Annotated in this window: 87 protein-coding genes and 3 pseudogenes (1 of these 90 running past the window's edge); 42 read left to right on the top strand and 48 right to left on the bottom strand. The window is 57.9% G+C overall.

The window, feature by feature from the left end:
- The 6 genes from ACIP66_RS08130 to ACIP66_RS08105 form a co-directional block, all read right to left on the bottom strand.
- Window positions 1-629, bottom strand: partial view of a heme utilization protein gene (locus ACIP66_RS08130; protein ID WP_400646938.1) — the 5' portion only. 367 nt of this gene lie to the left of the window's left edge; 629 of the gene's 996 nt are visible here — the first part of the coding sequence; its start codon is at window positions 627-629; its stop codon lies off the left edge, out of view.
- A gap of 68 nt (window positions 630-697) precedes the next feature.
- The gene (locus ACIP66_RS08125; RefSeq protein ID WP_400646935.1) at window positions 698-1,267 is read right to left on the bottom strand and encodes an adhesin; all 570 of its coding nucleotides are present in this window, start codon (window positions 1,265-1,267) and stop codon (window positions 698-700) included.
- 1 nt (window position 1,268) lies between these two features.
- Window positions 1,269-1,715: a hypothetical protein gene (locus ACIP66_RS08120; RefSeq protein ID WP_400646933.1), complete on the bottom strand. Its 447-nt coding sequence runs from the start codon at window positions 1,713-1,715 to the stop codon at window positions 1,269-1,271.
- A 357-nt stretch (window positions 1,716-2,072) separates the two neighbouring features.
- Window positions 2,073-2,597, bottom strand: a complete 525-nt coding sequence (locus ACIP66_RS08115) for an AAA family ATPase (protein WP_400646982.1) — start codon at window positions 2,595-2,597, stop codon at window positions 2,073-2,075.
- Window positions 2,594-3,157: a nicotinamide riboside transporter PnuC gene (gene pnuC / locus ACIP66_RS08110; RefSeq protein WP_400646930.1), complete on the bottom strand. Its 564-nt coding sequence runs from the start codon at window positions 3,155-3,157 to the stop codon at window positions 2,594-2,596. The genes ACIP66_RS08115 and pnuC overlap by 4 nt, the downstream gene beginning before the upstream one ends.
- Window positions 3,158-3,416: 259 nt before the next feature.
- Window positions 3,417-5,051, bottom strand: a complete 1,635-nt coding sequence (locus ACIP66_RS08105; protein WP_212549422.1) for a methyl-accepting chemotaxis protein — start codon at window positions 5,049-5,051, stop codon at window positions 3,417-3,419.
- A 305-nt stretch (window positions 5,052-5,356) separates the two neighbouring features.
- Between ACIP66_RS08105 and ACIP66_RS08100 the strand changes: the two genes are divergently transcribed.
- Window positions 5,357-6,187 carry an undecaprenyl-diphosphate phosphatase gene (locus ACIP66_RS08100; protein ID WP_400646928.1) on the top strand — a complete coding sequence of 277 codons (831 nt, stop codon included), beginning with the start codon at window positions 5,357-5,359 and terminating at the stop codon, window positions 6,185-6,187.
- On the top strand, window positions 6,184-6,612 hold the full coding sequence (locus tag ACIP66_RS08095; protein ID WP_400646926.1) for a DUF1294 domain-containing protein: 429 nt from the start codon (window positions 6,184-6,186) through the stop codon (window positions 6,610-6,612). Before ACIP66_RS08100 ends, ACIP66_RS08095 begins: the two co-directional genes overlap by 4 nt.
- Before the next feature lie 116 nt (window positions 6,613-6,728).
- Here the strand turns inward: ACIP66_RS08095 and ACIP66_RS08090 are convergent, their stop codons facing one another.
- Both ACIP66_RS08090 and ACIP66_RS08085 read right to left on the bottom strand, forming a co-directional pair.
- A complete protein-coding gene (locus ACIP66_RS08090; protein WP_400646923.1) occupies window positions 6,729-7,088 on the bottom strand; it encodes an MmcQ/YjbR family DNA-binding protein in 360 nt (119 codons plus the stop codon).
- Entirely contained in the window at window positions 7,085-7,993 is a 909-nt protein-coding gene (locus ACIP66_RS08085) for a LysR substrate-binding domain-containing protein (RefSeq protein ID WP_400646921.1), read from the bottom strand. The genes ACIP66_RS08090 and ACIP66_RS08085 overlap by 4 nt, the downstream gene beginning before the upstream one ends.
- A 128-nt stretch (window positions 7,994-8,121) precedes the next feature.
- On the opposite strand from ACIP66_RS08085, the gene ACIP66_RS08080 reads away from it, so the two are divergent.
- Both ACIP66_RS08080 and ACIP66_RS08075 read left to right on the top strand, forming a co-directional pair.
- Entirely contained in the window at window positions 8,122-8,733 is a 612-nt protein-coding gene (locus ACIP66_RS08080) for an FMN-dependent NADH-azoreductase (RefSeq protein WP_400646919.1), read from the top strand.
- Between the two features lie 237 nt (window positions 8,734-8,970).
- Window positions 8,971-10,008, top strand: a complete 1,038-nt coding sequence (locus ACIP66_RS08075; protein ID WP_159811354.1) for a dienelactone hydrolase — start codon at window positions 8,971-8,973, stop codon at window positions 10,006-10,008.
- Window positions 10,009-10,103: 95 nt separating this feature from the next.
- Here ACIP66_RS08075 and ACIP66_RS08070 read toward each other — a convergent pair whose 3' ends face one another.
- Complete coding sequence (locus ACIP66_RS08070; RefSeq protein ID WP_400646916.1) at window positions 10,104-11,291, bottom strand: MFS transporter; 1,188 nt, start codon at window positions 11,289-11,291, stop codon at window positions 10,104-10,106.
- Window positions 11,292-11,556: 265 nt separating this feature from the next.
- Entirely contained in the window at window positions 11,557-13,143 is a 1,587-nt protein-coding gene (locus ACIP66_RS08065) for an ABC-F family ATPase (protein ID WP_082341426.1), read from the bottom strand.
- A 380-nt stretch (window positions 13,144-13,523) separates the two neighbouring features.
- Between ACIP66_RS08065 and lpxO the strand changes: the two genes are divergently transcribed.
- Window positions 13,524-14,423 carry a lipid A hydroxylase LpxO gene (lpxO, locus tag ACIP66_RS08060; RefSeq protein ID WP_053120461.1) on the top strand — a complete coding sequence of 300 codons (900 nt, stop codon included), beginning with the start codon at window positions 13,524-13,526 and terminating at the stop codon, window positions 14,421-14,423.
- Between the two features lie 148 nt (window positions 14,424-14,571).
- Here the strand turns inward: lpxO and ACIP66_RS08055 are convergent, their stop codons facing one another.
- The gene (locus ACIP66_RS08055) at window positions 14,572-15,426 is read right to left on the bottom strand and encodes a Ku protein (protein ID WP_400646914.1); all 855 of its coding nucleotides are present in this window, start codon (window positions 15,424-15,426) and stop codon (window positions 14,572-14,574) included.
- Window positions 15,427-15,617: 191 nt separating this feature from the next.
- Here ACIP66_RS08055 and ACIP66_RS08050 point away from each other — a divergent pair, with 191 nt between their 5' ends.
- Entirely contained in the window at window positions 15,618-15,959 is a 342-nt protein-coding gene (locus ACIP66_RS08050; RefSeq protein WP_400646912.1) for a hypothetical protein, read from the top strand.
- 52 nt (window positions 15,960-16,011) lie between these two features.
- Window positions 16,012-17,157, top strand: coding sequence for a PQQ-dependent sugar dehydrogenase (locus ACIP66_RS08045; RefSeq protein WP_400646909.1), 1,146 nt, complete (start codon window positions 16,012-16,014; stop codon window positions 17,155-17,157).
- Between the two features lie 129 nt (window positions 17,158-17,286).
- On the opposite strand, the gene ACIP66_RS08040 is transcribed toward ACIP66_RS08045, so the two are convergent.
- Window positions 17,287-18,387, bottom strand: a complete 1,101-nt coding sequence (locus tag ACIP66_RS08040) for a GNAT family N-acetyltransferase/peptidase C39 family protein (RefSeq protein WP_400646907.1) — start codon at window positions 18,385-18,387, stop codon at window positions 17,287-17,289.
- A gap of 92 nt (window positions 18,388-18,479) precedes the next feature.
- Here ACIP66_RS08040 and ACIP66_RS08035 point away from each other — a divergent pair, with 92 nt between their 5' ends.
- Both ACIP66_RS08035 and ACIP66_RS08030 read left to right on the top strand, forming a co-directional pair.
- Complete coding sequence (locus tag ACIP66_RS08035; RefSeq protein ID WP_400646904.1) at window positions 18,480-20,054, top strand: RimK family protein; 1,575 nt, start codon at window positions 18,480-18,482, stop codon at window positions 20,052-20,054.
- 7 nt (window positions 20,055-20,061) lie between these two features.
- Window positions 20,062-20,985, top strand: a complete 924-nt coding sequence (locus ACIP66_RS08030) for a magnesium transporter CorA family protein (protein ID WP_212549427.1) — start codon at window positions 20,062-20,064, stop codon at window positions 20,983-20,985.
- A 130-nt stretch (window positions 20,986-21,115) separates the two neighbouring features.
- Here ACIP66_RS08030 and ACIP66_RS08025 read toward each other — a convergent pair whose 3' ends face one another.
- Window positions 21,116-21,451: a DUF2834 domain-containing protein gene (locus tag ACIP66_RS08025; protein ID WP_400646902.1), complete on the bottom strand. Its 336-nt coding sequence runs from the start codon at window positions 21,449-21,451 to the stop codon at window positions 21,116-21,118.
- Between the two features lie 343 nt (window positions 21,452-21,794).
- Between ACIP66_RS08025 and ilvA the strand changes: the two are divergent.
- A pseudogene (gene ilvA / locus ACIP66_RS08020) lies at window positions 21,795-22,784 on the top strand (threonine ammonia-lyase, biosynthetic); the annotation flags it as partial.
- A gap of 30 nt (window positions 22,785-22,814) precedes the next feature.
- Here the strand turns inward: ilvA and ACIP66_RS08015 are convergent.
- Window positions 22,815-23,120 carry an NIPSNAP family protein gene (locus ACIP66_RS08015; RefSeq protein ID WP_400646899.1) on the bottom strand — a complete coding sequence of 102 codons (306 nt, stop codon included), beginning with the start codon at window positions 23,118-23,120 and terminating at the stop codon, window positions 22,815-22,817.
- A 20-nt stretch (window positions 23,121-23,140) separates the two neighbouring features.
- A complete protein-coding gene (eco, locus tag ACIP66_RS08010; protein ID WP_053119858.1) occupies window positions 23,141-23,626 on the bottom strand; it encodes a serine protease inhibitor ecotin in 486 nt (161 codons plus the stop codon).
- A gap of 56 nt (window positions 23,627-23,682) precedes the next feature.
- Here eco and ACIP66_RS08005 point away from each other — a divergent pair, with 56 nt between their 5' ends.
- Entirely contained in the window at window positions 23,683-23,955 is a 273-nt protein-coding gene (locus ACIP66_RS08005) for a hypothetical protein (protein ID WP_282358077.1), read from the top strand.
- A gap of 40 nt (window positions 23,956-23,995) precedes the next feature.
- Window positions 23,996-24,265, top strand: coding sequence for a DUF1652 domain-containing protein (locus tag ACIP66_RS08000; RefSeq protein ID WP_053119860.1), 270 nt, complete (start codon window positions 23,996-23,998; stop codon window positions 24,263-24,265).
- On the opposite strand, the gene ACIP66_RS07995 is transcribed toward ACIP66_RS08000, so the two are convergent.
- Together ACIP66_RS07995 and ACIP66_RS07990 are read right to left on the bottom strand one after the other, a co-directional pair.
- Entirely contained in the window at window positions 24,262-24,660 is a 399-nt protein-coding gene (locus ACIP66_RS07995) for a hypothetical protein (RefSeq protein ID WP_159811342.1), read from the bottom strand. The two genes, ACIP66_RS08000 and ACIP66_RS07995, sit on opposite strands and share 4 nt — an antisense overlap.
- An 89-nt stretch (window positions 24,661-24,749) precedes the next feature.
- Complete coding sequence (locus ACIP66_RS07990; protein ID WP_212549431.1) at window positions 24,750-25,019, bottom strand: DUF2790 domain-containing protein; 270 nt, start codon at window positions 25,017-25,019, stop codon at window positions 24,750-24,752.
- Window positions 25,020-25,510: 491 nt separating this feature from the next.
- Between ACIP66_RS07990 and ACIP66_RS07985 the strand changes: the two are divergent.
- A pseudogene (locus ACIP66_RS07985) lies at window positions 25,511-25,806 on the top strand (hypothetical protein).
- A gap of 80 nt (window positions 25,807-25,886) precedes the next feature.
- Here ACIP66_RS07985 and ACIP66_RS07980 read toward each other — a convergent pair.
- From ACIP66_RS07980 to ACIP66_RS07955, 6 genes are read right to left on the bottom strand one after another with little or no spacing between them, the layout of a single operon-like run.
- Window positions 25,887-26,852: a tetratricopeptide repeat protein gene (locus ACIP66_RS07980; protein ID WP_400646895.1), complete on the bottom strand. Its 966-nt coding sequence runs from the start codon at window positions 26,850-26,852 to the stop codon at window positions 25,887-25,889.
- A 5-nt stretch (window positions 26,853-26,857) separates the two neighbouring features.
- The gene (locus ACIP66_RS07975; protein ID WP_400646980.1) at window positions 26,858-27,241 is read right to left on the bottom strand and encodes a hypothetical protein; all 384 of its coding nucleotides are present in this window, start codon (window positions 27,239-27,241) and stop codon (window positions 26,858-26,860) included.
- A 5-nt stretch (window positions 27,242-27,246) separates the two neighbouring features.
- On the bottom strand, window positions 27,247-28,227 hold the full coding sequence (locus ACIP66_RS07970; RefSeq protein WP_400646893.1) for a tetratricopeptide repeat protein: 981 nt from the start codon (window positions 28,225-28,227) through the stop codon (window positions 27,247-27,249).
- A gap of 14 nt (window positions 28,228-28,241) precedes the next feature.
- Entirely contained in the window at window positions 28,242-31,499 is a 3,258-nt protein-coding gene (locus ACIP66_RS07965) for a hypothetical protein (RefSeq protein ID WP_400646891.1), read from the bottom strand.
- 36 nt (window positions 31,500-31,535) lie between these two features.
- Window positions 31,536-32,399: a DUF4123 domain-containing protein gene (locus ACIP66_RS07960; RefSeq protein WP_400646889.1), complete on the bottom strand. Its 864-nt coding sequence runs from the start codon at window positions 32,397-32,399 to the stop codon at window positions 31,536-31,538.
- Window positions 32,390-34,444 (bottom strand): type VI secretion system tip protein VgrG, encoded by a 2,055-nt coding sequence (locus ACIP66_RS07955; protein WP_400646887.1) that lies wholly within the window; start codon window positions 34,442-34,444, stop codon window positions 32,390-32,392. Before ACIP66_RS07955 ends, ACIP66_RS07960 begins: the two co-directional genes overlap by 10 nt.
- Before the next feature lie 376 nt (window positions 34,445-34,820).
- Here ACIP66_RS07955 and ACIP66_RS07950 point away from each other — a divergent pair, with 376 nt between their 5' ends.
- Window positions 34,821-36,122, top strand: a complete 1,302-nt coding sequence (locus ACIP66_RS07950) for an OprD family porin (protein WP_400646884.1) — start codon at window positions 34,821-34,823, stop codon at window positions 36,120-36,122.
- Window positions 36,123-36,295: 173 nt separating this feature from the next.
- Here the strand turns inward: ACIP66_RS07950 and ACIP66_RS07945 are convergent, their stop codons facing one another.
- The 13 genes from ACIP66_RS07945 to ACIP66_RS07885 all read right to left on the bottom strand — a co-directional run bounded on the left by ACIP66_RS07945 (window position 36,296) and on the right by ACIP66_RS07885 (window position 50,758).
- The gene (locus tag ACIP66_RS07945; RefSeq protein ID WP_053119875.1) at window positions 36,296-36,916 is read right to left on the bottom strand and encodes a hypothetical protein; all 621 of its coding nucleotides are present in this window, start codon (window positions 36,914-36,916) and stop codon (window positions 36,296-36,298) included.
- 45 nt (window positions 36,917-36,961) lie between these two features.
- Entirely contained in the window at window positions 36,962-37,900 is a 939-nt protein-coding gene (locus ACIP66_RS07940) for a carbohydrate kinase (protein WP_400646881.1), read from the bottom strand.
- A 13-nt stretch (window positions 37,901-37,913) separates the two neighbouring features.
- Window positions 37,914-39,410, bottom strand: a complete 1,497-nt coding sequence (xylB, locus tag ACIP66_RS07935) for a xylulokinase (RefSeq protein ID WP_400646878.1) — start codon at window positions 39,408-39,410, stop codon at window positions 37,914-37,916.
- A gap of 247 nt (window positions 39,411-39,657) precedes the next feature.
- Complete coding sequence (locus ACIP66_RS07930; protein ID WP_400646876.1) at window positions 39,658-41,130, bottom strand: mannitol dehydrogenase family protein; 1,473 nt, start codon at window positions 41,128-41,130, stop codon at window positions 39,658-39,660.
- 19 nt (window positions 41,131-41,149) lie between these two features.
- Complete coding sequence (locus tag ACIP66_RS07925) at window positions 41,150-42,253, bottom strand: ABC transporter ATP-binding protein (RefSeq protein ID WP_400646873.1); 1,104 nt, start codon at window positions 42,251-42,253, stop codon at window positions 41,150-41,152.
- Window positions 42,254-42,419: 166 nt separating this feature from the next.
- On the bottom strand, window positions 42,420-43,250 hold the full coding sequence (locus ACIP66_RS07920; protein ID WP_159811330.1) for a carbohydrate ABC transporter permease: 831 nt from the start codon (window positions 43,248-43,250) through the stop codon (window positions 42,420-42,422).
- An 8-nt stretch (window positions 43,251-43,258) separates the two neighbouring features.
- The gene (locus tag ACIP66_RS07915) at window positions 43,259-44,185 is read right to left on the bottom strand and encodes a carbohydrate ABC transporter permease (protein WP_400646869.1); all 927 of its coding nucleotides are present in this window, start codon (window positions 44,183-44,185) and stop codon (window positions 43,259-43,261) included.
- Window positions 44,186-44,339: 154 nt separating this feature from the next.
- Window positions 44,340-45,650: a sugar ABC transporter substrate-binding protein gene (locus ACIP66_RS07910; protein ID WP_053119888.1), complete on the bottom strand. Its 1,311-nt coding sequence runs from the start codon at window positions 45,648-45,650 to the stop codon at window positions 44,340-44,342.
- A gap of 332 nt (window positions 45,651-45,982) precedes the next feature.
- Entirely contained in the window at window positions 45,983-46,888 is a 906-nt protein-coding gene (locus ACIP66_RS07905; RefSeq protein WP_053119890.1) for an AraC family transcriptional regulator, read from the bottom strand.
- Between the two features lie 67 nt (window positions 46,889-46,955).
- Complete coding sequence (locus ACIP66_RS07900; RefSeq protein ID WP_400646865.1) at window positions 46,956-47,849, bottom strand: phospholipase; 894 nt, start codon at window positions 47,847-47,849, stop codon at window positions 46,956-46,958.
- A 193-nt stretch (window positions 47,850-48,042) separates the two neighbouring features.
- Complete coding sequence (locus ACIP66_RS07895; protein WP_400646862.1) at window positions 48,043-48,891, bottom strand: phospholipase; 849 nt, start codon at window positions 48,889-48,891, stop codon at window positions 48,043-48,045.
- A gap of 140 nt (window positions 48,892-49,031) precedes the next feature.
- Window positions 49,032-50,321, bottom strand: coding sequence for a glycosyltransferase (locus tag ACIP66_RS07890; protein ID WP_400646859.1), 1,290 nt, complete (start codon window positions 50,319-50,321; stop codon window positions 49,032-49,034).
- A 68-nt stretch (window positions 50,322-50,389) separates the two neighbouring features.
- On the bottom strand, window positions 50,390-50,758 hold the full coding sequence (locus ACIP66_RS07885; RefSeq protein ID WP_053119898.1) for a response regulator: 369 nt from the start codon (window positions 50,756-50,758) through the stop codon (window positions 50,390-50,392).
- A gap of 252 nt (window positions 50,759-51,010) precedes the next feature.
- On the opposite strand from ACIP66_RS07885, the gene ACIP66_RS07880 reads away from it, so the two are divergent.
- From ACIP66_RS07880 to ACIP66_RS07850, 7 genes are all read left to right on the top strand, one after another.
- The gene (locus ACIP66_RS07880) at window positions 51,011-54,502 is read left to right on the top strand and encodes a response regulator (protein ID WP_400646857.1); all 3,492 of its coding nucleotides are present in this window, start codon (window positions 51,011-51,013) and stop codon (window positions 54,500-54,502) included.
- Window positions 54,502-55,335, top strand: a complete 834-nt coding sequence (locus ACIP66_RS07875) for a protein-glutamate O-methyltransferase CheR (protein WP_053119903.1) — start codon at window positions 54,502-54,504, stop codon at window positions 55,333-55,335. Before ACIP66_RS07880 ends, ACIP66_RS07875 begins: the two co-directional genes overlap by 1 nt.
- Window positions 55,332-55,925, top strand: a complete 594-nt coding sequence (locus tag ACIP66_RS07870) for a chemotaxis protein CheB (protein WP_400646854.1) — start codon at window positions 55,332-55,334, stop codon at window positions 55,923-55,925. Before ACIP66_RS07875 ends, ACIP66_RS07870 begins: the two co-directional genes overlap by 4 nt.
- Complete coding sequence (locus ACIP66_RS07865) at window positions 55,919-57,133, top strand: hybrid sensor histidine kinase/response regulator (protein WP_159811323.1); 1,215 nt, start codon at window positions 55,919-55,921, stop codon at window positions 57,131-57,133. The genes ACIP66_RS07870 and ACIP66_RS07865 overlap by 7 nt, the downstream gene beginning before the upstream one ends.
- Before the next feature lie 44 nt (window positions 57,134-57,177).
- The gene (locus ACIP66_RS07860) at window positions 57,178-57,555 is read left to right on the top strand and encodes a response regulator (RefSeq protein WP_053119909.1); all 378 of its coding nucleotides are present in this window, start codon (window positions 57,178-57,180) and stop codon (window positions 57,553-57,555) included.
- 118 nt (window positions 57,556-57,673) lie between these two features.
- Window positions 57,674-60,562 carry an RHS repeat domain-containing protein gene (locus tag ACIP66_RS07855; protein WP_400646851.1) on the top strand — a complete coding sequence of 963 codons (2,889 nt, stop codon included), beginning with the start codon at window positions 57,674-57,676 and terminating at the stop codon, window positions 60,560-60,562.
- Window positions 60,563-60,698: 136 nt separating this feature from the next.
- Window positions 60,699-63,686: an RHS repeat-associated core domain-containing protein gene (locus tag ACIP66_RS07850; protein ID WP_400646849.1), complete on the top strand. Its 2,988-nt coding sequence runs from the start codon at window positions 60,699-60,701 to the stop codon at window positions 63,684-63,686.
- A 16-nt stretch (window positions 63,687-63,702) separates the two neighbouring features.
- On the opposite strand, the gene ACIP66_RS07845 is transcribed toward ACIP66_RS07850, so the two are convergent.
- From ACIP66_RS07845 to ACIP66_RS07835, 3 genes are all read right to left on the bottom strand, one after another.
- Entirely contained in the window at window positions 63,703-65,373 is a 1,671-nt protein-coding gene (locus tag ACIP66_RS07845; protein WP_400646846.1) for an ATP-binding protein, read from the bottom strand.
- Window positions 65,370-66,872, bottom strand: coding sequence for an ATPase domain-containing protein (locus ACIP66_RS07840; protein ID WP_400646843.1), 1,503 nt, complete (start codon window positions 66,870-66,872; stop codon window positions 65,370-65,372). The genes ACIP66_RS07845 and ACIP66_RS07840 overlap by 4 nt, the downstream gene beginning before the upstream one ends.
- Window positions 66,873-67,146: 274 nt before the next feature.
- Window positions 67,147-68,202 carry a tetratricopeptide repeat protein gene (locus tag ACIP66_RS07835; protein WP_212549450.1) on the bottom strand — a complete coding sequence of 352 codons (1,056 nt, stop codon included), beginning with the start codon at window positions 68,200-68,202 and terminating at the stop codon, window positions 67,147-67,149.
- Between the two features lie 173 nt (window positions 68,203-68,375).
- Between ACIP66_RS07835 and ACIP66_RS07830 the strand changes: the two are divergent.
- The 3 genes and pseudogenes from ACIP66_RS07830 (at window position 68,376) to ACIP66_RS07820 (ending at window position 71,653) form a co-directional block, all read left to right on the top strand.
- A pseudogene (locus tag ACIP66_RS07830) lies at window positions 68,376-70,511 on the top strand (FUSC family protein).
- Window positions 70,501-70,701, top strand: a complete 201-nt coding sequence (locus ACIP66_RS07825) for a DUF1656 domain-containing protein (protein WP_053119922.1) — start codon at window positions 70,501-70,503, stop codon at window positions 70,699-70,701. The pseudogene ACIP66_RS07830 and the gene ACIP66_RS07825 overlap by 11 nt, the downstream one beginning before the upstream one ends.
- A 4-nt stretch (window positions 70,702-70,705) precedes the next feature.
- Window positions 70,706-71,653, top strand: a complete 948-nt coding sequence (locus ACIP66_RS07820) for a biotin/lipoyl-binding protein (protein WP_400646840.1) — start codon at window positions 70,706-70,708, stop codon at window positions 71,651-71,653.
- Window positions 71,654-71,850: 197 nt separating this feature from the next.
- On the opposite strand, the gene ACIP66_RS07815 is transcribed toward ACIP66_RS07820, so the two are convergent.
- The 7 genes from ACIP66_RS07815 to ACIP66_RS07785 form a co-directional block, all read right to left on the bottom strand.
- Window positions 71,851-73,272: an efflux transporter outer membrane subunit gene (locus tag ACIP66_RS07815; protein WP_212549452.1), complete on the bottom strand. Its 1,422-nt coding sequence runs from the start codon at window positions 73,270-73,272 to the stop codon at window positions 71,851-71,853.
- Entirely contained in the window at window positions 73,269-76,448 is a 3,180-nt protein-coding gene (locus ACIP66_RS07810) for an efflux RND transporter permease subunit (protein ID WP_400646836.1), read from the bottom strand. The genes ACIP66_RS07815 and ACIP66_RS07810 overlap by 4 nt, the downstream gene beginning before the upstream one ends.
- 15 nt (window positions 76,449-76,463) lie before the next feature.
- Window positions 76,464-77,717, bottom strand: a complete 1,254-nt coding sequence (gene mexE / locus ACIP66_RS07805; protein ID WP_053119928.1) for a multidrug efflux RND transporter periplasmic adaptor subunit MexE — start codon at window positions 77,715-77,717, stop codon at window positions 76,464-76,466.
- A gap of 230 nt (window positions 77,718-77,947) precedes the next feature.
- On the bottom strand, window positions 77,948-80,284 hold the full coding sequence (locus tag ACIP66_RS07800) for a TonB-dependent siderophore receptor (RefSeq protein ID WP_400646977.1): 2,337 nt from the start codon (window positions 80,282-80,284) through the stop codon (window positions 77,948-77,950).
- A gap of 175 nt (window positions 80,285-80,459) precedes the next feature.
- Entirely contained in the window at window positions 80,460-81,425 is a 966-nt protein-coding gene (locus ACIP66_RS07795) for a FecR domain-containing protein (protein WP_400646833.1), read from the bottom strand.
- Window positions 81,422-81,943 carry a sigma-70 family RNA polymerase sigma factor gene (locus ACIP66_RS07790; RefSeq protein ID WP_400646830.1) on the bottom strand — a complete coding sequence of 174 codons (522 nt, stop codon included), beginning with the start codon at window positions 81,941-81,943 and terminating at the stop codon, window positions 81,422-81,424. Before ACIP66_RS07790 ends, ACIP66_RS07795 begins: the two co-directional genes overlap by 4 nt.
- A 165-nt stretch (window positions 81,944-82,108) precedes the next feature.
- Window positions 82,109-83,023, bottom strand: coding sequence for a LysR family transcriptional regulator (locus tag ACIP66_RS07785; RefSeq protein ID WP_053119932.1), 915 nt, complete (start codon window positions 83,021-83,023; stop codon window positions 82,109-82,111).
- Window positions 83,024-83,293: 270 nt separating this feature from the next.
- Between ACIP66_RS07785 and ACIP66_RS07780 the strand changes: the two genes are divergently transcribed.
- From ACIP66_RS07780 to pgm, 4 genes are all read left to right on the top strand, one after another.
- Window positions 83,294-84,316 carry a zinc-dependent alcohol dehydrogenase family protein gene (locus ACIP66_RS07780; RefSeq protein WP_053119934.1) on the top strand — a complete coding sequence of 341 codons (1,023 nt, stop codon included), beginning with the start codon at window positions 83,294-83,296 and terminating at the stop codon, window positions 84,314-84,316.
- Window positions 84,317-84,861: 545 nt separating this feature from the next.
- A complete protein-coding gene (locus ACIP66_RS07775) occupies window positions 84,862-86,325 on the top strand; it encodes a hypothetical protein (protein WP_212549455.1) in 1,464 nt (487 codons plus the stop codon).
- 49 nt (window positions 86,326-86,374) lie between these two features.
- The gene (locus tag ACIP66_RS07770; RefSeq protein ID WP_400646825.1) at window positions 86,375-87,775 is read left to right on the top strand and encodes a PLP-dependent aminotransferase family protein; all 1,401 of its coding nucleotides are present in this window, start codon (window positions 86,375-86,377) and stop codon (window positions 87,773-87,775) included.
- Window positions 87,776-87,881: 106 nt separating this feature from the next.
- Window positions 87,882-89,528 carry a phosphoglucomutase (alpha-D-glucose-1,6-bisphosphate-dependent) gene (gene pgm / locus ACIP66_RS07765; RefSeq protein WP_400646822.1) on the top strand — a complete coding sequence of 549 codons (1,647 nt, stop codon included), beginning with the start codon at window positions 87,882-87,884 and terminating at the stop codon, window positions 89,526-89,528.
- 294 nt (window positions 89,529-89,822) lie between these two features.
- Here the strand turns inward: pgm and ACIP66_RS07760 are convergent, their stop codons facing one another.
- On the bottom strand, window positions 89,823-90,518 hold the full coding sequence (locus ACIP66_RS07760; RefSeq protein WP_212549457.1) for a pirin family protein: 696 nt from the start codon (window positions 90,516-90,518) through the stop codon (window positions 89,823-89,825).
- A 236-nt stretch (window positions 90,519-90,754) separates the two neighbouring features.
- On the opposite strand from ACIP66_RS07760, the gene ACIP66_RS07755 reads away from it, so the two are divergent.
- The gene (locus ACIP66_RS07755) at window positions 90,755-93,229 is read left to right on the top strand and encodes a UvrD-helicase domain-containing protein (protein ID WP_400646820.1); all 2,475 of its coding nucleotides are present in this window, start codon (window positions 90,755-90,757) and stop codon (window positions 93,227-93,229) included.
- A 58-nt stretch (window positions 93,230-93,287) separates the two neighbouring features.
- Here the strand turns inward: ACIP66_RS07755 and ACIP66_RS07750 are convergent, their stop codons facing one another.
- On the bottom strand, window positions 93,288-93,560 hold the full coding sequence (locus tag ACIP66_RS07750; RefSeq protein WP_053120469.1) for a DUF1652 domain-containing protein: 273 nt from the start codon (window positions 93,558-93,560) through the stop codon (window positions 93,288-93,290).
- A 264-nt stretch (window positions 93,561-93,824) separates the two neighbouring features.
- Here ACIP66_RS07750 and ACIP66_RS07745 point away from each other — a divergent pair, with 264 nt between their 5' ends.
- The 13 genes from ACIP66_RS07745 to ACIP66_RS07685 all read left to right on the top strand — a co-directional run bounded on the left by ACIP66_RS07745 (window position 93,825) and on the right by ACIP66_RS07685 (window position 115,164).
- Window positions 93,825-94,637, top strand: coding sequence for a helix-turn-helix domain-containing protein (locus tag ACIP66_RS07745; protein WP_400646817.1), 813 nt, complete (start codon window positions 93,825-93,827; stop codon window positions 94,635-94,637).
- 52 nt (window positions 94,638-94,689) lie between these two features.
- Window positions 94,690-96,096, top strand: a complete 1,407-nt coding sequence (locus ACIP66_RS07740) for an FAD-binding oxidoreductase (protein ID WP_282357846.1) — start codon at window positions 94,690-94,692, stop codon at window positions 96,094-96,096.
- Between the two features lie 42 nt (window positions 96,097-96,138).
- A complete protein-coding gene (locus ACIP66_RS07735) occupies window positions 96,139-96,483 on the top strand; it encodes a cupin domain-containing protein (RefSeq protein ID WP_212549460.1) in 345 nt (114 codons plus the stop codon).
- Window positions 96,484-96,538: 55 nt separating this feature from the next.
- Window positions 96,539-97,624, top strand: coding sequence for a polyamine ABC transporter substrate-binding protein (locus tag ACIP66_RS07730; RefSeq protein WP_053119952.1), 1,086 nt, complete (start codon window positions 96,539-96,541; stop codon window positions 97,622-97,624).
- Between the two features lie 474 nt (window positions 97,625-98,098).
- The gene (locus ACIP66_RS07725; RefSeq protein ID WP_400646812.1) at window positions 98,099-99,565 is read left to right on the top strand and encodes a serralysin family metalloprotease; all 1,467 of its coding nucleotides are present in this window, start codon (window positions 98,099-98,101) and stop codon (window positions 99,563-99,565) included.
- A gap of 92 nt (window positions 99,566-99,657) precedes the next feature.
- Window positions 99,658-100,074, top strand: a complete 417-nt coding sequence (locus ACIP66_RS07720) for an AprI/Inh family metalloprotease inhibitor (RefSeq protein WP_400646810.1) — start codon at window positions 99,658-99,660, stop codon at window positions 100,072-100,074.
- A 210-nt stretch (window positions 100,075-100,284) separates the two neighbouring features.
- Complete coding sequence (locus ACIP66_RS07715) at window positions 100,285-102,060, top strand: type I secretion system permease/ATPase (RefSeq protein ID WP_400646807.1); 1,776 nt, start codon at window positions 100,285-100,287, stop codon at window positions 102,058-102,060.
- Window positions 102,057-103,406 carry an HlyD family type I secretion periplasmic adaptor subunit gene (locus tag ACIP66_RS07710; RefSeq protein WP_400646805.1) on the top strand — a complete coding sequence of 450 codons (1,350 nt, stop codon included), beginning with the start codon at window positions 102,057-102,059 and terminating at the stop codon, window positions 103,404-103,406. The genes ACIP66_RS07715 and ACIP66_RS07710 overlap by 4 nt, the downstream gene beginning before the upstream one ends.
- Window positions 103,407-103,408: 2 nt before the next feature.
- Window positions 103,409-104,779 (top strand): TolC family outer membrane protein, encoded by a 1,371-nt coding sequence (locus tag ACIP66_RS07705; protein ID WP_400646802.1) that lies wholly within the window; start codon window positions 103,409-103,411, stop codon window positions 104,777-104,779.
- 369 nt (window positions 104,780-105,148) lie between these two features.
- The gene (locus ACIP66_RS07700) at window positions 105,149-108,100 is read left to right on the top strand and encodes an autotransporter domain-containing protein (RefSeq protein WP_400646799.1); all 2,952 of its coding nucleotides are present in this window, start codon (window positions 105,149-105,151) and stop codon (window positions 108,098-108,100) included.
- Window positions 108,101-108,265: 165 nt separating this feature from the next.
- Entirely contained in the window at window positions 108,266-111,352 is a 3,087-nt protein-coding gene (locus ACIP66_RS07695) for an autotransporter domain-containing protein (protein ID WP_400646796.1), read from the top strand.
- A 55-nt stretch (window positions 111,353-111,407) separates the two neighbouring features.
- Complete coding sequence (locus ACIP66_RS07690) at window positions 111,408-113,096, top strand: polyurethanase (RefSeq protein WP_400646793.1); 1,689 nt, start codon at window positions 111,408-111,410, stop codon at window positions 113,094-113,096.
- Between the two features lie 214 nt (window positions 113,097-113,310).
- A complete protein-coding gene (locus ACIP66_RS07685; RefSeq protein ID WP_400646974.1) occupies window positions 113,311-115,164 on the top strand; it encodes a polyurethanase in 1,854 nt (617 codons plus the stop codon).
- The last annotated feature ends 179 nt before the right edge of the window (window positions 115,165-115,343 follow it).

Genomic DNA, 115,343 nt, shown 5'->3' with positions numbered 1-115,343 from the left:
TAGGTTTGAGTACCGGCGTTACCAACCGTCAGACCGGTGGAAGTCTGGTTAGCCGCTGCAGCAGCATTCGCTACACGACCACCCGACACTGCAATGGCCAGGTTGTTTTTCTGTTGGTTGAAGTTGCCGGCACTGTTGTTGATACCGATGTTGCCGGAACCAGCATTGCCGACGTTGTTCAAGCTTGCATTGTTGGTGGTCGAAGCATTGGCAACGGTGTTGCCGCTGTTAACCTGGGTAGCGCTGGAGACAGCGACCGCCGAGCCGAAGATGAAGCTTTCGTCAGCAGTGGCCAATGCAGCTGCGTTGTCTTGTTGGTTGCCGTCGCCGGCGGTGTTGTTCATGCCCAGGTTGCCGTTGGAACCGTTTGCCGAGTTATCGACAGTGGCGTTATTTTTGGTGCCCTGGTTGATAACGATGTTGCTGTTACTGTCTTGCGCATCGAGTACGGCAGCCCCAGCGCCGGCACCGATTTGCAGGAGTTCTTCCAGGGTTGGGCCTTTTGGTGGAGGAGGGTTGTGACCATGACCGCCATTGTTACCATGATCATTGCCGCCTGCTTGAGCCGCCATTGCCATTACTGCTGCAAGTGCGAAAACCAGTGGTTTGAGAGCCATTGTAGTTTTCATGGTGTTTCTCCGTGCTTATTAGTTGGTTAAGTGTTGGTACTTTCTAATTGCACTGCTTTTTATATGGGTCAGTCTGCGACCCGGATGCTCAGGGTGTTAGCCATTCGGTTCCCCACCCCGGCACTCTGGTTCACCTGGATTACCCCGCGGCTGCCGGTGAAGGCCTGATCACTTGTCGTGACCTGGCGGCTGCCGATTGAGGTACCAGTTGCTCCTGAGCTCGGTAACAACGCCACGTTCTGTTGCGAAAGGGCGCTATCGTCAACGCTCTGCGGGGCAGCACTGATGCTGACGCGCGTCACGTTGGCCATTTGGTTGTTGGCGCCGGCACCCTGGTTCACGCCCAGAATCCCGTTACCATTACTGAAAGAGTTGCCGCCGATGTTGGCGCTAGCGTTGCCAGAACGTTCGGCCGGTGTATCAAGGCGCTGGATAACGCTGGTCGAGGTGCTGGCATTGGTACCGATGGCGATTGCTTTGGTGTTGGTTTGTTGCATCTGGTCGCCGGCGGCCTGGTTAACGTTGTAGTTACCTTTGTATTGGATGCCGGTGTTCTGAATGTCTGCGTTGTTATTGCTGGAGTCGGCCATGGCGCTGGTGCAGCTGAGCAAGGCCAGAATGAGCAGGGTGCGATTCATCTCATTGGCCTCCAGCCATGCGGGTCAGCGGGGCGAGACCGGTGCTCAGAGAGCGATTGATGGTATTGGAAATGCTGCCGCCGCTGCCGCCACCGTGACCGGCACTCATGCCGGGCAAACCGTTGGGGTTGGTGATGACGTTGGTGCCGGGCAACACACCGTTGGGGGTGATGTTGCCGCTGATGGAGGAACCGCTGGCTACACTGGCGAATTCACCGTCACTGAGTTCGGCGCTATTCACAGCCTGATTGACTCGCGCCGAAGGGTTGGCGTTGACGGTGGTTGGGTAGGGGTCTTTGCCCCTCTCGCGGCCGATCGAGTGAACCTGGACATCGCGATTGAGCACAATCACGCCGTTGCCTTCGGCCTGAGCGTTGAAACTGATGAATGTGCTGGCTGCAGATCCGATCAGCACCAGGCAGGTGAAGCCTTTTTTGATATTCCCCACGGCGGCAATTCCTTCTTCAGTGGGCTGGCCCTAGTCAGCGTTGGGAAGGAGAGAGCGAAAGCTGTGCCGCTTTTTAAAAAAGACGGTTTTTCAATGGGTTATCGGAAAAGTTCGCAGGGCTGAAACACGTGATGTTTCATCGCTGAAACAGTGCTTGGCCAGAAGACCTGTCTGTTCGCTGAACAAAGCTCTGGAACAAGGGTTTGCGGGGATGTGTTTCATCAGCGTAACAAGCGGCATGACAAAACGATGAAGGGCGTTAAAACGGCCACTTTGCACTCGGGCGAGTGTTTCAGAAACGGACACAATTGCCCCAAAACAGGGTGAAATGGTGGGGCAAAAGCCCCACGTCGCTGATCAGTCAGCCAATAGATCTGCGACCGCGGCTACGGCTTGCGCCTGTCGCTCGGCCCAATTGCCTTGAATGATTTGAAAGGGCTGCCGGTGTTTTTCCAGCCAGTTTTGTGTGGCTCGAAAGAACGCCAAACGTTCCTGCAGATCCGGTTGGCAGCGCTGACCGTCATCCGTCCAGTCGATCTGCTCAGGGGACAGCAACAGGTGCAGATCGTAATGCCGCGCCAACAACTCGGGCTCCAGCCAGGCCGGACAATCACCGAACAGCGTCTGACTCCAGAGGATATTACTCAACAAGTGAGTGTCGAGAATCAGCAGCGCTGGCCGCTGCGCGCGCGCCTCGTCTTCCCATTGCAACTGGCCACGGGCGATCGCGGGAATGTCAGCCAGACAAGTATCGCGCGGATTTTCTTCGATGAACCGGCGCACGTACTCATCCACCCGAACCCCGCCGAATTGTTTTTGCAGGCCAGCAGCGAGCCAGCTCTTGCCCGTCGATTCAGGGCCGGTCAGCACCACGACTTTCATGTGCGCAACGCCGGATCGGCCCGCCATTCGCGCCAGCCTTGCACGGCGATCAGGGTGAACAAGGCGTACAGTGCGGCGGTGAGGTACAGGCCTTTATAGATGAACAGGCCGACAAAAATGACATCCAGCACAAACCACAGCGCCCAGCATTGCAGACGTTTCTGCGCCATCCACAACTGTGCGACCAGGCTAAAACCGGTGAGCGCAGCGTCGAGCCAAGGTTGCGCGGCATCCGTCCAGTGCGCCATCGCCGCGCCCAGCAACAAACTGCCAACCGTGCCGACACCCAGCCCCAACAGAATCGAACGCTGATCGAGGCGGGTGACCTGACGCCCGTCATGCATCGTCCCGGCCCGCGTCCACTGCCACCAGCCGTAGACTTGCAGGGCGGCATAGATCACTTGCAGCAACATGTCCGAATACAGCTTCACCTCAAAGAAGATCCAGCTGTAGAGCAACACCATGACCAGCCCGATCGGCCAGCACAGCGGATTCTGTTTAACCGTCAGCCACACGGCAATCACACCGAGAGCGGCGGCAAACAGTTCGAGCCCGGACATGAGTCTTCCTTGGGGGAGTTGAAGGGGGGCGGATTGTACCCAGAGACGGCTAAGGGGCGTTAGCTACCGCACACTCACTGTTGGCAACAAATTTCCCTGTGGCGAGGGGATTTATCCCCGTTCGGCGGCGCAGCCGTCGCAAAACCGCAGAACGCGTTCTATCTGGAAGACCGCGGTTGCCGGGTTTGGGAGCGCTGCGCACTCCAACAGGGATAAATCCCCTCACCACAGGATTAGTGTTCCACAGGCAATTGGGGGGTTAGACACGGAATTGGCGCAGCAAGCCGTTCAGTTGTTCGCTGAGTTGCGCAAGCCGTACGCTGGCCACACTCGACTGTTCCGCCGCCAACGCCGTGCTGTGCGATAGCCCGGCCGCTTGCGTCACGTTCTGGTTAATGTCCTCAACCACATGCGCCTGTTGCAGCGTGGCGCTGGCAATCGAAGCGTTCAAGCCATTCAGATTGCGCAGTGCCTGGCCAATCGCACTCAAACTGGCCCCGGCCAGTCCTGCTTGCTCAATGGTCAGCTGCGAAGCCTTGCTGCTGTCGCCAATCACCTTAACGGCCGCTTCGGAATGATTCTGCAAACGCTCAATCATCGTCTGAATTTCCGCCGTCGACTTCTGCGTCCGTTGCGCGAGCAATCGAACCTCATCCGCCACCACCGCAAAACCGCGACCCTGTTCACCAGCACGTGCCGCTTCGATAGCAGCGTTGAGCGCGAGTAGATTGGTCTGCTCGGCAATCGAACGAATCACTTCCAGCACACTGCCAATCTGCGTGCTCTCAGCAGCCAATGTGCGAATCACTTCAACCGCCTGATCAATCGTCCCCGACAGTTTGTCGATTTGCTGCAAGCTGCCATCGATATTGATCTGTCCCTGTTGTGCCTGCGCTTCGGCGTCGCGCATTTCGGCGGCCGCGTGCTCGGCGTTTTTCGCCACGTCCTGCACGCCGTAGGTCACCTCGTTGATCGCGGTGGCCACCAACTCCATTTGCTGCGATTGCTGCTGACTGCGTTGCTGCGCCTGCGAGGCATCGTTGCCCAGTTCGCTGGACGACACCCCGAGCGCGCTGGCCGAGACCTGCAAGTCGCCGATCACCCGACGCAGCTTGGCCGTGAAGGCGTTGAAGTGGTGCGCCAGCTCAGTGACTTCGTCCTGACCGTGGGTATCGAGACTGCGGGTCAAATCGCTTTCGCCGCTGGCGATGTTGGCCATGGCGTTCACGGTTTCCTGCAACGGCCGCACGATGCTGCGCGCGATCAGAATCACCAGCAGCGCCATGATCACGGCAATCGCCAGACCAATCGCCGAGGCTTTGATCACCTGGCCCTGAAATTCGGCCTGTACGTCGTCGATATACACGCCGGAGCCAAGTACCCAGCCCCACGGCTCGAACAGTTTGACGTAGGACGTCTTGGCCACAGGTTCGCTGGCACCGGGTTTTGGCCAACGATAATCGACCATGCCAGCGCCTTTGGCCTTGGCGATGGCGACCATCTCGTTAAACACCGCAAAACCGTCCGGATCGCGGATTGCCGAGAGGTTCTGGCCTTCAAGTTTGGGGTTGGTCGGGTGCATGACCATCACGGGCGTGAGGTCGTTTATCCAGAAATAGTCGTTCTGGTCATACCGCAGGCCGCGGATCGCAGTCAGCGCCTGCTTCTGCGCGGCCTCTTTGCTCAGGGTGCCGGCGGTTTCCAGGTCGTGGTAATAGGTCAGCAGGCCGCTGGCGGTTTGCACCACATGCTGGGTTTTCTGGGCTTTGGCATGATAGAGGTCGGCGTGGATCTGCTTGAGCATCAACGCACCCAAGGTCAACAACATCACCACCGCTACCACCAAGATGAGCCACAAGCGTCGGCTGATCGACACACTGCGCAAGCTGTTCATAACGCTGTCACTCCGGGTTCTTTTTATTGTCATAAACCATCGCCAGCATCCAACCACGATTCGGTGATGCGGCCTACGCGACCCAAGTCGTATAACGCGGCAGCGCTTTTACGGCTTGTCTGATAGGATTTCGGCCCCGCGCGTAAAAACCTGAATCCAAGTTGATATTTCACGGAATTTTGACCATTTCGTGTGGATCCTGTGTGCGCGGAATCGGTACAGCCATAAACAGCTACGCTGATCGCAGTGAACGTAAGAAAAATACTATCGGGGCATGCCGGCGTGCATCGCTCTTTGGGGGATTGATGGATCTTTGGACCGCCTTGCAGGCACTGATACTTGGAGTTGTAGAGGGGCTCACGGAGTTTTTGCCCATTTCCAGTACCGGACACCAGATCATCGTTGCCGACTTGCTCAACTTCGGCGGCGAACGGGCCATGGCGTTCAATATCATCATCCAGCTCGGCGCGATCCTCGCGGTGGTCTGGGAGTTTCGCCGCAAGATTCTCGACGTGGTCATCGGTTTACCGACCCAGCCGAGCGCGCGGCGTTTTACCGCTAATCTGCTGATCGCTTTCTTGCCGGCAGTGGTGTTGGGGGTGATTTTTGCCGACCTGATCCACGAGTACCTGTTCAACCCGATCACCGTTGCGGCGGCTCTGGTCATTGGCGGCATCATCATGTTGTGGGCGGAAAAGCGTCAGCATGAAGTGCATGCCGAAACGGTCGATGAGATTCGCTGGACGGACGCGTTGAAAATCGGTTTCGCCCAGTGTCTGGCAATGATTCCGGGGACTTCGCGCTCCGGCTCGACGATCATCGGTGGTTTGCTTTTCGGTCTGTCGCGCAAAACCGCAACCGAGTTCTCGTTCTTCCTCGCCATGCCAACCATGGTCGGTGCAGCGGTTTACTCGGGCTTCAAGTACCGCCACTTGTTTGTGCCGGCGGACTTTCCAGTGTTCGCCATTGGTTTTGTCACCGCCTTCATCTTCGCCATGATCGCGGTGAAAGCCTTGCTCAAGTTCATCGCCAGCCACAGCTACGCGGCGTTCGCCTGGTATCGGATCGTCTTCGGTCTGGTGATTCTGGCGACCTGGCAGTTTGGCTGGGTGGACTGGTCGGCAGCCAAGCCATGAGTGATTCCCGCGCACGCCGGCCGGAAGGGCGACCTTCGGGCGGCAACATTCAGCATCTGAAATTGAAACTGGTGGTGCTGCTGATCGTTCTCGCGTTGCCGTTGTTCGGCTCGCTGTCGATGTGGCTGCGCGGGATCTCGCTGGTGCCTTTGGCGGCGTACGGCATCGTCAGCGTGTTGGCGTTCTTTCTGTACTGGGCGGACAAACGCAAGGCCCGCGCCGATGCCTGGCGCACGCCGGAGAACATCCTTCACGCCGTGGAACTGGCGGGCGGCTGGCCGGGTGCGTTGATCGCCCAGCAAGTGTTTCGGCACAAGACGCGCAAGGTGTCGTTTCAGGTGCTGTTCTGGATGATCGTTGCGCTGCACCAGGTGTTCTGGATCGACCAGATATTCCTTGGCTCGAACCTGCTGGCCCTGTTCTAAACAAATACCGACTCCCCCCTGTAGGAGCTGCCGAAGGCTGCGATCTTTTGATTTTGATGTTTAAAAAGAAAAATCAAAAGATCGCAGCCTTCGGCAGCTCCTACAGGGGATTGGGTTCACAGCAATAGGCCGATCTGGGTTTTCTTGGGCAGTTTGCTTACTACCAACTGGTGCGAGCGCTGCAACAATCCGTGCAATTCCTCAGCGCCCAGCGGGTAGGGCGGGTGCATGATGATCCACTGCGCCCGCGCCAAATACGGCGCCGGGTGAATCCCCGGGCGGTCGCAATGGCCGAGGAACAGATCCTTGTCGACCTTGAACGCCAACGAATCACCGCGCAGTCCCTGCAAGGCAAACATCTTGTTGCCGGCAATCGAGAACACGCGCACGCCGCCCCATTTGTAATCTTCCCGAGCACCGGGCAGGCCCAGGCAAAACGCGGCGACGTCCGCTTCGCTCATTTTTCCTTTCGTCATAGCAACCGCTCCCCACAGGCATTGAACGACTCGACCAGATGATCGATCCACGCGCGCACCGCCGGCATCACCCCGCGACGATGGGGGTACACCGCTTGCAGCCAGCCGCCGGGCAGCGACCACTCCGGCAGCATCTGCACCAGCGTGCCGTTTTGCAGTTCGGTTTCGCAATACATCATCGGCAACAGCGTAAAGCCCTGACCGGCCAGTACGCAGGCCTTGCGCACCACAAAATCGTCAATCCCCAGCCGTGCCTCCATACTCAGCTCGAAGCTCTTGCCGTGTTGATCGAGCAGGCGCACATGCACCATGCGATCAGCTTCCAGCGCGCCGAGGACGGGCAGATTTTTCAGGTCTTGCGGATGCTCGATCGTCTTGCCTTCAAGAAAAGCCGGGCTGGCGATCACCACCATTTGCGCCTGACGCAAGCGACGGGTCACCAACAACGGATCTTCGTCACCCAGTTCTCTGACGCGCAACGCGACATCAATCCCTTCGGTGACCAGATCCACCCGGCGATTGAGCAGCACCACTTCCAGTTGTACCTGCGGAAATTTGCCGAGAAAGTCGCTGATGACCATCGGCAACATTTCATGGGCCAACCCGGTAGGGCACGACACGCGCAATCGCCCGCGCGGCTCGCTGGACATGCTCGCCACGGCCTCGTCAGCCATTTCCGCTTCCAGCAACATCGCCTGACAGTGGCGCAGATAACGCTCGCCGACCGCAGTGAGATTGAGCTGGCGCGTGGTGCGCTGCAGCAGACGCGCGCCAAGGCGCTCTTCGAGTTCGGCAATTCGCCGCGACAGTCGTGACTTGGGAATGCCCAGCAAACGGCCCGCCGCCGCAAAGCCACCCGCCTCGACGACTTTGGCGAAATAGTAGAGATCGTTGAGATCTTGCATCAGGGAAATCCAACTGTTCTATCAGTGGGACAAACTATCGCATTGTCGGCGGCTAATCATCCATTGGTTTCTTGCGTAGGATTGTCTCCATTCAGTCGCCACAGGCGATGCATTCCAGGAGATTCCGCATGAAACTGCTGCATATCGATTCGAGCATTCTGGGCGACAACTCGGCCTCCCGTCAGTTGAGCAGCCAAGTCACCAAAGCCTGGCAAGTCGCCGAGCCGAGCGCCGTGGTCACTTACCGCGACCTGGCCGCTGACGCCATCAGCCACTTCTCGTCGACTACCCTGGTTGCCGCCGGCACCACCGCTGAACTGCGCAATGCCGCACAACAGCACGAAGCCGACCTGAGCGCGACGACGCTCGCCGAATTCATCGCTGCTGACGCGATCGTCATCGCCGCACCGATGTACAACTTCACCGTGCCAACCCAACTCAAAGCCTGGATCGACCGCATCGCCGTTGCCGGCCAGACTTTCCGTTACACCGAAGCCGGCCCTGAAGGCCTGTGCGGTGGCAAGAAAGTTGTCATCGTGTCCACCGCTGGCGGCATCCACGCCGGTCAAGCGAGCGGCATTGCTCACGAAGACTACTTGAAGCTGGTGCTGGGTTTCCTCGGCATCACCGACATCGAAATCGTTCGCGCTGAAGGCCTGGCGTACGGCGACGAAGTACGCAACAACGCGATGACCGCTGCTCAAGCGAAAATCAGCGAGCAACTGTTCGCCGCTGCGTAAGGCTTGCGTAAAGAACAGCTGTTGTTCAGGTAACACCCAAAAAACTCTGTATTCTGGTTCTGCAAGGGCCAAATACGGAGTTTTTTGTTTCTGACTGTTACATAATCTGGCCCGGGTTATGCAGTTAAACGAACAGCGTCTGAGTGTATTGCCATCGCCTAAAGCCGAATCCTCGGCGCTTGGGCCTTCGCAACACGGCGGATCTTTCGATTGAGTAACAACAGGGTGGGGCATCCGATGATGCGTCTTTGTGCAACGTTACTGATTTGCCTGCTAGGCAGCCTGAATACAGTGCACGCCGCCCCCGGGTTGCATCCACGCTGGAGCGTCGGCTACCACGAGATGACGTTCCTCGATCCACTGGATCTGCAACCGATGCGCGCCATCGCCTTCTATCCTTCCAGCGATCGCGAGCACACCGCGCTGATTGAGGGCTACACAGTCGAGGCGGGTGAAGACACCAAAATCGCCATTGGCCGTTTTCCCATGCTGATGTTGTCCCATGGCAACACCGGGACGCCGCTCGCATTGCATGACCTCGCGACCTCACTGGCGCGTAAAGGCTTCGTCGTCGTAGCGGTCATTCACCCCGGCGACAACTCCAAGGATCACAGCCGGCTCGGTACCCTCAGCAACCTCTACGGGCGGCCGATCCAGATATCCGAAGCGATTACCGCCACGCTTGGCGACCCAATGCTTGCGCCATTCGTCAACGCTGACCAGGTCGGGGTGATCGGCTATTCGGCAGGCGGTGAGACCGCGCTGATCCTTTCGGGGGCGCAGCCGGATCTGGATCGCTTGCGTCGCTACTGCCAAGAGCGTCCTGACGATCGCGACGCCTGCAACACTAAGGGCGAGTTGATTGTGGATCGCGATGATTTGCAGCCTGTCGCCGATCCGCGCGTACATGCCTTGCTGTTAATGGCGCCGCTGAGTCTTAAATTCGGCCGTCATACCTTGGCCGACGTGCACGTGCCGGTGCTTCTTTATAGCGGTGATGGCGACAAACTGGTGGCTTTCGATAAAAACGCCGCCGCGCTGGCGCGCAAACTGCCGACCGCGCCGGACTTCAAGTTGCTGGCCGGGGCAGGGCACTTTGTGTTTATGGCGCCGTGCACGGAAGAGCAGCTCATGGCGATGCCGGCGTTGTGTACCGACGCTGATGGCGTGGATCGAGAGGATATTCACCGCAACCTGATCTCCGAGGCTGGCCGGTTTTTCTCGCATGCGCTGGGTAAACCGACGCGGGCGGGGATGCAGACCGCGGATCAATAACCCGATAGATCATAAGATCGCAGCCTTCGACAGCTCCTACATGAGAGGGTATTCCTTGTAGGAGCTGCCGAAGGCTGCGATCTTTTGATCTTGATTCAACCCATTGCTCGGCGTTTAAGCAGTAGGGTCAGCCCCAACCCGATCACCGACAGTAGCGCCGCACTGAAGAAAATCCACGAATAGCCCAGATTCAACGCCACCGCGCCCATCAACGGCCCGGCAATCGCCAGCGCCAGATCGAAGAACACTGCATAAGCCCCCAGCCCCGAACCTCGGCTGGAACTCGGCACGCGCTTGATCGCCTCAACCCCCAGCGCTGGATACACCAGCGACAGACCAAATCCCGCCAGCCCCGCACCGATCAAAGCGAATGCCGTGGAAGGCGCCAGCCACAACATCACCAGTCCCACAGTCTCGATGGTCATGCAGGCAATCGCCGAGGTAAAACCGCCGAAACGACTGATCGCCGAGATAAACAGCAAACGCGACAGAATGAAGCACACGCCAAACACCGTCAGGCAGTACGCCGCGCCGCTCCAGCCACGGTTGAGGTAATAAAGCGTGATAAACGTGGTCAGCGTGCCGTAACCGATCGACGCCAAGGTCAGGCTCGCGCCGAACGGGGCAATGCGCCCGAACACTGCCCAGAACGGCAGACGTTCGCCACGAATCACCGGTACCGAAGGTTTGTTGCGGATCAACAGCAGCGCGCCGGCGGCCAATACCGATAGCGCGATCCCGAGGCTGGCGAAGCCGTATTCAGCGACCATCACCACGCCCAGCGGCGCGCCAATCGCAATCGCGCCATACGAGGCGATGCCGTTCCAGCCAATCGATTTTGCCGTGTGTTCGACGCCGACCTGGCCCATGCACCAACTGATTGTGCCGACACCGATCAGGCCCTGCGCGACGCCCAACAGCAAACGCCCGAGAATCAGAATCAGCAGGCTGGTCAGTGGAAAACTTTGCAACAGCGTCGAAATCAGGGTGAGCACGCCACTCAGCACAATCCCCAGCAAGCCATACACGATCGCCCGTTTGGTGCCGATGGTGTCTGACATGCGCCCGGCCATCGGGCGGCTGAGCAGGGTGGCCAAGTACTGTGAACCGATGACCAGCCCGGCAATGATTGCGCTGAAACCCAGTTGCTCGTGGACGTAACCGGGCAACACCGCGATCGGCAGACCGATGCAGAGGAAGGCAATAAAGGTATAGAAAACGATGGAAACGATCTGCAGGGTGATCGCCATGGAGCTTTGCGGTGGCAGTTGCTGCGCAGACATGAGGACTCGTTCGCGGGCGGCGGTGGGAGAGTCCGCATGATGGCGTGGGTGAGGGATAAAAGGAAGCAGGCTAACTATTAAAGCATCTCAGCTGCTGCGTCTTTGTAGGAGCTGAGCTTGCTCGCGAAGGCTGAGTAACATTCAACACCGTTGCCGAAGCTGATGGCCCCTTCGCGAGCAAGCTCGGCTCCTACAAATGCAAAAGCCCCGTCACATGGACAGGGCCTTTAACTTGCAGCTAGCAGCTCAAACCTCGAAGCTGCTTTTAGAACACCACACCCTGGCTACGCAGGTAGTCATCGTAGGTGCCGCTGAAGTCAGTCACGCCATCCGGGCTCAGCTCGATGATGCGCGTGGCCAGGGACGATACGAACTCACGGTCGTGGCTGACGAAAACCAGCGTGCCCGGGTAGTTTTCCAGCGCCAGGTTCAGCGCCTCGATCGATTCCATGTCCAAGTGGTTGGTCGGTTCGTCCATGATCAGCACGTTCGGCTTCTGCAAAATCAGCTTGCCGAACAGCATGCGACCTTGCTCACCACCGGAAATCACTTTGACCGACTTGAGGATCTCGTCGTTGGAGAACAGCATGCGGCCCAAAGTACCGCGAATCATCTGCTCGCCTTGAGTCCACTGACCCATCCAGTCGAACAGGGTGACATCGTCTTCGAAGTCGTGCGCGTGATCCTGAGCGTAGTAGCCCAGCTCAGCGGCGTCGGTCCACTTGACGCTACCGGCATCCGGGGTCAGTTCGTTGACCAGAGTGCGCAGCAGGGTGGTTTTACCGATACCGTTCGGGCCGATGATCGCCACGCGCTCGCCGGCTTCAACCTGGAAGCTGAAATCTTTGAACAGAGGTTTGCCGTCGAAGCCTTTGGCCATCTTCTCGACGATGACTGCCTGGCGGTGCAGCTTCTTGTTCTGATCGAAGCGGATGAACGGGCTCACGCGGCTCGAAGGCTTGACCTCGGCCAGTTGGATCTTGTCGATCGCCTTGGCGCGGGAAGTCGCCTGCTTGGCTTTCGAGGCGTTGGCCGAGAAGCGGCTAACGAACGATTGCAGCTCGGAAATCTGTGCTTTCTTCTTGGCGTTGTCCGACAGCAGTTGCTCGCGGGACTGGGTCGCCACAGTCATGTACTCGTCGTAGTTGCCCGGGAACAGGCGCAGCTCGCCGTAATCCAGGTCAGCCATGTGCGTGCACACGCTGTTCAGGAAGTGACGGTCGTGAGAGATGATGATCATCAGGCTGTTACGCTGGGTCAGGATGTTTTCCAGCCAGCGAATGGTGTTGATGTCCAGGTGGTTGGTCGGTTCGTCGAGCAACAGCACTTCCGGATCGGAAAACAGTGCCTGAGCCAGCAACACACGCAACTTCCAGCCTGGCGACACTTCGCTCATCGGGCCGAAGTGCTGTTCGATGCCGATACCCAGACCCAGCAGCAGTTCACCGGCACGGGATTCGGCGGTGTAACCGTCCATCTCGGCGAATTCGGTTTCCAGCTCGGCCACGGCCATGCCGTCTTCTTCGCTCATTTCCGGCAGCGAGTAGATGCGGTCGCGCTCAGCCTTGACCTTCCACAGCTCTTCGTGACCCATGATCACGGTGTCGATCACGGTGAATTCTTCGTAGGCGAACTGATCCTGACGCAACTTACCTAGGCGTACGTTCGGCTCAAGCATGACCTGACCACCGGACGGATCGAGATCACCGCCGAGGATTTTCATAAAGGTCGACTTGCCGCAACCGTTGGCGCCGATCAGGCCGTAGCGGTTACCCGCGCCGAATTTGACCGAAACGTTTTCGAACAGCGGCTTGGCGCCGAACTGCATCGTGATGTTAGCTGTAGAGATCAAGAGTTATTCCTGCGAAGCATTCTGAGTAGCGAGGGTGCGGCCGGAGCGCTTGGCCCGAGTCAAAGTGCGCTGAGGCGGGAAAGTCCCGGCATCAACCAAGGGGGGCGCGTAAAGTTTGGCGGCAATTGTACTGGTCTGGCGCTCTTAACGATAGGGCGAACACGCCATGACCGCTGATTGGCGCGCACCCGGGACAGTTTTTAACACTTACAGGTTCACTATCGGATACAAAGTGTGGCTAAAATGCCATCCATTCACCCAGCGGCCTTCAACGGCGCGGGCTCAGGGACGTGCCATTTGTAATCCGACCACTGCATCAGACGCCGGGCCAGAGGCCTTCAGGCGCGCAGTTTGTTCACTACTGACATGTGACGATTTCCGTGAAACTCATCATTGCTGCTATTTATGTCATTTCCATTGCATACGTTCATCTTCGTGGACGGGTGCGGCACAAATTGGGTCGCCAACTGAGCGATCATTCGTCGTTTCTCGCGCCGATCAACTGCTTCCTCTATCTGTTTTCGAAAAAACCGAACAAGCCTTATCTGGATCCGTCGGAGTTTCCCGATCTGAGTCCGTTGCAGGAACATTGGCAGGAAATCCGTGAAGAAGGCCAGAATCTGCTGCGTGCCGGCGAGATCAAACGCTCGGATCAGTACAACGATGTCGGCTTCAATTCGTTCTTCAAGACCGGCTGGAAGCGCTTCTACCTGAAGTGGTACGGCGACAGCCATCCGTCGGCGATGAAACTGTGCCCGCGTACCACCGAACTGGTGCAAAGCATCGGCTCGATCAAAGCGGCGATGTTTGCCGAACTGCCACCGGGCTCGAAACTGGTGCGCCACCGTGACCCGTACGCCGGTTCGTACCGTTATCACTTGGGTCTCGATACGCCAAATGATGCTGGTTGCTACATCAACGTCGATGGCGAAAACTACCACTGGCGTGACGGTGAAGCGGTGATGTTCGACGAAACGTTCATTCACTACGCGGAAAACACCACTGATAAGAACCGCATCATCCTGTTCTGCGACATCGAGCGTCCGATGAAATATCGCTGGGCGGCGGCGTTCAACGGCTGGTTCAGCCGTAACGTGATGTCCGCGGCGGGTGCGCCGAACGATGCCGGTGACCGTACTGGCGGCATCAACCGTCTGTTTGCCAGGATCTACAAGATTCGTTTGCGTGGTAAAGAGCTGAAAAAACGTAATCGCAAGCTGTACTACATGGAAAAGTGGGCGATCTTCGGTAGCTTGTTGGCGATCTTTATCCTGATCTGATCCTCCTGTAGGAGCTGTCGAGTGCAACGAGGCTGCGATCTTTTGATCTTGTTTTTTACACACTTCAAAGTCAAAAGATCGCAGCGTGCCGCAGCTCCTACATGGCGTTTGTCTGGCTGGGTCAAATGACTCTCGCAAAAGCAACCTGTCAGTTGGCTGACGCTTTCTTCGTTTTCTTGGCTGGCGCGGCTTTGGCCTTCGGCTTCGCCGCCGCTTTCCCGCCCAGACTGCGTTTCAGCAGCTCCGTCAAATCGATCACATCGGCCGTTTTACGCTCTTCCTCGCCACCCACCGTTTCGACATCCTCGATCTTGCCTTCATGGGCTTTCTTCTCCACCAGCGCCATGATCTTGTCTTCAAACTCGTCGTTGTAATCTTCAGGCTTCCAGTCCGCGCTCATGTCCTGCACCAGCCGTTTGGCCATGTCCAGTTCACCCTTGGCCAGTTGCGGCTTGGTCACTTCACTCCCAAGCTCTAGCGTATCGAGGCTGCGCACCTCCTGCGGCCAGCGCAGCTTCACCAACACCAGTGCCGACTCCAGTGGCATCAGCGCCGCCAGGTATTGACGAGTATGTAAAACGACGCGGGCAAGGGCGACCTTGTTGGTTTTGCTCAGCGTCTCCCGAAGCAGCGCATACACCTTGCCGCCTCGTTTGTCGGGCGCCAAGTAGTAAGGTGTGTCGATGTTTTGCAGGGGAATCTGCTCAGCATCAACAAAAGAAAAGATATCAATGGTTTGCGTAGAGACCGGGTGTGCCGAACGGATTTCCTCTTCGCTGAGCACTACGTAACGACCTTTTTCATAGGCCACACCTTTGACGATATTTTCTTTGGTGACCTCTTTACCGGTGACCTTGTTGACCCGTTTGTAGCCCACCGGATCCATGCTACGGCTGTCGAGCCAGTCAAAGTCCACGCCTTGGGACGATGTCGCTGAAACCAGCGCGACGGGGATGTGAACCAGTCCAAAACTGATCGCGCCTTTCCAGATTGCCCGAGCCATGGTGATGATCTCCCAAGTGATGATCAGGTGACCTGTGGCCCAGCGTGAAAGTTTCCAGTGATTGCGCGGGCTCTGGGGCCAGCGGTCGTGTCTGGTTACATGTTGTTTAAAGCCTGTGACTTAACAAATGCGAACCCTGGGCGTAGCGTGGACTCGAAGGCTCTAATCTACTTGCATCGAGAGGTTGCCCCATGAACCGAATTCAGCTTGGCATCGCCGTCCTCGGCTTGAGCGTGGGGTGGACTCATGCGGACGTCTCGGTGCCAGCCTCGACGCTGTTGCTGGCGCAGAGTCCGACCGGCAACAGTAATAATCCCTACAACAGCCCGATCCGCCGGGCCAACCCCAACAGCATGCAAGGCACTCAGCCGAGCAGCCCGCCGATTCGTGGCCCGAGCACTGCGCCGACGCCGCGTACGCCCACCGTGGAAAACCGTGGCACCGGCAACGGCCAGCCGATTCGTTCGGTGCCAAGTACACCGCCGACGTTTATTCCCAATCCACCCTCACGGGGTACCGACAGCAACCGTTGAACGGCAGGACTGAGGTTCTGTCAGCCTTTCAAGCGAACATAAGGAATCGTGCATGTTGCGTAAAACCCTACTGGCCAGCCTGTGTGCCGGCGTTCTGATCAGTGCTCCGGTATTCGCCGCAGCGCCCAAAGAGCTGAAAAGCGAGCAGGGCATCCTCGAAGTCACCACGATTACTCAAGGACTAGACCATCCTTGGGCACTGGCTTTTTTGCCGGATCGCCAAGGCATGTTGGTGACCGAGCGGCCGGGCAATCTGCGTGTAGTGGGCACGGACGGCAAGTTGTCCGAGCCAATCAGTGGCGTACCGCAAGTCTGGGCCAAGGAGCAGGGTGGTTTGCTCGATGTAGCGCTGTCGCCGGACTTTAAACAGGATCGCATGGTGTACCTGTCTTACGCCGAAGGTGGTGGCAAGGGCGACAAGGCCGGCACAGCGGTCGGGCGGGGGCGCCTGTCGGATGATTTGAAAACGCTGAAGGATTTCAAAGTGATCTTCCGCCAGGAGCCGAAGCTCTCGGTTGGCAATCACTTCGGCTCACGGCTGGTGTTTGATCGCGACGGGTATCTGTTTATCACCTTGGGTGAAAACAATGATCGATCAACCGCTCAGGATCTCGACAAGCTGCAAGGCAAGGTCGTACGCATTTATCCCGATGGCCGAGTGCCGGACGATAACCCCTTTGTCGGGCAATCCGGTGTGCGTCCAGAAATCTGGTCTTATGGTCAGCGTAACCCGCAGGGTGCGGCGCTCAACCCGTGGAACGGCACGCTCTGGGAAAACGAGCACGGCCCACGCGGTGGCGATGAGGTGAACATCATCGAGCGTGGGAAGAATTACGGCTGGCCTCTGGCGACTCACGGCATCAACTATTCGATGCAGCCGATCCCTGAAGCGCAGGGTAAAACGGCTGAAGGCACGGTTGCGCCGCACCATGTCTGGGAGAAATCACCGGGTGTGTCTGGCATGGCGTTTTACGATGCTGACCGGTTTAAACCATGGCAGCACAACGCGTTTATTGGTGCATTGGTGACGCAGGAGTTGATCCGGTTGCAGTTTGATGGCGATAAGGTGGTGCATGAGGAACGTTTGCTCGGCGAGCTAAAAGAGCGGATTCGGGATGTGCGCCAAGGGCCGGATGGTTATTTGTATGTGCTTACGGATGAGTCGAAGGGTTCGTTGTACAAGCTTGGCTTGAAGTAAGGCGCTGAGAGCGTTCTATACCTGTGGTGAGGGGATTTATCTCCGATGGATTGTGCAGCTTCTCCAGGAAGAGAGGGCTGCTTCGCTGCCCATCGGGAATAAATCCCCTCGCCACAGGGGTTTTGGTGGCTATAGGTTTTGGGGGAGTAGCACCACTGCGGCGCGTAGTTTTCCTCGGCCAAATCGGCACATTTTTTCAAACTCGCCATGGCTGACTGGCACGTGCTGGCAGTCCATCGGTTGTCGGTGCTGGCTGTGATCGACATCGGGATCATGCAGGTAAACGAAGTCCTCATCGCAATCGGTCACTACAACCCAGTGCGGTGATTTTGAGCGGGTCAGACGATAGCTACTGATCAGCACCAAAGGCTGGCCACCGGCGTCGAGCAATCGCGGCAAATCCACTGTTGCGCCGATCACACGTTCCACATCGGTTTTTGCCAGTTGCGCAGTGAACTCTTCATGCACCAAACGCATGACGTCTTTTTTATGCGTATCGCGTACGCCATCAAGGAACAGCGGCCCCTCCAGGCTCAGCTCCAAACGCACGCGAAAACCTCTGCGCCACGCCGCCAGTGCCAAACCTTGAGGGCTGCAGCCGCCATGGCCGGAGGTCATGAACACGGTCGTCGCCTCGCGCCAGATCTGTAATTCCTCACGACGCTCCAGCAAACGTCCGGCCTGCAAGGCGCCCATGGCCATCAACAGACAGGCCGGGCCGCAGGTGAAGTCGGTGGTCTGCGCGTAGTAAGGCACCGTGATGTTGCGCGAATCGCGGTGTTGGAGAATGCGTTTCTCCAAGCGCAACGCATCGGCGTGGTCTTCGTAGTAATCGTGGATCAGCGCAAAACGTCGGTAACCGCTGCGCTCATAAAGGGCAATGGCGGTGGGGTTGTCGGTACGCACTTCCAAACGCAGATACGCGCAATCATGTTCCAGCGCGCAGGCCTCGATTTTTTCCAGCAATTGCTTGCTCAGCCCTGTGCCGCGAGCCTCGGCAGCCAGGGCTATCGAATACAGCCGCGCCAACGAGGTGCCGCGATGAAACAGCACCAGCGCGTAACCGAGCAGATGTTCATCGCGTTCTGCGACCAGCAACTGCGCATGGGCGCGCGTAATCATCCAGTGAAAACTGCGACTGGTGAGCCGATCCGTGGTGAAACATTGCATTTCCAATGCCAGCAACGCCGGCAAGTCTTCAACTACGGCCAGGCGAAAAACAGTACTCATATGACCACCGTAAAAGTTGCGTAACGAAACGAGACTTTCGTAAAACTTCGTGCTTAATAGAAAAGGTCTTGTTCTCCAACGGATCAATCTCTATGTCAGCGGTACAGGGTCATTGGCGCGAAGTATCCGAGCAAAGTTTGCCGACGGCAACTTATTTAAAACCAGCGGTCAGAACCTCCAGTCAAGTGTTGATCATTGTCGAGCGCAAGGAAGATTGGGCCTCTTATTTTCCCAGCGAAGACATCGTCACCGCTCAGGAATACCTCGAGCAAACACGCGAAAGCGAGCCCGGCAAACGGGTTCAGGTGATCAACCTGTGCCGCAGCTACAAGTACTTGGGCCATGGCTATTACTGCTCGCTGCTGGCGGAAGCCCGTGGGCACAAGGTGATTCCGTCGGTGCGTACCATCAGCGAACTGACGAAAAAATCACTTTATGGCCTGGCACTGGATGACCTGGATAAAACCCTGGAAAAAGCCCTTAGTCACCACCTCTACAGCGATACCGAAGGGTTTACCCTGACACTGTATTTCGGCAGAACTCATATCGAGCCGTTGCAGGATCTGGCGCGGCAGTTGTTTGAAGTGTTTCCTTGCCCGATTCTGTTAGTTGATTTTCGCCGAACTAACGGTTGGCACATCGAGGGCGTGAAGTCCGGTGCGTTGCACAAGTTACGCGATGATCAGGAAGATCAGTTTGCCAATGCGCTGGACGGTTTCAGTCGTAAAGTCTGGCGTGTGCCGCGCTCGCCGCAAGTTGCGCGTTATGACCTGGCTATTCTGCACGACCCACAGGAAGCCTTGCCGCCGTCGAATCCCAAAGCACTGGAAAATTTCGTCCGGGTCGGCAAAACCATGGGCATCGATGTCGAGTTGATCGAGCGCAAGGATTACGCGCGATTGGCCGAGTACGACGGGCTGCTGATTCGCGAAACCACCAGCGTCGACAACCACACCTACCGGTTCGCCAAGAAAGCCGAGAGCGAAGGGCTGGTGGTGATGGACGATCCGACGTCGATCCTGCGCTGCACCAACAAGGTCTACCTGACTGATCTGCTCAACAGCCATCAACTGGGCATGCCCGCCACCGAAATCCTCTACAAAGAGCGACCCGAAGACTTCGAACGGGTCGGCGAACGCCTCGGTTTCCCCTTGGTGTTGAAGATCCCCGACGGCTGTTTTTCACGCGGCGTCATCAAAGTCGAAAGCCAACAAGCGCTGCTCGAAGCCACCGCGGAATTGTTCGAGCACTCGGTGTTGTTGCTGGCCCAGGAATTCTTCTACACCGAATACGACTGGCGCATCGGCGTGCTCAATCGCAAACCGATCTTCGCCTGCCAATACTTCATGTCCAAGGGCCACTGGCAGATCTACAACCACAAAGCCAAAGGGCAGGACGTCAACGGCGAATGCCGAACCATGGCGATCCATGAAGCGCCGCGCGCGGTCGTCGACCTTGCGGTGAAAACTGCCAACCTGATCGGCGATGGCCTCTACGGCGTCGACCTGAAACAGGCCGGCGACAAAGTGGTGGTGATCGAAGTCAACGACAATCCAAACCTCGATGCAGGCATCGAAGACGCGTATTTGCAGGACGATTTGTATTCGCTGGTGCTGGAAGAGTTTGTGCGGCGGCTGGAACTCAAACGTCGCGGGCAAGCGTGGTGAGCCGCCGATGATCAGCAGTTTTTCACTGAGCCACGGCGCGTTACAGCGGGTTGAACGATTGGACGCCGAGGTGATGCTGTTCAGCAATCCCGACGCCGCCGAGCGCGATTTGCTGCACAGTCATTTCAAGGTCGATGAGCATGCGTTGGCCTCGGCGCTCGACCCGGATGAAGTCTCGCGCATCGAGTTTCACCCCGACCATTTGTTCCTGATCTGGAAACGCCCGGAAAACTATTCCGGTGGCGGCAGCCTGGCCTTTGAGGTGTCGTCCTGCGGCTTGCTGTTCGCGCCGGGGCAATTGCTGGTGATCGCCACCGACGACACGCCGCTGCATGGCCTCGGCACTCGCCAGCCATTAAACACGCCGCTGGATGTGCTACTTGATCTGCTGTTCAACAACATCCATCACTACCTCGGTCACCTGAAGGTGATCAAACTGGTCGCCCGCGAGTTGCAGCAAAAATTCAACGCCTCGATGCAGAACCAGCATCTGGTGCAGATGTTCAACCTAAGCGAGAGCCTGATCTATTACATCAACGCCCTGCACAGCAACGGCGCGGTGCTGACACGGCTGCGTAATCATGCCGAGAAACAGCATTTTTCCAGCGAGGCGCTCGGACTGATCGATGACCTGATCATCGAAAACAACCAGTGCTACAAACAGGCTGAAATCTACTCCACGGTGTTCTCCGGGCTGATCGACGCGCGCGGTAACCTGATGAACAACAGCATGAACAACCTGCTGCGCAAACTGACGTTGATCAACGTGGTGTTTTTGCCGCTGAACCTGATCGCGAGTATTGGCGGGATGTCGGAGTTCAGCATGATGACGGCGGGGACGCCGTGGTGGGTGTCTTATCCGGTGTTTTTGCTGGTGATGTTGATGGGGGCGGGGGGGATGTTGTTTGGGCTGAGGCGCTTGGCCAGGTGATTTGTGTTGTCTGGCCCGGCCCCATCGCGAGCAGGCTCACTCCTACAATGGATCTTTGGTGTAGCGAAGATCCCCTGTAGGAGTGAGCCTGCTCGCGATGAGGATCTCAAAATAAACAGGTGATTTCAGATCAGCCCACAGCCGCGGAATTGCTGACTTTCCTACGCTCCCGAACCCCACGAACCACCAGATATAACAGCGGCCCCACCGACACAAACACCGCCGTCAGCAACAGATACGGAACCACCGACCAAACCGACTGCCCACGAGCCTTGCCATCCTTGACCATCCAAACCCCGGCCAACGTCGCCAGCAGGTACAAATCAATCACCACCTGTGCCGTATCCGGCCGCGACATCAAGCTGATCCCAAAATCAATCAGCGACTGTTCAGCCTGGAGCATCACCGAAACGGTGTAACCGGAAAAAGCGAGCAAAGCCGTGAGGGGCAGGGCGACAGACATCATGCATTCCTTCCTTGAACTGATGAGCAGAATCGCCAGATTACCCGCGCCACGCAAAATTGGCCATTGACGTGCCAGCAGCGTTCAGGCTAATTTTCAGGTCATGACTACCTACGTATTGCGCTGCCAGCCAAGCATTATTATTACCGCCATTCCTCACTTGGCGGGCTAGCTCACGACTGCAGCACCCAACCCGCCCTAGAGGCGGGTTTTTACTTTCTGTCTCCGGGGTTCGAAACACCGCTCATGTAGGAGCTGCCGCAGGCTGCGATCTTCAGGATCAAAAGATCGCAGCCTTCGGCAGCTCCTACACAAGGTGCGTGAAATCGCTATCAAGGAGATCAGCATGAGTTACACCAACGACCAGCAAGCCCTGCTTGAGCACTATGTGAAAAGGATTCTCGCCGCTCCCGTGTACGACTTGGCTGTGCGTACGCCATTGCAGGCAGCCCCGGCGTTGTCCGAAGCGCTGGGCAACCGCATCCTGCTCAAGCGCGAAGACCTGCAACCGACGTTCTCTTTCAAGATCCGTGGCGCCTACAACAAACTGGTGCAACTGAGCGATGCGCAGAAGGCACAGGGCGTCATCACCGCATCGGCCGGCAACCACGCGCAAGGCGTGGCACTGGCGGCGCGCGAACTGGGCATCGCTGCGACCATCGTCATGCCGTGCACCACCCCTGAACTGAAGGTGCTGGGCGTACGCAGTCGAGGCGCGGAAGCGCGGCTGCACGGTGAAAGCTTTCCCTTCGCGTTGGCCTATGCCCTGCAATTGGCCGAAGAAACCGGCCGCACCTTCGTGTCCCCCTTCGATGACCCGGACGTGATCGCCGGACAAGGCACCGTGGCCATGGAAATCCTTCAGCAACACCAAGGCGTGCTGGATGCCATTTTCATCCCGGTAGGCGGTGGCGGCTTGATCGCCGGCATCGCCGCGTACATCAAATACCTGCACCCGGAAGTGCGGATCATCGGCGTTGAATCCGAACATTCCGCGTGCCTGAAAGCCGCTCTGCACGCAGGCGAACGTGTCGTGTTGCCCAGCGTCGGTACCTTCGCCGACGGTGTGGCCGTGGCGCAGATCGGTGAATACGGTTTTGAAGTGTGTCGTTTCTGCGTGGACGAGGTGATCACCGTCAGCAACGACGACCTCTGTTCCGCGATCAAAAACATCTACGACGACACGCGCTCAATCACCGAACCCTCCGGCGCCCTGGCCGTCGCGGGGATCAAACAATACGTGGCGCGAAGCGGCGTGCGCGGTCAAACCTTCGTGGCGATCGACTCAGGCGCCAACATCAACTTCGACAGCCTGCGTCACGTCGCCGAGCGCGCCGCTGCGTGCGGCGTCCCGGCGTAACGGTGTTCAGGGCAGCAGCGGGCGCAGGAACGTGCGCTCGTAGCTGACGATGAACTTCTTCTCGAGCAAAGAGGCGACCAGCGCAGTACTCTCGGGATCGGTCATCGCGATATGCCGATAGCTTTCGTAATCCGGCAGTGACGGAAAACTGAACAGGCAATACGCAATGTTGCTCGAACCCTCCGATGGCAAAAAATAGCCATGATGGCTGCCGCCCAAGCGTTCAACGATACCGAGCCAGGCCTTGGCGTAAGACTCGAACTCGGTCAGTTGGTACGGGTCGATCACGTATCTGACGTGGCAAGTAATCACTGCACGTGCTCCTTGCCCGGTTATTCCTGAATGGCTGTGTTGACCTTGTCCGAGGCCGACCAGATGCGGTAGCGCACTTCGACGTCCGTTGGGGCGTAGACCACGATCGGCAATTTGCTGTTGTAACGCACGGTGAAACCATCACCGACGACCGGCACGAACGCGCGCTTCTTCTTGCTGCCGGGCGGGCAGGCCATCAGCGTGCTCATCGGGCCAATGACTTTCTCGAGGCGATAATACGGATAGCCCCAGCCTTGCAGATTTTTCTCGTCGAGCACGCCGCCGAGCTTCGGACGATTGCAGTCCACCTCAAGGGTCTTGCCGGCAAGAATCTCGACCTGGAAGTTTTCTTCATTCTCTTGCTTCGGCAAATGAATGACCTGACGGGTAAAGCCCGCCTCAGCCTTCGGGTAAGGTGCTACGTCTTCAAGTTTCGCCGCGTGGGCGAGGGTGGACAGGCTGGCGATAATCAGCCCGGTGGTCGCGTAAGCGCGTAAAGAACCCATGGATGCCTCCTTGCGGGTGTAGGGTGGTTTGACAAGCATTCTTACCGTCATGGGTGATGAATGCAAACCCGCAACAGATTGCAAAATGCAACGCGCAAAAGGGCTCAACCGGCATTTTGCACGTAGCGAAATACTGGCCTTTGCGCCAAGTGATTGATTTTTATGTGGGTCAGAATGACCCGATGAAAGGCACGCTTTATGCGTCTTTTCAGTGCGGCGCACCGGGTTTGGGCGCCTACACTCCAATGGGCATTTCGCCGTACCACCGTTTGCCGCACCAGGGAAACAGCGGGGACACACCCGTGCAGGCGCAGCAAAGGTCAGCGTGAATACTTGATTGGCAATCTCACAGTAAGGAGAGGGTTCGCCATGTTTCTGTCTGCCTTGGAACTTCGTAACATCGTTGAAAGCAGTTTCCTGCCAAAGCGCTGCCAGTGCACGCTGTCGCCGGACTTGCTGATGACCGTCAAAGTGTTTGGCGATCACCAGACTGATCAGGTCGATCTAATGGTTCGTGACATCGACGCCAGCCACCTCAACGGCTGTCGCGAGATCAATGAACTGATCGCAGGGCTGCGTTCGGATCTGAACAAGCAAAGTACACCGCACCACTACAGTCCGCGATCCAGAGCCGTTTAACCCACTGTTTCAGCCAGTTCGACCGTCACGCGCCGGGCCTGCACAAAACCAAGGCCCAGCGCGAGCTCGACCAGCACCGCCAGCAAAATGCCGGGGCCGGCATGGCCGTTCAGCCATTCGCCAAAACCCAGCACAGCCAAGCCAAAACAACCGACGATAAACCCGTTGCTCAGCGCACTGCGAGCCACCGACGGCGGTGCATTGCGCACCAGAAAAAACATCACCCCCAACGCCGCAAACAACACCGCGCTGCGCCGCGCGACAAACCCGACTGCGGTCGAATACTCAATGCTCCAGATCGCCAGCAACACCTCGGGGAAAAAGCCCCAGGCCAACGCGAGCAAAAAACACAACGAAGAGGTAATGCCCGACAACGCGCGAAACGACAACTGCATGGCTAATCCTTGCGGCAGTGAGGAGGGCCCCGAGCATAACCCCCGAAACACCCCACGCCTACCGCAACGCGAAAAATCAGAACGTTCTGTCAGTTTTGGAAACTGCACGCGTCAGACATTTTCCGATAACTGATCTCCTCAGCCTTGCCAGCGTTATCGATGTACTTCATATCAGCTGTAATCACCTTGCATTGCTGAGTGGCCGGCTCAGTCAACGAAATCACCTTCGCCACATGCAGCGGCATGCCGTACTCATAAGGCACCGCTTTCGATGTGGCCGACGTGTCATTGGCCTGCGCCAACCCGGCAAAAGCCGCGCAGGCGAGGGCAGTGGTGAGCAGAAACGGACGAATGTTCATGAAAAGACTCCCGTGCGACGCAAAGAGAGTTCGGCGCAATACAAACCGAACCTGCCGCACTGGGCGTCAGCCAAGGGCTGAGGGCGTGCGGTTCAGTACAGTTTTCGACCACGGCGTTAAGCGATGGTTAACCCGGCTGAACGCCGGCTGTCAGGGAGTGAGGCGGTTTTCTTCGCGCGGTTTGGCGAATTCCTACAAAGGCTGCTGCTTTGTCTGCTTTCGGGGTCTGGAGCGGGGCGGGTATTGTCGGGTGTCGCTGCAAAATCAGCGGCTCGGGTTTGGTCACCTGAGAAGAGTTCATTGCATATGTGCCATCATTTGCACGGCGAACTTCTATGTTCGTGAGGTGCACTGCTGTGGCGGCTGTGTGCAGGACGCCTTCGGGCGAGCTGAGTTTGAACTGTTCTCGGTTGACCAAGCCTGCACACGGCCGCCTCCCACCGTTTGGTCACGGTTTTGGCGGTTACCTACGAAACAGTTGAGTAATCAAAATGCCAAAATTGAATCCGCTTCCAAACCGCTACCACCCCTTAAACAGCAACGTCACTGAAAGCCCGACGCTGCTCATCGACACCGAAGCCAACCCTAAAGACATCCTGAAGCCGCTGTCCAGCGCATCCGCGCGTGCAGCGACCTGCTCGAAACATTGCACTGTCTGTGCTTCAAGCAAGCCGACGTGGAAGACATTCCGCACATTACCCATGCACTGTATCTGCTGGCACAGGATGGCAATGATTTGCTGCAGGTCGCGCAGCAACAGATGGTGAGCTGGAAGGCACCGGTTTGATGGGGTAGGGAATTTGGCAGGAGTGAATGGCTGATAAATGTAGGCTGATTCACTGCTGCCGGCTAAAGAGCCTCTTTCACCTAGCGGCTTAGCTTGTCTGGAAAAAAGCTCAAGGGTGGGTGACTAGCTTTCCATTGGGCAGAAAACTCTTTTGCTACATATATTTGCTGCGGAGTCATTTTGGCTTCAATTCTTGGCAGCTTGCTATCAACTATTGACTGTATGCCACCACCACCGTCCAACTCCTTCAGTGAATAAATAAGAGCATAGCCTTTAACGATGTCGTAGGTGAAACCATAGGTGTCCGGTTCGTGGGCAAGATCTGAACCATGACCATAAACGGCCGTTGCATAACCAGCCAGGGCAGCCTGCTCGTTCCAATAACGAAATCCTTCAAGGTCACCTTTTTCATATCGGATAGCTCCAATTTCCATCATGGCCTGTGGATTCCCACCTTTCGCGGAGGCCTCGAACAGATTTTCTACAACCTCCGAACGTTTCCAAGGTAAGAAAAAACCATTTCCTTGCTTGTAGCTTGTAGCCAAAAGATATTGTGATAAAGAATGATTTTTTGCTGCTGATTTTTCCAGCCATGCTGTATCTAGCGTCAGTTCATACATGATGTACATCGCCTCCGCGTCGCCATCGGTTGCCTGCGGCTGAGCGATGCTTAAGGCCTGTTTTAACCATTCGGCAGGCGTTTTAGCTCTGGGTGGACAGTCGTTAACGAATTTACACAGATCGGGTTTGTCTCGTCCAAGCTGAATCATCGCATACAGATCACCTTGCGCTGCTGCCGCCTCATACCACTTCTCCGCTTCAGGATTCATGTAGCCATATTTTGAGCGTAAAGATTCGGCGAGATAATACTGTGCTTCATGGTCGCCTGCTTGTGCTGCAACCATTAACAGGGGTTGAGCGGTAATGGCTTTGTATTGATTGTAAAGAATTATGCCGCGAGACTTCATCGCAAGCTCTGAGGCGGTCAGCGCCAGTACGTTTGGGGCTGAAATGACTAGCAAAAATCCTGCGATGAGAAGTCTCATAGTGCTCAGCGGCTAAGTTTGTCGGGAAAGAAAGAGAGAGGAGGGTGTGAAGATGCCCACTCCTGAGCGAACTTTTTGGCAGCTTCAATTTGTTCGGGAGTCATTTTTGTCATTGCATAGAGATCATTCTGGTCTGCTGATGCTTCGTACCATTTTCTGGCTTCCGCGTTCATGTAATGGTTTTTCTTTCTAAGAGCCTCGGCCAAATAATACTGAGCCTCATGGTCGCCTGCCTTCGCGGCAGTTATTAATGAAGGGATTGCGGTAGAGGCTTTGTATTGATTGTATAAAATTATCCCGCGAGATTTTATTGCAAGCTCTGAGTCAGTCAGCGCCAGTACGTTGGGGGCAGATAAAACTACTAGAAAGCCTGGGCAAACGTATTTCATATAAATCAACGGCTAAGCTTTTCGGGAAAAAAAGATAGGGGTGGGTGAGTACCTTTCCACTGTGTGGCGAATAATTTGGCGTCTGTAATTTGCTGTGGAGTCATTTTTTGAGAAACTTCAGGCAATTTGTCTTCTAGATACGCTTGAACATTACCGCCACCATCAAGTTCTTTGAGTAGTAACAAAAGACCGTATCCTTTAACTAGATCCAGTGGTAGACCGATTTTGTCTGGTGTATGAGATAAGTATGCGCCGTAAGAACTTATGGCGTCTTGGTCGCCGGTTTTAGCGGCCTCTTCAATCCAATGTCGAACGGCATTCATATCGCCATTTTTATACAGGATTTCAAGGTATGCCATCATGGCTTTTGGATTGCCACCCTCAGACGATGCTTTAAACCACTTCTCGATTGATTCGGATCTTTTCCATGGCATTATAAAAGATCCCTCGCCCTGGCGCTCGCGGATACCCATCCAGTACTGTGCGATAGAATATCCAGCGTTCGCAGATTTTTCCAACCATCCATCTTCAGTTGAGGCCTCGTACATTATATACATTGCTTCTGCGTTGCCTTGCTCTGCTCTTTGCCTTGCAATCGTTTGGGCTTGATTAAGCCATTCGATCGGCTGCTTCTTTATTTGTGGGCAGTTTTGCATAGCGGTGCAAATATCAGCGTTGCTCCGGCCCAACTGGATCATTGCATAGAGGTCACCTTGCTCGGCCGATGCTTCATACCAACTCTGGGCCTCCTGTGTCATGTAGCGATTATTTTTTCTTATGGATTCTGCTAAATAGTATTGAGCTTCGCTGTCACCTGCTTTTGCCGCAGTACTCAGGAAAGGGATTGCGGAAACCGTCTTAAACTGATTAAAGAGTTCTATGCCTTTACTTTTGTTGCTCAGCTCTGTTGTTGATAATTGGGCAAATATCTGTGTGGAAAATAACAACATTATTAACGTAATGCTGCAGCGCGTTAAGCTCATCATTCTGTAAGTCTCATTCAGATTTCTTGGCCGATAAATTTGACAGTTCCGCCAGGAACGTAAGTTCGTCCGAAATATTGGCTGCGCTGGCAGAAGTTATCCATGGCTCCCCCTAAAATTTTTACTTGTTTGGCGTAGCGCGAACGCATGCTGTTACTCTGCTCGGAAAACAAACCCAAAACACTCTCGGTCATAAAATTGTCCAAAAGAAGTCTATTCTTGCAGTATTCTGGCCCACTATCTTGCGCTTTGACTCCGAATTGGTTCATGCACATACATGCTTCTTCGAATTGGCGTTGAGCTTTTTCGATAGTGCCTTTTTTCTGACTGTTCGAAACAATCCATCCAAGTATTTTTTCGATTGCTTGCTGCTGTAATAGGTGTGCTTGAGACTGGTCGTATGTTTGCTCAGTTTTAACGCTGTTTCCTGAGGAGCCTGTGCGTTCGACTGTGAAAGGCTTCGGCGGTGTGATAAGTGTCATCAATAATGGGCCTAAGGCGTTTGGGATGGCGTCAACGCACCATTTTTCAATTTCCGCTTGGATCTCATAGTTGACTATTGTGTCTGCGATTGGGCCACCTTTTCCCGATGCTGTCAGAGATTCATATATAGACATGATCGTGTCGATACCCATGAGATAAATCATGGCGACATCGAATCCGCACAATGCAATCGTGTTTAGATTCGACATTAATTTGTAGGCGTCTTCATCTACGCTGATAAAAGGGTTCTGCTTGTTTTTGTAAAGTTCTCGACGGAAAAGATTTATCAATTCTGTTACGGCGCTGTACCCAACTTCAAATTTGAACGATCCTCCCACTCCAGGTCCAGCAATTAGTGACGCCTTCAAAACTAAAATTAACGATCCGTTGTTTAGAGAGATTCCTGCTTCTGCGCTCATCCCTAGCCCAGCCGCGACATTGAACTCGGCGCTTAGTCTTGCAAGACTAAACCATTCATTTGTCTTTATCGAATCTTTGGCGCTGCTAATTGGCGCTCGTTGTAATAGCGCAACCTCTGTTGGTGGGGCCCAGTTCAATGCCCCTGTAATCATTATTCCTGACTGTAATCCTGCGAAAAGGTTGAATGAGGCCTTCCCTCCATTCTGAACTTGTAGTTTGCTGGGTACTTGTTTTATTGGGGAGGTAGTTTTTGTATGAGCGAAATCCCTTTTGTCTCCAGTGCGGACAACCGGTTCTGGAGGTGCCAAATGGAATCCTGCATTACTAGCGTCAAGTGCTATCTCTGAGGAAAGGAGCAACGAGGCGCCTGCATATCCCCATGCTTTTGCCCCAATATATAAAGAGAATCTCCCTAAGTTCATAGTCTGTTTGATATGGCTATGATCTAGATAGGTAAGCTTTATTTCTTTCGCTTTGCTTCGTTCAGGCAAATCAACCTTGAACAGCTCAACTTCACCTCTCGCGAGGTCAACGGCGAACGTCGCTTTTGCGGAGGCTTGGAAACCTTCAGCCAATGTCCAATCCGGGCCTTCTACCTTTGTGCTGGAATGCATCGTTTCGGTGGAGGAGGGCATCAGGCAGCGTACTAACTGCGCTTGCGGAGTAATGTCAAAAATCCGGAATGTTTTGCGCACATTGTCTTTAAACAAAACTTGCTGCAGTCGATCACCCCATTCCTTGCGAGTACCTGCGCTTTCAAGCGAAGTGACCTTGTAATTTTTGCTTTCAAGGTATGCGTTGAATTTTTCGATCTCGAACCAGCCTTCGGCGGTGAACCAGTCGCTTTCCTGATCCTTGATCCGCACGGCGCCTTCTTGGGTCAGCCATTGCCCGAACAGGCTGAGTTCACTATCCGTTGCGGCTTTACCATCGCTGTTACCGGGTCGCTTGGTGAGGTCTTTGACCTTTGCCCCCACTTTCTTCCAGTCGTCTTTGACCGTTTGCTTGATCCTCGGCAGCGAATACATGCTGAGGTAGGTCAGGGGCTTTTTCAGGCTGTCCGACATGCTCATTTCGGCGAGTGGGAAACCATTTTTGATCAGGCGTTCTTCTGGTCTCGCCTGAAATTGTTCCGGCTCCCACAACAGGTGGCGACGCACAGGCGCCGTTTCCATGTTCTGTTCTGCCTTCAGCCGCATGTTCTCTTTGGACGCTTGTAAGCGATCCCATGCTGCACGTTCGACGGTTACAAGATTGGCGGGCGCCTTGGCTTGCCGTCCGCTGGCTTCGATCCAGCTTTTGTATTTGGCACTGAGGCGCTCGTTGACTTCCTTTTGCTCTTTCTCGAGTGCCAGGTATTGCTTGAACAAGTCGATGCCGCCTTCGACCGAACCGCCCGCTTCGGGAATCAACGCGAATTCGGGTACGGCGATGCCAAACTGAGCGACATCGATAATGGCGTCGAGATAAGCGGTGTAGGTCGCTTTTCTTTCCTTGCGCTTGATTTCCTGGTCACGCACGAACGTACAAAGAGGAAGCTGGTTATTGGCACCGCATGTTGCGATGTCGTCTATTCGCTTTTTATCTGCAGCCAGTAGAGGGGCTATTTCGGCCGAAGTTAAAGTGGCCAGATCCTTCTCTTTGAGGAGTGCTTCTCGCGCTTTCAAGTATTTTTGAACGCCTTCGCGAGCAGCGATGGCTTTGGGCGCATAGAGATTACCGCTTTCGTAGGCGTAACCCTTTTCTTTGGCTGCCGCGACCGCAATGCGATTGAGTTTTTCCCATTCACTTCTGGCACCACGTACTCGGGTCGCGTCCTCTTGCGCGGCCATCCAGGCAGTCTTTTTGATCTGATCCTGTTCGAGACGTGTCAGAGGCTTTTCAGGTACTTGTTCGGACGGAGCTGCGGCCTTTCTGCTTTCTTGAGCATCACGCAGGGCTGCGTCCAGATTGCTGATGTTTGGGTGCTGCGCTTCAATTTCGAGTAGTCGTGCGTGTTGCTCACCTTCGAGAAAGTTAGCCAGCTTGGGCTCGAGGAAGTATTCGAGAAGACCGCTGCTGTAGAGGCCTTTTTTACGTTCTTCGGGCGTTTTGCTTGAACTGACCTGTTGTTCCAGATCGCTGGAAGCTTCTTTCAGCGCCGAGTTGGTACGTTCTGGAAGCAACCAGAATGACTCATTCTCAGTGTCGTAAATCGCACCGCCGTAAGTCGTAGAGCACGGCGTCTTCACTTTGTCGTGATCGCCCGGTGAATCTTCCGGTGCTACAGGTTGTTCGCCGATATCCCGAGCAGGTTTCGCACAGACCTCATCGGCTACTGGCGCGGTAGGAGACGACTCGGTTTTAGGTGCTGCGCTGGTGTTCTGTTCCATTTCGATTCCATTCATTCTTTACGCGGACGGGGGTCATCAAGCGGCGCTACTAGCCAGCTGCTGCAGCTGCTGAACCTTGATGAACGACTCTTCCCTGGATTGCAGGATAGCCATTGCCTGAGGCTGCGTTTCGAGCAGCGGGCCGTTAGTGATCGGCCCCAGTTTCAGTAAATGACGACCTTCGTAAATGTTGTGGGCCACCAGCACGTTGAGGTTTGCCACGAGGTTGGGCAGTTCTTCATCGGTCGGTTCGCCATAGGCGGCGTATTGCGCGTCCGTCCAGTAGATCCAACCCAAATGTTCCTGAACCTTCGGCGCGTCCGATGGCAGGTTGAACGCTGAGACGTCGCCGAGCCATTCGAGTTCCGAGACGGAGCGCCAGCTCAGCCAGTGACCACGGTTACGGCCGAAGTGGACTGGCGCTGGGGTGTAGACGTGTTGCCACGGGCCGAACAGTTGCTGTGAGTTTTCCACGGCGGTGTAAGCCAGCGCGGCCCACAGGCTCGGTTTGTGGTAGCTCAGCAGGCTTTGGCCGCCGGAGCCGTCATTGGCGCGCAGCAGCCAGCGGGCGTGGGCCAGTGCTTTGGCCGGGGCGGCGGTGGTGAGCGCGATGCCGGCGTAGTTTTCTTCGCAGAGTTTTGCCGCTTCATGGGCGAGGCGGCTGCCCCATGGTGCGGTCAGCCACAGCGGGCCGTCAGCGGCCATTTCAGCGAAGTCGGTGCCGATGAACAGGCCTTGCGAGTTCATCGGTTCGCCGATGCGGTAGAGGCGGCTCATGGCCTCAGGTTGACGGGCGCGGTCGATGATGAAGCACAGGCTCTGGCCGGAGCTTTCACGTGGCAATTGCTCGAACGAATGGCGCGGGGCTTCGAGGAGGGCACTCAGCGCTTTTACATGCATGTGCAATCCTTACGGCTGCAAGCGCCGTTGTTTTGTTTGCCGCACAACGGTGTGATACCGGACTCGCTCAAACGTTTCGGCAGCGGTACGAGGACTTTCCCCGCCTTATCCGCATCCGCCACTTTCATCGGCCCCGGCAACAACGGCGCCGCCGGCGTACCCGCACCCGGCCCACCGCCAGAGTTCACCTTCACCTCGGCCCCGCTGATGGTCACACCCCCGGCATCCACCTTCACAAAACTCCCGCCAGCCTTGGCCGTGAGTTCCATGCCGCCTTCCATCACAACCTTTTCGCCAGCGTTGTAGTGAATCTCCGTCCCGGCCTCAACGAACTGCGCTGTGCCAACCTTGACGTGCTGTGTCACCGCAACCGTCAGGTGGTCGTTTGCGCGCATTTCGCTTTTGCGGTCGAGGTGGGTGATGCGGTGTTCTTCGACTTTGAATTCGCTGTAGGTGTTGGCTTCGACGATGTCGTGGCGTTCGTTGCCGACGCGGATTTTCTGGTCGTGTTCGATGTTTTCGTCCCAGTCGCGCTGGGCGTGCAGGTAGATCTGTTCGGCACCTTTTTTGTCTTCGATGCGGAATTCGTTGTAGCCCTTGCCGCCCGGGGAGCTGAGGGTTTTGAAGGTGCTGCGGGTTTTGTTCGCCGGCAGGTCGTAGGGGACGACGTTTTCCTTGTGGTACAGGCAGCCGGTGATCAGTGGCTGGTCGGGGTCGCCTTCGAGGAAGGTGACGAGGACTTCCATGCCGATGCGCGGGATGGCGATGCCGCCGTAGGCTGCGCCGGCCCAGCCGCTGGCGACGCGCATCCAGCAGGAGGTGTTGTCGTCGGACTGGCCTTCGCGATCCCAGTGGAATTGCACTTTGATGCGGCCGTACTGGTCGCAGTGGATTTCTTCACCTTTGGGGCCGGTGACGACGGCGGTCTGGCTGCCGAGGACTTTCGGTTTCGGGTGTTCGAGGGCAGGGCGGTAGTGCGCGTCCCACGGGGTCGCGAGGAAGCTGTTGCGGTAGCCCTGGTGGAAATCGCTTTTGTTGTCGGTGACGTCGCTGGTGACGTTTTCGCCGAGCACTTGCGGTTGTTTGCCTTCGTGGAAGACTTCCAGCAGCAGCCACAGATCGTTCCATTCGGCGCGCGGGTGTTCGGCGAGGGTCAGGAAATGGCCGCTGGTGAGGGTCGGCTCGTCACCTTTGCCGTCGGCGAGTTTGTAGTCGCTGCGATGGCGTTCGAGGGCGCGGGTGGTGAGGAATTTGCCGCGCTCGCGGGTGGTGAAGCGGCCGGGGTAATCGTAGTCTTCGAGATCCGGGCTGAACTCGGTTTTGTTCGCGGCTTCGGGGAGGATTTTCGGTTTCTCGAAGTCGTAGTCGCGGCGGCTGACGCGGGTGGTGCGGGTTTCCAGGCGCAGGTTGAAGCGCTTGATCACTGGTTTTTCCGCGGCCATGCCGGAGTCTTGCTGGTAGCTGACGGCTTTGAGTTTGCGGAATACGGTCTGATCGTCGCCAAACACCAGTTTGTGGCCACTGCTGCTGTGCTGGAAGTGGAAGTGGATGCCTTCTTCCTCGCACAGACGCTGGATGAAGTGCAGGTCGGACTCGTCGTACTGCACGCAGTATTCGCGTTGCGGGTATTCGGCGCCGAGCTGGAAGCTATAAGCGTTGGCAAGAATGCCGCGTGCTTCGAGCACCTGACCGATGATTTTCGGCACGGTCAGGTTCTGAAAGATTTGCTGATCGTGGTTGTGGCGCAGGTAGGCGAGTTGCGGCACCAGGCTGATGCTGTAGCGGGTCAGCGTCTTGCCGGAATCGCCTTGCTCGATGCGATAGACCAGGCCGTGGATGATGCCTTCGCCGGTGGCGCCGAAGGTCAGAACGCCGGGTTTGTGCAGCAGCTCTTCGAGTTTCAGGTCAGGGCGGGCGCTGACCAGTTCGAGGTCAAAACGGAAGGGCTGATTGAGGGCTTCGCGACCGGTAAAGCTGAGCACTTGCAGGTCAGCGGAGGCGCCTTCGAGCGTGAGGGTAATGTGGGTTGCGTTGGCGTCCAACATGCCTTGAATTCCGTCCTTGAATAAGCAGAGCCCGGATGGTGCAGCATTCAACCGCCTCGTTCAAGGCGCAAATGCCGTAGACGTTGGCCCTTGTCGGTATGGGGGAAACCCTTAGTTGGGGACTTTCGCTCAATAAAACCGGGCGCTTCGCTGCACTGAAAAGCGCGTGCGGCGAGGGCATCTATCCGACCGGGCGCACAGGAAATCGTGGGTCAGATTCAGACTAAAGTCGTCTTTGGCGCGTCAAAGCCATCTGCCATCATTGTCGTTCACCCCTGTGTTTCCACTTCTGTCCGGCTCAATTTTCTGACTCGGATCGGGAGCTATTTCTGGCTTATTGCGCGCTTGCGCAAACGCTGCAGTGTTGGAGTTTTTCATGCGTCCCCCATTTCCCCTCATCACCCCGCGCCAGTCGTTTGGCTTCGGAGCCTTTGTGCTGTGCGCCGGTTTTACCGCGCCGGTTCAGGCCAGCGGTTTTCTCGAAGACACCACGGCGAAAATCGAATCGCGCACGGTGTACTTCAACCGCGACTTCCGTGATGGGCACACTTCCACCGAGCAGGGCGCGTCGAAGCGTGAAGAGTCGGCTCAGGGTTTTATTCTCGATCTGCAATCGGGTTACACCGAGGGTACGGTGGGCTTTGGTATTGATGCGCTGGGCATGCTCGGTTTCAAACTCGATTCCAGTGCTGACAGCAGCAACAGTGGTTTGCTGCCATCGAGCGGTCAGGATCCGCGCGGTTCGAAAGATCAATACGCGAAGATGGGCCTGACCGCCAAAGTGCGCGTTTCTGATTCGGTGTTGAAGTACGGCGCGTTGCGGCCGGATCTGCCGCTGCTCAAGTACAACGACGGGCGATTGCTGCCGACGATGTTCAACGGCGCGATGTTGACCTCGAAAGAGGTGAAGGATCTGACCTTTATGGCGGCGCGTTTGGACAAGTACACCGCCCGCGATTCCACCGATTCGCAAGACATCCGCGTGCACTGCAAGAACAAGCGTTACGCATGTAACACCACGGCCGATCATTTCGACATGTACGGCTTCGATTACAAGATCAATGATCGTCTGACCGGCCAATATCACTACGCGGAACTGGAAGACATCTACCGTCAGCACTTTGTCGGGTTGTTGGCCAATCACCCGTTGGCGGGCGGTGTATTAAAGGCTGATCTGCGCTTGCTCAAGAGTGCTGACAGCGGCGATGCGAAGGCCGGTTCCATCGATAACCGTGCATTGAGCGGTTTGCTGTCTTTCGCGCACAGCGGTCATACGTTCAGCGCGGGTTGGCAGCGTATGAACGGCGACAATTCGATGCCGTACCTCGATGGCAGTAATCCTTATCTGGTCAACTATGTGCAGGTCAACGATTTTGCCGCAGCGCAGGAGCGTTCGTGGCAGTTGCGTTATGACTATGACTTCAAGGCGATTGGCATTAATGGTTTGAGCTTCCTGACCCGTTACGTCAACGGTGATCACATCAAAGTGCTGGGCAGTGATCAGGAAGGCAAAGAGTGGGAACGCGATAGCGAGTTGAAGTATGTGATTCAGGAAGGGACGTTCAAGGATGTCAGCGTGCGGTTGAGGAATGCGACGTATCGCACGAATTACGAACAGTTTGCGCGGGATGTGGATGAGACTCGGGTGATTGTGAGTTATAGCTTTTCGGTGTTGTAGGGCTGGGATTTGTAGTGCCTGATCGGGCGTTATCGCGAGCAGGCTCACTCCTACAGGTAAAAAAATAGGTGTTCACCGCGTACCGTGTAGGAGCTGCCGAAGGCTGCGATCTTTTGATCTTGCTTTTTTAAAGATCAAAAGATCGCAGCCTTCGGCAGCTCCTACAGGGGGATTCAGAGCCAATGCCAGAACCGGCTCCAGAACCCGCGATTCAGCTCTTCCTTACACCCGGCATATTGCTGGGCATACATATTCGAGCGGGCCTGCACCTTGCGCGCCGTCGGCAACAGCCAGGCTTTACTCGCATAAGTCTTGTTGCGGAAACCACCCCAGCCCTCGTGGTAGTTGAGGTACTGGTTGTAAGCGTCGTACTTGTAGACGCCATTGATCGTGGTGGTCTTGTCCATGTACCAGCCGATGAAGTCGATGGCGTCGTCGAAGTCTTCACGATCGGCCCAGTTGCGGCCGGTGCTTTTCTGGTAGTCCGACCAGACTTCATCTTTCGCCTGCGCATAACCCGAGGCGGTGGTTACGCGGCCCCACGGAATCACCCAAAGCAGATATTTGCGCGGGGTTTTGGCGTCGTAACGGTAGCCGGACTCTTGGTACATGATCGCGAAGGGCACCTGAATCGGCACCCCCCAGCGTTTTTGCGTGACTTGCGCCGCGTCGTACCAGTCGCTTTTTTCACGAAAGATATCGCAGAGATTTTCCGGCGAACGCGGCGGTGAAGTGCCGCAACCGGTCAATAACCCTGCGAGTGTCAGTAGTCCAAGCGTCTTTCCGTAATTCAAAAGCCGTTATCCCGTCATGCGCAAAAAAGGCGACAGTCTACGCGTTCAGGACAGTTGATGACGATAAGGCAAGTCTGGGCCGGTTTTGCTGCACGTCAGCGCGGCGGCTTGCACGGCGAATTTCAGCATCGCGGCGATCTGCTCGCGCGTCAGTTGCTGCACGCCTTCTACCGAGTCCAGACCGTGCTCAGTCAGCCAGGTAATCAGCGCGGCCTGGAAAGTGTCGCCAGCGCCAACGGTGTCGGCGATTTTCACCGAACACGCTGGTACTGACCACGCGCCATGCGCGCGACTGAACACCGTTGCGCCTTCACCGCCACGGGTGAGGAAGACAATTTGGCAGCGGTGCTCCAGCCAGCTTTCGATCACCCGCTGTGGATCCTGCTCGGGGTACAGCAGGCTCAAATCTTCGTCGCTGACTTTGATCAGATCGGCCAGTTGCACCAGCGTCGCAATGCGCTCGCGCCACAACTCGATGTTCGGTTCCGGGTTGAGACGCACGTTCGGGTCGAGGCTGATCAGGCGTTTACCGCTTTCACGCTGGACGAGTGCCAATAGGGTGTCGCCAATCGGCTGCACCACTAAGGAGAACGAGCCGATGTGCAGGCCGCGCACTTCCGGGCCCAGCGTCGGCAGATGCGCGAGGCTCAGTTGCCGATCCGCGCAACCTTCGCCACGGAAGCTGTAATGCGGCGAACCGTTGGCACCGACGGCGACCATCGCCAGGGTGGTCGGCGCGGCGAAATCCACCAGGTAATCCGGGCGCACGCCTTCGTCCTGCAACACTTGCTGCAAACGGCGGCCAAGGTAGTCGGTGGACAGACCGCCGAACAGCGCCGAGTCCACGCCCAAACGGCGCAAACCCACGGCGACGTTGAACGGCGAGCCGCCGGCAATCGCCTTGAAATTCACTTTCGAAGCCAGACCGCTGGCATCGTCTTCGCTGAAGAAATCAAACAGGGCTTCGCCACACACCAAATACATAATTGTTTGCTCTTTATAGGGTTGCGACATGCTGTTGATAGCGTTCATAGACCTGCTGAAACGCCGCGACGTTGGCGGCGATCGGCAGGGTTTCACTGCTCGGATCGAGTTTGACGCAACGCTGACACAGATCGGCCAACGTTTCTTCGTGGCCGTTCGACCAGGATTTGCACCACGCCGCCTGAATCGCTGCGCCAAGGGCAGCGGCTTCGCTGTGTTCGGTGCAGATCACCGGGGTGTTCATGATGTCGGCGACGATCTGTCGCCACACCGCGCTTTTCGAGCCGCCGCCAATCAGGCAAATGCTGCGGCTTTGTAAACCATTCTGCCGTAGCAAATCCAGCCCGTAACGCAAACCGAAGGTCGTGCCTTCGACGGCGGCGCGGCACAGATTGGCCTGGGTCAGGTTGTCCATGGTCAAACCGTGCAGGCTGCCGGTGGCGTGGGGCAGGGCGGGGACACGTTCGCCGTTGAGGAACGGCAGCATGCTCACCCCGTCGGCGCCAATCGGGGCTTGGGCGACGAGGTCGTTGAAGCGTTCGAGGTCGAGGTCGAACAGCTCGCGTATCGCGCCGGTGGCGTTGGTCAGGTTCATGGTGCAGATCAGCGGCAACCAGCCGCCGCTGGAGGAACAGAAGGTGGCGACGGAGGCATCCGGGGAGACTTTCGGTACGTCGGAATAGGCGTACACCGTGCCGGATGAACCGAGGCTCATGGTGATCGCGCCGGGCTGAATATTGCCGGTGCCGATGGCGCCCATCATGTTGTCGCCGCCGCCGCTTGCGACCAATGCAGCGGGGTTGATGCCCAAGTGCTCAGCAATCGACGGCAGGATGGTGCCGACGGCTTGGTGGGCGTCAATCAGTTCGGGCAACGCGGCTTGCAAGCGGCCGCTGGAGTCGATGTCGCGCAGCAACTGCAAATCCCACTGACGGGTGCGCACGTTGAAATAACCGGTACCGGACGCGTCGCCGTATTCGCTGCACGCGCGGCCGGTGAGCCAGAAGTTGAGGTAATCGTGGGGCAGCAGGATGCGTGCGATACGGGCGAACATGTCGGGATGCTGTTCTTTGGTCCACAGCAATTTAGACACGGTGTAGCCCGGCGCGATGACCACGCCGAGGCGTTCCAGCGAACCTTGTTCATCGCCTAGATGCTTGAGCAAGCGATCGTTTTCTGCGCTGGTTTCGGTGTCGCACCAGAGTTTGGCCGGGCGCAGAACCTGGCCTTGGTCGTCGAGCAGTACCAGACCGTGTTGTTGGCCGGAGACGCCGATGCCGAGGATTGACTGGCCATCGACGTTTGCCGCGAGGAGTGCGCGGCGGGTGGCGAGGGCGAAGGCTGCCAGCCATTGATCGGTGTGCTGCTCGCGGCGGCCGTTGGCGCCACTGATCATCGTGTGATTGGCGGCGCCCTGGCCGAGGACTTGACCGTTGGCGGCGTCGAGGATGATGGCTTTGCTGCCTTGGGTGCCGCAGTCGATGCCGAGGAAGAGGTTTTGGGTTTTCATGTGTGAACCACTCGGGGTGTGGTGAAGATCAAGAACTTACCCCCTCACCCCAGCCCTCTCCCCCAAGGGGGCGAGGGGGAAAGGGAGCCGATCGGGGGCTGTTCAGATGCAGGGTCGACTCCGGATATCTCACTCAAAAGCTGTTCAAAGCTTGAGTTCGACTCCGGACTTTCAGGTCGACGGAGCTTTTACAAACCACTCGGTCAGTCCCCTCTCCCTCCGGGAGAGGGTTAGGGTGAGGGGCTTTTCAGTCCAGAATCCGCTGCAAAGTCCGCGTCACGCCCACTTCCCGCAAACTCTCACAGCACCACTCAAACGCCGCCACAAACGCCGTCGAACGCGGTATCGCCGTGCCAAAAATCTCCTCCACCGCCAACAACCGCTCAGTCATCAACCCATCATCCGCCACCAACGCCTGACAAAACGTCGCCCGTGGATCAGGAATCGAATAGGTATCCCCATTCTCATCGACCCCCTTCAAGTACAACGCCCAGGCCGCCACCACCAGCGCCGCACGTTTGGTCTCGCGACCATCGGCAATCAACCGGTTAATCGTCGGTATGGTGAACTTGGGAAACTTCGACGAGCCATCCGAACACACTCGCTCAAGCTGATCGGCAATCGCCTGATTGGAAAACCGCGCGACCAGCGTGTCCTTGTATTCACTCAGATCAATGCCCGGCACCGGCGCCAGTTGCGGGGTGACGTCCAGATCCATATAAGCGCGCATGTAACGCACAAACAGCGGGTCGTTCATGGTCTCGTGGACAAACCGATAACCCTTCAAAAACCCCAGATACGTCAGCGCCAGATGACTGCCGTTGAGCAGTTTGATCTTCATCTCTTCGTACGGCGAAACGTCGTCGGTGAACTGCACGCCCACCTTTTCCCACGCGGGCCGACCGTTAACGAATTTGTCCTCCAGCACCCACTGCACAAACGGTTCGCAAACCACCGGCCAGGCATCGTCCACCCCGTGTTTGTCAGCCAGTTGCAGGCGATGCGCGGTGCTGGTCATCGGCGTGATGCGGTCGACCATGGCGTTGGGGAAACTGACGTTCTGATCGATCCAGTCACACAGATTAGCGTCGAGTAAAGCAGCGAAGGCCAGCAGTGCCTTGCGGGTGACGGCGCCGTTGTGCGGCAGGTTATCGCAAGACATCACGGTAAACGCCGCAGTGCCCGCCCCACGGCGTTTGGCCAGCGCCGCGCAGAGGAAACCGAACACGGTTTTCGGCGATTGCGGATTCGCCAGATCGTGCTGAATCTGCGGCAGATGTGCCATGAATTCGCCGTTGCTGTCGTCGATGCAGTAACCGCCCTCGGTGATGGTCAACGAGACGATACGAATCGCTGGATCGGCGAGTTTGTTGATCAGCGCCTGAGCACTGTCTTGGGCCAGCAACATGTCGCGGATCGAGCCGATCACCCGCACTTCGGTGTCGTTGCTGTCACCCAGTTCGAACAGGGTGAACAGGTAATTCTGCTCTTTTAGGTCGTCGCGGGCGCGCTGGTCTTCAGCGCGCAAGCCGACGCCGCAGATCGCCCAGTCGAGGGCCTCGCCGGTGTTCATCAGCGCATCGGTGTAGTACGCCTGATGCGCGCGATGGAAGCCGCCGACGCCAATGTGGGCGATGCCCTGGCGGGTGTCGCTGAGGTTGTAGGCCGGCAGTTTTACTTCGCGCGCCAGGCCGTGGAGATTCTGTTGGTTGAGTTTCATTGGGCAAGTCTCTTGAAAATCAGGCTGCGGCACGCAGGGGACGGGTCAGCGCCACGCCTTCGGCATCGAATAAATGGCAGTGGGCGGCGTCGAGGTGCAGGCTCAGTTGCTCGCCGTAACGGCTGGCCAGATCACCGCGCACGCGCATGGTCAGGGCTTCGCCGGCGCTGGTGGTGACGTGGCAGAAGGTGTCGCTGCCCAAGCGTTCGCTAACGTCGGCGGTGACTGGCAGGGTGCAGTCGCCCGGTTGTGCGAGTTCCAGATGTTCCGGGCGAATGCCGAGGGTCACGGCGCTGCCGACGCTGAGGTTGGCGGCGTTGAACGGCAAGGTGACGCGGGTGCCGGCGTCCAGCGAGACTTCGCAGCTTTGCGCATCGACACGGGCAATCTTGCCTTTGAGGAAACCCATTTTCGGTGTGCCGAGGAACCCGGCGACAAACAGGTTGGCCGGTTGGTGATAGAGATCCAACGGCGAGCCGACCTGCTCGATCTTGCCGCCATTGAGTACCACGACTTTGTCGGCCATGGTCATCGCTTCGACCTGATCGTGGGTCACGTAAATCATCGTCGCTTGCAGGTCTTTGTGCAGGCGCAGCAACTCCAGGCGCATTTGCACGCGCAGGGCGGCGTCGAGGTTGGACAGCGGTTCGTCGAAGAGGAAGATTTTCGGGTTGCGCACGATAGCGCGGCCAATCGCGACACGTTGACGCTGGCCGCCGGAGAGCTGTTTCGGTTTGCGCTCAAGCATCGGCCCGAGTTCGAGGATGCGCGCGGCTTCGCCGACTTTCTTCTCGACTTCGGCTTTCGGTACGCCGGCCAGATCTAGGGCGAACGACATGTTCTTTTTCACGGTCATGTGCGGGTACAGCGCGTAGGTCTGGAACACCATCGCCAGATCGCGCTTGGCCGGGCTGACTTCGGTGATGTCGCGGCCATCGAGTTCGATGGTGCCGCCGCTGACTTCTTCCAGCCCGGCGATCAGGCGCAGCAGGGTGGACTTGCCGCAACCGGACGGGCCGACGAAGACCACGAATTCCTTGTCGTTCACCTCAAGGTCGATGCCTTTGATGATGGAAAAACCTTCGAAGCCTTTTTGCAGATTCTTGATTTTCAGGTTGGCCATGATGATGGGCCTCCGCGTTGTTGTTATTCGATTGCGCTGGACGAGCTCTTTTGTGGGAGCGAGCTTGCTCGCGAAGGGGCCGTGTCAGTCACCATCATGGTTGGATGACACACCGCTTTCGCGAGCAAGCTCGCTCCTACAGGGGGAATGTGTTGGTTTGGGGGATTCATTTCACGGCGCCGAAGGAGAGGCCGCGCACCAGTTGTTTCTGGCTGATCCAGCCGAAGATCAGAATCGGCGCACAGGCCAGCGTCGACACCGCCGACAACTTGGCCCAGAACAAGCCTTCGGGGCTCGAGTACGAGGCGATCAACGCGGTCAGTGGTGCGGCTTTCGACGAGGTCAGATTCAGCGACCAAAACGCCTCGTTCCAGCACAGAATCAGCGACAGCAACACAGTCGAGGCGAGGCCACCCTTGGCGATCGGCAGCAGCACACGCACCATTTCCTGCCATAACGTGGCGCCGTCGAGACGGGCGGCTTCGAGGATGTCTTTGGGGATGTCCTTGAAGTAGGTGTAAACCATCCAGACCACGATCGGCAGGTTGATCAGCGTGTAGATCACGATCAGTGCGATGCGCGTGTCGAGCAGGCCGAACGTCTTGGCCAACAGGTAAATCGGCATCAGCACGCCCACCGGCGGCAGCATTTTTGTCGAGAGCATCCACAGCAACGTACCTTTGGTGCGCTGGGTTTCGTAGAACGCCATCGAGTACGCCGCCGGCACCGCAATCAACAGGCACAGCGCGGTGGCGCTGAAGGAAATCACCACTGAGTTCCAGGCGAAACTGAAGTAGTCGCTGCGTTCGTTGATGTGCAGGTAATTCTCCAGCGTCGGCGTGAAGATGAACTGCGGCGGCGTGGCGAACGCGTCGATTTCGGTTTTGAAACTGGTCATCACCATCCAGAAGATCGGGAAGAAAATCACGATCGCGATGGCCCAGGCCAGGGTGCCGAGCAGCAGGCTTTGCAGCCGGCGGGATTGTTGAAGAGTCATGGCGGGCCTCAGGCTTTGTCAGTCAGGTTTTTGCCGATCATCCGCACCAGAATGATCGCGGCGATGTTGGCGATGACCACGGCAATCAAGCCGCCCGCCGAGGCCATACCGACGTCGAACTGCACCAGCGCCTGGTTGTAAATGAGGTAAGCGAGGTTGGTCGAGGCATAGCCGGGGCCGCCGTTGGTGGTGGTGAAAATCTCGGCGAACACCGACAGCAGGAAGATCGTTTCGATCATCACCACCACGGCAATCGGTCGTGCCAGATGCGGCAGCGTGAGGTGCCAGAAGATTGCGATCGGCCCGGCACCGTCGAGGCGCGCGGCTTCCTTTTGTTCCTGGTCAAGGGACTGCATGGCGGTCATCAGAATCAGGATCGCGAAGGGCAGCCACTGCCACGAGACAATGATGATGATCGACAGCAACGGGTAGTGGGCGAGCCAGTCCACCGGTTGCGCGCCGAACAGTTTCCAGATGTAGGCGAGGATCCCCGAGACCGGGTGGAAAATCAGGTTCTTCCAAATCAGCGCACCGACCGTGGGCATGATGAAGAACGGCGAAATGAGCATGACGCGCACGATGCCGCGACCGAGAAATTCGCTCGCTTCGAGCAGTGCACTGATCAGCACACCGAGCACCACGCTGATCAGCAACACACTGCCGACCAGCAACAAGGTATTGGTCGCACCGGGCATGAACCCCGAATCCGTCAGGAAGTAAGTGAAATTCTCCAGCCCGACGAATTCGTTTTCGCCGGGGTAGAGCAGGTTGTAGCGGATCAGCGAGAAGTAAATGGTCATGCCCAGCGGCACGATCATCCACAGCAGCAACAGGGCCACCGAAGGGCTGACCAGAAACCAGCCGGGATTGCGCACGCGGACGTTGCGCTGCGGCTGGGACAAGTCGATGTGGGCTTTGGCAGTTGAAGTATTCATGGCGATCACAACCGAGTCATACAGACCTATGGAGATCTAATGTAGGAGTAAGCCTGCTCGCGATGGCGGTTTTCCATCTAACACAGTCGGTGACTGATACACCGCTATCGCGAGCAGGCTCACTCCTACAAAAGGCAGGAGCGAACGGTGCGGGTTACTTTGGATAACCGGCGCGCTTCATCTCGCGTTCAGTGGATTGCTGCGCGGCAGCGAGGGCTTGATCCACCGTGGTCTGGCCGATCAGCGCCGCCGAGAACAGCTTGCCGACCTGGGTGCCCACCGCCTGGAACTCAGGAATGGTCACCAGTTGAATGCCGATGTACGGCACCGGTTTCAGCGTCGGTTTGCTCGGATCGACAGCCTTCAGCGATTCCAGCGTGATCTTGGCGAACGGCGCGGCGTTCATGTACGCATCGCTGTAGGTCGAGGCGCGAGTACCCGGTGGAACGTTGGCGATGCCATCGGTCTTGGCGACCAGTTCGCCGTACTCTTTGGACGTCGCCCAGGCACTGAATTCTTTCGCGGCGTCTTTGGCTTTGGAACTGGTCGGAATCGCCAGTGCCCACGAATACAGCCACGCCGAGCCTTTGTCGGTCACCTGATGCGGGGCGAAAGTGAAGCCGACGTGATCAGCCACTTTGCTTTGAGTCTTGTCGGTCACGAACGAGCCGGCGACGCTGGCATCAACCCAGATCGCGCACTTGCCGCTGTTGAACAGGGCGAGGTTTTCGTTGAAACCATTACTTGTAGCGCCCGGCGGGCCGGACTTCTTCATGGTGTCGACGTAGAAGTTCAGGGCGTTTTTCCATTCGGGGCCGTTGAATTCCGGCTGCCACTTCTCATCGAACCAGCGCGCGCCGTAAGCGTTGGCGACGGTGCTGATCAGCGCCATGTTCTCGCCCCAACCGGCCTTGCCGCGCAGGCAGATGCCGTATTGCTCTTTATCTTTGTTGGTGAGTTTTTCCGCGAAGCCGGCGATCTCTTCCCAGGTCGGCCGCTCCGGCATGGTCAGCCCGGCGTCCTTGAACAGGTCGGTGCGGTAGTAGGTGATCGAGCTTTCGGCGTAGAACGGCAGGGCGTACAGCGAACCCTTGACCGACAGGCCTTCACGCACTGATGGGAAGACGTCGTCGAGGGCGTAACTGGCCGGCAGATCTTTCATCGGCTCCAGCCAGCCTTTTGCGCCCCAGAGTGCAGCTTCGTACATGCCGATGGTCAGCACGTCGAACTGGCCGCCCTGGGTGGCGATGTCGGTGGTCAGGCGTTGACGCAAGACGTTTTCTTCGAGTACCACCCAATTGAGCTTGATGTCCGGATGCTCGGTCTCGAAGGTCTTCGAGAGTTTTTGCATGCGGATCATGTCGCTGTTGTTGACGGTGGCGATGGTCAGGGTCTGGGCGCCAAGGCTGACGCTGCTGAGGGTCATGCAGGTGAGGGCAAGCAGAGCTTTTGCAGTGGGTTGCATCGTGCACTCCTTTTCTGCGCCCGGCGGGGGCAGAAGGACAGTTATTGTTTTTGTGTCTTCCGACTGCAGGAAGAATGTGCACTGATTACAGCCTTCAATGGCCGGGCTGACAAATCATCCCTAGCACTGGAATCGATACTTTTTTGCACTGGGGTTTGAAGGGGTAAACGCAGGGAAGGGGTTTTCAGCGGTGCGGGGCGATCGGATGTGTACAGGTTTAACCCGGAACTGTAGGAGTGAGCCTGCTCGCGATAGCGGTGTGTCAGTCACTTATATCTTTGCTGACAATCCGCAATCGCGAACAGGCTCACTCCTACAAGGGAATGTTGGTGTCAGCCGTGGTTTTGTTCGGTCAGGCGCTGTACCGCCAGGCGGCGATAGTGCGACGGCGTCATGCCTTTGAGTTGCTGAAAACGCCGATTGAAGTTGGAGATATTGTTGAACCCCGACTCGAAACACACCTCCGTCACCGGTTTATCGCCATCGGCCAGCAACTCGCACGATTTACTGATGCGCAGTCGATTGACGAACTCAATGAAATTGCGCCCCGTGGCTTGCTTGAACACCCGGCTGAAGTAGGTCGGCTTCATGCCCAGATGCTCGGCGACTTCTTCCAGCGTTATCTCACGGGCGTAGTGCGTGAAGATGTAATCGACTGCGCGGTTGGTGCGATCAATGTTGTGCTCGTCAGCCAGTTGCGGGGTCGTCGCGCCGGACAGCAACTGAAAGTCATCACTGGCGGCCAGCAGCTCCATCAGAATGAAAAAATGCCCGAGCCGCGTGATGCCTTTGGTGTCAGCGATTCGTTGCATCAATGTCATGGCTTGACGAATGGTGCGTTTGCAGCGGAATTCGATGCCGTACTGCGCACGCTCCAGCAACGGCGCCAGAGTTTTCAGCTCGGCGAAAATCTGATTGCCGCTTTCGAACAGATCGTCTGTGAAGTTGACCAGCATGTCGCGCTTCTCCACGACTTCATCCTCCGCGACCTGGCTGATCCAGTTGTGCGGCAGATTCGGGCCGGTGAGAAAAAGCGTCTCCGGGTAAAAGTTACCGATGTAGTCGCCAATGAACACCTTGCCGGAACTGGCAACAATCAGGTGCAGTTCGTATTCCTTGTGAAAATGCCAACGCACCAATGGGCAAGGGAAACCGTGCTGGCGGTAAATGATGGACAACCCGTTGTGGTCATCCATCAACTCGTAAGAGGGGTCGGTCACTCGGGCTGTTCGGGACATGGCTGGGCGCTTTTTTTGTTATCGCACGCCAATCATGCCCCTTTCTGCCCGGGTTCTACTACCCGTGTCATGGATTTGCCTGGATTCTGGAATGCAGTGCCTCGCCGTAAACCGCTTTCATGCTGGTGGCGCTCCAGCACAGGCGGACGATGTCTGACTCCTCGAAAAAATCAGTGCTGATGATGCTGCAACGGGTGACCCAGTCTCGCGTGGTGTCAAACCAGTCGTTGATGTGGTTCTTGATGCGCTGCGGGCCGCCGAGCACCGAATAGCTGGTCGCCGATAGCGACCAGAGTGACAGGGGGTAGGGTGCGCCTTCCAGCGACGTGCGGATGTGGGTTTGCAGATCCGTGGTATCGGTGAAGCGTTTGCCGCTCCATTTGTGTTTGATCCGGAACCAGAAGTAGTCCTCGTCCAGCTCACGTTTGGCGGGTGCCGCCATGATGATGCGGCGTTGCGTGCTGTTGCGTTTCAACTGGTCAATGGTTAGCAGGCTGTCCGAGGGCGATATGGCGCGCGAGCCGAGGCGCGCCATGATCAGGTCATTGAAGCGCTGGAAATCGAACGGCTTTTCAGCGTCGCCCAACTCATGAAAATCGAGCACGATGAATTCATCGCGGTTCCGATCAAGGAACGTGGTGAGCGCCGTCATCAGTTCATCGAGGGTGCGACCGGATGAATAGCCGTTGTGGTGGCAGTAGAACTGCGGCTGTTGCCAGTGAGCGGTGTAGCCGAGGCGAAGGTCAAACGCTCTCGCGCCATTGGCCAATTGCCAGGCGAAGGAATCGTTCTGGCAGGTTGTCCAGTTGCCGGATACGCTGTCGTAATCAGGGGCTTTGCGATCCATGCCGCTGTTATGTGTGCCGGGCCAGACGATATCGGTCAACCTCAGCCGCCCGATATCCAGTACGTTGCCCATCCAGGTGTTTTTGTCGAGTGCGCCTGTTGCAATGCTGTTCATGAGCCATCCTTGTCGTTCTTATCACACCATTCCATGGCGCAATACATTCATGATGCGGATGTGACGGTGTTGCACATCCGCTGTTTCCCGGTGGTTACCGGATTTCATGAACCAGCTTAGAGCCTGTCAGTACTTTTGCCAGTGTTTGAAATATCTGCACAAATATAGCGATTTAATATTACCGGGATGGCACTCAACGTCCCTTGAGCAGATTGACGACACGGCAGAAGTTAACGATCTGTGATTCTTCAATGAAGTCGACATTAATGATGTTGCACTTTCGCGCCCAGTCACTTTTCTGCGGGTCAAACATTAAATCCAGTTCTTTGTGTATATCAACAGGGCCGCCCGTACCGCTGTAACAGGTGGCGGAAAGTGTCCAGTTATTGTAATTGCCAGGCGGATTACTCATCACGTCAGTGATAAAACTGCGTAGGTCACTGACATTCGAGGTGGACAGCCCAGACCATTTACTTTGCACCTCGTCATGAAACAGGTTGGCGTCGAGCTCGCTGTATCGAGGAGCGCAGACCAGCACACGTTGGAGCGGGCTGATTCTCTTCAGATCGCCTAGCGTGAGGTGTTTGTTTCGGGCAGGAATCATGCGTGGCTCCAACGCTTGCACGATCAGCCTGTTGAACAACGAGAAGTCAAACGCGCCTTTGCCATTTTTGAAGTTTTTGAAGTCGAGAATAATAAACTCGTCAGGATTGACGGACAGAAAGTCCCAGACATCTACGACGAGATTTTTCAACGTGCGCGACGACAGGTACTCGTTATGGTGAAAGCGGAATCGATCAAATCCCTCCTTGGCCCCGGCGTCGTAACACAAGCGCACATCCAGCGCCCGGGAACCGTGATTCAGCTGGCTGGCGAAAGACTGGTGCTGACAGACAAGCCAGTGTTTTCCCGGTATCAGTGCATAGGATGCTTGCCAGTCACAACCGGCGTTGTGAGTACCGGGTAGCGTCAACTCGCTAAGCGTGAGTCGATCAACTTCTCGTGTTGCAGTCATCCAGTTTTTGTTTGGGTAATTGTCCATGTGTTTGCGTCCCTGCATCGGTGGATTATTTAAGTCGCACATTAACGCTGGTTGCATTAGTGCGAAAAGTGCAGGGTTTTTATAAGGCCTGGCGCAGGCTGCGCCAAGCATCGGAGTAATGCGAAGTGTGTGAATTGCGGCTATTTCGAGTTCTTTGCTTCAATCCACTGCGACATGTATTGAGTGCTCTTGTGCAAGTGATGGCGCAACATGCTGCCAGTGAAGTTGTTGGTTCTAAGTTGCGATAAGTTGGTTGTGCAATGCAGTAATTTGTTGATCAGTGCCGGGCCGTGAACAGCGTGTTGATAACGATCCGCTAATAATAAGTATCCCGCCGATTGCGCCTTTTGCCAGTGCGCCTCATCGCGGTATAGCCGAACCGCTTCCTCCGCCAGTGCTTGCGCCGAAACACTGACCGCCCCTGGCCACGAATGATCGCCGTGCATGGCTTCCGCTCCAATCGGCGTGGTTACGCTTGGCGTACCACAGAGCATTGCATCGACCAGTTTGCCCTTGATCCCGGCGCCGAAACGCAGCGGCGCCAGGCATACGCGGGCCTCGGACATTACTTGCAACGCATCCTCTGCCCAGTTCATCACATGAAAGCCTTGCGCAGGATTGTGCAGCGCCGTGGCTTTCGGCGGCGTGTAGGCACCATAAAGGTGTAGTTGCGCCTTGGGCAATTGCGCGCGGATCAAGGGCCAGACGGTCGACTTCATCCAGAGCACCGCGTCCCAGTTGGGCGCGTGACGGAAGTTGCCAATGCTCAGGAAGTGTTCGCGATCATCGAAAGTCCGAGGTGTGGCAATCGGCGGATCGATCATCAGCGGACACCAGTGCAGCAAATCTGCCGGCAAGCCGAACTGGTCTTGCAGCAACTGGATTTCCACTTCGGAGATCATCAGGTTGAGGTCGCAGCGATACAGCGCGGCGATTTCCCGTTTGGCCAGATCGGTGTTGGCCATCAGATCAAACTCTTCGCGCAGCGCCGGCGCGAACAGTTCGCTGAAGTCGTTTTCGTCGCCGCTGGCCTTCAGGCGATCTTTAAGACGCTGATGACGGGCATGCCGCAGGCTTTGCAGGTCGGAGGTCTCGAGTACGCGCAAGGCATCAGGGCAGTGCTTTTCAACACGCCAGCCGAACTGCTCTTCCATCATGAACTGGTCAAACAGGACGATATCCGGCGCGAGCTCAGTAATAAAGGTATCGAATGTGCTGCTGTTCAGCTCGATAGGCACTTCGCGAATGCCCAGTTCGGCCAGATCAGCCTTGTGCTCGCCAGGGCCGGCAGGGCTGCTGAACGTGATCTCCCAACCTTGCTGCAAAAACGTTTCAAGGATTTGCATGACGTGCCCACTGGCAGCCGAAGAGCGAGGTTCCGGCCAGACGTAGCCAATAACCAGGACTTTGGTGGGGTGGGGCTGGTGCATGCGGGTATTTCCTTGAGGCGGGCTGTGGCCAAAAACGGGGCGCAATTAAACCACAGCCAGTCCGGGTCTTAGTTGCCCGGGTTGAGGACAGCCTTGACCTTGTCGCGCAGTTGATCGATCGAGAAGGGTTTGCCGATCACGTGCATGTCCGCCGGAACCTCGATGGTTTCGGCGTAGCCGCTGGCGAACAGGATCGGCAGAGAAGGGCGCAGTTTGCGCGCTTCAGTGGCCAGTTGCTTGCCGTCCATGCCGGGCAAACCAACGTCGGTCATCATCAGATCAATGTGCTGACCGCTATCCCCGAGTTTCTCCAGCGCCTGCTCGCTGCCGTCCGCCTCGAGCACACTGAATTCCAGTTCCTCCAACACATCGACGATGAGCATACGCACGATGTCGTCGTCTTCTACGACAAGGATGGTGGCGGAGGTGGCGGGCATAATAAAGGCTCTCAAGGGGTGAATTCGGGGGCGCCGGTCGATCAAAAATGCCGGGCTCTTGCATGAGTAAGTGGCGCATAGCCACAAGTTCCCGAACGGATACAAAAAAGAATAGCGGCAAGGATACCGGTTGGTCGCTGTGATAGCGCTGGCAAATGTAGAAAAATGCGCCAAAAACGATGAGAAAAATGGATCCATGCTGGGGTTTTGGGGCAAACTCTCGGGTTTTCAACAGTTCGACAAGGCTGCCCCATGTCCACTCCGTCTTCGGTTGATGAGCAACGGTTTCGCAAACTTCTGAGCCGCAACATCGGTCTGCCGCTGGGCGTCGGTGTGCTCAGTGCCGTGTTTTTCGTGTCGCTGATCACTTATTTGCTGTCGGTCATCCAGTGGGTGGAACACACCGACCGGGTGATCAATAACGCCAACGAAGCGGTGAAACTCACCGTTGACCTGGAAACCGGCATGCGCGGCTTCCTGCTTAGCGGTGACGAGCATTTCCTTGATCCGTACGAGACGGCCAAGCCGCGCATTGCCGTAGCGCTGAAAACCCTGACCGAACTGACCATCGACAACCCGGTGCAAACCGATCGTTTGCGCAGGCTGGAGGCCTTACAGACCGAATGGGCCAATTACGCGCAATCGATGATCGATCTGCAGCGATCCAGCGGCGATTATCGGGGCGCGGTGAAGGCTGGGCGGGGCAAGCGCCTGACCGACGAAATCCGTAAGCAATTCGAAGACGTGATTGAAACCGAGCAAGTCCTGCGCACTACGCGTAATGAGGACGTGCGCCGTACGACGATCTGGAGCATCAGCCTGTACCTGCTGTTTATCGCCGGTATCAGTGGTTTGCTGGCCTACATTGGCCGTCGTGACCTGATGACGTTGTCGGGAAACTACAGCGCCAATCTCGCCGCACAACAGGCCAGTGCCGAACGTCTGGAGCAGCAGGCATGGCTGCGCAACGGTCAGACCGAACTGGCCGAGCAAGTGCTGGGGCAACTGACGCTCAATCTGCTGGGCCGCAACATTCTGCAGTTTTGCGCGCAATACCTTGGTACCGCCGTAGCCGCTCTTTATGTCCGTGAAGAACACGGCGGGCTCAAACGCGTGGCCACTTACGGCTTCTCCCGCGAGCAGGAAGAACAGGATCAATCGATTTACAGCGGCGAAGGCATCGTCGGCCAAGTGGCACAAACGTCGCGTCTGATCCGTCTGGATTCTGTACCGGTCGACTATTTCAAAGTCAGCTCCGGGCTGGGTGAGGGTTTGCCGCACAGTGTGCTGGTGGTGCCGACCAGCGATGATGATCGGGTCAATGGCGTGATCGAACTCGGTTTCCTGCGCCCGCTCAATGACCGCGACATCGAATTGCTGGAGTTGATCGCCGGCAACATCGGTACCTCCATCGAGGCCGCGCGTTACCGTCAGCGTTTGCAGGAAGTGCTGGCCGAGACCCAGCAGCTCAACGAAGAGTTGCAGGTGCAGCAGGAAGAGCTGAAAACCGCCAACGAAGAGCTGGAAGAGCAGTCGCGAATTCTCAAGGAATCCCAGGCGCATCTGGAAACCCAGCAAGTCGAGCTAGAGCAAACCAACGAGCAGCTCGCCGAACAGGCGCAGACCCTGGCCGAGCAGCGCGACGCCATGGATGAGAAGAACACCGCCCTCAATCAGGCGCAGGTACAGCTCGAAGAGCGCGCCGAAGAGTTGCAGCGTTCAAGCAAATACAAATCCGAATTCCTTGCCAACATGTCCCACGAGCTGCGCACGCCGCTGAACAGTTCGTTGATCCTGGCCAAGCTGCTGGCGGAAAACCCGCAGGACAATCTCAGCGCCGAACAGGTCAAGTTCGCCGAGTCGATCTATTCGGCTGGCAACGATCTGCTCAACCTGATCAACGACATTCTGGACATTTCCAAGGTCGAGGCCGGCAAGCTTGAAGTGATCCCGGAGAACACCAGTGTTGCGCGTCTGGCCGATGGCCTGCGTGGCGTGTTCGAACCGATGGCCAAAGACAAACAGCTGACCTTCACCGTCGATTTGCAGCCGGGCACGCCAGGCATGATGTTCACCGACCGGCAGCGTCTGGAACAGGTGATCAAAAACCTGCTGTCTAACGCCGTCAAGTTCACCGAGAAAGGCGCGGTCAGCCTGACCATTGCCGGCCAGCCGAATGACCAGATCGCGTTTATCGTGCGTGATTCGGGGATCGGCATCGCGGCGGATCAGCAGGAAAGCATTTTCGAAGCGTTCCGTCAGGCCGACGGCACCACTAACCGCAAGTACGGCGGCACCGGGTTGGGCCTGTCGATTTCCCGCGATCTCGCAACGTTGCTGGGCGGTTCGATCAGCGTCAGCAGCACGCCGGGGCAGGGCAGTGTGTTCACCCTGTTGCTGCCGCTGCAGTACAGTGAATCAGGCGAAATCTCGACTGCACCTTTAACGTTTACGCCGCCAGCGCCGACCGCGCCTGTACCTTTGGCGCCGATCGTCTCGCCATTGGCCCCGGTGCATATTCCGCGCTTCGCCGATGACCGCGATAAAGCTCCATTCGCCACACGCTGCATTCTGGTGGTGGAAGACGAGCCGAATTTCGCCCATATCCTTTATGACTTGGCCCACGAGTTGGGCTATCAGTGCCTGGTTGCTCACGGCGCGGATGAAGGCTATGACCTGGCGAAAGAGTTTATTCCGGACGCCATCCTGCTCGACATGCGCCTGCCCGATCACTCGGGTCTCACTGTCCTGCAGCGTCTGAAAGAGCGCGCCGAAACCCGCCACATCCCGGTGCACGTGATTTCGGTCGAAGACCGCGTTGAAGCCGCGATGCACATGGGCGCCATCGGCTATGCAGTCAAACCGACCACCCGCGAAGAGCTGAAAGACGTGTTCGCGCGTCTCGAAGCCAAGCTGACGCAAAAGGTCAAACGCGTGCTGTTGGTTGAAGACGACGATTTGCAGCGCGAAAGCATCGCGCGATTGATTGGCGACGAGGACATCGAAATCACCGCCGTCGGTCTGGCTCAAGACGCCCTGGAGCGGCTGCGCGAGACGGTTTACGACTGCATGATCATCGACTTGAAGCTGCCAGACATGCTTGGCAACGATCTGCTCAAACGCATGGCCACTGAGGATATCTGCTCGTTCCCGCCGGTGATCGTTTACACCGGGCGCAACCTGACCCGCGATGAAGAGGCCGATCTGCGCAAGTATTCGCGCTCGATCATCATCAAGGGTGCGCGTTCGCCTGAGCGTTTGCTCGACGAGGTCACACTCTTTTTGCACAAAGTCGAATCGCAGTTGTCCCATGAACGGCAGAAGATGCTCAAGACCGCGCGCAGCCGCGACAAGGTCTTCGAGGGCCGCAAGATCCTGCTGGTGGACGACGATGTGCGTAACATTTTCGCCCTGACCAGTGCTCTGGAAACAAAAGGCGCAGTCGTGGTGATCGGCCGTAATGGCCGCGAAGCGATTGAAAAACTGAATGAAGTCGAGGACATCGATCTGGTGTTGATGGACGTGATGATGCCGGAAATGGATGGTTTCGAAGCCACCATTGAAATCCGCAAGGATCCGCGCTGGCGCAAACTGCCAATCATTGCGGTGACGGCCAAGGCCATGAAGGACGATCAGGAGCGCTGCCTGCAAGCGGGTTCCAACGATTATCTGGCCAAGCCCATTGACCTGGATCGCCTGTTCTCGCTGATTCGTGTGTGGTTACCGAAGATGGAACGTATTTAGTGGAAGGCAGCAGTCCAGCCGAACGAAACAGCGAAATCGAATTACGTTTGCTGATTGAGGCGATCTACCTCAAGTACAGCTACGATTTTCGCGATTACTCTGGCGCTTCGATCAAGCGCCGGGTGCAGCACGCGTTGAGCCAGTTCGAGTGCGCGACCATTTCGGCGTTGCAGGAAAAGGTGCTGCACGACCCGACCGCGTTCATGCAGTTGCTGCAACTGCTGACGATCCCGGTCAGCGAAATGTTTCGCGATCCTTCGCACTTCCTCGCGATTCGCAAGGAAGTGGTGCCGTTGCTGCGCACCTATCCGTCGATCAAAATCTGGATCGCCGGCTGCAGCACGGGTGAGGAGGTCTATTCGATGGCGATACTGCTGCGCGAAGAAGGCCTGCTCGATCGCACGATCATTTACGCCACGGACATCAATCCGCGCTCGCTGGACAAGGCCAAGCAGGGCATTTTCTCGATGGAGAACGTCCGTGCCTATACCGCCAACTACCAGCAGGCCGGCGGTCAGCGTTCATTTGCCGAGTACTACACTGCCGCGTATGGCTACGCGATATTCGACAAAACGCTGTGCGAGAACGTGACGTTTGCCGACCACAGCCTGGCGACCGACAGCGTGTTCTCCGAAACCCAGCTGATTTCTTGCCGCAATGTGCTGATCTATTTCAACAAGAAGTTGCAGGATCGCGCCTTCGGGCTGTTCCATGAATCGCTGTGCCATCGTGGTTTTCTGGTGCTCGGCAGTAAAGAGACGCTGGATTTTTCCAGCTATGCCAATCAGTTCGAGCCGTTGGTCAAACAAGAACGGATTTACCGCAAAACATGAACGAGGCCGTGGATTTACCTCGCGTCGAGGCGATTGTGGTCGGTGCTTCCGCCGGTGGCGTTGAGGCGCTGCTGAGCGTACTCGGCCCACTGCGCAGCGGGTTTGTGCTGCCGATTATCGTTGTGCTGCACCTGCCCGAAGAGCGTCGCAGCCAATTGGCCGAAGTCTTCGCGCGGCGTCTGGACATGCCGGTGCACGAGGCGATCGACAAGCAGGACATTGCCGCCGGTACCGTATATTTCGCCACGCCGGGCTATCACCTGTCGGTGGAGCAGGATCGCAGCCTGTCGCTGAGCCTTGAGGATCGTGTGCATTACTCGCGGCCTTCGATTGATTACCTGTTCGAGTCCGCCGCTGATGCCTACGGCTCAAAGCTGGCCGCTGTATTGCTGACCGGCGCCAATCACGACGGTGCGCGCGGGCTGGCGCAAGTCAAACGTCGCGGAGGCCTGACCATTGTCCAGGATCCGCAAGAGGCGCAAGTCGCCACCATGCCTCAGGCTGCGCTGAACATTCAGCAGCCCGATCATGTCCTAACCCTTAACGGCATCGGCCGTCTGCTTGTCGAGCTGGAACGAATCGCATGCTGAGTAATATTCAAGCCAAATTGCTGATCGTCGACGATCTGCCGGAAAACCTGCTGGCGCTCGAAGCCTTGATCAAACGCGAAGACCGCACCGTCTACAAAGCGTTGTCGGCGGACGAAGCTTTGTCGTTGCTGCTGCAGCACGAATTCGCCATGGCCATCCTCGACGTGCAGATGCCGGGGATGAACGGCTTCGAACTCGCCGAGTTGATGCGCGGCACCGAGAAAACCAAGAACATCCCGATTATCTTCGTCAGCGCCGCCGGTCGTGAATTGAACTACGCGTTCAAGGGTTACGAGAGCGGCGCGGTCGACTTCCTGCACAAGCCGCTGGATATCCATGCGGTGAAAAGCAAGGTCAACGTTTTCGTCGATCTGTACCGCCAGAGCAAGGCGATGAAACAGCAGGTCGAAGCGCTGGAGCAGGCCCGTCGGGAGCAGGAAGCGCTGTTGCAACAGTTGCAGAGCACTCAGTCGGAGCTGGAGCAGGCGGTGCGGATGCGCGATGACTTCATGTCAATCGTCGCCCACGAAGTGCGTACGCCGCTCAATGGCCTGATACTCGAAACGCAGCTGCGCAAGATGCACCTGGCACGGGACAACGCGTCGGCGTTCACCCTCGACAAGATGCACGCCATGGTCGATCGCGACGAGCGGCAGATCAAAAGCCTGATCCGCTTGATCGAAGACATGCTCGATGTTTCGCGCATCCGCACCGGCAAGCTGTCGATCCGGCCGAACCGTTTCGATCTGGTGCAGTTAGTCAGCAATCTGTTGCAGAACTTTGCGCAACAGATTGACGCGGCGGAAACCGAAGTATCGTTCACGGCGCCAGAGCCGGTCGAAGGTCACTGGGACGAGTTCCGCATCGAGCAAGTGGTGTCGAACCTGATCACCAACGCCCTGCGCTACGGCGGTCGCAGCCCGGTCAAGGTGCGTGTTTACCGCGAAGGCGATGAGGCGCGCATCGAGGTCGAGGACAATGGCATCGGCATCAGCGCCGAGAATCAGAAGCGAATTTTCCAACAGTTCGAACGGGTGTCCGCCAAGACGGTAGTCGCCGGGCTCGGGCTGGGTCTGTTCATTTCCGAGCAGATCGTCGCCGCCCATGGCGGCTCCATCGTCGTCGAGAGTGAAATCAACGAGGGCGCCCTGTTTCGCGTTTGTCTGCCGATCGAGGAAAACGGCAAATCTGACGCAACCTCTGATTGACCGCACGGTCGTATCAGCAGCTATTGACCGAACAAAGGCTTCCCATGAGCGTAGATGCACAAGATGTAGTACTCGTCGTCGAGGACGAACCGGTTATCTTGATGGTCCTGACCGATTACCTGTCGGGTCAGGGTTACCGCGTGTTGCAAGCGGAAAGCGGCGAGCAGGCGTTCGAGATTCTGGCGAGCAAGCCGCATCTGGATGTCCTGATCACTGATTTCCGTCTGCCTGGCGGTATTTCCGGCGTGCAGATCGCCGAACCAGCCGTCAAATTGCGACCGGATCTAAAAGTGATCTTTATCAGCGGTTACCCGCAGGAGATCCGCGAAACCGGCAGCCCGATCACGCGCAAGGCGCCGATTCTGGAAAAACCGTTTGATCTGGATGTCTTGCAGGAGAAAATTCAGGAGCTATTGGCCTGAAAACAGGGCGGTTGGCGGCGTACCTGTAATTTCTGACAGTTGACTTGACTGACGCCATTGCTCAATAACGACCTCGATATCCACGTCGGGGTCGTGCTTCATGCATCGAGAGACACCAGTGCTCAGCGCCATTGACCCTTGCGGTCGGTTGCTGCGCAAGGTCGCTTATCATCGGCGCGCTCCGACGGATCCGGCCGAGCCGCGCATTACCCATCAAATGTTTGACCCTGCCGGGCGTGTGTCGCGAATACGTGATCCGCGCCTTTTCTTGATGGCGGGGCGTCATTCTGAAGTCGCTAGTCAGCGCATGCTGTACAGCCTCTCGGGCACCCCGTTGTTATCTGACAATAACGATGCCGGCTGCCGACTGAATTTGCTTGCCGAAGCCGGACACGCCGTCCTTCACTGGGATCAGGAAGGTCACCAAAGGCGTCTGGTTTACGACGATTTTTTGCGACCCGAGCAAATTTTTGATCAGGCTCATTCCGAGGTAGAGTGCCGTACCGCTTGGTTCACTTACGCGGATGCCAGTCCGGCATCTGCTGCCAGAAATTGTTGCGGCAAGGTGATTCGTCACGATGACGAGGCTGGAACGTTGCATTTCCGTGAATTTGGCGTGTCCGGAACAGTGCTTGAGCAGTCGCGGCGTTTTCTCAATTCACCGGAACGGCCTGACTGGCCAAGTGAAGAAAACGCACGGGATCTTTTGCTCGAACCGCAAAGCGCCACTTCGAAATCAGCGCTGAATGCTGTCGGCGAGCCGATTTGCCTTACGGATGCCAAGGGCAATGAGCAAATCCTGCGTCAGACGAAGGCCGGCGAGTTGTATGAAACCTGCTTGAAAATGGCGGGCTCGGGCAATCCACTTACGCTGCTTCGCGATATTCAATACAACGCCGCCGGTCAAATCGAACAGCAGACCAACGCCAATGCTTTGGTGACCATCTGTTGTTACGAACCGGCGGACGGCAGCTTGATCATGCTGAGGACGCACGCTGCGAATACCACGCCCTTGCAGGATCTTCGTTACCTCTACGATCCTGTTGGTAACCCCGTCAGAATCACCGATGCAGCCTTTGGCGTTCAGTACTTTCGCAACCAGCGCGTCGCTGCTACCAGCACCTATGGGTATGACACCTTGGGTCAATTGATCAGCGCAACCGGGCGACAAAAAATCAGTGCTCTCGGTGGCCCTCAGCTCCCTCAGTTTGTTTCACCGCCTGATGCGAACCAAATGGAAAACTACACACAGGATTTCCACTACGACGCGGGCGGCAACTTGCACACTTTGTTGCACCACGCCAACAGCGGTAGCCGTACCGAGCGTACCGCTGTGGCCGCACTTAATAACCGCAGCCTGCCTTTTGTAAATGATTTGCCACCGACTGAAGAGGTTATCGGTCAGGGCTACGACCGCAATGGCAACCTCAAGGCATTGCAACGTGGGCAAACGTTGTTTTGGGGGACGCAAAACCAATTGCGTCGAGTGGATCAGGTCATCCGGGAGGAGGCCGCGAATGATGCCGAAATCTATGTCTATGACGGTACCGGGCAGCGCGTACGAAAGATCCGTAGCACAGTGACGTCCAAGCGCACCCTGACTCATGAAACGCGTTATCTGCCTGGACTGGAAATCCGCACAAGCCCCAAAGAAACGCTGCACGTAATCAGTGTCCAGGCTGGACGTTGCCGAGTTCAGGTTTTGCATTGGGAGCAGGTACGAAGCGCAGACAATCCGCCGGATCAACATCGCTACAACCTGTTGGATCATTTGAGTTCCAGCACTCTGGAACTGGACGGTGACGGAGGGCTGATCAGTCAGGAGAGCTATTACCCTTACGGCGCAACGGCGTGGTGGGCGGGAGCGAACAGAATACAGGCCAGCTATAGAACCTTTCGTTACTCAGGCCAGGAGCGTGACGCAACGGGGCTTTATTACTTTGGTCGGCGTTACTTTATTCCCTGGCGACAACGTTGGGCCAGTGCAGATCCGGTGGGTATCGAGGATGGTTTGAATCTGTACGGCATGGTCGCGGGTAATCCTGTGAGGTATGTCGATTTGCAGGGACTGTCACGATGGGACACGGTGAAAGCGGCGGGATGGGCCGGGGCCGTGGACTTCGGCGCGAAACTGGTGGGATCCGGCATGAAGATACTCCTTGCCCAAGCGTTGACAAAATGGAATCCGGCAAGTGGTTTGCTGGTTGCTGTCGGGGCGGGGTCAGCAGTCATCAACGGAGCGATCGCAGGCGCTTCGTGGGTCAGTGCAAACCAATCTGAAGGAATCGGCAATCCGCGGCGGTATCTCGAGCGTACGGCGGGAGCGGTCGGTGGCGGGTTATTCACAGTTGCGCCAATTGTGCTGGAGGAAATTTTGAGCCCGGGAGCGAATATGGCGGCCATCACACAGATTACTAAGTTGTTCGGTAATGTCGGTTTTGAAGGTGTCGCTCAAATGGCCCCCAACGTACCGAACAACGCTTGGGCGGGCGTGCCTCCAGGCGCGGGAATCAAGGCGGAGATAGCGGCGGTAGTCATCACAAAAGGCGCCGCGAAGATTCTTGAAAATAAAGTGTTCTATGCTCCCGTTGGAACAGAGGTAAACCTGGTCCAGAATCTGCTTTACCCTGCGGTCACCAAAGGTGCTGCCGCTATGAGCATGAGTGTTGCGCGCAGTTTTTTTCCGGAAGACGCGCCCTATGCAGAGGCTCAGGACGGGGCGCCAGAGTTCTCGACAATAAAAGAAATCAGTAATGTGGCCGCTCGCGATTTCTTCGACGCTGGGCCTCGAATGATCAACCAGTTAGTGCAATCCACAGCCAATCCCGAGGCGGTGGGTGAGGGCGCGCTAACGGGCGTCTTGAGTTTTGGCGTCAGCTCCGCATTTCAGATTACGCGAAATGCCTACAAGCGAGACATGAAATCGGGCCTTGAAAAAATGTTGACGTCGCCGTCCGTGCTGAATGAAAAGCCGCCGCGAAGTTACGGGACTTTGACTCCTAGATGATGTTCCCGCGTTTTTACGGGTTCTACCTGACAGTTCTGACAGTTGACGTGGACGATGTAACGGCGAATAAAGGATGCACAAATCTTCGTGCCTGCCACGTGTCACGCGGGCGAACCAAACCTGAGGGATGGCGAACATGGATCGTTGCACACCCGCACTCGCTGTGATCGACTCCAGCGGTATGGCCGTTCGCTCGGTTGCCTATTGCCGGCAATCGGAGACGGATGCGCCTCAGGCCCGTATCACCCAAAACATTTATGAACGGCAAACCCGTACCTGCCATAGCCGCGATCCCCGACTGTTTACGCTGTTTCAAAATGACTCCACGCAGCCTGCTAACCAGACGACCTTGTCCAGCTTGTCCGGCACCTCGTTGCTGTCGGTCAACGCTGACGCCGGTTGGCGTCTGAGCCTGGCCGGCGCCAGCGGCCAAGCGCTGGAAAGCTGGGGTCAGAAGCTTAATCACCGCCGCGTGGCTTACGATGAGTTGCTGCGGCCAGCGTTCCTTTTTGAGCAGGAGGCGGGTGAGGAGATCCGGCGCAGCGAATGTTTTGGCTGGGCCGACGCCAGCGCCGAATCCGCTCGGCACAACGTTAGCGGGCAACTGATTCGTCATGATGACGGGGCGGGTACACGTTCTCTCGATGAGTGCAGTGTCTTCGGTTCGCCACTTGCGCAGACGCGGTGGTTTCTCGACGCGCTGGAGTTGCCCGACTGGCCGGAAGATCCCGCCGGGCGCGACGTGCTGTTGGAAGTTGAACGCGCGACCACGCGTAACAGTTATAACGCGGCGGGTGAGCAGATCCGCCATATTGATGCGTTGGGCAATGAACAATTACTGCGTCAGACTCGGGCAGGGGAGCTATTCGAAACCTGTTTGATGTTGTCTGGCGCTGGCGGTTATACCTCATTGGTGAGCGACATTCGCTACAGCGCCACTGGTCAGATCGAACAGCAATCGGCGGGAAACGGGGTCGTAACGCGCAGTGTTTTTGATACGCAAAGTGGACAGATCATCAGCTTGATCGCGCAAGTTGCCAACGAACCGCCGCTACAGCAACTGACCTACGCCTATGATGCAGTGGGTAACCTTCTCAGCATCAGCGATGCTGCCCAGCCGATCCGTTATTTCCGTAATCAGCGTGTCGCTCCTCTCAATACCTACCGCTATAACACGCTTTATGAATTGATCGCGGCCACTGGCCGGCAATGCGTCAACGCCCCGGGTGGGCCACAGTTGCCGGAGTTCATATCGCCACCGGATTCCACTCAACTGGAAAATTATCAGCAAACGTTCGATTACGACAGCGGCGGCAATCTGCTGACGCTGCAGCACATTGCTGACAGTGGTCAACGCACAGAGCGCACCGCTGTCGCCGCCTATAGCAACCGCAGTTTGCCGTATACCGCGGCCGATGTGCGTCCGGGAGAGGGTGATATCGCCGCAGGATACGACGGCAATGGCAATCTCAATGTCCTGCAAAAAGGTCAGAACCTGTTGTGGAACGGACGTGACCAGTTACGCCAGGTCGATCAAGTGATTCGCAATGCAGAACCCAACGACGCGGAACGCTATATCTATGATAGCGGGGGGCAGCGCGTGCGAAAAATTCGCACGGCTTACAGCTCCCGCCGAACCCGTACCCATGAAACCCGCTACTTGTCCGGGGTGGAAATTCGTACAACGCCGGAAGAAATTTTGCACGTCATCAGCGTCGCGGCCGGGCGCTGCACCGTGCAGATTTTGCATTGGGAAAAAGGTCGACCGGTGGGCATTCCCGACGATCAAGCTCGCTACACTCTGACGAATCATCTCAACTCCAACAGTCTGGAGCTTGATGCCGATGCTCGGCTTATCAGCCAGGAAAGTTACTATCCTTACGGCGGTACCGCCTGGTACGCCGGGCGCGACAAAGTCGAAGCGAGTTACCGGACGGTGCGTTATTCCGGACAGGAGCGGGATGCAACCGGACTGTATTACTACGGGTTTCGCTATTACATGCCGTGGCGCCAGCGTTGGCTGAGTGCGGATCCGGCAGGTGTGAGCGATGGCTTGAATCTGTATCGGATGGTTGGGGGGAATCCGATCGGCTTCGTCGACGTTCAAGGGCTGGAGGAAATGCCGGTCACCCACCCGGTTACCTGGTCTGAATATGGAAAGGCCGCGTTGACTGCAGGCACGCGCGGGGTGGTAAAAGGGCTAACAAGGTACGGTGCCGGCAAGGCAGCAGGCGCTGTATTAAGTTTCGCTTCGAAAAGCGTCTTAATGCCTCTCGCAGCGAGTTTTAACGGCTTGGCTTGGGCTTACTCCGGAGGTTCACTCGCACGGCTGGCGTATGATTCCTATTATCCCGATTCTGGTACGAGTCTCGGTCGAGCCGCGGCCTTCACGGCAGGCGCCTTACCTGGCTTCGGAATTGGTTTTATAACCGCTCAATTTTCCGACCCGTCAGCCGTATTGGTTGGGGTTACCAAAGATTTTTCCGGCGAAGTCGTTACAAGATTGTTCAGTCCCGTTGGTCCCAAGATTCAGTACAACGAGGACGCTACGGTTTTATCGCAACTCGTCGATAGCGGCGGCAGTGTGTTCAACAATTTCGTTGAGGGCGTGTTAGAGAATGCTTTGGCTGAGAGCTTGCCTGAAGTAGTGTTTCCCATGGTCAATGGCGCAATTAAAGGCGTTATAACGACGAGTGTTCTCGCTTCGTCTGTCGTTCCAGCCAGTTATTACGGAAGCAAGCATGGAGACCTCGTCGCACACTGGAAGGATCTTCCTAACGGATTGAAAGCAATTGGGCACGACCTCGCTGTGGGCGTCATAACCAATGAGGGTAACGCCCTTATCAACGAAGGATTTATCAAACTCGGAAGTGAAAATTTGCCGGGTGCTTTAAAGGCCGGTGTTTACAATTTTCAGGTCGTCAGTGAGGCCAATGCATTGGGCGGTGAGTATGTCTTGAAGGGTATTGGCTGGTCTGGTGTAAGTGCCGTTTCCACTGTAACGACACCCAGCGCAGATTCAGAAAAGAACAGACTGGCTGCTGCTGACAGGCAAATTCGTCAACGAGCTTCCGTGCGTCGCAACTCTATTGAAACGGCGCCTTTGAGGACTTCCATGGTCTGATGCGGTAGATAAAACGTCACTGTCTTATCATCTCCCTGACCTTCGCCGTCAGAAGGTCAAAGGTGAACGGCTTGGTGATCATCTGCATTCCCGGATCGAGGAACCCGCCGCGCACGGCCGCGTGTTCGGCATATCCAGTGATAAACAGCACCTTCAACCCCGGCCGATATTGACGACCAATCTCAGCCAACTGCCGACCATTCATGCCGGGCAGGCCAACATCGCTGATCAGAAGATCAATACGCTGCGCCGAATTCAGAATCGGCACTGCACCGTCGGCATCCCCGGCCTCGACGAAGGCATAACCCAGCTCGCTCAAAACCGCGCTGACCAGCACGCGAACGGCGGGGTCATCTTCGACGATCAGCACCGTTTCACCGTTGATTGCATCCGGCGCTTGCTGGATATCGGTGTCGGGTTGCTCAAGTTCTTCGCCACGGAAGCGCGGCAGATACAGTCTGACGGTGGTGCCTTGATCGATTTCACTGTCGATCGAAACATGCCCGCGTGACTGTTTGCTGAAGCCGTAAATCATCGACAGACCGAGCCCGGTGCCCTGGCCGATTGGTTTGGTGGTGAAGAACGGATCGAACGCGCGATTGATCACGCTTTGCGGCATGCCGCTGCCATTGTCGGTGACGCTGAGCATCACGTAATCGCCGGGCTCAAGGTTGCTGTAGGCCTCGGTGAATTCGCGATGCAGCACCTGATTGCTGGTTTCGACGATCAATTTGCCACCCTCGGGCATGGCGTCGCGGGCGTTGATCACCAGATTGAGCAGGGCGCTTTCCAGTTGATTCGGATCGGCCTCGGCGACCCACAATTTGTCGTTCAGGCGCATGTCCAGCTGGATGCTCTCGTTGAGACTGCGTTGCAGCAGCTCGCCCATCGACAGCACAAGGGTATTCATCTGTACGGCTTTGGAATCAAGCGATTGCCGACGAGAGAACGCCAGCAGCCGATGGGTCAGGCCAGCGGCGCGGTTGGCAGAGGTCACGCCCAGATCAATCAGGCTGTCGAGATCATCCAGGCGCCCACGCGCAAGTCGCCGGCGCAGCAACTCAAGGCTACCGATGATCCCGGTGAGCATATTGTTGAAGTCGTGGGCGATGCCGCCCGTGAGCTGGCCGACCGCTTCCATTTTTTGCGACTGGCGCAACGCTTCTTCGTTGTGGCGAAGTTGCGCGGTGCGTTCCTCGACCTGTTGTTCGAGGGTTTCCAGTGTCGATTGCAGACGCCGTTCGCTTTCACTCAGATCGATCAAGCGGTCGCGGGCTTCATATTGTCGTCGTCGACCGCGCAGGGCGGCGGAGACCATACTGACCAACGTGGCCGGGTGGAAAGGGCGCTCAAGGAATGACACGTTGCCCAGCAGGCTGCTCAGTTGCGACGAGGGGCCTTGTTCCTGTCCGCCGTGATGAGTGAGCAGCACGATCGGTAGATCCGACCAGGCCGGTTGTTGCTCCAGATGCTGGAACAACACCTCCAGCTCCGGGCCACGCAACGCTTCCGCGGCAATCAACAACAACCCGGCGCCGGGCTCCAGTTGCGAACACAGTTCGCCGAGATCCGGGGTGATCAGCCCTTCAAAACCTGCCTCATTAAGGATCATCAGCGCAATTTGGCTGTCGCGACCCACGGGCGCCAGAATCAGCGCCCGTTCGGCCAGCGGCGTAGTCACCGTCACAAGCTATCTTCCTGCAGCAGCGGTTTGCTCGCGCCGAGGTAAGTCGGTACGCCACGAAGCACACCCTGGAAGGCTTCCAGCGGTTCACCAATGGTCATGCCTTGCGTGGAAATGCGGTATTCGCGAATGGTCGATTCGTGGCTGCCGGTGCGTTTCTTGATGATGGAAATCGCCCGCCGGACTTTGCCGAGGGCTTCGAAGTAACGCAACAGAATCACCGTGTCGGCCAGGTAAGTGATGTCGACCGGCGCTTGCATATCGCCGACCAGACCATGTTGGGCGACGGTCATAAACGTCGCCGCGCCTTTGCGGTTAAGGTACAGCAGCAACTCGTGCATGTGCAGCACCAGGGCATTTTCTTCCGGCATCGCGGCTTGATAACCGTTGATGCTGTCGATCACCACGGTCTTGATTTCGCCTTCATCGACGCAGCGTCGCACGCGGTGGGAAAACTCGCCCGGCGACAGTTCGGCGGCGTCTACCTGTTCGATCAATAGATTGCCGGTCGCTTGCAGGGCCTTGAGGTCGATGCCGATATTTCTCATGCGCTCGAACAGCAAACCCAGTTCTTCATCGAAAATGAACAACGCAGCTTTCTCGCCACGCGTCACTGCCGCAGCGGCAAAGATCATCGAGATAAGCGATTTACCGGTACCGGCCGGGCCGAGAATCAGTGTGCTGGAACCGGTTTCGATGCCACCGCCGAGCAGGGCGTCCAGTTCTTTGATGCCGCTGGTGAGCTGCAGGCGTGCATATTCTCCACGGTGTTCGGCGGCGACCAGCCTTGGGAATACGTGAACGCCGTCACCCATGATGGTGAAGTCGTGGAAGCCTCCGCGATACTTCTGACCGCGGTATTTGACCACCCGCACGCGGCGGCGCTCGGCGCCATAATTTGGGGTCAGTTCTTCCAGACGAATCACGCCGTGGGCCACGCTGTGCACGGTTTTGTCGAGGGACTCGGTGGTCAAGTCGTCGAGCAACAGTACGGTAGCGTTGTAGCGCACGAAGTAATGTTTGATTGCCAGAATCTGCCGGCGATAGCGCAAAGAGCTTTGCGCCAGCAGACGGATCTCCGACAGGCTATCGAGCACGACGCGGGTCGGTTTGAAGCGTTCGACCGCTTCGAAAATCTGCTTGGTTGCTTCGCCCAACTCCAAATCGGAGGAGTACAGCAAGCTCTGCTGATGCTCGGCATTGAGCAGGCTTTCCGGTGGCGTCAGCTCAAAAATCTTGATGTTCTCATCCAGCTCCCAGCCGTGGGAGAGCGCACCCTGGCGCAATTCATTCTCGGTTTCCGACAGCGTGATGTACAACGAGCGTTCGCCGGCTTTCGCGCCGGCCATTAGAAAATGCAAAGCGACCGTGGTTTTACCGGTTCCGGGTTCTCCTTCCAGCAGGAAAACATGCCCGCGCGATAAGCCACCGGCCAGGATGTCATCCAGGCCCACAATGCCGGTGGCGGCTTTTGCACTGATCAACTCGTTAGATGTAGACAAAAAATGCCCTCTCATGACTAGGGGAAGCGAGGCAGCTGACTCGATTGAGCTGCCTGATTACTTGACCTTGGGCCGTGATGGCAGTTCCGCTCTTTCTTCTTGAAAGTTTACGGCGAACACAAAAAGCTGAGGCAGGATTTTGTGGCGAGGGGATTTATCCCCGTTGGCGTGCGCAGCAGGCCCTGCTTTTGGTGAAGAGGGGCCGCTGCGCGACCCAACGGGGATAAATCCCCTCGTCACAGGCAGTGGTGAATTCGGTCAGGGTGCTTGAGGTTTAGAGGCCCTGTTGCAAAGCAGGATCATCCGGATTGAGTTGTTCCAGCTGAGCCAGCAAAACCTGCACGTTCTGTAATTGACCGCTTTCTTTCCAGTAATTGATCAGCAACACCCGCGCCTTGCGGTCGGCAGGATGGCGCTGAACGATTTCCTGCAACTGATTCTGCGCGGCTTCCAGTTCTTCGGCGCTGTGCAGGGTGGTCGCGAGGTCGTAGCGATAATCCTTGTTGTCGGGTTCAAGTTCGACGGCTTTGGATAAGCCGAGCAAAGCAAATTCGAGCTGATCATGGTGCAGCAGCCATAGGCCGAGAGCATGTTGCAGATACGCCGAATCGGGCTGGGCTTTGAGCTGCTGCGCAAGCAATTGTCGGGCAGCGTCGCTCTGGCCCTGACGGTCGAGCACATCAATCTGCATGACCAGCGCCGGCAAGTTACCCGGCTCCAGGCGCAAAGTGTTTTCCAGCGCGTCCTGCGCTTGCTTGAGTTCGGCATTGTGCAAGTGCAGGCGCGCCAGTTGCGCGTAGGTCGCAGCGCTCGGCGGTTGCTCCTTGAGGACTTGCTCCCAGCCGTCGATCGCTTGCTCCAGCGGCGCGAAGTACAACCCCAGCTCATCCGGGGTCAAACCGAGCAGGGCATTGATCGCGGCAAAGCGAACGGTTTGATCCTCGTCCTCCAGCAGCGGCCCGAGCAATAGGCTGCGCTGGCCGCCGGGTACCAGGCCCACGACACTTTTGATCGCCGCCAGGCGAACATCGGCCGCTTCGCTCTGCAAATCAGCATCGGCCAGTTTCAATGCCTGCGGGCTTGGATAATTGGGCAATTCCGCATGCAGCCACACGCGGCGTTTCACCGACAGATCAGGACGCCCCAATTGCTGATACAACTGCCGCGCCGCCCCCGGCTGACCGGCACGCGCCGCCGACAAAGCTTCGCTGTAGCCATGCTTGATGGCTTCGGGGACAACCGGAGTGGTGCTGCGCAGTGACAACCAGGCGACGATCACAATCAATGCGAGGCCAAGGCTGATGAGCAGATAGCGGCGGGACTGGGGCATGCAGGTATCCGGAAACGTGCTGACTTGAGCAGAGCGGCAAGCTTCGGTCAGCTCGGCGCGGGAGTCAAACCTTGTCCTTGTGAAACGTCCTACAACACGCGTCGAATGCATTACTCGTCCGGCTTGCGATGCAGTGTCTACGCTTGCAGGAGTTGCTTTTAATGAGTGTGCCCATGCAAGCCCTGTTCAATTATTTCAAAGCGGTGATCCACCCCGGTCAGGCTGTGCTGCTGTTTGGACTGCGCACCATCGCCGCCGGGTTGCTGACGTTGTATCTGGCGTTTTTGTTCGATCTTGACCAGCCGAAGTGGTCAATCATGGCGGTGGTGATTGTCAGCTAGCCGCTGGCGGGGATGGCACTGGCACGCAGTTTTGGCCAGGTGATCGGCACCACGCTGGGTGCAACGGTGGCAGTGCTGATCATGGCGATTTTCCCTCAGGCACCGCTGCCATTCATTACAACGCTCGCGTTGTGGTTGGCACTGTGTACGGCGGGCGGCACTTTGTTGCGCTACACCAGTTCGCAGGCATTCGTGCTCAGCGGGTATACAGCGGTGGTGGTGGCGTTGTTGGCGATTCCCGAACCGGACGGGACGTTTCTGCTGGCCGTCACCCGCGTCACTGAAACGTTATTGGCGGTAGCCTGCGTCTGTGTGGTCAGCCTGCTGACGGCGAGGCCAGAAGCGGTGGCCAAGGGTTATTTCGCCAAGGTTGATCAAGTGATCAAACTGGTCGCAGGCCATGCCGCAGCCGTGATTCGCACGGAAGAAAGCGAAGCCGATTTTCAGCGTCGGCAAATGCAGGTGCTCGCTGAAATCAGTGCGCTGGAAGGCCTGCGCCGGCATTTGTACTTCGATGCACCGCGCCTGCGCAGCGCTAACAATCTGGTGCTGTTACTGGGCAATCAACTGATGTTGCTAACGTCGCGGCTGACCGCACTGCGTCACCAGCGGCAATTGCTCACCGAGCGTTGGGAAGGTGATCTACCGCTGGATATCCAGCGATTACGCGCCGATGAACTGGCGTTTCTCGATCAATTGGCGCAGCAGGGCCGTGCCATGCCTGAGGAGGCCCGGCACCACTTCGTCACGCTGCAGCAACAGTTCGATGCAATGGCCTACAAGGCCGAGCAATTGACCGAGGACATGAGCGCCACTCTGCGTTCACTGGCGTGGGCGCTGCGCTGGGAGCAAGCGCGGTTGATGCAACAACTGGAGCAAATTCTTGAACTCAGCGATGCGATCCAGGAAGGGCGTGAGGCCAGTTGCATGTTTCGCGGTCAGCAGAGCCCGCTGCATCTGGATTTCACCCTGGCCTCGATGAACGCAATTCGAGCGTTTACCGCTTTGCTGGTCTCCGGGCTGATCTGGATCGAAACGGCGTGGGACGGCGCTCGCGGCGGGATGATTCTGGTCGGCATCCTGTGTTCACTGATGGCGACGTTCCCGCGACCGCTGATGGCTGCGCAGAGTTATGCGCGTGGCTTGGGCGTGGCGTTGCTGGTGTCGGCGCTCTATCAATTCATGATCGTGCCAGCGATCAGCAACTTCGAAATGCTGGCGTTGGTGCTCGCGCCATTGCTCTATGTGATCGCGGTGGGGTTATCCAGTCCGGCCACGGCGGGCATCGCGATGGGGTTGGGTTTGTCGAGTTTTCTGATGCTTGGCCCGCAGAACGCTGGTACCGGGCAGAACAGCGCAATTCAATGGTTTGAGTTCGCCGGCGCTTACGTCAGCGCGGCGATGCTGGCGCTGATTGTCTACGCGTGGATTTTCCCGTTCCGTCCGGCGTGGCGCCTGCGTCGCCTCTATAACGAAGCACGCGAGCAGGTCTATCAACTGACCAAGCTGCCGGCCACCGATGAACAGCAATTCGCTTTCGAAAGCCGCATGGTCGATCGCCTGACCAGCATGCAGGGTCTGTTGCCGGCGGTGAATGACCGAGCGATGCCGCAACTCTACGAAGTGACGCTGGCGTGTCTGGCGTTGGGGGTGGCGATGCAGCAGCTACGGCTGCAAGCACAGAACAACACGCTGGTGACGCCTGCGTTCAGCCAGCATTTGTCTTCAGCGTTGCGCCACACCGGGCGGTTTGTCGCCGCGCGTGATGATGTGCAACTGGCGCCATTGCTGGAACGACTTCGCGCATTGGGCGATGAGCTGGACGAATTGCACGTCGCCAGTCACGAACATCTAGGCTCGGTGTTCCGTATGCGTGTGGCGTTGCTGATCGTTGTGTCATTCCTGCAACGTCATGGCGAATATCTGCAAGCAGGAACCGTTGAAGGAGAACCGATCCTTGCCCATTGATTTCGAAGTTGGCGGCGTCTACCTGCCGCCCATTGCCCAGGCGCTGTTACTGGCCATTCCGATATTCCTGCTGCTGGATTGGGTGCTGCGTCGTCTGGGCGTGTTGCGCCTGGTTTGGCACGAGGCCCTGTTCGAAGGCGCGTTGTACGCCTGCGTCTGTGCCACGTTGATTTTGTTGATGGGAGCCTGAACCCTTGAAAATGTTGTTGGCAAGACTGATGACCGTGGCGGTGGTGATATTGGCGATCGTTCTCGGCTGGTTCGCTTGGGAGTATTACACCCGCGCGCCGTGGACACGGGATGCCCGGGTGAGGGCGGATGTGGTGACATTGTCGGCCGATGTGTCCGGGCGCATCGTCAGTCTGGCGGTGCAGGACAACCAGCACGTTGAAAAAGGCCAATTACTGATGGAGATTGACCCGGCACGCTACAAACTGGCGGTGGAACATGCGCGACGTGAGGTCGAGGTGTCCAAAGCCACGCTGGGCCAATCGAAAGCCTCGATTGTTGCCAGTGAGGCGCTGCTCAAACAGCGTCAAAGCGAAGAACGTCGGCGGCGCACGTTGAAACAGGGTTTTGCCATTTCCGGTGAGGAGTGGGAGAAGTCCAGCACCGACGTCGCGGTGGCCCAGGCCGACCTGTTGCGCAATCAGGCCAATCTCGGGCTGGCCGAGGCCAATGTGCAATTGGCGATTGCTGCACTGAGCCAAGCGGAACTGGATTTGCAGCGCACCCGCGTTGAATCCCCGGTCAGCGGTTTCGTCACCAATCTACTGACCCGCCAGGGTGATTACGCCGTGGCCGGTGGCGCGCTGTTGGCGCTGGTCGACAGTGATTCTTTCTACATCAGCGGTTATTTCGAAGAAACCAAACTGCCGAGGATCGAAGAGGGCGATCGGGTCAAAGTGCAGCTGATGAGTGGCGAAACCTTCGGCGGCACGGTGCAGAGCATCGCCTACGCCATTGCCGACCGCGAAAACGCCCCGGGCAGTCGACTACTGGCCAACATCAATCCGAGTTACACCTGGGTGAAACTGGCGCAACGGGTGCCGGTGCGGATCGAGATTGACGCGGATTACGCTGGCAAGAACCGCTTGCGAGCAGGCACCACCGCCACCGTAACCATCCTGGAATCACACTAACCCCTGTAGGAGCTGCCGAAGGCTGCGATCTTTTGATCTTGCCCATCCAAAAGCAACCTCAAAAGATCGCAGCCTTCGGCAGCTCCTACATGAAGTCGGGTCATTCGGCAGGCACAAAAAAGCCCCGCGACCGAATGATACGCGGGGCAAAAAATTTGGTTGGTTGCGGCCAACCAAAGGAGCTCTTTAACAATCGATTACTTGCTGGCAACAGTCTCCGGTTGCCAGCCACCGCCGAGGGCTTTGTAGATCGCGACAATGCCGCGATACAGATCGACTTCGGCCTGCGCCTGGGTGTCTTCAGCGTTCAGTCGTTCACGTTGCGCGTCGAGCAGCACGAGGAAGTCGGTAGTGCCTTCGCGATAGCGGATCTCGGCGAGGTCAGCAGCCTTGCGGCTCGACTCACTCTGACGAATCAGCGAGATCAGCCGTTGCTGACGTTTGCCGTAATCGCTGAAGGCATTTTCCGATTCTTCCAGGGCCAGCAGCACTTGCTGCTCGTAAGTCGCCAGTGCGCCTTCGGCTTCGGCATCGGCGCCGCGCAAACGCGCTCGCACGCTGCCAAGGTCGAACGCAGCCCAGGTGATGCTCGGGCCGAGTGCCCAGGCGTTGGCCGCCGAGGAACCGATTTGCGAACCACGCCCGGCCGTCCAGCCAAGGAAACCGCTGAGGCTGACCCGTGGGAACAGATCGGCTTTCGCCACGCCGATGCGCGCTGTGGCCGAAGCCAGGTTGCGTTCTGCGCTGAGAATGTCCGGGCGACGTTGCAGCAGTTCACCCGGATCGCCAATCGGCAGGGCCTTGGCAATCGCCGGCAAGTCTTTTGGGCTGAGGTCGACGGTCAGCTTGTCCGGACGCTCACCCAGCAGGGTGGCGATGCGGTTTTTCTGCCGAACCTGTTCGGCCTGCAATTGCGGCACGCTGGCTTCTACCGAAGCCAGACGCGCATCGGCACGTTCGACGTCGAGCTGATCACCAACGCCGGCATCACGCAGGCTGATGGTGATCTTGCGCGACTCCTGCTGGTTGTTCAGGTTGGCCACGGCGATCTTTTCCCGCAACTGAGCGCCGCGCAGTTGACCGTAAGCGTCGACCAGTTCGGCAATCATGGTGACTTGCAGTTGGTACAGATCGGCTTTGGCGGCCTCTTGATCGGCGTCGCTGGCTTCCAGATTGCGCTGGATGCGCCCGAACAGATCGAGCTCCCAGGCCATGTCCAGACCGAGGTCATAGCGTTCGCTGTTGACCCGATCGTTGGTCTGGCCGGGGATTTGCCCCTTGGCCAGATCACTGCTGACGCGGCTGGTGATGGTCGGCATTGCATCGTTGCTGGCGTCGTCGCGGATTGCCCGAGCGGCTTTCCAGCGGGCGAACGCCACGCGCAGTTCACGGTTGCCTTGCAGCGATTGGGTCACCAACTGGTTGAGGGTCGGATCGTCGAATTGCTGCCACCAGATGCCTTCGAATTTCGAACGGTCAAAGTTCTTTTGCCCGGCGGCGCCGTCGGTGACGGCCGTGATGTTGGCCGCCTCCGTGGCTGGGGTCTTGTAGTCGGGGCCGACGGCGCAGGCGCTGAGGGCCAGCACCAGCAGGCTCGGCAGGAAGACTTTCAGACTCATTGTTGCGCCTCCAGTTTGAGGGCCTTGGCCGCTTTGCGGGCTTCACCGCGTTCGACAAAGTTACGGATCAGTACGTAGAACACTGGCGTCAGCAACAGACCGAAGAAGGTCACCCCAAGCATCCCGGAGAACACCGCCACGCCCATGGCATGACGCATCTCGGCACCGGCACCGCTGGAGAACACCAGTGGCACTACACCCATGATGAACGCGAAGGAGGTCATCAGGATCGGCCGCAGACGCAGACGGCAAGCTTCCAGTACTGCGGCGAGCGGGTTGAGGCCTTCTTCCTGTTTATCCTTGGCGAACTCGACGATCAGAATCGCGTTCTTACACGCCAGTCCGACCAGTACGATCAAACCGATCTGGGTGAAGATGTTGTTGTCACCGCCCGAGATGATCACGCCGGTGATGGCCGACAGCAGGGTCATCGGTACGATCAGGATCACCGCCAGCGGCAGGCTCCAGCTTTCGTATTGAGCGGCGAGTACGAGGAACGCCAGCAATACGCAGAGCGGGAACACGAACAGCGCGGTGTTGCCAGACAGAATCTGCTGGTAGGTCAGGTCGGTCCACTCGTAGGTCATGCCGTTCGGAAGTTCTTCCTTGAGCAGTTTCTCGATGGCTTTTTCGGCCTGGCCGGAGCTGTAGCCTGGGGCTGCGGCACCGTTGATTTCAGCGGTGATGAAGCCGTTGTAGTGCATCACGCGATCCGGACCCGAGGTGTCGCTGACCTTGATGAAAGTCGCCAGCGGGATCATTTCGCCTTTGTTGTTACGCACTTTCAGCTGACCGATCTGATCGGATTCGAGGCGGAACTGCTGTTCGGCCTGAACGTTGACCTGATAGGTGCGCCCGAAGCGGTTGAAGTCGTTGGCATACAGCGAACCCAGGTAAATCTGCAGGGTGTCGAAGATGTCGCTGACGGCCACGCCGTGGGTCTTGGCTTTTTCACGGTCGATGGCGGCATCGACCTGCGGCACGTTCACGGTGTAGCTGGTGAACAGGCCTGCCAGTTCCGGCACGTTGTGGCTCTTGTTGATGATGTTCATGGTTTCTTTGTACAGCTCGTCGTAGCCCAGGTTGCCCCGGTCTTCGATTTGCAGACGGAAACCACCAATGGTGCCCAGACCTTGTACCGGCGGTGGCGGGAAGATCGCCATGTACGCCTCTTGAATGTTGGCGAACTGGCCGTTCAAGGCACCGGCGATCGCACCGGCGGACATGCTCGCGTCTTTACGTTCGTCGAACGGCTTCAGGGTCACGAAGACGATGCCGGCGTTCGGACTGTTGGTGAAACCGTTGATCGACAGGCCCGGGAACGCTACAGCGCTTTCCACGCCTGGCTGTTTCAGCGCGAGGTCGGACATGCGTTTGATCACGTCTTCGGTGCGATCCAGGCTCGAAGCGTCCGGCAGTTGCGCGAAAGCGACGAGGTATTGCTTGTCCTGGCCGGGTACGAAACCGGTCGGGGTGCTGGAGAAACCGAAGAAGGTCAACACCATCAGGCCTGCGTACAGCAGAAGGGCGATGCCGCTGCTGCGGATAACCCGGCCCACCGTGCCGACGTAGCCATGGCTGGCCCGGTCAAAGAAGCGGTTGAACGGACGGAACAGCCAGCCACCGAAGATCTTGTCGAGCACTTTCGAGAAGCGGTCTTTCGGTGCGTCGTGGCTTTTCAGCAACACCGCGGCCAGCGCTGGCGACAGGGTCAGCGAGTTGAACGCCGAGATCACGGTCGAGATGGCAATGGTCAGTGCGAACTGTTTGTAGAACTGCCCGGTAAGGCCGGAGATAAACGCCGCCGGAATGAATACCGCACACAGCACCAGCGCCGTGGCAATGATCGGGCCGGTCACTTCACGCATCGCCCGTTTGGTCGCTTCGACCGGCGTCAGGCCGAGTCCGATGTTCCGCTCGACGTTCTCCACCACCACGATGGCGTCGTCGACCACGATACCGATGGCCAGTACCAGACCGAACAGCGACAGCGCATTCAGCGAGAAGCCAAACAGGTGCATCACCGCAAACGTACCGATCAACGATACCGGCACCGCCACCAACGGAATGATCGAGGCGCGCCAGGTTTGCAGGAACAGAATCACCACCAGAACCACGAGGATCAGTGCTTCGAAGAGGGTGTGAACCACCGCTTCGATCGAGCCGCGCACGAAGATCGTCGGGTCATAAACGATGCTGTAATCCATGCCTTGCGGGAAGCTTTTCTTCAGCTCGTCCATCTTGCCGCGAACTTCGTTCGAGATGTCGATGGCGTTGGAACCAGGGCGCTGGAAGATCGGGATCGCCACAGCCGGCTGGTTGTTCAGCAGGGAACGCAGGGCGTATTGGCTGGAACCCAGTTCGACGCGAGCGATGTCTTTGAGGCGCGTGATTTCACCATTGTCGCCAGCGCGAATGATGATGTTCTCGAACTCTTCCTCAGTGACCAGACGGCCCTGAGTGTTGACCGACAGCTGGAAGCTCTGGGCATTCGGGGCAGGGGGCGCGCCCAATTGACCGGCAGCCACTTGACGGTTCTGTTCACGAATCGCGGTAACCACATCGGTCGCGGTCAGATTGCGTGAAGCGGTTTTGTTCGGATCGAGCCAGACCCGCAACGAGTAGTCGCCCATACCGAACAGTTGTACGTCACCGACACCGTTCAGACGCGCCAGCACATCCTTGATATTGAGGATCGCGTAGTTCGACAGATAAAGCATGTCGTAGCGTTTGTCCGGCGAGGTCAAGTGCACAACCATGGTCAGGTCGGGCGAGGCCTTGTCGACGGTGATACCGATGCGTGTCACTTCCTCGGGAAGTTTCGGCTCGGTACGGGTCACCCGGTTTTGCACCTGCACCTGCGCGTTGTCGAGGTCAGTGCCCAGGGCGAAGGTGATGGTCAGGGTGATCTTGCCGTCGGCGGTCGACTGCGAGGACATGTACAGCATGTTCTCGACGCCGGTGATGGCTTGCTCCAGCGGAGCGGCCACGGTTTCACCGATGACTTTGGGGTTGGCGCCCGGGAAGTTCGCACGCACCACCACGGTCGGTGGCACGACTTCCGGGTATTCGCTGATCGGCAGCTGGAACAGCGAGATCGCACCGGCGATCAGGATCAGCAGCGACAGCACCGCTGCGAAGATCGGCCGTGAAATGAAGAATTGGGAAAAATTCATCGGAGTTGTCGTCCCTTAACCGCGTGGGGTCGTGGCGGCCAGCTTCACAACCGCACCGGACGCACCCTTGGCAGGGGCGACTTTGGGCAGGTTGCTGGCTTCCAGCGCTTGACGTTGTTGAGCGAGTGCCGCGATGGTCTGTTCGCTGGCCATCGGCACCACTTCCGGGGTGACCGGCGAGCCAGGGCGAACCCGTTGCAGACCCTTGACGATGATCGTGTCGTCCTTGTTCAGGCCGGTGCGGACGATGCGCAGGCCTTCGATTTTCGGACCGAGTTCGACGGCGCGGTACACGGTGTTGTTGTCCGCATCCATCACCAGCACGAACTTCTTGCCGAGGTCGGTGCCGACCGCTTCGTCGTTGATCAACATGGCGTTGTAGGTGCCGCTGCCGACCAGTTTCAGTCGTGCGTAAAGGCCCGGGGTGTAGGTGCCGTCGCTGTTGTCGAACACTGCGCGACCACGGATGGTGCCGGTTTTCGGGTTGACCTGGTTGTCGACGAAGTTCATCTGACCGAGGTGCGGGTTGCCGTCTTCATTGGACAGGCCCATGTACACCGGGGTGGTCGCGCCACGCTGACCGTTGCGGGCGAGTTGGGTGTATTTGAGGAACACACGCTCGTCAGCATCGAAGTAGGCGTAAACGCGATCAGTGGAAACCACGCTGGTCAGCGGCGTGGTGTCGGCGGTCACCAGGTTACCGGCGGTGATCTCGGCACGGCTGACGCGGCCAGTGATCGGCGCGGTCACGCGGGTGAAGCTGAGGTTGAGTTTGGCCAGATCCAGTTGCGCTTGCAGGGCACCGACGGCGGCGCGGGCTTCTTGGGCAGCGCTGGTGCGCGAGTCAGCCAGTTCGGCAGAGATCGCGTTGCTGGCACGCAGACGTTCACCACGGCCGGCTTCGTTTTCACTGCGGGTGGCGTTGGCGCGGGATTGGGCGACAAGGGCTTCGAGGCGGCGAACCTCGGCCTGAAACGGACGCGGATCGATCTGGAACAGCAGGTCGCCTTTCTTGACCAGGGCGCCTTCAGTGAAAGCGACTTCGTCGATCTGGCCGGAGACCCGTGGACGGATTTCAACGGTTTCCGGTGCTTCGAGGCGGCCGGTGAATTCGTCCCATTCGTTGACCGGTTGTTCGATCACCTTGGCCACGCTGACTTTGGCAGCAGGCTGGGTGGCGGCAGTCTCCGGAGTCTTGCCGCAGGCGCTCATCACCAGGATGGCCAGCATGGCCAACGGGAAGCGCAAATGTTTGAGTGACTGTTCCATGGATGCATCCGCCAATGTATTGAAGATGGGCGGATGATGCTCGGCAGGCTGTGATGGCACGAATCGAATGAAGCAAAGGTAACTATCATTCGGAATGATATAAGACCGTAGCGAGCCCTCTAGCATGCACCTTTCGTTAGGGTGCTATCAATATCCTTAATGAAAGTTTCATGCGAGGCGCTGCCGGCGCATGGCGCACCCATAAAGAGGGCGCGCCACTTCAGAGCGGATCAGAAGTTGTACTTGAAGCTCGTCATGATATTGCGCGGTGCGCCGTAAACCCCGTACAGACCAGACTGGCTGTAGTACTCGCGATCAAACACGTTGTTCAGATTCACCGAAGCGCTGAGGTTGTGGCTGATGTCGTACTTGGCCATCAGGTTGGTCACCGCGTAGCTGCCCTGGCTGAACGTATGCAGGTCGGCGCCGACTTTGCTCTGCCAGTTCACGCCGCCGCCAATCGTGACTTTGTCCAGCGGGCCGTGCAGGCGATAGCTGGTGAAGGTCTTGAAGCTGTTGCGCGGCAGGTTGGTGTTGATGCGCTCGTCGTCGGCATTAGTGGTCACTGAATACGCGTAGCCGGCGGAGGCCTGCCAGCCTTCGGCCAGTTCACCGTTCAGCTCCATCTCGATGCCTTTGGAGGTGGTGTCCTGCTCGGAGCTGTAGACGTTGTCGTGTTGCCAGATCGCCAGGTTGTCCTGCTCCAGTTTGAACACGGCCAGGCTGGAGTTGAGCTTGCCATCGAGGTGCGTGCCCTTGATGCCGATCTCGTAGCCTTTGCCTTCCATCGGGTCGAGCGGTTTGTTGTCTTCGTCGGTGACCCACGAGGCTTGCGGGTTGAAGATCTTGGTGTAGCTGGCGTACAGCGACCAGGTGTCATTGAGGTCGTAAACGATACCGGCGTACGGAATGAACACGCCGTTTTCTTCGCGATTGACTTCGCTTTCTTCGCCGCCATACGGGCGATCCGAGGTGTCGCGTTTCCAGTTGATCACGCGGCTGCCGAGAATCAGGCTCAAGTCATCGCTGACGCTGAAACGCGAGGTCAGGTACGCCGCGTATTGGTCTTCGTCGATCGACGATTTGCCGCTGACGGCGAAGTCCGGTTTGGCCGAGTTGCCGTCCCAGGTGAACAGGTTGTCAATAGCGCCCGCCGGCGAGCCGTTGTAGTCGTAACGCCAACCGCCCCAGCTCGGCGTGCTTTCTTTGTACTGTGAGAGGGTCATGCCGGTGATCAGTTGGTGTTCGCGCCCGAACAGACTGAATGGGCCGGTGAGGTACACATCGAGGTTGTCCTGACGCGGCGTGCCCGAGAAGCGCACCGGCAGTTGCGACAGACCGCTGCCGTCGGTATTCAGCTCACCCATGGCGAAGTTGAACAGTTCGTCGAACTTGTTTTCGGCGTGGGTCAGTTCGATCTTGCCGCTCCAGCCGTTGCCCAGTTGCTGCTCGATGGAAGTGAAGAAACTGGTCTGTTCATGATCGTTGTACGACCAGTCTGGCGCAGCATTTAGCGAACGTTGCAGGTCGGTGCGCTGGCCGGTGCTGAAACGCGTCGGCAGGCCGGAGCGCAGCGGCGAGTCGATATCGCTGCGCAGATAACTGAAGCCCATGGTCAGCAGGGTGTCTTCCGTCAGATCGAATTCGGTGATGCCGTAGATCAGCTGCGACTGCTGGTTGTAACGATCGATCCAGGCTTTCTCGGTTTTGTAATCGGCGACAAAGCGTCCGCGCACATTGCCGGTTTCCGTCAGCGGCCCCGAGACGTCGAAACCGGTGCCGTAGCGATCCCAGTTGTCGGCTTCACCGGTGATGCTGGCCTGCGCTTCGGCAGTCGGTCGCTTGCGGATCAGGTTGATCGTCGCGGACGGGTTGCCCATGCCACTGATCAAACCGGTGGCGCCGCGCACGACTTCTATGCGGTCATACATCGCCATGCTTTGCGAATAGTTGTCGAGGCGCGTGTTGGTGGGAACGCCGTCGACCTCATAGTTCTGAATCGCAAAACCGCGCGACCAATAGGAATCGCTTTCCGAACCGAGACCGTCGCGCACCACGGTGATGCCCGGCGTGGCTTCGAGGGCATCGGTCAGGTTGGTCAGGCGCTGGTCATCGAGACGCTGACGGGTCATCACCGTCATCGATTGCGGAGTCTCGCGCGGGGTCAGGTTCAGCCGCGTCGAGCTGCTGGAGGAATACGTGGTGTAGAGCCCGGTGCCTTCAGTGGTCGAACCCGGCGCCTTGCCGGAAATCGACACCGCGCCCAGCTCCAGCGCATCACCGGTGCTGGCCAGCAGCGAATAATTGCCGTTGGCGCCGCGACTGGCTTCAAGCCCGGAGCCGGCCAGCAGAATCGCCAGTCCTTGGTCGACGTCGTAACGACCTTTAAGGCCGGATGTGCTGCGCCCCTCGGTCAGCGATGTCGAATAGGACAACAGGATGTGCGCAGTCTGGCCAAAACGCGTCAACGCCGGTGCGAGCGCGCCAGCGGGGATATCGAAATCTTCTTGAGTTTGCTCGGCGGCGGCCCAGTTCGGCGCGATCAGCAGTGGTGCGGTCACAGTCATGCAAGCGATGCCTTGAACCACGGCGCCGGCCAGTTTCTGTTTGATCGAGAATTGCCAGCCCTGGCGTTTGCGTGCGGTGAGATTCACGAGTTACTTCCCCATTGAATTGAATGTCTGGGGTTTAAGTCTCGCGAGAATCGAAATCGGACCACCCAAATGCGAATATTTTTCAGTATCAGGCGGTGCGCGGTTTCAACGTCACCCAGTAGCGAGTGAATTGCTGCACATCGAGCTGCAAAGTGTCGGCGACGGCGAAGATGATTTTCTCGGTGTTGCCGAGGGGGAAGGTGCCGGAAACCCGCAGGTCGGCCAAGTGCGGATCGCAGGCTAGATGGCCTTGGCGATAACGGCTCAGGTCTTCGAGGAAGTCCGCCAGACGCTGGCCCTGCGCGACCAGCATGCCCTGACTCCAGGCCGGCGCGGTAAGTGCAAGGGTTTGCCTGCTGAAAATCTCCCCGGCGCTGAAACTGATTTGTTCGCCGGCCTTCAACGCGATGGGCTGATGCGGCAGACGGGAAGGGTTGATCACCAACGTGCCCTGATAAACGCTGACCTGAGTGAAACCGGCGCGCTGTCTGACGCTGAAGCGCGCGAGTGCGGATTCCAGTCGACCCTGAGCGGTGTCCACCGACAACAATCGGCCATCGGCGCGGGTGACCAGCAGCTCGCCGCGCAGCAACTTGATGCGCCGCGATTCCCGTTCAAAAACCACGTTGATTGCGCTGTCGGTGTTGAGCTGGATTTGCGTGTTATCGGCCAGCGTAAAGCTCTTTTGCTCGCCAACCTGGCTGTAGTAATCCGCGCGCCAGTCTTGCACCAACGCCGTGTCTTTCATGGCCCAGGCACCGGCACCGGCCGCAAACAAAACGCTCAACTGCTTGAGCGCCGAACGCCGTGACAACGTGGGTCGCAGGGCGGCGTGGGCGAGGGGGCGCTGGTCGGGGCTGCGCAGGTCGCGCATGCGTCGTGCAAACACTTCCGCCCGTTGCCAGGCGTGCTCGTGCACCGGGTGCGCCTGACGCCAGCGCATCCACGCCGCGAGCGTCGCTTCGCTGACCTCGGGCTCCTGCAACTCAAGGTGCCAGTGCATGGCTTGCTCGGCGACGTCGCCGGAAATCGCCAAAGTGTCTTCGCGGTTCATGGCAGGTCGAGGCTGTCATCGTGCATGATGCACATCGCCCCGGCCTTGATGATGTAGCGCTTGACCGTGGTGATCGAAACGTCGAGCCGCGCGGCGATTTCAGCGTGACTCAAACCGTCCATTTGCGACAGCAGAAACGCCTCGCGCACCGGGCGCTCAAGACCTTCGAGCGCAGCGTCGAGGGCGATCAGGGTTTCCAGCAGAATGGCCTGAGTTTCCAGGCTCGGCGCGACCTGTTCGGGCATTGCTGCCAGTGCTTCAAGATAGGCGCGTTCGAGTTTTTGTCGGCGGTAGTGATTGCACAGAACACTCTGCGCCACCTTCGCCAGAAACGTGCGCGGGGCGTGTAGTTCCGGCACTTGCTCCTTGGCCAGCAGGCGCATGAACGTGTCTTGCGCCAGATCCGCCGCACTCTGCGAGCAATTGAGCCGACGCCGTAGCCAGTTCTGTAACCAACCGTGCTGCTGGCGATAGAGCACAGCGACATCGCAGAAACTGGTTTGTGGAGATGGAAGCATCGTAGGAGGGCGCCGGATAAGGATGGTACAAATGATAATCCTTATCATATATATCGGCCGGGTGTGGCGGCAAGAAGTGTGCGTAGGAATTTTCGCAGGAGGGTTGGCGCAAAGAGGCTAACGTCGCTGAGGTGTCAGCGACGACGTCACCATCGACGGTGGGTTCTAGAGGCTGTCCGGATCGCCAAAGAACATCTGAATCCGCGACCGCAACCAGCGCTCCCCCGGATCGTTATCCTGCGACCCACGCCAAGCCATGTGCAGCTCAAACGTGCGCGTCGGCAACGGCGGATCTTCCGCTCGAACCCCGCCAGCCGCCGTCAGCGCTTCCGCGGTGTAATCCGGCACGGTCGCGACGATGTCAGTGCCCGCGAGCAACGTGCTGAGCCCGTTGAACTGCGGCACGGCCAGCACCACATGCCGTTTGCGGCCAAGCTTTTCCAGCTCTTCATCAATAAAGCCGCTGAGGTCGCCGGCAAACGACACCAGCGCATGCGGCCGCGCACAATAATCATCCAGACTTAACGGCCCCGGCACGGTATCGGCGCGCAGCAATTTAGGCGCGCTGCGACGCAAAACCTTGCGTTTGGCGTTGGCCGGCAGGTCGGTGGTGTAACTGACGCCAATGGAGATTTCGCCGGAAGCCAACAGGCCCGGCATCAATATGTAGTTGACGCGACGAATCACCAGCACGATGCCTGGCGCTTCAGCGCGAAGGCGTTTAAGCAGCATCGGCAGCAGGGCGAACTCGACGTCATCGGATAAACCGATGCGGAACACCGAGGTGCTGGTCGCCGGATCGAATTCCGCGGCACGGCTGACGGCCGTGGAAATCGAGTCGAGGGCAGGCGAGAGCAGGGCGAAGATTTCCACCGCGCGGGCAGACGGCTCCATGCTGCGCCCGGTGCGTACAAATAACGGGTCATCGAACAGGCTACGCAGGCGCGAGAGCGCCGCACTGATCGCCGGCTGACCGAGAAACAGCTTTTCCGCCGCCCGGGTCACGCTGCGTTCGTGCATCAATGTTTCGAATACGATCAACAGGTTCAGGTCGACACGACGCAGGTCATTACGATTCATCTGGAGTCCTGGCAGAGTCATCAAGCTTGACGAGAGCGGCCATATGAGAACAATGGCCGGCATGAATCTTACGGGGAAAGGCTGGTACTCTGCACCGGAAAATTCAGCTTTACCGAGCCGGTGGCAGTGATTTTTTGCTGGATTGTGCCAATGCCGCCCATACTGCGGAATCAATGACAGGCATGTCGACTATTAATAGCCACTGATAGTCTTGGGTTAAAAGCCCAGATAGAGTTCATGGCATTAGAGGTTACTTTGACGAGGTTTGCGATGTCCCGCACTATCCGTTTTCACAAGTTTGGTCCCGCCGAGGTGCTCAAATGCGAAGAGCATGCGGCCGCTCAGCCAGGTCCTGGCGAAGTGCAGGTGCGTGTCGAAGCGATCGGCATCAGTTGGTATGACACGCTCTGGCGTCAGAACCTGGCCTCGTCTCAGGCACGTTTGCCTGCAGGCCTCGGTCACGAGATGGCCGGTGTGGTCACCGCCGTCGGCGACGGTGTCGATGATCTGTCAGTAGGCGACAAGGTGGCCAGTTTTCCGGCCGAGAGCGCCAACGATTATCCGGTTTACGGCGAGCAGATCTTGCTGCCGCGTACCGCGCTGACCCGTTATCCAGACGTCCTCAGCCCGATCGAAGCCAGCGTGCATTACACGCCGCTGCTGATTGCCTATTTTGCCTACGCCGATCTGGCGCGGGTCAAGCCGGGGCAATTCGCCTTGGTCACTGACGCCAGCCACTGTGCCGGGCCGTCTTTTGTACAACTGGGCAAAGCCTTGGGTGTACGCGTGATTGCCGCGACCAAAACCGCGGAAGAACGTGAATATCTGTTGTCGCTGGGTGCCGAGAAAGTCATCGTCACCGAGGAAGAAGATCTGCTGATGCGGATCAACAAGATCACCGACAACCGCGGCGTTGACGTAGTGTTCGATGGCCTGGGTGGCCCGCAGATGTCGTTGCTCGGCGACGTTCTCGCCCCGCGTGGCAGCCTGGTGTTGTACGGTCTGCAAGGTGGCAACCAGACGCCATTCCCGGCGTGTGCAGCGTTCCAGAAGAACATTCAGTTCTTTGTGCACTGCATCGGCAACTTCACTGGCAAACCGGAGCTGGGCATCACGCAGGATTCCGTGGCGCTGCAACGTGCCTTGCGTGACATCAACCAGCTGACCGCTGATCGTGTGCTGCTACCGCTCAAGACTCGGGTGTTCCCGTTCGATGAGTTTGTCGAAGCACACCGCTACATGGATGAATGCCCATGTCGCGAACGGGTCGCCCTGCAGGTCGAACCGGCCTGACACTGCTGAACAGAGTCCGTGGCCCCACGGACTCTTTGCCTTTATCCCTCAAAAAGAGACTGCCTGCGCGTGATGCGTGTAGGGCCATTCAGCAACTGAACTGGTTTTTGCTCTCGATCTGTATCTTCTAATCGCTATATAAGCCCTGATAATTGAATGATTACTTTCATCTCAAGGAATGAGCCATGGCTGTGCATTCTATTTGCCCTGTGCAATATCAAACGGCTACTTCTGCTGGTCGTGTCAATTTCTGTTTAATTGTTGTAGGGCTATTCCGAAGTTGCGTCCTTTTTTCTTGTACTCAATTGTCGTGGGCTGTTGTGGGAAGTTTCCTAGGAATATTTTCCACAAAAAAATACCGTTATTTAACAATCGGTTGAAGCCCGTGGTGTGGGCGTTGGTGGGGTCTTAACTGTTCAAGTGTTTCAAATAACTACGATTGCGTAAGTGTTAGCATTTGAGCGTCTATTACTTATTGATGAATTGTTGTGCGACCGAGCATTCAGTCTGCGCAGCATGAAACTATTGATACCGGGTAAATACCGATGAGCACGATCCATGATCAGGCAATGAATTATGTCTACCAGCAAGTCCTGCAGCGTTTGCTGAGCTTCTTCTCACGCGCAGAACGTACGGCGTTGCAGCTATTGATGCAGCGACTGCTGGTGGCCGCTGGCGGCATGGAAAACATCGGTCATTTCAAGGTGCTGGTCGTCCAGTCGGGCTCCCGGGACAGCTGTTACACGCTGGCCCTGCTGCGGGCCGCGCAGTTGAGCCTGGCCAGTCGTTCACCGGCGACATTCCAGTTGCGCGTGGCCAACCTGCGCTGGAACGGCACAAGTCCTTTCGCCTTGCAGAACATGCACCGCAGCTACAGCGCACTGTTTCTGTATGACGACCCTCGGGTTGAACTGTTGATGGTGGATCATCGCGAGGTGCTGCCATTCGATTATCAGACGCCCGCCAGCGAGGACAGTCGTGAAGCCAATCGCGTCAATCTGTTGATGGTCGGCCATCGCCGCACATGGGATGAGCCCCTTGAACTGTGGGACGACGCTTACCTGGCTACGGCGGAGTTCTACAGCCAGATCGCACGCTGGAACAATGGCGTCGATGCGATGATTGGTGCCGAAACACCGCGCCGACAACAGCAGTTTCTCGAGGGGCTGAATCGCGCTGCGCTCAAGGCCGAAATCGGTGGTTTGCCTGCTGAACACGGTGGATTTGACGCTTTATTCCCGTTGCTCGACGGTCTTGGCCCAGATTTCTACCGCCATTTTCATGCGGACGGTGAGCACCTGCCATGGCGCCCGGAGGGCAAGTTTGAGGCCTGTCGCCGCACCAGTTTTATCGCTATCAACGACATGATTGTCGGAAAACTTGAAGAGCGCTGGCCTTTGCTCAGTGATTTTCTCGGGTTCCAGGCCGACGATCTTGCGCTGTATCACAGCGACAACGACTACGTTGAGCCGCTGCTTGCCGCGCATCTTCAGGGTTTGCAGGCGTGCGTGATCGAGGGGCGGACGTACGAGGCCGGCATCAGCGAATATTTGCAGGAAAGCCTGTTGACGATGCGCCTCAAACAGGTGCCCGAACCGGTGTGTGAGCAGTTGCTGGCCAATTTCGGCAACTTGCTCGACCTTGAGCAGCGGCGCATTCAAGCGGCCAATCACCTGCAAGCGACATTCGCAATCAGTGAAACCCAACTCACGTGCCTGTTGTTTGCGCCGTTCATCGATCATGGCGCCGGGCTCGAGCGGTTTCTGCGCAAGTGCCACCCCGGCATGCTGGTGGCATTGCCTGACCTGCACCGCGCCATGCAGGGCTCGAGTGCGCCGGAACAGGTCATGAAGTGGATGACCGACGTCAGCGGATTGCCGGTCAAACTGATCAGCCGTTTGTACGCTATGGGGCCGATTCACATGCCGCAATCGACTGAAGCATCAGGCTCTCGCGCCGATGCCAGCGAGGCGGATGTCGTTGCGGGTGACCGGTCGGCGGAAGGTTGAACTTGAGCCTTTTGGCACATATTGCGCCAATGCCTATGGATGAGGGCTCATGAAGGTCTTGCGTGAAAACGATTTTGCTTACCAAACGGTGTACCGCTACCTGACGTCGGTGATTAACGAGTCCGACGCCGCTGGCGCCATGCGATTGCCGTCGTTGCGCCAATTGGCGGATCGCTTGAAGGTGTCGATCTCGACCATTCAATACGCGTATTCGCTGTTGGAGAAGGAAGGGCGGGTTTACTCGATAGCCAAGTCCGGTTATTACGCAAAAGCCCGCTCGCTCCTGGTGCCGCCGGCCAATGGCAGCGATCTGCTAGAGGCTGTCTATGTCAACGCCCGGCGCCCGGGCATGTGCGTGTTGAGCACCGACGATCCGGCGTCACTGCAGCCGCTGGACAGTCCCTTGCTGATGCTGGAAAGGGAGTTGCTGCGGCAATACCCGCGCCAGCCACAATTGTTGCTGCAACCCTGTGGTGAACTGGAATTGCGCACGGTTCTGGCTGCGCGCTACACCACTTCATCGACCCATTGCTGGCACGCCGATGACGTCTATATCGGCGCTGATCTACGCGCCGTGCTGGAAATACTCATCGCCGTGCTGGAATTGCGTCAGGCCACGGTTCTGGTTGAGTCACCCTGTGACTGGGTGATCCTGCGTCTGTTCGAGGCGGCCGAGGTACGCGTCATCGAGTTGCCGTTGCAGATCGATGGCGCACTGGATGCTCAATGGCTGGCGTCGTTGCTCAAGACTGAACCTGTGCGACTGATTTTATTGTCTTCGGCATTGAATCTGCCGCATGGCAGCGCCGCGCCGACGGCCAATCGGCAATTGATTGCAAAATTACTCGCGGAGCAGGGCACCTGGGTATTGGAAAATGACTGTTGCAGTGAGCTGGCAGACGAGCACGATGGCCAGCGGTTACGCGACTGGCTGGATCCCGAACGCTTGCTGGTGTTTTCCGCTTTCGACAAGATCATCGGCACCGAAGCCCCGTACGGTTTCGTCCTGTCACGTCATTGGCGAAGCGAATTGCAACGGCATTTTCTGCTGCGCTCGTTCCGCTTGTCGGTCACTCGGCAAAAAGCCATCGCGCGGTTGTATGCGAGTGGGCGTATCGATCAGCATTTGCTGGTGTTGCGACGGTTACTCAAGGAACGCCGAACCCACCTGATTCAGCTGTTGCGCGAGCGTTTGGGCGATGCCTTGCAGATAGTCGAGCCACAGGGCGGGGCGACGGTGTGGGTTCGGTCGCTGCGGACGGTGAACATGAGCGAGGTGTTTCATGACTTGCTCAGGCAACAGGTCGTGATTGCCCCCGGCGAGTTGTTCAGCCTGCATCGACAGCACGCGCAGCACTTGCGCTTGAGCGCGATCAGTCACAGCGATCATGATCTGGCCAGCGTGGTCGGGCTTGTCGGTGACGCCTTGCGCCTTGCGCCTGCCGAGTGACGTTAGAAAACTTCTGCGATGTGCCGGATACATCCCATCGCACTGTGGTCAAACTGCCAGTAAACTGCGCTGTATTTCCTGAACCACTCGATCTCAGAGGTTTTGCATGACACTCAGTCCTTTTGCGGGCAAACCGGCACCGGCAGAATTGTTGGTCGATATCCCGCGACTGGTAACGGCCTATTACACCGGCCAGCCTGATGCATCGATTTCCACCCAGCGTGTTGCCTTCGGCACGTCCGGGCACCGGGGCAGTTCCTTTGATTTGAGTTTCAATGAATGGCACGTTCTGGCCATCAGCCAGGCAATCTGCCTGTACCGCGAAGCCCAGGGCATCACCGGCCCGCTGTTTGTCGGCATCGACACTCACGCATTGTCGACCCCGGCCGGGGCGAGCGCGCTGGAAGTACTGGCCGCCAACGGCGTGACCGTCATGATCGCCGAAGGTGATGAATACACACCAACGCCGGCGATCTCCCACGCGATTCTTTGCTACAACCGTGGCCGTACCACTGGCCTGGCGGACGGCGTGGTTATTACGCCATCGCACAACCCGCCACAAAGCGGCGGCTACAAATACAACCCAACCAACGGCGGCCCGGCCGATACCCACATCACCAAGTGGATCGAGTCCAAGGCCAACGAGTTGCTGGCGAACAAACTGGCGGGCGTGAAGCGCATCAGCTACGAGCAAGCGCTCAAGGCCAGCACCACGCACCGCCATGATTACGTCAACACCTACGTCGCCGACCTGATCAACGTGATCGACTTCGACGCCATTCGTGACGCCAAACTGCGTCTGGGCGTGGATCCGTTGGGCGGAGCAGGGGTGCGCTATTGGTCGGCGATTGCCGAGCACTATCGTCTGGATCTGGAAGTGGTCAACAAAGAAGTTGATGCGACCTTCCGTTTCATGACCGTCGACTGGGATGGTCAGATTCGCATGGACCCATCGTCCAGCCATGCGATGCAAGGTCTGATCGGTCTGAAGGAGCGTTTCGATGTCGCTTTCGCCTGCGATCCGGATCATGACCGCCACGGCATCGTCACGCCGTCCGGTGGTTTGCTGGCGCCGAACAATTACCTCGCCGTGTCCATCGATTACCTGTTCCAGAACCGTCCGCAATGGCGCGCCGATGCGGGCGTGGGTAAAACCGTGGTCAGCAGTGGCTTGATCGATCGCGTGGCCAAGCGTCTGGGTCGTCGTCTGTACGAAGTGCCAGTCGGCTTCAAATGGTTCGCCGACGGTCTGTTCGACGGCTCGCTGGGTTTTGGCGGTGAAGAGAGCGCCGGTGCATCGTTCCTGCGTAAGGATGGCGGCGTTTGGAGCACTGACAAGGACGGTCTGATCCCGGCCCTGTTGGCAGCGGAAATGACTGCCCGTACCGGTCGCGACCCGAGTCAGGCTTACCGTGCATTGACCGATGAACTGGGCGAACCGTTCTCCGTGCGCGTAGACGCCAAGGCAAATCCGGAACAAAAGGCTTTGCTGAGCAAGTTGTCGCCGACGCAAGTGACCTCGACTGAACTGGCGGGCGAGAAGATTCAGAGCATTCTGAGTCATGCGCCGGGCAATGATCAGGCGATCGGTGGTTTGAAAGTGATGACCGAGAACGGCTGGTTCGCGGCGCGTCCGTCGGGTACTGAGGACATCTACAAGATCTACGCTGAAAGCTTTATTGGCGACGACCACCTCAAGCAACTGGTGGCAGAGGCGCAGACGTTGGTGGATGGGGCGATTTCCACGAAATAGTGGCAATCACCACAACGCCTGTTGTGGTGTTTTGGCTGTTTAACTGTGGTGCAGCGATTTAACTGGGTGTAGCGATTTAAATGTGGCGAGGGGATTTATCCCCGTTGGGTTGCGAAGCGACCCTCGCTTTTTAAATTGCTGGGGGCTGCTGCGCAGCCCAACGGGGATAAATCCCCTCGCCACAGATAAATCCCCTCACCACAGATGAATCCCTTGCCACAAAGTATTTCAAGCAGAGAGCGCATGTAAAAAAAGGGGTGACCCCATTGGTCACCCCTTTTTCATGCCTGCCACTTAAGCCAGATCAACCAGCACAATCTCGCTGTCTTCAATCGCCGTGACCGTCAACACTCGCTCTTGCGCAACCGCCACACCGTCGCGTGCTTGAGCCCGCAAACCATTGACCTCAATCACGCCAGTCGCGGGTACCAGATACGCCCGGCGGCCTTCATCCAGTCGATACTCAGCCGTTTCCCCAGCCTTGATATTCGCTGCTACCAAACGCGCATCGGCGCGAATCCGCAGGCTCTGATCATCGCCGTCCTTACCGCTCGCCAGCGTCACGAAGCCCTCACGCTGGCCTTTCGGGAACGGCTTTGCACCCCACGACGGCGGTGCGCCGGTTTCGGTCGGCAAAATCCAGATCTGAAAGATCTTGGTGTCACGCGCCTCCAGGTTGTACTCGCTGTGCGCAATACCGGTGCCAGCGCTCATCACCTGCACGTCGCCAGCCTCGGTGCGGCCCTTGTTGCCCAGATTGTCCTGGTGGGTAATTGCACCTTCACGCACATAGGTGATGATTTCCATGTCGCGATGCGGGTGCTGCGGGAAGCCTGTGCCAGCGGCGATCACGTCGTCGTTCCACACCCGCAGGTTGCCCCAGTTCATGCGTTGCGGATCGTAGTATTCGGCGAACGAAAAATGATGATGGGCATCCAACCAGCCGTGATGGGCGCCGCCCAGCGAGCTGAAGGGTCTGAGTTCGAGCATGATCGTCTCCTGAAAACGTGGTTTATGACGGCCATCATCCATCAGCCAAACATCGATAAAAAGCGTAAAAACTGCGGCATTACCATCGAATAAATCGATATAAGACAGCGTTGAAATGATTAAGCACAACCTTCAATTCATCGCCTAAACCAATGACCTGCAAGCATTTCGCTAGAACTCGACGGCAAATGCAGACACCATAGAGCCAACAGCCTCACACCCTGGAGTCCGTCAGCGTGGCGCAACACACCCCCGATCTACCTCCCGAACTTCGTCCTCTGGCCGAGATGCCTTGGTTCAAGCGTTTGGCCGCGCGTTTCTTCGGCCACGGCCTGACCCGTTTACGCGCTCAACACCGCGCGTCGTGGCTGCATGGCCAAGCCGACGGCTTTCGCAGCGGGCACACCGCTGGCGTTGAATACGGTTTTAACGAAGGCAAGCTCGAAGGGTTGGAGGAAGGCCGTCAGGTTCTGCTGATTCGCGACAGCCGCAACACCGAGCATCGACCGCCGAGCATCGACAACCACTTGTTCGATGATTGGCGTTTGCCACTGACCGCCGAACTGAAGAAACGCATCAAAGCCGATGTCGCTCGGTTGCTTCCCGAAAAGGCGCAACCGAGTGCCGCGCAATGGAAGATGATCTTCAGCGAAACGCCGTCCACTTCAGTGGTTGCCGGCGCCGGGGCAGGCAAGTCGACCACGCTGGTGCTGCGCATTCTGCTGCTCACGCACTATCTGGGTTTTGAGCTGGATTCGATGACCGTGGTGACCTTCACCCGTGAGTCGCGCAAAGACTTCATCAATAAGCTGATGGAAATGTTCGCGCTCTGGGGGCAGGCATTGAGCCCGAAACAGGCGCGCGAACTGGTGCGCACCTTTCACTCGCGCATTTTGCCGATGGTGCGCAGCCTGCCGGGGTTCGAACGCCTGCAAGCCTTCGAAAACCTCAGCAATCGCCCGCAGGGCAGCGATGAAGAGGTCGACAGCAACCCTTTCGACCTGCGCATCAACGACGCCCAGCGTCAGCAGCTCAATGCCTGTTATCACCGCCTGTTTACTCGCGATGAACATTTCCGCGAATTGATACAGCCGCTGTCTCGCGCGGCGTTGCAGCTTAAAGAGCTGGAACGCGATCACCCGGACGTGCAGAAACGCGTGGCGGTAACCGAGCTGGCGGCCAAGCGCGACGAAGAACTCTGCGACGCCATCGAGGATCTATGGTTTCGCGCGGGCGCCTGGCCGATCAAAGGCATCGAACCGAACCGCCAGACCTTCGACATCAATGGCGCTAAATTCCATGCCCATGGCTACATCCCAAGCCTCGACGCGTGGGTGGTACTGGGCTTTGATCCGCGCGAAAACGCCCAGATCTGTCGGCCAAACGCCAAACTTTCTATCCGCGCAGAATGGGCGGTTAAGCGCACCCTGTTTCAAGCTTTCTGTCGTAAGCCATTGATATGGATAGATTCCTACGAGTCATCGAGGCGCGTATTGGCCACGTTGGCCGGTGATGCCAGCGCGGGTCCGGGCTTTGATTACAAGGTCAAAGGCGAACTCGCTTCCGCGCCGCTACTCGATTGTTTCGTCGCCGCCGCAGGCTTTATCGAGAACCTGGGACTGGACGTGCCGGACGCCGTAGGCCGCATGAGTTTCGCCAAGGAAGACCCGGATCGGTTCTTTTTTGAGGCCTTGAGCCTGTTCTGGCGTGCGCTGGAAGATCATCTGCTGGATCAGAAGCCGCCGGTGATGACCTACAACCGCATGTTTGCGCTGTTCAGCGAGCACTCACCGGAGAACCTCAAGTTGCTCAGCGATGAGCTGCTGCGACCGATGTCGCACCTGATGATCGACGAGTTTCAGGACGTCTCGCCGCAGATCGTCTCGTGGATTCGCGCGAGCCTCACGGAGATTCGCAGCCGAGGCCCGGCCATGCACGTCGGACGCGGCGCGCAGCGCTCGTCGTTGCTGTGTGTGGGTGATGATTGGCAGTCGATCTATGGCTGGCGAGGCAGTTCGCCGAGTTATTTCATGGAATTCAACAAGGAATTCCCGTCGCCGAGCACCACGCGGGTCATGCTCAGCGACAACTATCGCAGCCACCAGCACATCATCGACGCCGCCGAGCACATCGTTCGCGCAGCGCCTGCGATCCCCGGCAAGAAGGCCAAGTCCAGCGGCGAGCCCAAACCACTGCAACCGGTTAATGTGCTGGAGCGAGATGACCAAGGTCTTGGTCAGCGCCTCGCCGAACACTACCGTCAGGGCGATTCGATCTTGATGCTCTATCGAAAAAGCAGCGATAAGTTATTGATAGAGCAGCACATTCAGTCTGTAGTTAATGTGGATTCGAGCTTGCCATACGAAGCTCGGCGCCTGAAACAACTGACCTATCACAGCGCCAAAGGCTTGCAGGCCGATGCGGTGTTTTTGCTCGGCGATTGTCAGCACTTGACCAGTTCGCCGTACAAAAATCAGGTTTACCGCATGGCCGGGCTAGGCAAAAGTGGCGACAGCGAGCCCTACGACAGCGCGCAAAAAGACGAAATCCTGCGCCTGGCTTATGTCGGCATCACCCGTGCCGTCAGCCATTGCTATTGGTACGTCGAACCACAGGAAAGCCAAGCGGTGAATATGCCGCGAGCGTCCGAGCGGGTGGCCAAGGGCAAAGCGTTCTTTGTCGATCATCGCGCAGAAAGCCAAACCGCCTGAAACCTTCGCCCACAAAAAAGCCCGCTTAACGGCGGGCTTTTCTTTGTTAATCAGAAGCTTATGCGTAACTCCTGAGAGATTCAGGCGGTATGAAAGCTTCAAGCTCATCCTCCACCGCTTCAATCATCCGCTCGACATCCGCCGCATTCATCACCGTTGCACACGGGATGCCGGCGATTGCGATCAGGGTTTCGCCGCTGGCGCGATCAAACAGACGCGCGACCATGCTGCCCGGCGCGTCCATCGTGGCCTCGAAACCCATGGGATGAAAATGCCAGCGCATCAGCTGGCAAGCGTTGGGGAACGTGACTTTGCTTGACCCTTTATTCATGTTGTTGCCCGCCTTCATCATCGAGCGTTTCCTTTTGCTCATGGTAGGTGGGAAGAGCCTTCATTGGCTCAACCAGTGTCAGGACTTAAAAGTAGCATCCGGATGTGAATTTTCTGTGAGATTTTTCAGTTCATTTGGCGATTGCGACCGGTTTTTTGATGTGCGTCACGCCAAATGCACTTATCGCCAAATGGCCACTATCGATTGGCCATTGCTGCCCGAGGCGAAGTTGGGCAAGCTCGGTTTCTTTTCGCCGAGCCTTTTATGCACGCCGACGACGGCCCACAACAGACCGAGGCCACGGCCGCCACGGTCATGCGCTATCACCTGAGCTGGAAACACCGCGATCTGGACGCCGTCATGGCGCTGTATCACCCGGACATCGAATACAACGACTTCTTTCAGAATCGCGTGCTCGGCCTCGACGACCTGCGCGAGTACGTGCGTGTCAGCATGCCGCGAGAATCCGACGAAGCGCTCGAGCATTGCGACCGCATTCGCGTCGACGGCAACACCGCGTTCATTCAATACGAAGTGACATTGCGCGGCGGCGACGGTTTGGTGTCGTTCCGCTCCAGTGAAGCGATCACGGTCAAGGACGGACTGATCTGGCGCGTCAACGAATACGCCTCACTGGTGCGTGCGCAGGCAGGCGGGACTTCGGCGTCGAATCAGCGCCCGGCGGTCAGTCGTCTGGGCTTGTCGCCACGGCAACTGAGCTTTATGGCCGAAGATCTGCAGCAATACTTCGAAAAGCAGCAACCATATCTCGATCCCGCACTCGACCTGCAGCGAGTGGCGAAGGAGTGCGGGTACAGCCGCAATCAGATTTCTTACCTGCTCAATCAGGTGTTGGGGCAAAGCTTCTATCGCTACGTAAACCAGGCGCGGTTGCAGCATTTGTTGCGCTCGCTGGATGGGGCCACGCCCCCAGTGCGCATTGATGAGCTGGCCTTCGCCGCCGGCTTCAACTCGGTGTCGGCGTTTTACAGCTGTTTCCGTCAGCACACTGGCCAGTCACCGAAGGCCTACGTTAAACAAATTTCTTTGCGGGCACGCGCGCAAGACAACGCTTAAGCCCACGCACTAGGATCGACGCCATCGAAGGTTTTCAGTGGCGGAGTCTTGCATGCCGGCGTGGCGCACTATCAGTTTGTGGATGGATCAACTCGACGAGCCGCTGACCGCGCGGCCCGAGCTGACGCAGGATCTCGACGTTGACGTGGCGATTATCGGCGCGGGGTACACCGGGCTGTGGACGGCGTACTACCTGAAGAAACTCGCCCCCGGTCTGGACATTGCCATCGTTGAGGCGCAAACCGCCGGGTTTGGCGCGTCGGGTCGCAACGGCGGTTGGTTGATGGGCAATCTGCTCGGTGAAGATCGCTTGCTCGCCGGACTGTCACCCGAACAGCGCCGCGCCTCGTTTGATCTGCTGCACAGCATTCCCGATGAAGTTGAAGTCGTCCTCGAACGTGAAGGCATCGACTGCGATTATCGCAAGGGCGGCGTGTTGTATTGCGCTGCACGTTACCCGGAGCAGGAAGCCACGCTGCGTGAATACTTGGCGAAACTGCACGCCCAAGGCCTGAACGACAATGACTACCGCTGGCTCAGCCCCGAGCAATTGGCGCAGCAGATTCGCGTGGCCAAGCCTTACGGCGGCATTTACGCGCCGCACGTGGCGACCATTCACCCCGCGAAACTGGTGCGTGGTCTCGCGCGTACCGTGCAAAGCATGGGCGTGAAGATCTACGAAAACAGTCCGGTCACGCATTGGCAGTCAGGCAGCTTGCGCACCGCCAAGGCCAGCGTGCGCAGTCGCTGGATCGTCCCGGCCGTTGAAGGTTATTCGGTGACCTTGCCGCCGCTCGGCCGTTATCAACTGCCGGTGCAAAGCCTGATTGTCGCCACCGAACCGTTGTCCGCCGCCACGTGGGATGAGATTGGCCTCAATCGCGGCCAGGCTTTCAGCGAATTCAGCCGTCAGGTCACTTACGGCCAGCGCAGTGCCGACAACCGCCTTATCTTCGGTGCCCGTGGCGGTTATCAATTCGCCGGCAAGCTGCGCCACAACTTCGATCTGACCCGCGATGAGGTCGAACTGCGCCGTTATCTGTTCGGCGAACTGTTCCCACAACTGAAAAACGTGCAAATCACTCACGCCTGGGGCGGCAACCTCGGCATGTCGCGACACTTCAAGCCGCACATGCTCTGCGATCGCGCCAATGGCATCGCGCTGTCCGGCGGTTATGGCGGTGAGGGCGTCGGTGCGAGCAACCTCGGCGGCCGCACCCTGGCGGATCTGATTCTTGAACGCGACAGCGAACTGGTGCATCAGCCGTGGGTACTGCCGGACGGCGGCATTCATGCGCTGCGTGCCTGGGAACCGGAGCCGTGCCGCTGGCTCGGTTACAACGCGATCATCAAAAGCTTCGTCCATGAAGACCAGACCCTGGCCAATCCGGCGACCGCGCCATGGCGGCGCAAACTCGCCAGCCAGGTGGCCGGTTTCATGGAAGGTTTCATGCACTAAACGTCGATTGATTTTAAGAACGCCCAAAAGACAGGTCAGACCATGAGCATTACCCAGTTCAAAAACACCGCGACATTGCACCTCGACGAATCCAACCCGGTGGCCGTTCCTCTCGGCGAACCGATCGCCATCGCCTCAACCACCAGCGTCGAGCGCGACGACGGCGTCGAAACCGGCGTCTGGGAATGCACCCCGGGCCGCTGGCGTCGGCAGATCACCGCGCAAGAGTTCTGCCATTTCATCTCCGGGCGTTGCACGTTCACCCCGGACGGTGGCGGCGAAACCCTGCACATACAAGGTGGCGACGCACTGATGTTGCCGGCCAACACGCTCGGTATCTGGGACATCGAAGAGACCGTGCGCAAGACCTATGTACTGATTTTCTGATCGTTTGATCCCTTTGATTGCCTGCCAACAAAAAAACCTACACAGGAATCGACCCATGATCCGCAAGACCCTCGCTCTGGCACCGCTGATGCTGGCCGTTTCCCTCGCTCAGGCGGCGGACACGGTCAAGGTGTACAACTGGTCCGACTACATCGCGCCAGATACCACCAAGAATTTCCAAAAAGAAACCGGCGTTGGCGTTACCTATGACGTCTACGACAGTAACGAAACCCTCGACGGCAAGTTGATGACCGGCAAATCCGGCTACGACGTGGTGTTTCCGTCCAACCACTTCATGGCGCGGCAGATTCAGGGCGGGGCGCTGAAGAAACTCGACAAGAGCCAGTTGCCGAACTGGAAAAACCTCAACCCGGTGCTGCTCAAGGCGTTGCAGGTCAACGACCCGAACAACGAACACGGCTTCCCGTATTTGTGGGGCAGCACCGGCATCGGCTACAACATCGCCAAGGTCAAAGCCGTGCTGGGCGACGATGCACCGGTGGATTCCTGGGATCTGATCTTCAAACCCGAGAACATGGAAAAACTGCAGAAGTGCGGCGTGGCCATCCTCGACAACGGCCCGGAATTGCTCCCGGCAGCGCTCAATTATTTGGGCTTGCCGCACCACAGCAAAAATCCCGAAGACTACAAAAAGGCTGAAGCGCTGCTGATGAAAGTGCGGCCGTACGTCAGCTACTTCCACTCCTCGAAATACACCAGCGACCTGGCCAACGGCGATATTTGCGTGGCAGTCGGTTTCTCTGGCGACATTCTGCAAGCGGAAAACCGCGCCAAGGAAGCCAAGAACGGTGTCGACATCGGTTACAACATTCCCAAGGAAGGCGCGGCGATCTGGTTCGACATGGTCGCCATGCCGGTCGATGCACCGGACGAGAAGGCCGGATATGCATTCATGAACTACCTGCTGCGCCCGGACGTCATGGCCGGCATCAGCAACTACGTGCACTACGCCAACGGCAACGAACAGGCCGACAGCCTGATCGACCCGGCGATCAAAAACGACACCAAGGTGTATCCGAGCCCGGAGATGATGGGCAAGTTGTTCGCACTGGAGGCGATGCCGCTGAATATCGACCGGATTCGTACGCGGGTCTGGAACAAGATTCGTACGGGTAGCTGATTCCCGACGTGCACAACCGCCTGTAGGAGCTGTCGAGTGAAACGAGGCTGCGTTCTTTTGATTTTGTTGTTAAAGACAAGATCAACAGATCGCAGCCTCGTTTCACTCGTCAGCTCCTACAGTTAAATCGTCGACAGTTTCGTTGATATCAATACACTGGCACTGCACTGTTGAAGTGCGGAAATTGAGACGCACCTAACAAAATACAACTTACCGATATTTAATAATTAAATATAAAATCGTCAGACAATTAGGCGAAAGCCCGCAACTTTAAACATTCTTTAGACCTCGCGCGCTTTGTTTACGGCAGTTTTCAGAAGCACTCAGATTTCATTCCAAAAAAATCCTTTACGGCAGATTTCAAATTGTGTCAGTTTTCTTTCGCCCTTAATGGGGCGAGTGATAGGACGATCTCGCCAGGGATCGCCGCTATCGGACAAAAACTGTTCCATTGCTAAACAAGGAAGTGTGTTTATGTCGAAAGTTAAAACCAATGCTATTGATGCTGCCGAACAGGCTTTCCAGCCGGTTGGTGCCGTTCAGCCACTGGCAGCTGCCAGCTCGGCCTGGAATCAGATCAATAGTTTCAGCCATCAATACGATCGTGGCGGCAACCTCACGGTCAATGGCAAACCCTCCTTCTCCGTCGACCAGGCCGCCACCCAGTTGCTGCGCGACGGCGCGGCCTACCAGGACAAGGACGGCAGCGGCAAGATCGAACTCACCTACACGTTCCTGACTTCTGCTTCGTCGAGCACGATGAACAAACACGGGATCAGCGGGTTCAGCCAGTTCAGCACCCAGCAAAAAGCTCAGGCAGCGCTCGCCATGCAATCCTGGGCCGACGTCGCCAACGTCACCTTTACCGAGAAAGCCTCGGGCGGTGACGGCCACATGACCTTCGGTAATTACAGCGGTGGCCAGGATGGTGCGGCAGCGTTCGCCTATCTGCCAGGCACCGGCGCCGGTTACGACGGCACATCGTGGTACCTGATCAACAGTGGCTACACGCAAAACAAGAACCCGGATCTGAACAACTACGGCCGTCAGACCCTGACCCACGAGATCGGCCACAGCCTCGGTCTGGCCCACCCGGGCGACTACAACGCCGGCAATGGCAACCCGACTTACAACGACGCTTCCTACGGGCAAGACACCCGCGGCTACAGCCTCATGAGTTACTGGAGCGAGAGCAACACCAACCAGAACTTCAGCAAGGGCGGCGTCGAAGCTTACGCGTCTGGCCCGCTGATGGACGATATCGCAGCCATCCAGAAACTCTACGGTGCCAACACCAATATCCGTACCGGCGACACCACCTACGGCTTCAACTCCAACGCCGGTCGCGATTTCCTCAGCGCCTCGTCGTCGAGTGACAAGCTGGTGTTCTCGGTGTGGGATGCGGGCGGCAAGGACACCCTCGACTTCTCTGGCTTCACCCAGAACCAGAAGATCAACCTCAATGACGCCTCGTTCTCTGACGTTGGCGGCATGGTCGGTAACGTGTCCATTGCCAAAGGCGCGATCATCGAGAACGCCATTGGCGGTTCGGGCAACGATCTGCTGATCGGCAACAGCGTGGCCAACGAGTTGAAGGGCGGTGCCGGCAACGACATCATCTGGGGCGCCGGAGGTGCCGACAAACTGTGGGGCGGCGCCGGTTCGGACACGTTTGTGTTCGCTGCCAGCTCGGATTCCAAACCGGGTGCGATCGATCAGATCCTCGATTTTGTCAGCGGTCTCGACAAAATCGACCTGACCGGGATCACCAACGGTGCAGGCCTACACTTCGTCAGCAACTTCACCGGTGCGGTGGGCGACGCAGTGCTGACCTCGTCGGGCGGCAACAGCTTGCTGTCGGTGGACTTCTCCGGGCACGGCGTGGCTGACTTCATCGTCAGCACGGTTGGCCAGGCAGCGACCAGCGACATCGTGGCGTGATGTAGCCGGGGAAAGCGGCGTGGGAGCGTCGCTTTCTTTACTTGCATCGAAAGATTCAGTGAGCAAGGCTACGCGCCGGAGCGAATATTCCCATGATCAGCAAAGCTTTTACCTACAAGACAATGGCGTGGTTAGCGGCATCGCTCCTCATGATTTCTGGAGAAACAAGCATGGCAAGCAGCCTCAGACTCGAAGAACCTTCGCTATTGGCCGGTCAGTGGCAGGCGACGTTGTCTGCTCGCAGCGATGTGGCGGATGCACAAAGCCAGCAAGTCAAATCCTCGAACACGTGCCTTGTTCAACTGGAAGCAAACAAAACCCTTAGCTCCGACTGCCTGGGCGCATGGCTTGAGGAAACGCCGACTGGCTGGTTTCCCGATCCTGACGGTTTGTCGATCACTGGCAAGGAAGGTTCAAGAATCCAGTTTTTCAGCCGACAACGTGACGGGCTTTATCTGACGACTTTGAAGTCGGGGTTGATTATTACCCTTGAGCGCACCGCGCATTAATCGTAATGATCAAAATGGCGACAGAGTGTTTATATAAAGCGCCACCAAGTGGTTAGAAGCAGGCGCGACAATGGCAACTGCACCGTAATTATCAGTGGTAGTTGTTATGAAAGTGTAAGCGGCCACTTGAAGAACTTCTCGCGCGAGTGCGCGAATAATTAATTGAAGTTCTCGCCAATGATGGCGGGAGATATCTTTCAGGAATAATCAATGAAGATGGCGAAGGCCCCAGCCACCGCTCCCTTATTCAAGGCATTGGCTGACTATAAAAGCATTCTGATCAGTGTTGGCTGCTTTACTGCGCTGATTAACGTACTGATGCTGGTGCCCTCCATCTACATGCTCCAGGTCTATGACCGGGTGCTGTCGTCGCAGAACGAAACCACACTCGCGATGTTGTCGCTGATGGTCGTCGGCTTCTTTGCCTTTATCGGTCTGCTAGAGGTGGTGCGCAGTTTTATCGTGATCCGCATCGGCAGCCAGTTGGAGCGCCGTTTCAACCTGCGTGTCTACCAGGCCGCGTTCGAGCGCAACCTGTTCAAGGGCGAGGGCAACGCCGGGCAATCGCTGGGCGACTTGACGCACATCCGCCAATTCGTGACCGGGCCTGCGCTGTTCGCGTTCTTTGATGCGCCGTGGTTCCCGGTCTATCTGTTGGTGATTTACCTGTTCAACGTCTGGCTCGGCGTACTCGCCACCGCCGGGGCATTGCTGTTGATCGCATTGGCCTGCCTCAACGAATACATGACCAAAACGCCGTTGGGCGAAGCCGCCGGTTTCTCGCAGAAATCCAGCCAACTGGCGACCAGCCACCTGCACAACGCTGAAACAATTCAAGCCATGGGCATGCTCGGTGCGCTGCGCAAGCGCTGGTTTGGCGTGCACTCGCGGTTCCTTGGCTTGCAGAATCAGGCCAGCGATACCGGTGCGGTGATCAGCTCGTTGAGCAAAACCCTGCGCCTGTGCCTGCAATCGCTGGTGCTTGGCCTCGGTGCATTGCTGGTGATCAAGGGCGACATGACCGCCGGGATGATGATCGCCGGCTCGATCCTGATGGGCCGCGTGCTGAGCCCGATCGACCAGTTGATCGCCGTGTGGAAACAGTGGAGCGGGGCGAAACTGGCGTACCGTCGTCTCGATGCATTGTTGCAAGCCTTCCCGCCAAGCGACGATGCCATGGCGCTGCCGGCACCGAAAGGCCAGATCACCTTCGAGCAGGTCAGCGCTGGCCCGCCGGGTCAACGCGCGGCGACGCTGCACATGGTCAATTTCAATCTGGCGGCCGGTGAAGTGTTGGGCGTGCTCGGTGCTTCCGGCTCGGGCAAGTCGACATTGGCCCGCGTATTGGTTGGCGTGTGGCCGACCCTTGGCGGCACCGTGCGCCTGGACGGCGCGGATATTCATCGCTGGAACCGCGACCAGCTCGGCCCTTACATCGGTTACCTGCCGCAGGACATCGAGCTGTTCAGCGGCAGCATCGCCGAAAACATTGCGCGCTTCAGCGAGGCCGATCCGCAGAAAGTCGTCGCCGCCGCGCAACAGGCGGGCGTGCACGAAATGATCCTGCGCCTGCCACAAGGTTACGACACGCAGTTGGGCGAGGACGGCAGCGGTCTGTCTGGTGGTCAGAAACAACGTGTGGCACTGGCGCGGGCGATGTACGGCAACCCGAGCCTGGTGGTGCTGGATGAACCCAATTCCAACCTCGACACCATCGGCGAAGCCGCGTTGGCCAGCGCCATCGCGCAACTCAAATCCCAAGGCACCACCGTGGTGTTGGTGACGCATCGTTCTTCGGTGCTGGCTCAGGCCGACAAATTGTTGGTGCTCAATGACGGTCGTTTACAGGCCTTCGGCCCAAGTCAGGACGTGCTCAAGGCACTGTCCGGCCAGCAAGAACAACAACGGGAAAAAGCTGCACAGGCACCGGGCGGGCTCAGCATGAGCCGGCAGTATCAGCCCACGACAAGGAATTCGGGTGTATGAGCAGCGCCAGCATGAACACTGAAAACGAAGCGAACATGGAACACGCCTACCTCCACGAGCGTCCGGAACGCGATGCGAAGTTCTTTGCGCGGATGGGCTGGATTCTGGCGATTGTCGGCGCAGGCAGCTTCTTTACCTGGGCGGCGTTGGCGCCGCTGGATCAAGGCATTCCGGTGCAGGGCACGGTGGTCGTCTCGGGCAAACGCAAAGCCGTGCAGTCGATGAGCAGCGGCGTGGTCAGCCGGATTCTGGTGCGCGAAGGCGAGATCGTGAAGCACGGGCAGCCGCTGTTTCGTCTCGATCAGACGCAAGTGGCGGCTGACGTGCAATCGCTGCAAGCGCAGTACCGCATGGCGTGGGCGAGCCTGGCGCGCTGGCAGGCCGAGCGCGACAACCTCAAGCAAGTGAACTTTCCGGCTGAACTGAGCAACGATCCGGACCCGCGTCTGGCGCTGGTGCTTGAGGGCCAACGCCAATTGTTCAGCAGCCGCCGCGAAGCGTTCTACCGTGAGCAGGCCGGACTGCGCGCCAGCATCGAAGGCGCCACCGCGCAACTGGCCGGCATGCGCCGCGCACGCACCGACCTCAATGCGCAAGCCGCGTCGCTGCAACAGCAATTGAGCAACCTGCAGCCACTGGCCGACAACGGCTACATTCCGCGCAACCGCTTGATGGAATATCAGCGTCAACTCTCGCAAGTGCAGCAGCAACTGGCCGAGAACACCGGCGAAAGCGGCCGCGTCGAGCAGGGCATCCTCGAATCGCGCCTGAAGCTGCAGCAGCACGGCGAGGAATATCAAAAAGAAGTTCGCACGCAACTGGCCGACGCGCAGCTCAAAAGTGTGACGCTGTCCGAGCAACTGACCTCTGCCGGTTTCGACCTGCAACACAGCGAAATCATCGCCACCGCCGATGGTGTGGCGGTCAATCTCGGCGTGCACACCGAAGGCGCCGTTGTACGCCAAGGCGAAACCCTGCTGGAAATCGTCCCGCAAGGCACCATGCTGGAAGTGGAAGGGCACTTGCCGATCAACCTGATCGACAAGGTCGGCACGCATCTGCCGGTGGACATCATGTTTACCGCGTTCAGCCAGAGTAAAACGCCACGCGTTCCTGGAGAAGTCAGCCTGATTTCCGCTGACCAAATGATCGATGAGAAAACCGGCGCACCGTATTACGTGCTGCGCACCCGTGTCAGCGATCAGGCCATGGAGAAACTCAACGGTCTGGTGATCAAGCCCGGCATGCCCGCAGAAATGTTCGTGCGCACCGGCGAACGTTCGCTGCTCAACTACCTGTTCAAACCGTTGCTCGACCGGGCCAACTCCGCGTTGACCGAGGAATAAGGATGTTCGGTTGTATGAATAAGCTTTCGATGCTGACGGCAGCGTTCGCGCTACTGGCCGGCAACAGTGCAGTGGCGGCGATGGGGCCGTTCGAGATCTACGAGCAGGCGTTGCGCAATGATCCGGTGTTTCTCGGCGCGATCAAGGAGCGCGACGCCGGCCTGGAAAACCGTGCGATTGGCCGCGCCGGCCTGTTGCCCCGCGTCGGTTACAACTACAACAAGGGCCGCAACTCGTCGAAAGCCACTTCGCTCGATGAACGCGCGCGCAACCGCACCGATGACCGCAATTACAGCAGTTACGGCTCGACCCTGACCGTGCAACAACCGTTACTCGATTACGAGGCCTACGCCGCGTATCGCAAGGGCGTCGCGCAATCGTTGTTTGCCGATGAAAACTTCCGCGGCAAGAGTCAGGAACTGTTGGTGCGGGTGCTGGATAACTACACCAAAGCCTTGTTCGCTCAGGATCAGATCGACATCGCCCAGGCGAAGAAAAAGGCCTACGAACAGCAGTTCCAGCAGAACGAACACATGTTCCGCCAAGGCGAAGGTACGCGTACCGACATTCTTGAAGCCGAGTCGCGCTACGAGCTGGCGACCGCCGAAGAGATCGAAGCGCGTAACGAACAGGATGCTGCACTGCGTGAACTCGGTGCGTTGGTGGGCGTTGCGGCGGTGAACATCGATGAGCTGGCGCCGCTGGATCAGAACTTCCAGACCTTCGCGCTGATGCCTGCCAACTACGACACCTGGCACGAAATGGCGATCAGCAATAACCCGAATCTGGCGTCGCAGCGTCAGGCCGTGGAGGTTGCGCGTTATGAAGTGGAACGTAACCGCGCCGGCCATCTGCCGAAGGTCAACGCGTACGCCTCAATGCGCCAGAACGAATCGGAAAGCGGCAACACCTACAACCAGCGCTACGAGACTAACACCATTGGTTTCGAAGTCAGCGTGCCGTTGTATGCCGGTGGCGGCGTGTCGGCCTCGACGCGGCAGGCCAGTCGCAGCATGGAACAGGCCGAGTATGAGTTGGATGGCAAAACCCGCGAGACGTTGATCGAGCTGCGCCGGCAGTTCAGTGCGTGCTTGTCGGGGGTGAGCAAATTGCGTGCGTATTCGAAGGCGTTGTCCTCGGCGGAAGCGCTGGTGGTGTCGACCAAGCAGAGCATTCTTGGCGGTGAACGCACCAACCTCGACGCGCTGAACGCCGAGCAACAACTGTTCACCACCCGCCGCGACCTGGCGCAGGCGCGCTACGACTATCTGATGGCGTGGACGAAATTGCATTACTACGCGGGGACGCTGAACGAACAGGATCTGGCGCGAGTGGATGAGGCATTTGTGGTTGCTCAACAGCCCTCACCCTAACCCTCTCCCAGAGGGAGAGGGGACTGACCGGGTTGTTTGCGGGAGATGCATCGACCTGAATGTTCGAGTCGAACTCGAGATTTGAAAGCACCACAAATCAGCTCCCTCTCCCTCGGGAGAGGGCTGGGGTGAGGGGACTGACCGGGTTGTTTGCGGGAGATGCATCAACCTGAATGTTCGAGTCGAACTCGGGATTTTAAAGCACCACAAATCGGCTCCCTCTCCCTCGGGAGAGGGCTGGGGTGAGGGGCAGCAACACCGCAATTCTCTGTAGGAACTGCCGAAGGCTGCGATCTTTCAAGCCACAAGATCAAAAGATCGCAGCCTGCGGCAGCTCCTACACAACAACAAAAAAAGTGAGGAGTGAACATGGACGTACGCATCAAACCGGCATCAGTCGGCACCCTGTTGCTGGTGATTTCTACCACGCAAGCCCAGGCCCAATACCTGGAAACCGGCCAACCCGGCGACGCCGCCAGTTGGCGCACCAGCGAATTCCAACGCGACTGGGGCCTTGCGCGCATGCAGGCCGATCAAGCCTACGCCGCCGGCATCACCGGCCAAGGCGTAAAAGTCGGCGCTCTCGATTCCGGTTTCGACTCAAGCCATCCCGAGTTCGCCACTGACCGCTATCACCCGGTGCAAGCCAACGGCAGTTACCTAAACGGCACCCCATTCAACGTCGACGGCACACTCAACCCGAACAACGATTCCCACGGCACCCACGTCGTCGGCACCATGGGCGCCTCGCGCGATGGCACTGGCATGCACGGCGTCGCATACAACGCGCAAATCTACGTCGGCAACACCAACGCCAACGACAGTTTCCTCTTCGGCCCGAAGCCGGATCCGCGTTATTTCAAAGCTGTTTACGACTCTTTGGCCGATGCCGGCGTGCGCGCGATCAACAACAGCTGGGGCAGTCAGCCGCCAGACGTAAGCTATCGCACGCTGGCCGATCTGCACGCCGCATACGCCCAGCACTGGAATCAGGGCACCTGGCTCGATGCCGCTGCCGACGTTTCGCGTCGCGGGGTGATCAATGTGTTCAGCGCCGGCAACAGTGGCTACCCGAATGCCAGCGTGCGCTCGGCGCTGCCGTACTTTCAGCCGGATCTCGAAGGTCACTGGCTGGCCGTTTCCGGGCTCGATCAAAGCAATCAGCAGAAGTACAACCAGTGCGGCCTCGCCAAATACTGGTGCATCACCACGCCGGGGGCGAAGATCGACAGCACCATTCCCGGCGGCGGTTATGCGATCAAGTCCGGCACCTCGATGTCAGCGCCGCACGCGACCGGTGCATTGGCGCTGGTGATGGAACGTTACCCGTACATGAACAACCAGCAAGCGCTGGAAACGCTGCTGACCACCGCCACGCAACTGGATGGCTCCGTTACCGAAGCGCCGACCGAGCGAGTCGGCTGGGGCGTGGCCAACCTTGAGCGGGCGATGCGCGGGCCGGGGCAATTGCTCGGTGCGTTCGACGCGAATCTGGGGGCAGGGCAGCGCGATGTCTGGAGCAATGACATCTCCGATAAAGCGCTGATCCAGCGTCAGAGTGAAGACCTCGCCGAGCACAACGCTTGGCAGCAAACCCTGCAGGACAAAGGCTGGCAGAACGGCGTGGCGGCGGGTGCCAGTCAGCAGGATCAGACCGATTACGCCGTGGGCATGGCGCGTGATGCAGCAGCGGCGAGCCGCATTTATCAGGGCAGTTTGATCAAATCCGGCGGCGGCCAATTAATCCTCACCGGCGACAACACCTATCGCGGCGCGACCACGGTCAATGGCGGCTTGCTGACGGTCAACGGTTCGCTGACCTCGGCGGTGACCGTCAACAACAGCGGCACCCTCGGCGGTTCCGGGCGGATCAATGCCTTGACCGCCAACAGCGGCGCTCGCGTCGCACCGGGCAATTCCATTGGCACGTTGAACGTAGCGGGGGACGTCACGCTCGCGCCAGGTTCGACCTACGCGGTGGAATTGTCACCCACCAGCAGCGACCGCATCGTCGCCGGCGGCACGGCCACGGTCAGCGGCGCCACTGTCAGCCTCGCGCTGGAAAACAGTCCGACGCTGCTCAGCGCCACAGAAACCCGCAGCCTGCTCGGTCGCCAATACGACATCCTGCAAGCGGCCGGCGGCGTTCAAGGCCAATTCGCGGCAGTCGTGCCGAACTACCTGTTTATCGGTGGCAATCTCGACTACGCCGCCAACGCGATTCAACTGAATATCGAGCGCAACGCGACGACGTTCGCCAGTGTCGGCCAAACGCCGAATCAGCGTTCCGTCGGGGCGGCGGTTGAAAGTCTCGGTGCCGGCAGTTCGGTGTATGAAAGCCTGCTGCTGTCGCCATCGGCCGCATCGGCGCAACAAGCGTTCCAACAATTGAGCGGTGAAATCTACCCGGCTCTCGGTTCGGTGTTGATCAACGACAGCCGCCAATTGCGCGATGCGGTGGGCGAGCGTCTGCACGATGCGTCGGCCACGCAAAACAACGGCTGGATCAAAGCCCTCGGCGCTTGGGGCACAACCGATTCCAGCCACGACACGGCGGGTTACAGCACCTCGATTGGCGGCTTGCTCGCCGGTGTCGATGGCGCACTGGACGAGCAGACGCGCATCGGTCTGGTCACCGGTTACAGCGACAGTTCGCTGAGCATGGGCTCGGGCACGCACTCGTCGGCCAAGGTCGACAGCTACCACCTCGGCGCCTACGCCGGCCACGAAATCGGCGCCTGGCGCTTGAGCACCGGCGCGGCCTACAGCTGGCATCGCGCCGATGTAAAACGCGATCTGCAATACGGCGACGTCAGCGCTAAACAGAAAGCCAAAGTCGACGCGGCCACCACCCAGGTGTTCGGCGAGGCGGCGTATCGACTGCACCTGCAACCGTTGGCGTTGGAGCCGTTCGCCAATCTGGCTTACGTGCATCTGGACACCGAAGGCTTCAAAGAGAAGGGCGATGCGGCGGCGCTGAAAAGCTCTGGCGATCAGCGTGATGCGGTGTTGAGCACGCTCGGTGTGCGCGCGATCAAGACGTTCAACCTGCCGGCGCAACAGACCCTCGACGTCAGCGGACATCTTGGCTGGCAGCACAGCTTGAGTGACATCGATGCTGAGCAGCACCTGCGTTTTGCCAGCGGTGGCACGCCGTATTCGGTGGAGAGTTCGGCGCTGGTGCGTGATGCCGCACTGGTCGGCGTGCAGGCGAGCCTGGCACTTAGCCGCGATGTGCGGGTGAACCTCGACTACAACGGACAACTGGCCAGTCGCGAGAAAAGCCATGGCGTCGGGTTGAGCCTGAACTGGCAGTTCTAAAAGATCGACGCACACCTGATCGTTCCCACGCTCTGCGTGGGAATGCCTCTACGGACGCTCCGCGTCCAGTGACGCGGAGCGTCACGGGCTGCATCCCCACGCGGAGCGTGGGAACGATCACAACGATACGGATTTTTTCGCAACATCACTAAGGAAGGTCGCTGGATGAATAACAACAATACACCCGCGCAATCGGGTGGCCGTTTTGCCTTGAAAACCCTGAACCTCGCGGTGCTCTGCGCACTCACCACCTGGGGCAGCGCGCACGCCGCGCCTTACGTGGAGAGTGGTCGCACGGGCGATCCTTCCAGTTGGCGCAGCGCCGAATTCAAAGCCGATTGGGGCCTGGGCGCGATCGGTGCCGATCACGCTTACGCTGCTGGCTACACCGGCAAAGGCGTGAAACTGGGGATCTTTGACCAGCCGGTGTACGCCGCGCACCCGGAGTTTTCCGGCAGCAACAAAGTCGTGACGCTGGTCACCAGCGGCATCCGCGAATACACCGACCCGTACATCCCGGTGAAGGCCGGCGATGCGTTCCGTTATGACGGTTCGCCCTCGGTCGGTTCCGACGGCAAACTCGGCGCCCACGGTACCCACGTCGGCGGTATTGCGGCGGGCAGTCGTGACGGCGGGCCGATGCACGGTGTCGCGTTCGCCGCGCAAATCATCAGTGCCGACAACGGTGACCCAGGCCCGGAAGACGGTATCGTCCGTGGCAACGACGGCGCGGTGTACAAGGCCGGTTGGGATGCACTGATCGCCAGCGGCGCGCGGATCATCAACAATAGCTGGGGTATCGGCATCACCGACCGTTTTGACCTCGGCGGTCGCGACCCGGCGTACCCGCATTTCACCGTCAACGACGCGCAAGTGCAGTTCAACGAAATCCGCACATTGCTCGGCACCAAACCCGGCGGCGCGTATGACGGCGCCATCGCCGCCGCGCGCAGTGGCATCGTCACCATTTTCGCTGCCGGCAACGACTACAACCTCAACAACCCCGACGCCATCGCCGGCCTCGGCTACTTCGTGCCTGAGATCGCGCCGAACTGGATCACCGTCGCCGCGCTGCAACAGAACCCGGATCTGGCCAGCGCCAATCCGTACGTCATCAGTACGTTCTCGTCGCGTTGCGGCTACACCGCGAGTTTCTGCGTGTCAGCGCCGGGCACGAAAATCTTCAGCTCGATCATCGAAGGCACCAACGCCGATAACCTCACTACCAGCTACAAAAATTACAACGGCACCTCGATGGCCGCGCCGCACGTCGCCGGTTCCATGGCGCTGCTGATGGAGCGTTTCCCGTATATGACCGGTGATCAGGTCGCGACTGTGTTGCGCACCACCGCCACCGACCTCGGCGCACCGGGCATCGACGCCTTGTACGGCTGGGGCATGATCAACCTGCGCAAGGGTATCGACGGCCCGTCGATGTTCGTCACCGAGCAGGACATTCCCGAGGAATTCCGCGTCAACGGCGCCTACGGTTCCGGTCAGTTTGTCGCGGATTTGCCGGGCATCGGCGCGATCATCGACCAGGGCAAACCGACCGAGCGCGTGTGCAACGACATCACCTGCGGCCTCGACACCTGGCGCAACGACATCTCCGGTCACGGCGGCCTGACCAAGCAAGGCATCGGCACCCTGGTGCTGACCGGCAACAATAGCTACAGCGGCCCGACACTGGTCAATCAGGGCCGACTGGCGATCAACGGTTCGCTGGCCTCTGAAGTCACCGTCAACGACAGCGGCATCCTCGGTGGCAACGGTCGCATCGGCGCCCTGACCGCGAAAAGCGGCGGCACCGTGGCGCCGGGCAATTCCATCGGCACGCTGAACGTGGCGGGTGACGTGACCTTTGAACGCGGTTCGACCTACGCGGTGGAAGTCTCGCCGACCAGCAGCGATCGCATCGTTGCCGGCGGCACCGCGCAGATTGATGGCGCGACCGTCGCGCTGTCGCTGGAAAACAGCCCGAACTTGCTGACCACCAGCGAAGTGAAAAGCCTGCTCGGCACGCAATACAACATCCTCCAGGCAGCGGGCGGCGTGTCCGGCCAGTTCGGCCAGGTGTTGCCGAACTATGCGTTCCTCGGCGGTACGCTGGACTATTCGGCAAACGGCGTACAGCTGGAGGTTGGCCGCAATGGCGCGTCGTTCGCCAGCGTCGGTCTGACGCCGAATCAGCGTTCAGTCGCGGCGGCGGCGGATCGTCTCGGTGCCGGCAATGCGCTGTTCGAAACCCTGCTGCTGTCGCCTGACGCGGCGTCGGCGCAACAGGCTTTCCAACAGTTGTCCGGCGAGATCCACCCGGCCATTGGCACCTTGCTGATCAACGACAGCCGTTATCTGCGCGAAGCGGTTGGCGAGCGACTGCGTGAACGCGATCTGTTCAACGCCGATGCACCGAAAAGCGAGGGCAGCAACGCCTGGGTCAAGGTGTTGGGCTCGTGGGGCACCAGTGATGGCGGCAATAAATACGCGGATTCCACCAGCTCGATCGGTGGCTTGCTCGCCGGTGTCGATGGCTTGATTGCTGAAGATACCCGTCTCGGTTTCGTTACCGGTTATAGCGACAGCTCTTTGAGCATGGGCAGCGGCACGCATTCGTCGGCCTCGGTCGACAGCTACCACTTGGGTGCGTATCTGGGGCATGAAATCGATGCCCTGCGCCTGACCGTTGGCGGCGCCTACAGCTGGCACCGCATCGATGCGAAGCGTGATCTGCAAATCGGCGATGTCAGCGGCAAGCAGAAAACCAAACGCGATGCGACCACTGCGCAATTGTTCACAGAAGCCGCTTACGACCTGGGCTTGCAGCCGATGAACCTGGAACCGTTCGCCAATCTGTCCTACGTGCATCTCAACACCGACAGCTTCACCGAGAAGGGTGACGCGGCGGCGTTGAAGGGCGGTGAAGACAATCGCGACGTGGTGCTGTCGACCCTCGGCGTGCGCGCCAAGCGCAGCTTCGCCCTGTCGGATCAGCATCAACTGGAACTGGGCGCGAGCCTCGGCTGGCAGCACAACCTGAGCAGCGTTGACGCTGACAGCCATCTGGCGTTCGCCAACGGCAACAGCGCGTTCAACGTGCAGAGCGTGTCGATGGATCGTGATGCAGCGGTGGTCGGCGTGCGTGCAGGTCTGGCGCTCAATCGCGATGTGCGGGTGAATCTGGATTACAACGGGCTGATCGGTTCGAACGAGAAAGACCACGGTGTCGGCCTCACACTCGACTGGCAGTTCTAAAGCGTACCGGCAGCCTTGCAAAAGGCTGCCGGTTTAAAGGAAGAGAGAGCACAACATGGGATTATTCGATTACAAAAAGGCCGATGGCAAAGCGTTGTACAGCGACGCCATCGCCCTGACGTTGTACGCCTACACCCCGACCGGCAAGCCTTTGCCGGCAACCGCGTGGGCGCCGGTCACTGCGACGGCGCTGGGTTATCAGGGCAAGGTCGGGCCGCAAGGCACCTTCTTCGGTGAGCAGGATGGTTTCACCAGCGCCGAGGCGGAAGTGCTCGGCAAGTACGACGCGGCCGGCAAATTGATCGGCCTCGGCATTGCCTTTCGTGGCACCGGCGGGCTGGGTTACAGCGACACCTTCGGCGACATGAAAAACAATCTGCTGGCCGCTGTCGGGCCGTCGGATTATGCGAGCAACTACGCGAAACACGCTTTCGACAATCTGCTCAAGGCTGTCGCGACGTTTGCCATTGCCAACGGCATCGCTGCCAAGGACGTGCTGTTCAGCGGTCACAGCCTCGGCGGCCTCGGGGTCAACAGCGTTGCCGAATTGAGCGCGAACAACTGGGGTGGGTTCTTCAAGGACGCCAACTACATCGCGTTTGCTTCGCCGACCCAGAGCAGCACCGGCAATAACGTGCTGAACATCGGTTACGAGAACGACCCGGTGTACCGCGTGCTCGACGGCACCACGTTCAGCACGGCCTCGATGGGCAAACACGACAAACCGCACGATTCGACCACCGACAACATCGTCAACTTCAACGACAACTACGCCTCCACCGCGCAGAACCTGGTGCCGTTCAGCATCATCAATCCGCTCAGTTGGTCGGCGCACGGTTCGCTCGGTTATGCCGATGGCTTGAATCGGCTGATCGACTCGACGTTCTACAACCTGACGCATAAAGACTCGACGATCATCATTTCCAATCTGGAGGAATCTTCGCGGGGCAAAACCTGGGTGGAGGACTTGGGCCGCAGCGGCGAGCCGCACACCGGCAGCACTTTCATCATCGGCACGCAAAGCAATGACTGGTTGAAGGGCGGGGCGGGCAACGACTTCCTTGAAGGCTTGGGCGGTGATGATCGTTTCCGCGATGACGGCGGCTTCAATATTCTGCTTGGCGGTCAAGGCCACAACACGTTCGAGCTGCAGAAACCATTGCAAAACTTCAGCTTCGCCAATGATGGCGACGGCACGCTGTACGTGCGCGACGCTTACGGCGGCATCAGCATGACCCGCGACATCGGCGCGCTAGTGAGCAAGGAATCGGGTTCGTGGTGGGGCAGCAAGGAAATCACCTGGGGCGTCACGGCCAAGGGTTTGAGTAATGGCAACGAACTGACCCAGTACAACCATTCCCTGAGCGGCGATGGTTACGGCAATGCGCTGCACGCCACGGCGGACGGCGATTGGCTGTTTGGCTTGGGCGGTGATGACACGCTGATCAGCGACAAGGGCCACGTGACCTTCGTCGGTGGCGCCGGCAACGACGTGATGAATGCGATAGGTGGTAACAACACCTTCCTGTTCAGCGGTGCGTTTGGTTTTGATGCGATCAATGGCTATCAGGGCAGCGACAAACTGGTTTTCATGGGCGTCGAGGACGCGGGGCAAGGTTATGACTACAAACAGCACGCGTCGCAGAGCGGCGGCGATACCGTGCTGAAGGTTGGCGACTTTGCCGTGACGTTGGTTGGGGTGGGAGTGGCTAATCTGTCGGACTCGGCGTTCGTCTTCGCCTAGATCCTGATCAATCCCTGTAGGAGCTGCCGAAGGCTGCGATCTTTTGATTTTGTTTTTAAGATCAAAAGATCGCAGCCTTCGGCAGCTCCTACAGGGGGAGTGTGCGCGCATGTATTAAGAAGTGCTGTATCGAAATGCTCCGGGGCGGCCTGCGAGGGGCGCTCTGGCTGTGAGCTATCTCTGAACAATTCCAACAAAAAGAGAGGCAATGGCAATGGGTGTGTATGACTACAAAAACTTCGGCACAGCCGATTCCAAGGCGCTGTTCAGCGACGCCATGGCGATCACGCTGTATTCCTATCACAACCTCGATAACGGGTTTGCTGCCGGTTATCAGCACAATGGCTTCGGCCTCGGCTTGCCAGCCACACTGGTCACAGCGCTGATTGGCGGCACCGATTCACAAGGCGTCATCCCCGGCATTCCGTGGAATCCCGACTCGGAAAAAGCCGCCCTCGACGCGGTCAAACAAGCCGGCTGGACACCGATCAGCGCCTCGCAACTCGGCTACGACGGCAAGACCGATGCGCGTGGCACCTTCTTCGGCGAGAAGGCCGGCTACACCAGCGCACAGGTAGAAATCCTCGGCAAATACGATGCCCAAGGCCATCTCACCGAACTGGGCATTGCCTTTCGCGGCACCAGCGGGCCACGGGAAATCCTCATTGGCGATTCGATCGGCGACGCGATCAACGATCTGCTCGCGGCATTCGGCCCCAAGGATTACGCGAAAAATTACGTCGGCGAAGCATTCGGCAATCTGCTCAATAACGTCGTGGCGTTCGCCAAGGCCAACGGTCTCAGCGGCAACGACGTACTGGTCAGCGGCCACAGCCTCGGCGGCCTCGCGGTCAACAGCATGGCCGATTTGAGCGGTGGCAAATGGGGCGGTTTCTTCGCCGATTCCAACTACATTGCTTACGCCTCGCCGACCCAGAGCAGCACCGACAAAGTGCTCAATGTCGGCTACGAAAACGACCCGGTATTCCGCGCCCTCGACGGCTCGACCTTCACCGGCGCCTCGGTCGGCGTGCATGACGCGCCGCACGCGTCGACCAGCGACAACATCGTCAGCTTCAACGATCACTACGCCTCGACCGCGTGGAATCTGCTGCCATTCTCGATCCTGAATATTCCGACGTGGATCTCGCACTTGCCGACCGCGTATGGCGATGGCATGAACCGGGTGATCGAGTCGAAGTTCTACGACCTGACCAGCCGCGACTCGACGATCATCGTCGCCAACCTGTCCGAACCGGCGCGCGCCAATACCTGGGTGCAGGATCTCAATCGCAACGCCGAAACCCACAAGGGCAGCACCTTCATCATCGGCAGTGACGGTAATGACCTGATCCAGGGCGGCAGCGGCAACGACTACCTGGAGGGACGCGCCGGCAACGACACGTTCCGTGACAGCGGTGGTTACAACGTCATCCTCGGCGGGCAGGGCAACAATTCACTGGATCTGCAGAACTCGGTGAAGAACTTCGACTTCGCCAACGACGGCGTGGGCAATCTGTACATCCGCGATGCACAGGGCGGGATCAGCATCACTCGCGACATCGGCACGATTCTGACCAAGGAACCGGGGTTTCTCTGGGGCGTGTTCAAGAATGACGTGGTCAACAGCGTCACGGTCAACGGCCTGACAGCGGGCAACACCGTTACCGCTTACGAGTCGAGCGTGAAAGGCACCAGTGGCGTCGATAAGCTCAAGGCACATGCGAGTGGCGACTGGTTGTTCGGGCTGGATGGCAACGATCATCTGATTGGCGGTACGGGCAACGATGTATTTGTCGGCGGCGCCGGTAATGACCTGATGGAATCGGGGGGCGGGGCGGATACGTTCCTGTTCAACGGCGCGTTTGGGCAGGATCGGGTGGTGGGTTATTCGTCGAATGACAAACTGGTGTTTCTCGGTGTGCAGGGTGTTTTGCCCGCGGATGACTTCCGTGCGCATGCCTCCAGTGTCGGGCAGGACACGGTGCTGACGTTTGGCAACGATTCGGTGACGTTGGTAGGCGTGGCGCTGAATAGCCTGAATGCCGACGGTATCGTGATCGCCTGATATTGATAGGTGATAGTAAGGGCCTCTTCGCGAGCAAGCCCGCTCCCACAGGTAGATCGCATTCCTTCTGACGGAACGCGGTTTAATGTGGGAGATTCTATGGTTGCGAACAACGTTTTTTAGGCAGTTTTGCTGACGTATGCTTTCTCGCTCTTCAGCAGCGCGTATGCAATACGCGC

This window comes from Pseudomonas sp. NPDC088429 (assembly GCF_044753305.1).
GTDB classification, from domain to species: domain Bacteria; phylum Pseudomonadota; class Gammaproteobacteria; order Pseudomonadales; family Pseudomonadaceae; genus Aquipseudomonas; species Aquipseudomonas rustica.
This window is presented reverse-complemented; position numbering and strand designations above follow the sequence as displayed.

Excerpts from the sequence above, each read along its gene's own strand:
- ACIP66_RS08125 (WP_400646935.1), bottom strand. The coding sequence starts at position 1,267 with ATGAATCGCACCCTGCTCATTCTGGCCTTGCTCAGCTGCACCAGCGCC.
- ACIP66_RS08115 (WP_400646982.1), bottom strand. The coding sequence starts at position 2,597 with ATGAAAGTCGTGGTGCTGACCGGCCCTGAATCGACGGGCAAGAGCTGG.
- pnuC (WP_400646930.1), bottom strand. The coding sequence starts at position 3,157 with ATGTCCGGGCTCGAACTGTTTGCCGCCGCTCTCGGTGTGATTGCCGTG.
- ACIP66_RS08105 (WP_212549422.1), bottom strand. The coding sequence starts at position 5,051 with ATGAACAGCTTGCGCAGTGTGTCGATCAGCCGACGCTTGTGGCTCATC.
- ACIP66_RS08100 (WP_400646928.1), top strand. The coding sequence starts at position 5,357 with ATGGATCTTTGGACCGCCTTGCAGGCACTGATACTTGGAGTTGTAGAG.
- ACIP66_RS08095 (WP_400646926.1), top strand. The coding sequence starts at position 6,184 with ATGAGTGATTCCCGCGCACGCCGGCCGGAAGGGCGACCTTCGGGCGGC.
- ACIP66_RS08090 (WP_400646923.1), bottom strand. The coding sequence starts at position 7,088 with ATGACGAAAGGAAAAATGAGCGAAGCGGACGTCGCCGCGTTTTGCCTG.
- ACIP66_RS08085 (WP_400646921.1), bottom strand. The coding sequence starts at position 7,993 with ATGCAAGATCTCAACGATCTCTACTATTTCGCCAAAGTCGTCGAGGCG.
- ACIP66_RS08080 (WP_400646919.1), top strand. The coding sequence starts at position 8,122 with ATGAAACTGCTGCATATCGATTCGAGCATTCTGGGCGACAACTCGGCC.
- ACIP66_RS08075 (WP_159811354.1), top strand. The coding sequence starts at position 8,971 with ATGATGCGTCTTTGTGCAACGTTACTGATTTGCCTGCTAGGCAGCCTG.
- ACIP66_RS08070 (WP_400646916.1), bottom strand. The coding sequence starts at position 11,291 with ATGTCTGCGCAGCAACTGCCACCGCAAAGCTCCATGGCGATCACCCTG.
- ACIP66_RS08055 (WP_400646914.1), bottom strand. The coding sequence starts at position 15,426 with ATGGCTCGGGCAATCTGGAAAGGCGCGATCAGTTTTGGACTGGTTCAC.
- ACIP66_RS08050 (WP_400646912.1), top strand. The coding sequence starts at position 15,618 with ATGAACCGAATTCAGCTTGGCATCGCCGTCCTCGGCTTGAGCGTGGGG.
- ACIP66_RS08045 (WP_400646909.1), top strand. The coding sequence starts at position 16,012 with ATGTTGCGTAAAACCCTACTGGCCAGCCTGTGTGCCGGCGTTCTGATC.
- ACIP66_RS08040 (WP_400646907.1), bottom strand. The coding sequence starts at position 18,387 with ATGAGTACTGTTTTTCGCCTGGCCGTAGTTGAAGACTTGCCGGCGTTG.
- ACIP66_RS08035 (WP_400646904.1), top strand. The coding sequence starts at position 18,480 with ATGTCAGCGGTACAGGGTCATTGGCGCGAAGTATCCGAGCAAAGTTTG.
- ACIP66_RS08030 (WP_212549427.1), top strand. The coding sequence starts at position 20,062 with ATGATCAGCAGTTTTTCACTGAGCCACGGCGCGTTACAGCGGGTTGAA.
- ACIP66_RS08025 (WP_400646902.1), bottom strand. The coding sequence starts at position 21,451 with ATGATGTCTGTCGCCCTGCCCCTCACGGCTTTGCTCGCTTTTTCCGGT.
- eco (WP_053119858.1), bottom strand. The coding sequence starts at position 23,626 with ATGGGTTCTTTACGCGCTTACGCGACCACCGGGCTGATTATCGCCAGC.
- ACIP66_RS08005 (WP_282358077.1), top strand. The coding sequence starts at position 23,683 with ATGAATGCAAACCCGCAACAGATTGCAAAATGCAACGCGCAAAAGGGC.
- ACIP66_RS08000 (WP_053119860.1), top strand. The coding sequence starts at position 23,996 with ATGTTTCTGTCTGCCTTGGAACTTCGTAACATCGTTGAAAGCAGTTTC.
- ACIP66_RS07995 (WP_159811342.1), bottom strand. The coding sequence starts at position 24,660 with ATGCAGTTGTCGTTTCGCGCGTTGTCGGGCATTACCTCTTCGTTGTGT.
- ACIP66_RS07990 (WP_212549431.1), bottom strand. The coding sequence starts at position 25,019 with ATGAACATTCGTCCGTTTCTGCTCACCACTGCCCTCGCCTGCGCGGCT.
- ACIP66_RS07980 (WP_400646895.1), bottom strand. The coding sequence starts at position 26,852 with ATGAGACTTCTCATCGCAGGATTTTTGCTAGTCATTTCAGCCCCAAAC.
- ACIP66_RS07975 (WP_400646980.1), bottom strand. The coding sequence starts at position 27,241 with ATGAAATACGTTTGCCCAGGCTTTCTAGTAGTTTTATCTGCCCCCAAC.
- ACIP66_RS07970 (WP_400646893.1), bottom strand. The coding sequence starts at position 28,227 with ATGATGAGCTTAACGCGCTGCAGCATTACGTTAATAATGTTGTTATTT.
- ACIP66_RS07965 (WP_400646891.1), bottom strand. The coding sequence starts at position 31,499 with ATGGAACAGAACACCAGCGCAGCACCTAAAACCGAGTCGTCTCCTACC.
- ACIP66_RS07960 (WP_400646889.1), bottom strand. The coding sequence starts at position 32,399 with ATGCATGTAAAAGCGCTGAGTGCCCTCCTCGAAGCCCCGCGCCATTCG.
- ACIP66_RS07955 (WP_400646887.1), bottom strand. The coding sequence starts at position 34,444 with ATGTTGGACGCCAACGCAACCCACATTACCCTCACGCTCGAAGGCGCC.
- ACIP66_RS07950 (WP_400646884.1), top strand. The coding sequence starts at position 34,821 with ATGCGTCCCCCATTTCCCCTCATCACCCCGCGCCAGTCGTTTGGCTTC.
- ACIP66_RS07940 (WP_400646881.1), bottom strand. The coding sequence starts at position 37,900 with ATGTATTTGGTGTGTGGCGAAGCCCTGTTTGATTTCTTCAGCGAAGAC.
- xylB (WP_400646878.1), bottom strand. The coding sequence starts at position 39,410 with ATGAAAACCCAAAACCTCTTCCTCGGCATCGACTGCGGCACCCAAGGC.
- ACIP66_RS07930 (WP_400646876.1), bottom strand. The coding sequence starts at position 41,130 with ATGAAACTCAACCAACAGAATCTCCACGGCCTGGCGCGCGAAGTAAAA.
- ACIP66_RS07925 (WP_400646873.1), bottom strand. The coding sequence starts at position 42,253 with ATGGCCAACCTGAAAATCAAGAATCTGCAAAAAGGCTTCGAAGGTTTT.
- ACIP66_RS07920 (WP_159811330.1), bottom strand. The coding sequence starts at position 43,250 with ATGACTCTTCAACAATCCCGCCGGCTGCAAAGCCTGCTGCTCGGCACC.
- ACIP66_RS07915 (WP_400646869.1), bottom strand. The coding sequence starts at position 44,185 with ATGAATACTTCAACTGCCAAAGCCCACATCGACTTGTCCCAGCCGCAG.
- ACIP66_RS07910 (WP_053119888.1), bottom strand. The coding sequence starts at position 45,650 with ATGCAACCCACTGCAAAAGCTCTGCTTGCCCTCACCTGCATGACCCTC.
- ACIP66_RS07905 (WP_053119890.1), bottom strand. The coding sequence starts at position 46,888 with ATGTCCCGAACAGCCCGAGTGACCGACCCCTCTTACGAGTTGATGGAT.
- ACIP66_RS07900 (WP_400646865.1), bottom strand. The coding sequence starts at position 47,849 with ATGAACAGCATTGCAACAGGCGCACTCGACAAAAACACCTGGATGGGC.
- ACIP66_RS07895 (WP_400646862.1), bottom strand. The coding sequence starts at position 48,891 with ATGGACAATTACCCAAACAAAAACTGGATGACTGCAACACGAGAAGTT.
- ACIP66_RS07890 (WP_400646859.1), bottom strand. The coding sequence starts at position 50,321 with ATGCACCAGCCCCACCCCACCAAAGTCCTGGTTATTGGCTACGTCTGG.
- ACIP66_RS07885 (WP_053119898.1), bottom strand. The coding sequence starts at position 50,758 with ATGCCCGCCACCTCCGCCACCATCCTTGTCGTAGAAGACGACGACATC.
- ACIP66_RS07880 (WP_400646857.1), top strand. The coding sequence starts at position 51,011 with ATGTCCACTCCGTCTTCGGTTGATGAGCAACGGTTTCGCAAACTTCTG.
- ACIP66_RS07870 (WP_400646854.1), top strand. The coding sequence starts at position 55,332 with ATGAACGAGGCCGTGGATTTACCTCGCGTCGAGGCGATTGTGGTCGGT.
- ACIP66_RS07865 (WP_159811323.1), top strand. The coding sequence starts at position 55,919 with ATGCTGAGTAATATTCAAGCCAAATTGCTGATCGTCGACGATCTGCCG.
- ACIP66_RS07860 (WP_053119909.1), top strand. The coding sequence starts at position 57,178 with ATGAGCGTAGATGCACAAGATGTAGTACTCGTCGTCGAGGACGAACCG.
- ACIP66_RS07850 (WP_400646849.1), top strand. The coding sequence starts at position 60,699 with ATGGATCGTTGCACACCCGCACTCGCTGTGATCGACTCCAGCGGTATG.
- ACIP66_RS07835 (WP_212549450.1), bottom strand. The coding sequence starts at position 68,202 with ATGCCCCAGTCCCGCCGCTATCTGCTCATCAGCCTTGGCCTCGCATTG.
- ACIP66_RS07815 (WP_212549452.1), bottom strand. The coding sequence starts at position 73,272 with ATGAGTCTGAAAGTCTTCCTGCCGAGCCTGCTGGTGCTGGCCCTCAGC.
- ACIP66_RS07810 (WP_400646836.1), bottom strand. The coding sequence starts at position 76,448 with ATGAATTTTTCCCAATTCTTCATTTCACGGCCGATCTTCGCAGCGGTG.
- mexE (WP_053119928.1), bottom strand. The coding sequence starts at position 77,717 with ATGGAACAGTCACTCAAACATTTGCGCTTCCCGTTGGCCATGCTGGCC.
- ACIP66_RS07800 (WP_400646977.1), bottom strand. The coding sequence starts at position 80,284 with ATGACTGTGACCGCACCACTGCTGATCGCGCCGAACTGGGCCGCCGCC.
- ACIP66_RS07795 (WP_400646833.1), bottom strand. The coding sequence starts at position 81,425 with ATGAACCGCGAAGACACTTTGGCGATTTCCGGCGACGTCGCCGAGCAA.
- ACIP66_RS07790 (WP_400646830.1), bottom strand. The coding sequence starts at position 81,943 with ATGCTTCCATCTCCACAAACCAGTTTCTGCGATGTCGCTGTGCTCTAT.
- ACIP66_RS07785 (WP_053119932.1), bottom strand. The coding sequence starts at position 83,023 with ATGAATCGTAATGACCTGCGTCGTGTCGACCTGAACCTGTTGATCGTA.
- ACIP66_RS07780 (WP_053119934.1), top strand. The coding sequence starts at position 83,294 with ATGTCCCGCACTATCCGTTTTCACAAGTTTGGTCCCGCCGAGGTGCTC.
- ACIP66_RS07775 (WP_212549455.1), top strand. The coding sequence starts at position 84,862 with ATGAGCACGATCCATGATCAGGCAATGAATTATGTCTACCAGCAAGTC.
- ACIP66_RS07770 (WP_400646825.1), top strand. The coding sequence starts at position 86,375 with ATGAAGGTCTTGCGTGAAAACGATTTTGCTTACCAAACGGTGTACCGC.
- pgm (WP_400646822.1), top strand. The coding sequence starts at position 87,882 with ATGACACTCAGTCCTTTTGCGGGCAAACCGGCACCGGCAGAATTGTTG.
- ACIP66_RS07760 (WP_212549457.1), bottom strand. The coding sequence starts at position 90,518 with ATGCTCGAACTCAGACCCTTCAGCTCGCTGGGCGGCGCCCATCACGGC.
- ACIP66_RS07750 (WP_053120469.1), bottom strand. The coding sequence starts at position 93,560 with ATGAATAAAGGGTCAAGCAAAGTCACGTTCCCCAACGCTTGCCAGCTG.
- ACIP66_RS07745 (WP_400646817.1), top strand. The coding sequence starts at position 93,825 with ATGCACGCCGACGACGGCCCACAACAGACCGAGGCCACGGCCGCCACG.
- ACIP66_RS07740 (WP_282357846.1), top strand. The coding sequence starts at position 94,690 with ATGCCGGCGTGGCGCACTATCAGTTTGTGGATGGATCAACTCGACGAG.
- ACIP66_RS07735 (WP_212549460.1), top strand. The coding sequence starts at position 96,139 with ATGAGCATTACCCAGTTCAAAAACACCGCGACATTGCACCTCGACGAA.
- ACIP66_RS07730 (WP_053119952.1), top strand. The coding sequence starts at position 96,539 with ATGATCCGCAAGACCCTCGCTCTGGCACCGCTGATGCTGGCCGTTTCC.
- ACIP66_RS07725 (WP_400646812.1), top strand. The coding sequence starts at position 98,099 with ATGTCGAAAGTTAAAACCAATGCTATTGATGCTGCCGAACAGGCTTTC.
- ACIP66_RS07720 (WP_400646810.1), top strand. The coding sequence starts at position 99,658 with ATGATCAGCAAAGCTTTTACCTACAAGACAATGGCGTGGTTAGCGGCA.
- ACIP66_RS07715 (WP_400646807.1), top strand. The coding sequence starts at position 100,285 with ATGAAGATGGCGAAGGCCCCAGCCACCGCTCCCTTATTCAAGGCATTG.
- ACIP66_RS07710 (WP_400646805.1), top strand. The coding sequence starts at position 102,057 with ATGAGCAGCGCCAGCATGAACACTGAAAACGAAGCGAACATGGAACAC.
- ACIP66_RS07705 (WP_400646802.1), top strand. The coding sequence starts at position 103,409 with ATGTTCGGTTGTATGAATAAGCTTTCGATGCTGACGGCAGCGTTCGCG.
- ACIP66_RS07700 (WP_400646799.1), top strand. The coding sequence starts at position 105,149 with ATGGACGTACGCATCAAACCGGCATCAGTCGGCACCCTGTTGCTGGTG.
- ACIP66_RS07695 (WP_400646796.1), top strand. The coding sequence starts at position 108,266 with ATGAATAACAACAATACACCCGCGCAATCGGGTGGCCGTTTTGCCTTG.
- ACIP66_RS07690 (WP_400646793.1), top strand. The coding sequence starts at position 111,408 with ATGGGATTATTCGATTACAAAAAGGCCGATGGCAAAGCGTTGTACAGC.
- ACIP66_RS07685 (WP_400646974.1), top strand. The coding sequence starts at position 113,311 with ATGGGTGTGTATGACTACAAAAACTTCGGCACAGCCGATTCCAAGGCG.